Raw genomic sequence first — 115,343 nt, 5'->3', positions numbered from 1 at the left:
CATGGTGGCGGTGACCCCGGGGAAGGCCCCGACGAGCATACCGATCAGGATGCCGATGCCGATGACGAGCAGCGTGTCGGGGGCCATCACCGCGGCGATGCCCTCGGCGACGGGTGAAGCGAAAACGGGGATCATAGCGGGACTCGCAATGCAACGATGAACAGGAAATGGAGGACCGCGGTGGTCACCGCGGGGAAGGCCAGCACGGCTTTCCAAGAGCGCCCGCCCAGGACCAGGGTGAACAGGGCAAGCGCCACAAAGGTGATGATCCAGAACTGCAGGACGTTCCACAGCAGCAGGTAGCCGATGCATACCGCCATCGTCACCCCGAACATCGCCAGCCCTGAGGCGGTGATCCGTTCCGGGACGTCGGCCTTGCGGACCCCGCGCAAGACGTTGTTCAGCACGATCACCGCGCCGAAGAGGATCAGTCCGGCCCCGAGCATGTTCGGCCAGAAGACCGGGCCCAGCTCCGCGCTGCCGCGCACGATGATGTCCTTGCCGGCGATGAGGATCCAGGTTCCCAGCCCTAAGCAGGCGACCACGGCGACCAGCTCTCGCAGGCGCACCGGAAGGTCGCGGACCAACGGTTCCTCGTGGTGGTGCGCGGCCTCAATGGCCGCGTCTTGGTCGATTTCTTCAATCGGTGGTTGGTCAGTCATGCCGTCCTCACTGACGTCGGTGGACTTGTCCGGTTCCGGGAACTACTTGGTGTTGTTCTTGGCGTAGTCGATCCACGGGCCATAGCGCTTGGCTTCGTCCTGGATGAAGGTAGCCATCTCGGCGGAGTTCTTGAAGGTCGGCACGAGGTTCGAGGACTTGATGACATCCTGGTAGCCGGCGTCCGCGGTGGCCTTCTCCATGGCATCGGAGAGCTTCTTCACGGTGTCCTCGGGGGTACCCTTCGGCGCCATGATCCCGACCCACGAGGCGTTCTGAAGATCGATGCCCAGTTCCTTGGTGGTGGGTACGTCCGGGTTGTTCGGGTCGCGTTCCTCGGTCAGCGTCGCCAGGTAGCGCAGGTGCCCGCCGTCGACCTGGATCTTCTGCGAGCCGATGGCGTCGATGGAGAAGTCGACCTTGCCCGACGCGGCGGCTGCGATGGAGGGGGCCGAACCGTCGAACGGGACCGAGGTCAGCTTGATGCCTGCCAGCTGCTGCAGTCCGGCCGCCGGGGAATCCCAGACCGAGCCGATGCCCGGGGAGGAGAACGTCACTTCCCCCGGCTTGGCCTTTGCTGCCTCGATCAGGTCGTCAAGGGTCTTGAACGGCGAATCCACGGGGACGGCAATGGCCCCGGGTCCGGAGGATCCTTGGCCGATCGGCGCGTAGTTTTCCGGCTTGATGTCGTAGTCCATGAACTGCAAGGTGGCGACCTCGACACCCATCATGGCCAGGTTGTAGCCGTCCGGTGCCTGCTCGGCCAGCCAGTTGTAGGCCACCGATCCGTTGGCGCCGGGCTTGTTTTCCACGATCACGTTGACGCCGAGGTCTTTTTCCAGCAGCGGAGCGATGGTGCGTGCGGTCAGGTCGCCGGAGCCGCCGGCGGCCCACGGCACGATGAGGCGGACGTCCTTGGACGGGAAGTCCCCGTCGGCCGCGCCACCGGACTTGGCGTTGGCCGAACAACCGGTGACTGCCAGCAGGCCTGCGGCAATCAGTGCCACGGAACGGAGGATGGTCTTCTTCATGATGGTTCCCCTGGAATTTTGGTGGCCGGGCAGGTGCCCGACGCGGTGCGAATGGATATGTCCTAGCTGGGTGGGCTGGTGGGGCCGGACGGGTTTCGCCAAGGCTTCCTCGCAGTGCCTGTTCGATCAGCAACTGTGCGTAATGCGCACATATGTACTTAATGCGAACAATCTGTAACGTAGCGTACTGCATGCTGTGATGCAAGCCACTGTAAAAATCCGAACTTCACAGACAGACGTTCGACGGCACTCTCGCACCGCCAACACGTCCGGCGCCTGTTCAACGTGCCTCAAAAAACCTCGATGACAAGGTCTTTCAAATCCCTTCACCAGGCATCCGAACGGCTCGACAAGGGCTCCGTGCGGAGCCCTTCCAGGGTCCGGTCAGTGGACGGACGACCGTAGCACTTCCGCGCTTTGCGCACGTCGGGGTCAGCTGCTTCAGCCAATCAACATGCGCCCGATCGCCCGTGATGCCATTTGGCCGCGTGAATCTACTCGGCGGCAGGACCACTGGCACGCCGCCACAGGAATGCAACCCCACGCTCCCGTGGTCCACGGGTGGAGTTCAGGCACTGTTGCGGCCCCCGCTGAGATCCAGGGTCTGACCGGTCATGTAACTGGCTTCGGACGAGAGCAGCCAGGCGGCCAGCGCCGCAAACTCGGTGGGATCACCTACCCGCCCCATCGGCACGCGTGAGAGCAGTTCGGCATTGCGTTCCGGACTGAGTGCCGCAAGCAGCGGCGTCTGGAACATGGACGGAGCGACGCAGTTGATGGAGATGCCATGGCGGGCATTCTCCTTGGCCGCGGTCTTGCCCAGCGCAATCAGCCCCGCCTTGGAAACCGAGTAGGCAGCCATGTTCGGGTTGCCTTCCCGCCCCGCGATCGAGGCGAGCATGACGATCCGTCCGTAACGGGCCTCACGCATCACCGGCAAGACGGCCTGCAACCCGTGGAGGCACCCGGTGAGGTTGATTTCCAGGGTCCGGTTCCATCCGTCGTGGGGCATCTGGTCCACCGGCGTTTCCGGCCCCTGGAGCCCGTGGCAAAACAGGGCCCCGTCGAGCCGGCCGAAACGCCTCAGTATCCCCTCCAGCACCTGCGACCATTGCCCCGGATCCGTGACGTCCAGGCTCTGCGACAGCCCGTCATCCCCCGGAGCCTCGACGGGCGCGACCACGTCGGTGGCCACCACCACTGCGCCCTCCCGGCGCAGCCGTTCCACGGCGGTGGCGCCCAGTCCCCCGCTGGCCCCGGTCACCAGGACCACCCGCTGAGCGAAGCGGCCCGGCCACGGACTAAAATCTGGCGGGGGCGCCAGTATGGGATCATCCATGAGGTTCTCCTTGGTGTGCGATACGAGTGTGGAGTCCCGGAAGATATCCGGGCCTACAGCTTCGCTCAAAGCTTGTGGGCCTTGGGCCCAGACCATCCATGCAGCAGGTATGCGTTCGGCGGAGCACCTCGGCGCCCCCGGACATCTGCGGAATCATGCGGGAACGACGCCTGCGGCGGCCCGCTTTCGTGCACCTTCGGCGGCGATGTGCCGGCCCGCCGCAAAGGCACGGGTCACCGCCGAGCCGAGGGTTGCCCCGCCACCGGGGTAGTTATTGCGGAACACGCTCGCGGCAACATTCCCCGCCGCGTAGAGCCCCTCGATCGGCTTGCCGTGCCGGTCCAGGACCTGCCCGTCGTGGTTGGTGGCCAACCCGCCCGAGGTGCCGAGCACACCGGCATGCAACGGCACCGCGTAAAACGGTGCGCGCACCAGCGGCGCCAGGCAGGGGTTGGGCAGGTTTGAGGCATCGCCCAGATGCCGGTCCTGCTCGCTGGCCCCGCGCCCAAATTCGCTGTCCACGCCTTTTTCGGCGTCCAGGTTGAAGGTGCGCACCGTTTCGGCCAGGGCCGCGGCGTCGATACCCAGGGCGCTGCCCAGCTCCGCCAGGGACCCGGCACTGGCCATCCATTCCTCGGGCACCCCGGGAGTGGAACCCGCCACTGGGTACTTTTCCAGGTAATTGGCATCGAAGACCAGCCATGCCGGGTTGTTGGCCTGCCCGGAGGTGATCGGATCGATGTTGGCGAAGACCCGAGCGGCGTCGTGGTAGTTCAGAGCCTCGTTCACAAAGCGGCGCCCGGAGGCGTTGACGGTGATGGATCCCGGCAACGTCATTTCCACGTTGCCCATGCGGCCTGAGGGCTTGGAGTCATATTGCTGCGCCGGCGGGGTGATTACCGGCACGCCCCAGACCGCGGTCATGTCCCGCACGCTTGCCCCGACGGCCAATCCGAGTTCCAGCCCGTCGCCCTCGTTCGACGGGGCTCCGATGGGAGTGACCGGCAACGGCAGGAACGCCCGGCGCAGCCGCTCGTTCCATTCGAACCCGCCGGAGGCAATGACCACCGCATCAGCACGCACCTCCGAGCTTCCCGCGATCTCCAGAGCCCAACCCGTTTCACTGCGAACGAGGTCGGTCACCGGCGCCTCGACCGCCAAGACCACTCCGAGGTCAAGTGCACTCGCTGCCAGGGAGCCCACCAGGGCACCGCCCATGGTGCGCACCCCCGAGGCGGCGCGTTCGGCGAGCAGTCCAGCATCGGGAGCCCTCCCGTTGAGGTTGTCGCGCTCGATCATGCTCAGCAGCGGGAAATAGGTAGGCGGGCGTAGCATTGCGCTGAGCCCGGGGTGCCCTTCCCCGGAGAACGGCAGGTTGTCCAGGCTTCGCCCGCCGTGGGCGGCCCCTGCCCACTCCATGTGGTAATCCGGCCGTGCCAGCGGCACGAGGTTCACCCTGGTCTCAGTGTCGAGGAACTCGATGGCCTGGGCTGCCGTATCGATGAACCACTTGATGTCGACCTCCTCCATGGCGTGGCCTGCTGCGGCGTTCAGGTAGGCGGCCCCGGCCGACTTCGAGTCGGCAAAGCCCGCCTCCTTGGCGAGGTGGTTGTTCGGCGCCCAGATCACGCCGCCGCCGGCGGAACTCGTTCCGCCCAGCAGCGCTGCCTTTTCCAGCACCAGGACGCGGGCCCCTTGATGGGCCGCCCGCACCGCCGTGGTCAGGCCGGCGGCCCCCGACCCGATGACCACCACGTCGTATGCGGATTCCAGCTCGGTGATCGGCGTGGCCGGGGAAGGAATGGGGGTGTTCATGATTCAGTGCTTTCGTTCGGTGGGGCTCGGGTGCGGAGTTTTTAGGACGCCAGGATGCTGGCTGGCATGTCGATGACGATCTTCCCGACGTTCTGCCCCGGATCCAGCATGGTTTCGAAGGCCTCGCCGAGCTGTCTCAAATCGAAGCTGTGGGTGATCAACTTGTAGGCGAGGTCGTGGTGCCGGTTGAGCACCTCAAGTGCCTCGGGGATCAGGTTCAGGCTGTTGCGGCTCCCCCTGATGTCTAGTTCCTTGAAGGGCACGTCCCTCATGGACAGGGCAGCGGTGGCCGTGGAGATGCCGACCTGAACGATGCGCGCAGTCGGTGCGGCCAGCCGGACAGCGTTTTCGAACGACACCGGAACGCCGGTGGCCTCAAGGACCAGGGACGGGCCCGAAAGCGGGCACCAGCTCTCAAGTTCGGCTTGCTGCCCGGGATTCGGGAATTCCCCGGAACCGGCCTTCAGCGTGGCCACGGCCCCGAAGGAACGGGCGAGGTCAAGACGCGATTCCGAAAGATCCGAGGCGATGACCTTGACCCCGCGCTCGGTCAGGAACAAGGTGGCCAGCAGCCCGATCGGCCCACAGCCAAGCACCAGCGCGGTTTCGCCTTCCACCGGGGTTCCCCGGTTGACTGCCTGCATGGCAATCGAGCCGGGTTCCCCGAGCGCGGCAAGCCGGACAGGCATGCCCTCCGGCAGGGCATGTAGCTTGCCTACCGGAACGCTCACCACCTCGGCCAGCGCACCGTCCTCGTAGCAACCCAGGCAGGAAATTGATTGGCAGACGTTGTAGCGCCCCGCCTTGCAGGGCCCGCACACGTTGCAATAGACCATGGGGCTGACCGCCACCGGCGTTCCCGGCGGCAGTTGTGCCTGTCCCGGACTTGCCTCGGGGCCATGGTCGATGGCCTCGATGATGCCCACGAACTCGTGGCCCTGGACCAGCGGCAGGTCGGTGGGGTAGTCGTCGTCCCAGATGTGCAGGTCGGTGCCGCACAAGGCGACGTGCTGGACGCGCACCAGGGCGTGCCCGGGACGCAGGGCGGGCATGTCGTCGTCGCGGAACTCGATGGTTCGACGCTTGGTGGTGTGTGCTCTGAGCATGGTCTTGTCCTTTCTGGTCCCGGCCGCGGGGCCTAGAGCTTGTCCTTGCCGAAGAAGATGTCCCAGCGGCGGATGCCGCGCTCGGTGATCAGCCCGGCCTGGGCGAACGGGTCGGAATCCATCATGGCCAGCGCGTCCGCCTCGTCGGCGGCGCTGATGATCAGCAGGGCGCCGGCGCCGGCGTCGACGGGGCCACTGACCAGCAGCCGGCCTGCCTCGAAGCGGTCCTTCAGGAACTCGACGTGGCTCGGGCGGACCTCGTCGCGCCGGGAGGCGGTATCGGTCGAGTAGGTGTAGCTGATGGCGTAGGTGTTCATGGCGTGGTGCTCCTTGGGTGTTGTTTTTGAAAATCGGTGGGTGGCGCGGGTTAGTTGGTGCGGTCCTCGAATGCGGGGGCCGCGGTCCCGTCGTCCTCATAGGCGGTGGCCCCGGCCATGTCGCGCGCGGCGACGTAGCCGAAGGCCAGGGCCGGTCCGAGGTTGATGCCGCCGGCCGGGTAGTGCCCGCCCATGACGCTGGCCTGGTCGTTGCCCGCCGCGTATAGCCCCGGGATCACGTTCCCGGATTCATTGAGCACGCGGGCCGCAGCGTCCGCGTCGATGCCGGCGAAGGTTCCGAAGGAACCAGGCACGACCCTGACCGCGTAGAACGGGCCCTTTTCGATCGCGCCGAGTGAGGGGTTGGGGGTGTTCTTCGCGTCCCCGCCGTAGCGGTTGAAGGCACTTTCACCGCGCCCGAACTCGGGGTCGATGCCCTGGGCCGCATGGGCGTTGAAGTCGGCGACCGTCGCGGCCAGCTGCTCCGGGTCGATCCCGCATTTCGCCGCCAGCTCCTCCAAGGTGTTGCCCTTGACCAGGTAGCCGCTGCGCAGGTACGGGGCCAGCGGCACCGGCAACGGCTTGGCCATGCCCAGCGGGAAGCGGCGGACGTAGCGGGAGTCGGCGATCTGCCAGGATTGGACCGCCTGGCCCTCGCCGGTCGCCTTGATCATGGCCTCGACGTAGTCGTAGTAGCCATTGGCCTCGTTCACGAAGCGCTTGCCGTTGGCCAGCACCCCGATGCTGCCGGGCTTGGCGCGGTCCATGATGTGCGGGAAGGTGCCGGTTTTCCCGTTGGGGTACTTGATCAGCGAGACCGGGCACCAGGCGGCAGGGGAGGCCACATCGGTGTTGAACCGTGCGCCCACGGCCCGCGCCATGTCCAGGCCCGCGCCGTTGGCCTCGGCCGGAGCCAGGGACCAGTGTTCGTTGCCCGTGGTGGTCCCGGGGAAGAGCTGGGCGCGCAGTGCGGTGTTCTGCGGGAAGCCGCCGGTGGCCAGCACCACGCCACGGCGGGCGGTCAGGGTGTAGTCGCCGTTCGGGCCGCTGAGCTTAACGCCGGTGACCCGGCCCGCGTCGTCGGTGAGCAGTTGGCGTGCGGCGGTGGACACGCGGATGTCCACGCCCAGGTCGTCGGCGGACTTCATCAATCGTGCGGTCAGCGCCGTGCCGTTGACCAGCTGCATGTTCCGGCGGTGCACGGCCAGGTCGAACAGGTGGGTGGTGACGCGCCTGGCCGCATGCAGGATGCCGGGGAGGCTTCCCTGGGACGCAGAAAGGAACTTGGACAGGTCTTCCCCGGCCATGATGCCCATGCCCAGGAAGCTGGTGGCGTAGAGCTGGTGGCGCATCTTGGCGCGAAGTGCGGGCTTGATGTTCCGCGCGTTGTACGGGGCGGGGCCCACCGAGCGGTGGCCGGTTCCGGCTCCGGGGGTGTCCCCGTAGATGTCGTTGATCTTCGCGCCGGGGGTGAACTGCAGGGAGGTGCGTTGGTGGAAGAAGCCGACCATGTGCGGCACCGCTTCGAGGAAGGCGTCCACGCGTGCGGCGTTGTAGCGATCCCCCAGTCGGTGTCGCAGGTAGGTGCGGAATTCCTCCCGGTCCTCGTTGACCCCCGCGGCCTTGGCCAGCGGGTTGCCCGGGGTCCAGGCCCAGCCGCCGGACCAGGAGGTGGCTCCGCCGCAAACCTCGGCCTTTTCCACGACAACCACCTTCAGCCCGTGGTAGGCGGCGGTCACCGCGGCGGACAGGCCGCCGGCGCCGGATCCGACGACAACGACATCGACCTCGGATGCTTGGATGGGGGTGGTGCTCATCGTGGGTGTTTCCGTTCAGTTCAAATGGAGAGGGAGGAAAAGCGAAGGCTCGGGCCTAGTGGCCGTACGCGTCGGAGTCCAGCCGCGGGCCCGCCCCGGTGTCCAGGGCGTCGATGCCCGCGCGCTCGGCGGCCGTGAGGGTGAAATCGAAGACGTCGAGGTTCTCGCGCTGGCGTGCGTCGCTGGCCGACTTCGGCACCGCGAGGCGGCCGGCGTCAAGGTGCCAGCGCAGGACGATTTGGGCGGGGGTCTTGGCGTGGGCGGTTGCCGGGCCGGTGATGGCGGGGTCGGAGAGGAACTCCCCGGCGCGGCCCAGCGGGCTGTAGGCCCCGGTGGCGATGCCGCGGGCGGCATTGGCTTCCAGCAGGGAAGACTGCGGGTGCTGCGGGTCGACCTGGATCTGGTTGACCGCCGGTTTCAGCCCCGCGGCCAGAACCTCGTCCAGGTGTGTGGCCTTGAAGTTGGATACGCCCCAGGCGCGCAGGCGTCCGGCGTCCACCAAGTCCTGCAGGCCGCGGCAGGCCTCGACGTAGCCGCCGAGTTGCGGGTTGGGCCAGTGGATCAGGTATAGGTCCAGGCATTCCAGGCCCATGCGCCCAAGGGCCGCATCGTAGCTGTGGATGGCACCGGCGCGGGAGTGGCCGGGCAGGCTGAGTTTGCTGGTGACCCACAGGTCGTCACGGGCAATGCCGCTGCGGCGGATCCCCTCGCCGATGGCGTCCTCGTTGCCGTATTTCTCGGCGGTGTCGATATGACGGTAGCCGTTGGCGATGCCGCGGGCGACGCTGTCGGCAGCTTCCTCGCCCACCAGCGGCCAGGTCCCCAGGCCGAGCATTGGAGTGCACACGCCGGGAGCGATCTCCAGTTCCCGCGTTGTGGTGTTGGTGGTGTTCATGGTGTTGGCCTCTCGAGACTTCACTTGGACTGCGGGAGCAGGGCCGCGGCCCGCAGCGCGTTGGCGGCCGCCACGACGGAATCGGCTCCGGCCTTGAGTGTGTTGGCCCAGGCCTGTTCGCCGATGCGTGCGAGCGTGGAGTCCGAGGGGGCCTCGACGCTCAATGGGAGATCGGCGGGGAGGGCGGCGACCATTTCGGCCAGGCGGAAGTCCCCGTCGCCCGGGACCCCGCGCTCGGAGCGCGACTCATGGACCAGCCCGTTACGGTCCGCCGGGGCCATGGCCGGTCCGTCGCAGAGCTGCAGCATCGGGATCAGGTGCGCGTGTTCGCGCAGCTGCTCGTCGGTGGTGCCGACCCGGCTCAAGTGCAGGGTGTCCCCCACGAGCTTGCAGCCGGTGTCGCGGGCCAGGTCCGCGGCCAGGGACAGCGAGTTGACGCTTTGGTAGGAGATGACCTCCAGGGTCGGGACGATGCCGAATTCGGCTCCGTCGCGGACCATCTGTCGCAGGATTTCGGCCAGCTTGTCGTGGTCGGTGAGCGCGGCGGCGACCGTGAGGCTGCTGGCGCCCAGCGCCTGGCCGGCTTCCATCATCTGGCGCCAGGCCGCGCGTTGGTCGGTGCCGTCGAGCAGCAGGAATTCGATGTCCATGATCCCGACCCCGGTGTCCTTCACGGCGCGGAGCGTTTCGGCGAGCATCGCCGATCCCGGCTGCAGGTCGTAGGCCCGTTCGGTGGCGGTGACCGGGCGGACGCGGGCGCCGATGAAGTCAAAGCCGGCCTCGGCGGCGATGCGCACCAATTGCGGCGGGGCGGTGCCCACCAGGGAAAGCTGGGCCAGGCCGATCTGCTGGGTTGTGCTTGTCATGTTCTCGCTCACATCATGGGGTGGGAAACGGATGGGGGCCGGTGCCTAGGCGACCGGAAGGGCGGGTTCGAGCCCGGCGGTCACCGCGTCGGGGGCCGTGGGGACGCCGCTCGGGAACGCCGCGAAGCGCACGGGCTCCCCGGTGCGGGCCGACTTGTAGATCGCCAGCAGGATGCGCAGCGCGTTGGTGGCGTCCTGCCCGGTGACTGCCGGGTCGTGCCCCTGGGCCAGTGCGTGGACGAACTCGGCGATCTGTTCGCGGTGGTGCGGGATCAGCGCGGCGTTGATGCCGGCCAGTTCGACATTGGCGACGGCGTCGGACGGGTGCGCTGGGGTGCTGGCCACCGTGTCCCCCGTGGCCATGATGGTCAGGCGCCCGTCGCTGCCCTCGGGGAATTCACTCAGCTCCGCGGTGGCGCCGGTGGCACCGGTGATGCGGATCTGCACCCCGAGTGCCGGGTTTGCGGCGGTGGAGGCGGTCAGCGTGGCGATGGCTCCGCTGGTGAATTTCAACACCGCTGAGGCCGAGTCCTCGACCTCGATGTGGGCTGCGTGCTTGAAGGTGTTGATCGCGCCGTAGACCTCGGACACCGGACCCATGTACCACTGCAGCAGGTCGATGTAGTGGATGGCCTGGGTCATCAGCACCCCGCCGCCGTCATTGGCCCAGGTGCCGCGCCAGGCATCGGCGGAGTAGTACTCCGGTTCGCGGTGCAGCAGCACCGAGACCTGGCCCATGACCGGTGCGCCGAGCGTGCCGTCGTCGATGGCCGCGCGCAGGGCGCGGGCCGCGGGCCAGAAGCGGCGCTGGAAGAGCACCCCGAGCTTGACCCCGGCGGCGGCGCAGGCATTGGCCATGCGTTCTGCCGAGGCAGCATCCACGGCGATCGGCTTTTCGCACAAGACGTTCACGCCCGCAGCCGCAGCGGCCAGGACCACTTCCTCGTGGGTCGGGTGCGGGGTGCAGACCGAGACGATGTCCAGACCCAGCGCCAGCAGGGCGTCGACCGAGTCCACCGCGTGGGTGAGGTTCCAGGACTTGGCGGTGGCCTGCGCGCGGGTGATGTCGACGTCGCAGACCCCGATGACGTCCACATTCCCGAGGGAGGTGAAGGCTTCGAGGTGGTTGCGGCTGATGTTGCCGCATCCCACGATTCCCACACGCAAGCGCGGAGTGGATACGGTGGTGGATCCGGACATGGTCCAGGCCTTTCTGTTGGGGTCTGTCGGGTGCTGCGCGGTTGCCCGCCGTGTGTGGATTCAACTCTAGGAAGTGGCGCAGGACACGTGGGCGGGTTGCCCGTTGAACGGGAGTCGCGTTCGCAAACACTTGTTCCACTTGAGCATTTACTGATTATTCCGTCGTCCGTCGAGGGGTTGGCGGGCCAGGTGAGACGCTAGTTGGCGCGCGTCCAGCTTCCGTTGCCCAGCTTCTCGATCGGGGTGAACGCGGTTTCCCGGGCGGTCAACACGAAGATCGCGGAGATGAGCGCGCAACTGACGGCGAAGATCGCCACCGGCAGCCACCCGTAGACACCCGGGCCGGTCAGCAAGGTGGCCACGGCCGGGGCGAAGCCGGTGAGGACCAGGCCGAACTGGTTGCCAATCGCCATGCCCGAGTAGCGCACGGGCGCGGCGAACATCTCCGGGAAGAAGACCGTCCACACGCCGTTCCAGGCAGAGTAAAACACTGACATGTTCAGCAGTCCGAAGACGAAGACCAAGACGATGTTCTGCTCGCCGATGGCCCAGAAATATCCAAAGATGGTCACCGAACAGCCCAGCATGCCAATGAGGAGCACCGGCTTGCGCCCGAAACGGTCTGAAAGGTGGCCGGCCAACGGGATGGTGAAGATGGACAGGCCGACCGTCACCGCGTTGATGACCAGCATGGTGGTGCGGTCGATGCCGACCAGCGGCCCCGTGGCGTAAGCCAGGGCATAGACGGTGAAGATGGTTTGCATGACGGCGTACATGGTGATGAACACGATGCGCAGCACATCGCGCCACTGGGTGCGCAGCACGATGAAGGCCGGCGCCTTCCGCTTGGTGCCGGTGTCTTCCGCCTTGACCTCTTCCTCGAAGACCGGAGTCTCATCCAGGTGCGTCCGGACCCAGTAGGCTACCGCCAACACGACGACCGAAAGCAGGAACGGGATCCGCCAGCCCCAGCTCATCAACTGGTCCTCGGGAAGTGCGGCGATGGGTATGAAAACCAGCGTGGAGAGCACCATCCCGGAGGCGTAGCCGGTCATCACGAACGAGGTGTAGAAACCGCGCTTGCCTTCCGGGGAGTGTTCCACGGTCAGCGTGGAGGCACCTGCCGCCTCGGCTCCGGCCGAGAAGCCCTGGGCCAGACGGCCCAAGATCAGCAGGCCCGTGGCCCACCAGCCCAGCTGGTCGTAGGTGGGCAGCAGGCCGATGCCCAGGGAGGCGACGCCCATGATCAGCAGCGTAATCATCAGTGCTTGCTTGCGCCCCACGCGGTCCCCCACGTGGCTCATCACAATGCCGCCCAGCGGTCGGGCCAGGTAGCCGACGCCGAAGGTGGCCATCGACCCCAGCAGGGCGACGGCCGGATCGGCGTCGGGGAAGAACAGTTTGTTGAAGACCAGCGCCGCGGCGGTGCCGTAGATGAAGAAGTCGTAGTACTCAAGGGTCGAGCCCAAGAAGGATGCCAGCGCGGCCTTGCGCGGGCTGCGTACCGGTTCCGGCGTCAAGACCTCGCTGGGTGCGCGATCCGGCACTTCCGCGGCGGCGTCGATGGGTGTACGGGGCATCGTGGCCCTCCTGGGAAAACGTAGGAAACATGGGATTCTGCCCGGTGGGCAAGAGCGGCGATGGCCGGGGTGTGGATCGCGGGTGTTGCCTTGCCCGAGGAAGGTGCTTGTGACGTCCATCTCGTGCAATGGATTACCACTCTAGAAAGGTTCCGGATGCGGGTGTCGAACTTTCCCGTCCAATGGGAAGCGCGGAGCTAAGGACGCGGGAGAAGCGCCCCAGCGGTCAGGTCTTGTGGCGCTATTTGCCGCGGGAAAGCCAGGTCCGCGACCCGTACGGGCGTTGTTCGGCACCCATGGAACGCGAGAGCGAACGGCCGGCGGCCACGAGCACCGGGATGATCAACTGGGGGTCTTCCTCGACCAGCGGGGTGACAACAGTTATCGCCCCGATGACCTCGTTGCCCATCCCGAACACGGGCACCGAGTAGGCGACATTTTCCTTGACCAAGACCCCGGCCAGGCGGGAAAAACCGCGCTCACGGATCTGTGCCAGATGGGCCCGGATGCGTCCGGGGTTAGTCTCGGTGTTGCTGGTCGATTGCACCAGCGGGCGGGCCAGAAGCTCCGCCTGGATACGGTGCGGTGCATGCGCCGCCATGCACAACCCGGCGGAAGTCGAGTGCATATCCAGCCGCCCGGCGACCTCGGCGAGATTGACCGCGGCACCCAGCTTGTCTAGCCGCTCCAGGTAAAGGACGGTGAAGTCCTCGAAGCTGGGGATGGCCAACGAGACGTGTTGGCGCACCGCCTCGTGGATGCCCTCCAGGACCGGAAGGCCGCGGCGGCGGAATTCCTCCACGGGGTTGGAACGTGCGGCAAGTTCCCACATCTTCACTCCGATGCCGAAGCGGCCCTCGTCGTCGCGCTCCAGGAAACCGGCGGCCAACAACTCGCCCGCCAGCCGGTGTGTGGTGCTGGTGGGCAGGTCGGTGGCCCGGGAGAGCTCGCTCATCGTCAGCGCCGGAGTGGAGCGTTCGAAGGCACTGAGCAGCTTTACGATCCGGTCCACAACGGATTCTCCGGAGCGGGAATTTGCCATGCTCGCCTCCTACCTCGCCTTTGACCACCGGTTTCCAGTCTACAAACTTGCGACAAGCTCACCGGAGGCGCCCTTGCGCGCCTCCTTGCCCGGAGCCTGATCCCTACGGACGCACCGAGACCAACAGGCCCGCAAGCTGCTCGCGCATCCTCCCGCGTTCCGGCGACAGGCCGGTGACCAGAAGGAAGGTGTCCGCCGCCTGCTCGATGAGCATGGCGGTGCCCTTGACCACCGGGGACCCGAGTACCTCCGCCGCTGCAAGAAGCTCTGTCACCACGGGCCGGTAGATGACGTCGGCAACCCAATGCGATGCGGTCAGCCACGAGACATCGAACGGGGTCCCGGGAATGTGTTCCATCCCGATCGGCGTTGCGTTCACGACGCCCTGCGCCTCGCCCACCCAGGCCTCGGCCATGTCGGTGCCCGCAACGTCAATGGTCCTGTCGCTGCGATCCGGAAGACTTCGCACCAGCAGCCGGCGCAAGTCCTCCCGCCGACCCTGGTCGGTGTCGATGATCCGCAGGCGGACCACGCCATGGTCGAGCAACGCCGAGGCGACTGCCGAACCGGCGCCGCCAGCCCCGAAGAGCACCACCGTGTGGTGCCCGGTGCCTTCGGGCAGGCTGCGGCGCAATCCGGCCAGGAATCCTGTCCTGTCGGTGTTGTGGCCGACCGTCCTGCCGTTTTCGACCACCACGGTGTTGACCGCCCCCAGGGCTGCGGCGTCCGGTGCAACGGCGTCCAGGAACGGGATAATCGCCTGCTTGTGCGGGTGGGTGACGTTGAAGCCGGTAAACCCGTCGGTAATGGCGGTTGCCAACACCTGGCCGAGGTTGGGCTCCGGGATCCCGGCCAGGTCGATGGCCTCGTAGCTGAATCCGGTCAGGCCCAGCGCAGAGGCCTCCGCCTCATGTATCGCAGGGGAAAGCGAGGATCCCAGGTCGTTGCCAATTAACCCGATGCGGCGCATATGGGTGGTCATTTGTTTCCCAGGGCCTGACGTTCGGCACGAGTCATGCCCAGCTGCGCGGTGGGGGTCTTGTAGGTTTCCGGACCGGTGGCGAAGGCAACGGCCGAGATCACCGTGAATCCCGCGCACATGATGGCCACCGGCATCCAGTTGGACGTGTCGCCCGCGGTCATCATGGTTCCGATGGCCGGGGTGAAGCCGGAGACCAGCAGACCCAGCATCAGGCCGATCGCCATGCCGGAGTAGCGGACCGTGGCCGGGAACTGCTCCGGGAAGGATGCCATGTAGGAACCGTTCGGCGCGGCATACAGCCCGCCCATGAGGATGATCGAGGAGATGAAGATCAGTGCCACGTTGCCGGTGCCGATGGCGTTGAAGAAGACAAAGATCATGGCCCCGGCACCCAGGACGCCGCCGATGAAGACGGGCTTGCGCCCGATCTTGTCGGCCAGGTGTCCGTAGAGCGGCTGGGTCAGCACGGCGGCGAAGTTTGCTGCGGCGATTGCGGCGAGCATGGTGGTGCGTTCGATGCCGTTGTGTTCCACGGCGAAGGCCAGGGCGAAGACGTTGACGATGGTGTTGATCATCGCGAAGGTCGAGGAGAGCATGACCCTGACAACAGCGGTCCAGTGGTGCCTGAAAAGTTCGATCACGGGGATCTTGGCAACCTCGTTGGATTCCTTGGCTTCCTCGAAGACTTCCGGCTCTTCGAGGTGGCGACGGATCCAGAAGGCGAAGAATGTCAGGAAGATGCTGATCCAGAACGGAATGCGCCAGCCCCAGCTCCAGAGCTGCTCGTCAGGCATAGAGGCAACCGGGATGAAGACCAGTGTCGCCAACACGATGCCGAACATGATCCCGCTCATGGTGAAACTGGCAAAGAAGGAGCGGCGGTCATCCGGCGCGTGTTCCATGGAAAGAGACGCGGCACCCGGGGACTCGCCGCCGGCGGACAGGCCCTGGAAGAGGCGCAGGACCACCAGCAAAATCGGGGAGAAGATACCGATCTGGTTGTAGCTTGGCAGGCAGCCGATCAGGAAGGTGGACAGGCCCATCAGTACCAGCACCGCCATCAGCGTGTTCCTGCGGCCGAACCTGTCGCCCAAATGGCCCCAGATGACTGCACCCAGCGGGCGTGCCACGTAAGCGACGCCGAGGGTGGAAATGGAGAGCAGAACCGAGTTTGCGCCGCCCCCGGGGAAGAAAACATGGGAGAAGACCAGAGCCGCGGCGGAACCATAGATGAAGAAGTCGTAATACTCGAGCGTGCTGCCCAGGAAACCCGAGACGGCCGCTCGGCGAGCCTGCGGCGTGGCCCTGGCGCGAACCGCTGGGGTGGTTGATGTCGTGGTGTTCATGATGATCCTTTCTCTCCCCCGTTGGAGGAACATCATCAAGTGTGACCCCGCGCACTTATTATGTCCACGACCTAATTACACATAGACAATGTGCAGAATCTACATAGTAATTTTCGGTGTTGGCAGCACCGTTTCACTCAGTTCGAGAAAAGCCTCGCGGGCAAGTGACCCGGGTCGAACGGACCAAGCCAAGCCATGGTTCATAAAATGGGGCTTGCCACTGAGCGGCACATACACGGCCCCGGGCGGCACGAAGGCGGCGATGCCCTCGGGCAGCAACGTGACCCCGATACCGGCAGCCACCAGCATCATCGTCATATAGGGGTCGGTGATCTCCTGAGCCACGTGGGGATAAAAACCAGCGTCGGCACAAGCCCGCATCGTCGACTCGTACAGGGCGGAGCCCGCGGCCAGGGGAGGCGTAATAAAGGGGTCGTCCGCCAGATCCGCCAGGTCAACTGCCGACTTTGAAGCAAGCGGATGCTCCGTTGGAAGCACCACGCCGAAGGCCTCCTGGGCCAACAGCCTTGCATTGATGCGGGTCGAGTCCACCGGTAGCCCGACAAAGGCCAGGTCAAGGACGCCGGAATCCAGTTGGTGCATGGCATCCTGGGTCATCACCCGCCCCACCAAGGTGAGTTCGATGTCCGGGTACGTCTTGCGCAGGGCCCTGGTGAGGGGCGGAAGCGAAAGATGGTTGAGCACGCCGGTAAACCCGAGGGCCAGGGTCCCATAGACCCGTCCCTCGGGCACCTTCACGGCCTGGGCGGCGATCCTCAACTGCTCAAGGACCTCGCGGGCATGCGGAAGCAGCGCATGCCCCGCCGTGGTGAGTTCCACCGAGCGGGTGCTGCGCACAAAGAGCTCGGCACCCAGCGAGCGCTCCAGCTTGCGGATGGTCTGGCTCAGAGGCGACTGGGCCATGCGGAGCTTTACCGCCGCATTGCCAAAATGCAATTCCTCGGCAACCGCGATAAAGGCTTCCAACCACCTAATTTCCATGTCGACCTCCGCACGTCGCTACCTGGTCTTGAGCTTCTCCAGACTACCCGCAGCAGGGCTGCCGGCTGCTGCGTGGCGTGCGGCGGCCCAGCCGAAGGTCATGCCGGCCCCCACTTGGACCCCAGCCCCGGGGTATTCCGAACCCATGACCGAGGCGGCGTCGTTTCCGACGGCGTAGAGGCCGGCAACCGGCTCGCCCTCGGCATTCAGCGCCTGCCCGTTTGCATCGGTTTGGATCCCATAGGAAGTGGCCAATGGTGTCGGCACCACGGCCATGGCATAGAACGGGCCTGTGGACACCGGGCCGATGTTCGGGTTTGGCCCATGGGCAGCATCCCCCGCCACCTTTCCAAAGAGCAGCTCGCCCTTGTGGAAGTCCTCGTCCACACCGGTCATGGCAAAGCCGTTATAGCGTTCCACCGTTGCCTCAAGGCCCGCGGCGTGCACGCCGATCTGACGGGCCAGATCCCCCAGGTTGTCGGCTTCGTAGAGGTAGCCGTCCTCGATGTAGCGCCGTAGGGCAACCCGGGGCAGATGGGGCATGGTGATCATTCCCAGCCCATACTTGGCCAACGTGCGCGAGTCGACGATCAGCCAGGCCGGCACGGCTTCGGCCTCCGGGGAATTGAACATGGCCCGGACGAAGCGGTGGTACGAGACCGACTCGTCCACGAAGCGCGTGCCGCTGGCCCCAACGGCGATGACGCCTGGCTTGGCCCGGTCCCAGATGTGCGGGAAGACCACCTCGGAGCCGTCGGCACGCCGGCCGACGGAACTCGGGAACCAAAGGGCGTTTTCCCCGTCGTCCCGTCCAAGTGCGGCACCCGCCCCCTCGGCAAGGGCGAGGGTATCGCCGGTGGCACCTTCCCCCGCCCTCGAGTAGCGCGGAGTGGGCCTGGGCATGAGCTTTTCGCGCAGTGCCGGGTTATGGGAGAAGCCTCCCGCGGCCAGCACCACACCCCGGCGGGCGCGGATGCGCAGCGTCTTGCCGTTGTGCACGACCACGGCGCCGACCACGCATCCGGCCTCGGTGAGCAACTCAGTGGTGTGGGCCCCGAAGCGGAATTGCGCACCTCGGTTCCGGGATTCGTGGAAGAGTCGTGCCACCAGGCCGTTCCCCATGACCAGCCGGGTCCCCCGGGGCCGGGTCAGCCGATCGAGCGCCCATTGGAGCCCGAGCGTGGCGGCCAGCGCCACGGCCTTTCCCCGTTCGGCCAGCGAACCGGTGTAAAGCTTGAGCAGCACCGCGACGTCGGGGCGACGCAGCATCAGGGACCCGCCCATGAGCGCAAATTCCGGCACCGGCGGACGTACGCGGCGGAAATCCGAGGCGGTCAGCTGGCGTCCATCGAACGGCTCCGGTTCCAGAGCCCGGCCTGTCTGGCCGGTTTCGGGCAATTCCGAGTGGTAGTCAACCACGGCCGGCGAGCGCAGGAACCTGACCCCAAGGTCGTGCATTTCATCGAGCATCTTCGGGGCAGTGTCCAAATAGGCCATGCGACTCTCGCGTGGGGCCTTGTCCCCCACCACGGCATCGAGATAGCGCGCGGCACGGGCGTGGTCGTCCAGGTTTCCGTCTTCGCGCTGGTACCGGTTATTGGGCACCCAGCAGGTGCCGGCCGAATAGGCCGTGGTTCCGCCGAGGTACTCGGTCTTTTCCAATGCCAGAACGCTGAGGCCCTGTGCCGCTGCCGTCAACGTCGCCGACAGACCTGCCGCTCCGGTTCCGAGGACCAAAAGATCCACTTCCTGGTCCCATTGCTTTACCGGGTTCTGGTTCATGGCTCTCCTTCAAGGCACAGGTGCTGTGCGTCACTGGCTCGTAGTCTCCGTTCATTATGAGACCGGAATCTATGTACTGTCCATAACTAATTTGGTCATCGATTATGTTCGATTTCAGGATAAAGGCCCATCTGCACAAGGTGCCTCGACGAGGCCCGCGCAGGCCGCGGGAGCAGGGCGACGTGCGGAAATCGCGGGAGACGCCAAAAACGCCGCGGGCGCAGGCACTGAAACTATCGATTCGGCCCGGGATAATCTCTCGCGTCCGGCACAAGCGCGCGCACTAGCCAGCCATGCGGATCCTGCCGGCGACGGATTCCAGGCGCTGGTCGCGGACCGCCAGTTCCAGCCCCTGTTGCAGGCGCGATGAAACCTTCTGGGTCATGCGCCCGTATCCCAGGACACCCATGGCCTCCCGCTTGAGCTCGTCGACCCCGGACTCCCCGGCCAGCGACGCCCGCGCACAGATGACGTTGGCAATCTCCCGAAGGCTGATGTCCTCAATGTCCAGATTATGTGCCGCGAAATTCGTGCGGTAATCGACCCACCGGGCCGGTTCCTGCCTGGAAGGCCAAATGAATCCCTCCGCATCAACCGTGTAGGACTTCCGGGGCAGTGCCGCCAGCATCGATTTTTCACGTGCCGCGGACACCCTGCCGGATGCGTGGGCGCCGATGGCCAATCGTGCCAGCCGCGTTTCGTGGATCGGCCATTCCGCCCCCGCGATGTCGCCCAGCAGCGCGGCTGCCTTCTTCTTGCCGGCCGTGCTCCTGAGTTCGTCAAGGTCGCCAAGTGTCCCCACCGTGCGCACGTCCCACGGCTTGTACGCGGTGGCCTTGCCCGGATAGGCTTCCGGCCGCCCATCCGCCGCCCCGTCCTGGCCGCCACGCAATGCCGGGCCTTCGCCCGGGGACTTCACGGCGGCCGGAGCCGCTTCCCGCGCCGCACGCGCCTTGCCCGCCTTCTCCACCTCGGCATCGAGGGAGTCCAGCACGGCCCCGGCATCCTGCAGCCAGGCCGGAAGCCAGATCCGCGCGACCGATTCCCAGCCCAGCAGTCCGCGCAGGATTTCCTGCGGCAGGCCGTCGCGGTCGCCCACGGTCCGGCGCCGCGCCCACGGCTCGTTGTCCAACAGGATCGCCTGCAACGGCTCGGTCGGGCGGGCGGGATCCGCAACGGTCAGATCGATCCTGAAGTCCGAGAGTCCCACGTTCGTCGCCACCAGGTGGCCGCGTTCCTCCAGCGCCGCCGCCACCTGCTCGCGGTGCCGGTCCCGCGCCACGGCCGAATCCGACCCGTTGTCCAGCGTGCGGGTGCCCTCGGCGGCAAGGTCAAGGTAGGCGCGCAGGTGCTTGATGCCCAGGGCCGAGGAGTCCTCGGCCCGCAGGTCAGCGGGGTCGAAGCTGGAGAACACCACGACCTGGCGCCGGGCACGGGTGATGGCCACGTTCAGCCGGCGCTCGCCGCCGACATTGTTCAGCGGGCCGAAGTTCAGCGGCAGCCGCCCGCGTGCGTTGGCGCTGAAGGCGGTGGAAAACAGGATCACGTCGCGTTCGTCTCCCTGCACGTTCTCCAGGTTCTTCACGAACAATCCCTCGTCGTCCGTTTCCAGCGCGGCACCCAGGCGCTCGTCCGGGTCATCGCGCAGCAGGCCCTCGATCAAATCGCGTTGCGGGGCGTTGAAGGTGACCACCCCGATGGACGGCGTGGACACCGGGGAGGCATCGAACCGTTCCTTGATCTCCGCGACGATGCGCCCGGCCTCCACCGGGTTGGTGCGCAGCACCTCGCCGGGCCCCGTGCGGTGGAAGGTCCCCTCGACCCGCACCAGGGAAATGCCGTAGCCGTCGGGGCCCGCGTGCGCGGCGCCGTGGCGCGGGGACGGGAAGGATGAGAGCTTGCCGTCATAGTAGTGCCGGTTGCTGAAGGCGATCAGCGATTCGTCCTGGCTGCGGTAGTGCCAGGACAGCCAGCGGCGGGCCACCCGGGCCATGACCGCCTCGGACAGGATCGATTCCTCGTCGGCGACCAGCAGCCCCGATTCCGGATCCTCGTCCGGCTCGACCGAGACCTCGGCGAAGGAGCCCGGCGGCATCTGCTTCGAATCCCCGACGATGACAGCGGACCTGGCCCGGCCCAGGGTGCCAATGGCGTCGGCCACGCGGATCTGCGAGGCCTCGTCGAAGACCACGATGTCGAACTCGCCGGCCCGCGGCGGGAAGAACCGGGCGGCGGAATCGGGGCTGACCAGCACGCAGGGCAGGATGGTGGTGACCAGGTCCCCGTAGGAGTCCATGAGCTGGCGCACGCTGAGCCCTCCGCGCCGGCGTTCGAGCTGGCGGGCCAGCTCCCCCACGCGGCTCTCGGCCTGCTTCAGCTTCTGGGCACGCTGTCGAGTGATCGCCTCGGGCAGGGACTTGGCCACGTGCCGGCGCAGCTGACGCGACGAGTCGGTGAATCGCTGGATGGCGCGCGCCTGGGCATCGGTGCTGAATTCATCGAATCCGTGGGTGGCAAGCCGTTCGGCCAGGGCCGACTCGGCGGTGCCGCGCAAGAACCCGCGCAACGCATCTTCGGCCGGGATCCCGCCGGTGGCAAGTTGCGCCCAGGCCGCACCGAGGCCGTGGGCCTTCAGCGGTTCAAGCGCCTCGACAAAGGCGACCCAGCGTCCGAGCCCGCGCTCGGCGGTGCGCCCGGTGCCCCGGTCCAGGCCGGTGCGCCGGTACCTGCCCAGGAAACCGGCGGTGTCGGGCCAGGCGTGTCCGGCGCGCAATTCGGACGGAATTGAATTCCGCAGCGCGTCCCACGCTGCGCCGATCCGTTCCAGTTCCCCGGAACGCGCCGGATCGGCGGGGGCGCTTCCTTCCAGCACCTCGCGCAACAACGCCGCGTACTCCCGGTCCCCTCCGGCATGTGCGAACAGGTCAGAGAGCCGGACCAGGTTTTCCCGCTGTTGCGCGAGCAATTCGATGTCGCCGTCGACAAAGGGGTTCCAGTTCCCGGACAGGGTGATTCCGGTCAGGGAGCCCAGGCCCGCGACGAGTTTGGCGCACTGCGCCCGCGCCTCGATCATGCCCTCCACGCTGGCCACGAGATGTTGCGCCGTGTCCTCGCCGCCGATCCAGCGCTGGCCGAAGTGCTCGGCGATGACCTGCAGGCGGCGCCTCTTTCGGCCGATCCCCAGGAAACCGAACCTGTTGGCAAGGGTGGCTGCCTCGTGAACCGGGGCAAGATCCATCCGAAGCACCGACGGCTCCACGACCTCCGGCAGCCAGGCCATGTCCTGGACCAGGGAGGTGGCTTCGGTCAGCAGCGCCTCGCTGCGCGAGCGCCACTCCTCCGTCGCGGCGGCATCGAGGACCGGCAGCGGGACCCCGGCTTCCAGCAGACGGGCCAGGGAGAGCAGGTCCCCGGGTTCCGGGGCATGTTCCACCAGGGAGGCCACGCCCGGATCGCGCGTCAGGGTACCTGCACCGTGCAGGGCCAGGTCGAGGGCCTGCGCCGCAGCGAGTATGGCCTGTTGCCGTTCACCACCCAGCGGTCCGCCAATGAATCCCCAGGGATGTTCTTCCCGCGGCCTGGTCGGACCGGCGGTGTCCGGGAGCCGCACCAGCGCCTGGCGCACCTCGTCAACGGCGGCGGGGTCTGCCTGCGCGGCAAAGCGTTCGGGGATGGGCAGTGCGGCAATGGCCGGGTCCATGGACAGTGCGGTGTTGTACGCCGCATAGGCGGAGTAGCCGGCGGGGTTTTCCTCGTGGAGGTCGCGCGCATACCCGGCCAATCGGTGGACGGAAGAGGACAGGTCGGTGGAGGCCAGTTCCATTCCCGCCGTGTCGGCGAAGACCAGGTGGTCCAGTGAGGCCTTGATCTGGGCGCGCACAGCGTTTGGCGAAGAGCCCTTGTCATGCAGGTCCAGGGCGAACTCGCCCAGACCCACCTCGTTCAGGCGCTTGCTCACCACCTCGAGCGCCGCCCGCTTCTCCGCCACGAACAGCACCCGCTGCCCCCTGGCCATGGCATGGGCCAGCAGGTTGGTGATGGTTTGCGACTTGCCGGTGCCCGGCGGGCCCTCCAGGACGAAGGTGTGCCCGGCGTGCGCGGCGGCGACCGCCTCCAGCTGGGAGGCATCCGCCGGGACAGGGAGCCTGGCCGCGAGCTGGTCCAGGTCAACGTCCTGCCCGGCGCCGGTTCCGGCGGGATCGTTGAATTCGCTGGTCGGGGTGTCCACCAGGTGACGCACCAGCGGCGCGGACATGAAGGTTTCCCAGTTTTCGTCCAGGTCCCGCCACATCCGGAACTTGGCGAATTGCAGGATCGCCAAATCAACCGTGCCTTCCACGTGGAAGGGCAGGTCGGCGTCTGCCAGGGCGGCGCGCAGCGCGCCCAATGCGGATTCGAGGTCGATTCCCGAGCCGTCGCGCACCGGATCCTCGAATCCCGGGATGCGCAGGTTGAATTGCTCGTGCAGCTTCTCGCTCAGGCAATAGTTCGGGGCGGAGGCACCGGTCTCGTCGATTTCCAGGCGGAAGTGCTTGCCGCGCCCCGCAGGCCGGAGGGTGACGGGCACCAGGAACAGCGGCGAGCGCAGGGCGCGTCCGTCCATCGACCAGTTCAGTGAGCCCAGGGCCAAATAGAGGTTGTTGGCGCCGCTCTCGTCTATGATCCGCTTGGCCTGGCTGGCCTGGCTGGCCAGGCGGCGCAGCCGGGTGAGGTAGGGTCCTGAATCGAGCTTCGTGTAGGCCCGGCCGCGGGTCAGCAGCAGCTCGATCCGGCGTTCGACCGGAAGCAAAGGCCCCGAAGTGTATCTCTCCTTCTCGAGCGCGCCGATCTCGTCGGCGGGCAGCAACTCGATGCTCCGCCCGTTGTTGACCAGGTCCTCAAGTCCGGCGAGAACGGAGTCGGGGATTGCCAGCGGGAGTCGGGAACGCTCGGTGAAGTTCAGCAGGCGGTTGCGCAGGGAGAGATCCAGCAGCCCGTTCTTCCATGCGGCGATGCGCGGCGGCGCCGTCTGGCCGGTGGGGGCCGGGGCAGCCTGGCGGCGTTCGGTACGTTCCCGGAAAAAACGCTCGAGGGTGTCCGGTGCGGCCGCCCGGTACTCGACCACGACGGGCCTGCCGAACTCCGAGATGCCGCGGGCCGGCAGCGGGCTGATGCCGCTGCGCCGCGCTTGCCGGATGTCGATGGCGTAGAGCAGTGACGCGGCTGCCGACGGAAGCTGTGTGTGGGCCAGTTTGGTCTCGGCGGCGGCTTCAGCCAGGGGCGCGCGCCCGTCGGTGGTGATCGCGGTGGTCTCCACGATGCGCAGGTGGTCGGCGTCGACAAGGTTCGCCAGCGACCGGGCTCCCTCGGCATCGAGGCTGCTGCTGGGCAGCGCCCCGTCCGGGATGCGCCAATAGGCCAGGAACGAATGGCCGCGCACCAGCCAGATGACCGAGTTGATGGCCACGCGCTCGAGCAGCGCGGACATCAGCAGCGTGGTGTCCAAGGCGGTTGCGAGCCGCCCGGTGAGGACTTCCTGGGCCGCGCGAATGTGTTGTCCCCCGAGATCGGCAAGGTCCCAATCCGCGGGCGGATTGCCAAGCCGGATGCCACGGGCGCGCAACACCTCAAAGATGCATTCCACGGACTGGTCGACCCGCTGGGCGCCGCCCTGGCGGGCGTCCAGTGAATCGGCCCCGGTGCGCGCACGGAACAGGTCCCCGGCCTCGGAGAGAATTCCGGTGAGCAGCGGATCCTGCGGCTGCACGAACGCGGCCAAAAGCTCGGCATTGGACTGGGTGCCCGCACCCGGCCAGTAACCGGCCGGAAGCAGCTCGATCGCGCCAGATTCCTCGGCGACAAGTTTTCCGTTCGCTGCCGCCCTGACAATGAGCCTGCCCGGGCGGCGGGTATCGATCAAGGCGAAAGCCGCCGGGTCCAGCACTACGTCCAAGTCATGGAGCGTGCTCACACCAGGCGGGAGTTCCAAGCGGCTCTCGGCCACCGCGGAGACCGGCAGGTTTCCTGCCATCACCACGGCCGTCACCAGGATCGGCAGTGGTTCCCGGCCGGGGTTCTCGAGTACTACGCGTTCAAGGATGCGGGCATGGGTGTGGGCCGAGGCGTAGTTAATGGAAGGACCGTGCGCGATGTCGATCCGGACGCGTCCGTTGCTTAACCCACGTTCGGAGTCCGATGATTGGTCGTCCGCCGTTGAAACCCGGATTAGTTCTGCCACTTGACCCGTCGAATATTCCAGCTTCATTGATCCCAATAATTTGAGGCTGATGTCGAGTACGCGTTGTTCTTCTCCCCGACCGAAGCCTGAACCGTTCGCCCAAGCTTGGTGGACTTCGCGCAACGCAATTGCCCATTCTCGTTGCTGCGACGATAGGTCAAATCCACTCGAGGCTTCACCATCGCTGGCCAGAATCGCATGCAGTTGCGCGGGTAATTCCATGGCGCTTGCGGATGGTCCGGTCCTGCCCACTGCTCGGTCGAGTTGGTCCACCAAGCCCGTCCAGCCCGTTACCGCGGTCCTGGTTGCGCGGTGATCAAACAAGAAAGTTGCTAGGGCATTCGCGACGATTTCCAGTGCCGTTCCAACATAGTCACGGTGGATCGTCAAGATCGCCATCCTAATTCGTAATCGATTGCATTGCGTGTCGCGGGATTTCAGATTCGTTCCCTCAAACCTATCCCAAGCGGGTTTGGAAATTTCCTGGTCCGAGCGGGGGGGTGCTTCCCTATGCCGCCTCACAGCGAAGCCGCCTGTGGAAAGTGTTGAGTTTCCTCAGGCGGCATCGTCGTGTCTCATTAGATTGTTGTCAGTTAAAGAATCGCTGCATCGCCACCAGCGCATGTACAACCGCGATTTACACCGATGGGAGCGGAAATGACCAGCTAGTACCCCGGACTCATAGCAAATGCGATACTGCTCGGGAATGCGTTCTCGTCAGGAACACGCGGTCAGAAACTCTTAATGCGACAAGCATTTTTCAAACACACTCGCCATTGACTTGACGCGGAATTCCTAAGGGATTCGAATCCCTCACCGGCGCTGGCAAGAGATGGTCAGGGAATCCTTGGAAAGCCAGAGGGCGGAGGAAACGATCCATAGCTGCCGTGCCTACGGAGGTGCTTTGCACTGCGGTGCTTGCCGGGTAGGGGCCACCGTGCTGCTGGGCGTAAGTTACAGAAACACCCGTTGGCCACTGATTCCAGAGGACGCGTCCGGCCTTCTGTGAGAGTACATGCATAAGGGATCCCACGTCACATGAATTAGTGCCATGGATCGAAGCCGTCAATTGGCCTTCATAAAGCTTTGCCACTTCGCTGAGCTCCGCAACGTTCTCATAGGTGACGACCAACGCCGCCGGACCGAAACATTCTGCAAGCAACGACTCTGGGGCCCTGCGAATTTGCCCCAAGGTGCTGTGAAAGAGTATTGGGCTAGCATCGCCAGTCGTTCGTGAGGTGGAATCGTTCAGTACTCGTACCCCGTCGTGGCTCTCGAGCCTCCCTTTTCCATCGGAGAAAGCAGCCAAAATTCCTTCATTGAGCAGGGGTGCTTCCGATGGAAGTTCCATATTGCGGAGCTCGTCAAGAATTGCGCTCTCGCTCGGCACAAACAAAGTTCCTGGCTTTGTACAAAGCTGCCCCGCGCTCTGAGTAAAGGAAGTCACGAACTCACGGGCTATGGATTCGCCACGCTCCGCTTCGGCCGCTGGTGTAACGAATACGGGGTTGTTGCTGCCCAATTCGCCGTAGAAGGGGATCGGTTCCGCGCGTCCCGAGGCGATGTCGAACAAGGTTCGCCCACCTGGAATTCCTCCAGTAAACGCACCAGCTTTGATGCGACAATCCGCCAGCGCCTCAGCGCCATTTCGGGTCCCAAAAATGATGTCAAAGGTTCCCTCCGGCGCTCCGGCATCCGCGAGCGCGGTTAGAACCACATCCGCGGTCTTACGTGATAATGCAGGGTGTCCGGGGTGACCTTTGAGCACTACGGGGCAACCAGCGGCCAGTGCAGATGCGGTGTCACCGCCTGCGACAGAGAACGCAAATGGGAAATTGCTAGCGGCAAACACGAGTACCGGGCCGAGTGGCTGCATGGTTCGGCGTAGATCGGGACGAGGGGCACCCATGGGCCACTCGTCGTCCTTATGGTCAATTCGCACATTCAGGAATTCTCCCCCGAGGACCTGCTTGGCAAAGAACCTCAACTGGAACATCGTCCGTTTCAGTTCACCCATTAGTCGGGGTTCAGCCAAGTGTGTTTCCGCCATTGCCAACTGGATGAGTTCATCGGAGGCTTCGTCCAGCCGATCGGCAATGAGTTCCAGTGCTTCTGAACGCGCAATCAGGGTGGTGCCTGCCCAGGTTCCGAATGCCGATTCTGCCTTTGCCAGAATGATTTCCAGCGCGGCTACCGATGTTTCATTTATGGTCTCAAGTGTGAGCGCCATGATTACCTTTCTTAGGAGTGTCAACTAGGCCTCAACCAAGGTTGCAGCAGAAATTAGTCGATCTCTTGATTTCGCTTTTCCTTAGCGAATGAAACTGCTACGACCGAAATGGCGCCACACAGCATAACGAACAGGCCGACCGGGACGTAGCTCCCGGCAAACGCGGTCAGCAGTGCCGTTGCAATGAGTGGAGCGGGGCCACCAGCGATCGCTGCACCAAGCTGGTACCCCAAAGAAGCGCCCGTGTAGCGGATATCTGGAGTGAAGCTCTCGGCAATGAGCGTTCCGATGAGCGATCCATAACTCGGCCATATGATCGCGAATCCAATGAAGCAACCGATAGCCAAATGAATGAGCGATTTCTGGTTCAGAAGCCACAGGTAAGGCAGGATGAAGGCCATAACAGCGATGGACCCACCAATGAATACTGGTTTGCGACCAATCTTGTCGGACAGCGCGCCAAATTTAACCATGGAGAAGACGCCGAGAATCGAACAGATCAGAATTATCGCTAGTACGGGGGTCCGTTCGTAACCCAGCGAAATTGCGTATGAGACGGTGAACGTCGCGAAAATGAAGAACGTAGATGTCTCGACAATCTTGGCACCGGTTGCGATGAGGACCGATCGCCAGTGGTACTTGAGCGTCTCTACGATCGGAATACGCTTTTCGTTGCCGGCAAGTTTCATCTGACGGAAGGAAGGGGTTTCATCGACTCGATGTCGGATCCACAAACCCACCAAGAGCAGAACCGCAGAAAGCAGGAACGGAATTCGCCATCCGTACGTGAGGAACGCTTCCTTGGGGAAAAGTGCGTCGGCGCCAAGCGTGGCAATGTTTCCCAAAGCCAGTCCCAGGAGGGCACCAGTTTGCGGAACTGCGCCGAAGAATCCTCGGCGTTCCTTCGGAGAATATTCGACGGCCAGCAACAGCCCCCCGCCCCATTCACCGCCCAACGCCAGACCCTGAATGAGGCGCAAAATTGTCAGGAGGATGGGGGCACCTACACCAATGGCGGCATAAGTAGGCATCAGACCGATAGCAACAGTAGCAACGCCCATCATAGTCAGGGTGACTAGCAGCGTCTTCTTCCGGCCGATACGGTCACCGATGTGGCTAAACAATATGCCGCCAATGGGTCGTACGAAGAAGGCAAGAGCAAACGATGCAAGGGAGAGCATCTGGCTGGCGGTTGGATTATCCGAGGGGAAGAAGAGCGGACCGAAAACGAGGCCCGACATTGTCCCGTAGAGGAAATAGTCGTACCACTCGATTGTGCTTCCGACCGCGCTACCCCAGAGAGCGCGCTTGCGGTCTTGATTGGTGACGTGAATGGTCACCGCAGACGTTTGGGCTGACATTTAAAACTCCTGTGTGAGTGATCAGGGAATGCCCTAGCTACGCTGCTGTGGCTTTCCTATTTCGATTTAGGTCGAGTTGACTAGGTCATGAGGATGACGGTTCGGCCTGCGCCGCCGCCCGACAAGTCGTCGAAAGCCTCGTTAATCTCATCGAGAGCGAAGCTGTTGCCCAGCATTGCGTCCAGAGGCAGCTTTCCTGCCAAGTACATCCGCAGGATTTGTGGAATTTGAACCGAAAGATTTGAGGAACCGTACAAGCTTCCTCGGATGGTCTTTTCCTGTTGGACCGCTTGATTTAGGGGGAAACGGATGTCGGTATTCGGGTTGCCCAGTCCAATTACGAAGGCGGTGCCTCGTGGACGCAGTGCGGCAACTGTCGCTGTAATGGTTTCTTCACGCCCGATCGCTTCGATGGCCCAGTGAACTCCCGTTTCGGTGATCTCGAGAACTTGAGTAACTAAGTCCACTAGTTTGCTGTTGATCGTGTGGGTGGCACCCAGCTCCCGGGCTTTATCGAGTTTCTGGTCGTCGATATCGGCCACGATGATGGGGTAGGCGCCGACGGCCGCTGCCCCAATAACTGCGGAAAGTCCGACTCCGCCTGCACCGACAATGAGCACGGATTCACCGGCAGCATGCGGCATGCCGTTGAGAACCGTACCCATACCAGTTACGACGGCGCATCCTACGATTGCCGCAATGGCTGAAGGAACTTCCTTAGGAACTTTAATAAGGGATTCTTCGGAAACAATGCACTCTTGCGCGAAGCAGGAAACACCCATGAGGTGGTGGACAGTCGTGCCATCGTGATCCAAGCGAGAACCGCCGCGCAGCAAGCCATTAGTGACGGCGTGGATCTTGCCCAGAGTGCAAAGTGCCGGACGACCAGAAGAGCAGTATTCGCAGGAGCCGCATCGAGGTCGCCACGTCATGATTACCTTGTCACCAGCTGCCACGCTTCGGACCCCGTCACCAACTTCTTCGACAATCCCAGCCCCTTCATGTCCCATGACTATCGGCGTCTTGCAGGCCAGATCGTTCTTCATATAGTGAAGGTCGCTGTGGCACACGCCTGCTGCCTCTATCCGTACGCGGACTTCCCCAGGGCGCGGTGCGCTAATGACCAACTCGGTCACGCTCAGTGGCACATTGGGCGCTATCATAACTGCGGCTTTCACAAACGACTCCTCGTAAAGATGCTGTCGCTCGTGACGTTTGTCACGGCGACTAGGAGACAGCCTGCGAGCGCGTGTCTTTGAAGTCAAAAGATCGTCCCACTCAGTGGGACAGTCAACACTAGAGGCTTGCCCAGTATGGCGTAGCCCGCACCTGACGGTTCAAGCCGAGCGTCGCGGCATGAACAGCCGGCCCGACTATGCGCATATCTACGCTACCTACCGGTGCAGTGATTGAGATTACTGCGAGCGCCGTTCCATCGTTTCGAAGGATTGGGCTCGCGGCACATGATAAACCGACATAGGACTCTTCAACCTCGTAGGCAATGCCATCTCGGCGCGTACGCTCCAATTGCGCGGCCAATTCCTTCGGATCAACGATGGTCCGAGGCCCGATTTTTGTGAGGGGACTGCCGAGGACCAGTTCCTGGACTTCCACGGCCGAGTGGGCCAACAACGCCTTGCCCCCAGCCGTGGCATAACTGGGGACCCTCCCGCCGATTCGTGAGGGAATACGAAGCTCTCGGTGCTTTCCGCGGAGGATCTCGATATAGACGACATCCATGCCATCAAGCACGCCAAGTTGCACCGTCAAACCCGTTGCCTGCCGAAGATCGGACATGGTGGCCAGTGCCAGTCGGCGCAGGTTCTTTGGCTGCTGCGCCCGTTCCCCCAATTCAAAACACTTCATGCCAATCTGGTAACCGGACTCAGTGTGGGCAACAAAATCGTGCCGATCAAGGTCCACGAGTATCCGCGCAACTGTCGCCTTGGGCAGGCCCGTACGACGCGCAATTTCCGCGCCCGTCAACACCGGGTCTTCGACATTAAACGTCTCGAGGATGACACCAATGCGGTCGACCATCGAGACCGGTACCTGGGGAAAAGGGGCAATCATGCGAACTATTATGCGTCTTACTCAGTGAGACATGCAACACGAATGAACGTAGGCAACAGTTGCGTGGCTAAGCCTATTGAGAGGGGTAGATCCGGCTGAGAAATTGATTATCACCTGGACATCAGCCCGAATCGCCCACTGGTTGAAGCGAAAAGCTCGGCAGTCCCATGGCTTCAACACTATTGAAGGGCCACGTTACGGAAAGCGACGCTTGACTACCCATCCAGGCGAACTTATGCGGTGTGAGACTTAGGAAATATCGTGCCGTGGAAGCTGACAGCAGGCTCAGCGGGCGCCTATTTGTAGTCGTTCTCGGTCAGCTCGATGACGAAGGCACGGCGTTCGGTGATCAACGCATCGCGCATCACGAAGACCTCTGCCATGCTCATGCGCATGGTCTCGCCGTCGGCCCGGCGTGCCTCGCCGGACAGTTCGGCCATCACCACGTCGTCTTCCTCGACCAGGCGCACGATGTCCAGCACCGGCGGCCCAGTGAAGTCCGGGCTTTCGATCGCCTCGTTGTAGGCTTCCTTGCCGCTGAGCCGAAAGTGGCCGAAGACCGTCCATTCGATGTCCTCGGTGAGGCAGGAAAGGATCTGGGCGTGGTCCGACTTGTTGAATCCGTCGATGTACTTCCTGACGGTGTCCTTGTTTGCTGACATGGATGAAACCTCCGGGACTCTTGTGTGGCGTGATGATGGGCGGCAGCAGCGGGAGCGGACACCCGCTGCCCAGCAGCTCGGTCCAAGGGCGCAGTCCTGCCGTTTTCCCAAGGCTATCCACTGGCACGGACGGATGGGAATACTCGCTCAGATAATAACCAAGTGGCTGTAAAGCCTCACTTCGACCTGGAATCACCCTCGCTCCCTAGGCCATTCCTTGCCGGATCGGAAAAAGAAATTCATGACCGTTCGGTCGGCTGAAATAAAGAGTGCCGCTGTGACCCACGTCAAGTATTGTTGGCTTCCAGCGGACAAGCAGCCGCCGACAACTGAATAGTCTTCCGATCACGCGCGGCTGGAGAGTCCCGGACACCACTCGGGCACCGAAGGGGCAAGCACCCGCAATCTCTCAGGTACCAGGAACAGCCGCGTGAGGAAACTCTGGAGAGCAGCCGCCGGGACAGGTGGCTCACCGACGAAGCACGCCGGTGCCATGGGGCACCGGTTTCACTTTCAGGTTCAGGACAGAGCGGGCACGGTGGCACCTGGCAACAACAGAGGCCCGCTCCCACCGCACTGAACCCTTCGATGAACGGTAGAACTCCCCCATGCAAATACCTGCCATATTGCCCGCCGTTGCGGACAGCAACTCCACGGACATCCTCGCCCTCGCCAATTCGCCGGTCCTCTGGGCGTGCGCCATCGGTGTATTCCTGGTCATCATCGTCCAGTCCGTCATCTACATGAAGGCAGCCAGGGTCGCCGCACCTCACATCGGGATGTCCCAGGCCGAGCTGAAGACAAGCTTCCGCGCCGGAGCCATTTCCGCTTTGGGTCCCTCGCTTGCCGTGGTCCTTGTCGCCGTCGCACTGCTGACGATTTTCGGCACCCCCGCTGTCTTGGTGCGCATCGGACTGATCGGTTCGGTGTCCTATGAAACCGCCGCCGCCGCCATTGCCGCCAAAACCGCGGGCGCGGAACTCGGCGGCCCGACATACACGCAGGCGGTCTTCGGCCTGGCCTTGGCCGCCATGAGCCTCGGCGGTGCCATGTGGATGATCGCCACCCTCATCCTCACCCCGTTGCTCAAGCGCGGCGATTCCGCGTTGCGCAAGGTCAACCCGGCCATCATGCTGGTCGTCCCGGGTGCTGCCATGGTTGCCGCATTCATGGTGCTGGGCATCGGCGAACTGCCCAAGTCGTGGCTCCATGTGGTTGCCTTCGTCTCCTCGGCCGCGATCATGACCATCCTGATGGTGGTCGCCAAACGGGTCAACAAGCCGTGGATCAAGGAATGGGCGCTGGGCATTGCCATCATCCTGGCCTTGGCCATCACCTACGCCGCCACCCGCCTCTAGCCGCCGCCAAGATTTCCAGGAGCACATCATGAGCAATGCAACAGAAATCCACCAGGCGCTCGGCGCCTTTGACAAGACCACTTCCCGCTGGGGCCGGATCACCATGATCATTGGCCTGTTCTTTTCCCTGGCCGCCCCTGCCTACCTGGTCTTCTTCGCCGGCCTCGACATCGAACTCTCCGGCATCATCACGGCCTTCGCCGCCCTGGCCGCGGTCTTCGGCGTCATCTGGATTGTCGAGCCGTTGACCTACTTCCCGATCCTTGGCGCCTCCTCCATGTACCAGGCGTTCATGATCGGCAACATCTCCAACAAGCTGCTGCCGGCGGCCATGATTGCCCAGTCGACCATCGGGGTGAAGCCCGGCACCCGCAAGGGCGAGCTGGCCTCGGTCGCCGCCATTTGCGGCGCGGCCACGGTCCACCTGGCCTCGCTGTTCATCTTTGTGGGCCTGCTGGGCACGTGGCTGGTCAGTGTGATCCCGGTCGACATCATCCAAACAGTTCAGTTCTACATCCTGCCGACCGTCATGGGCGCGGTGGTTGTCCAGGCCATCGTGAGCCAGAAGGCCCCGCGCTCGGCAGTAATCGCGCTGGTGGTCTCGGTCATCGTGGTCTTCTTCGCCCAGCTTTACAAGCCCTTCGGACTGTTCTCCACCGCCGTTGCCGTGATTGCCACGGCTGTCCTCGCCTGGGTGTTCCGCGACCGCAAGACCCTGGGCACCCCGGAAGACGTCCCGGTGGACGCCACCCCCGAGGGTCCGGTGTACTGACCGGCACCCCCGGCGACCGTACCGACCCCACTGAAACACGCACTGTAAAAATACTGACCGGCGGCGGCACCCTGCGGTGCCGCCGCCACCCCAAAGCAAGGAACCCCCAGCCCCATGGCCAGCACCACGATTCCCCAGTCCCTGAAAATGTCCGCGGCTTCGGCGGCCGAAATGGGCGATACCTACAAGCACTTGCATGCCACCCCCGAGCTGTCCATGCAGGAACACAAGACCGCAGACTACCTGGCCAAGCGGCTCGAGGACTTGGGGCTTGAGGTGTTCCGCTGCGGCGGCACCGGCGTGGTCGGCGTGCTGCGCAACGGCGAGGGACCGGTCATCGGCCTGCGCGCCGACACCGACGGGCTGCCGGTGCTCGAGGACACCGGCCTCGACTACGCCAGCACCGCGACCGGTTTCCTGGATGACGGCACCGAGGTCCCGACCATGCACGCCTGCGGCCACGACACCCACATGGCCACCGCGCTGAAGACTGCCGAGCTCTACGCCGGTGCCACCGACGCCTGGGCCGGGACCATCGTCTTCGTGCTGCAGCCCGGCGAGGAAACCGCCGCCGGCGCCCGCGCCATGGTTGAGGACGGGCTCTGGGACAAGGCGCCGAAGCCGGAGATCATGTTCGGCCAGCACGTGATGAACGGGCTCACCGGCACCGTCTCGCTGATGGGCGGAGCGGCTATGACCACCGCCGACTCCTTCAAGGTCACCGTCTTCGGCCAGGGCTCGCACGGCTCGATGCCCGAGCACTCCATTGACCCGATCGTGCTGGGCGCGTCCATGGTGCTGCGACTGCAGACCATTGTCTCGCGCCAGGTCGCCCCGCAGTCCGCGGCCGTGCTGACCATCGGGTCGTTCCACGCCGGGCTCAAGGAAAACGTCATCCCCGACCGCGCCGTGTTCACCATCAACGTGCGCACCTTCGAACCCGAGGTCAGGGACATCGTCCTCACCTCGATCCGGCGCATCATTGCCGCCGAGGCCGAGGCCTCCGGCGCATCCGAGCCACTGATCGAGGACATCTCCAACTTCCCGCCGCTCTACAACGACCCGGCCGAAACCGAAAAGCTGGCCGAGGAATTCCGCGATGAGTTCGGCGAGGAGCGCGTCCTGCAGGGCTCGCCGGTTATGGGCAGCGAGGACTTCGGTGCGCTCGCCGCGGCGATCGGCGTGCCCTCGGTGTTCTGGTTCTTCGGCGGCAACGACGCCAAGACCCTGGCCGCCGGCCACCCGCCGGCAAACCACTCGCCCTTCTTCGCCCCGGTCATGGAACCGACGCTGAGCACCGGCGTCGAGGCAGCGGTCCGCGCCCTGTACTCGAAGGTCGGCAAGTAGCGTAGACCTTCAATCCTCCGGCCAGGTCTTCTTGCTGAAGGCCTGGCCGGAGGCATATATATGGACTTTGGACGGCATCGCGCGCGTGCAGGGTCCTTAGCGGCTACCGCGCAACAGCGCGCCGATTTCGCCAGCGGTCCGCACCACGGCGGTGCCGTACTCCTCATACTTTGCGGGCTCGATGCGGCTCGAGGGCCCGGAAATCGATACGCTGCCGACCGGCACTCCCGCGGAATTCACGATGGGCGCCCCCAGCGACGTGATACCGCTGCTCAACCCCTCCTCGTTGATGGCGTAGCCGCGCTCCCGAGTTTCCCGCACCAGTTTCCACACGCCCTCGGGGTCGGTGACGGTTTGCTCGCTGACGCCCTCCAGCGGACCTGCAAGGACGTCGCGGACAAACTCGTCGGTGGAGGCTCCCAGGAAGGCCAATCCCGTTGCCGACGCGTGCAGGGGAATGGGGGTTCCCAGCGCCAGGAACGCGCGCAGCACATGCGGGGTGTCCAGCCGCTCGATGACAACCAGCGACTTTCCGTCCGGGACACACAGGTGCACCGTTTCCCGGGTGTCCAGTTGCAGTCCGTTCATCGGGCCGATGGCGATGTCCCGCAGGTCAACGCCCAGACCGGCACGCGCGGTCACGGCATACGCGTGAAACGAGAGCGACCAGGCCGCGTCCCGCGTATCGCTTTGCTGCACCCAATTCATCTCCTTGAGTGTCGCGAGCATGCGCAGGACCGTGGCCTTTGACCCTCCGGTCCGCTTGGCAATGTCGGAAAGCCCGATGGGCTGGTGCAGCGAGATTGTCTCAATGACCTGGATTGCCGTCTTCACGCTTTGCGTACTCACCGTGGATGTACCCGTTTCTTCCCTTGACCAACGCCTTGTTGTGATATAGCTTACATCCGAATTCCGAAAATGAACCGTCGGTTCAACCAGTGAACCGCAAGATGTGCAAGTGAAAGGACGAGCGTGAGTTCTCAAATCATTGCCTTGTTGATCTTCGTGGGGATCTTTGCCGTGGCCACGCTTCGAAAGGTCCACCTCGGCGTCATCATGTTCGCCGCGGCCGCAGGTGTCGGCATTTGGCTGGCTGACCTGGAAATGAAGCAGGTGATCGGGGGCTTCCCCGTCTCCATCCTGGTGCTGCTCGTGGGGGTGACCTATTTCTTCGCCATCGCCCAGGAGAACGGGACCGTTGACAAGATCATCGAATCCGCGATTGCGAAGGTCGGCGACAACGCCTTTGTTCTCCCCATCGTCTTCTTTGCACTGTCCGTCGGCATCTCGGCCATGGGCTCCCCGCTGGCGGGCCTCGTCCTGACACCCATCGGCATGCCGCTCGCCAAGAAATACGGGATCGACCGGATGCTGATGGGACTTGCCATCGGGTGCGGCCTGAGCGCCGGCGGGTTCGCCCCGACCAGCCTCTTTGGCATCGTGACCTATGGGACCGCCCACTCGGTCGGAATCCCGCTGAACCCGCTGCTGCTCTTCGGCGTCGCACTCGGCGCCAACCTCGTGTTGATGATCGCCGCCTACGCCATGTTCGGCGGTTTCGCGCTGCTCAGGTCGCGGGCAACCGGGACCCTCAAGCCCTCCGACGCGCCGCGTTTCGCGGGCCGCGGCCCGCTTCCGGCCCACCCGTTCGAGCGCGAGGGGCTGATGCGCCGCAGCGCCGAGGCGGCCCGCAGCGGCCTGCAGACCCTCGAGCGGGCCGATGCCGCGCCGACCGCGCGCCCCAGGATGAACGGCACCCAGCTGGTCACCGTCCTGTGCATGCTCGGACTGCTCACCAGCGTCATCGTCCTGGCCGTGTGCGGCCTGGACCCGGACATCGGCATCCTGTGTTTCGCCTTCGCTTCGGTCATGACCTTGGTCGACCCCAAGACCGGCAAGACCGCCGTGGGCAAGATCGACTGGTCCACCGTCCTGATGGTCGGCGGCATCATCACCTTCGTCGGCGTGCTGCAGAAAATGGGAGCCGTCGAGCTGCTGGGCGAGGCGGCCAGCCAAATCGGCGCCCCGCTTGTCGCGGCCCTGGTCATTTGCCTGATCGGCGGCCTGGTGTCGGCCTTCGCCTCCACCACCGGAATGCTCGCGGCCCTGGTGCCGCTGGCCATCCCGCTGGTGGCCTCGGGCGACATTGCAGGTTGGGCCCTGATCGCCGCGCTCGGTGTCTGTTTCTCGATCGTGGATGTCTCCCCGTTTTCCACCGTGGGGGCCACGCTGGTGGCCACCGTCGAGGAAGACGAGCGCCCGCGCATCAACAGGCTCTTGACCAGGTGGGGCATGTCCATGGTCGTGATCGGCCCGCTGGGACTGGTGGGCACCCTCGTTCTTCCCACCATGTTCTAGGCAGCCATGTCAGATTCATTTCCCCAGAAAGAGGACACCTTGCTTCCCTTGAGCGGTATTCGCGTCATCGACCTCAGCCGCGCGCTGGCCGGCCCCTACTGCACCGCATTGCTCGCGGACCTGGGTGCGGACGTCATCAAGATCGAGACCGTCACCGGCGGGGACTCCTCGCGGGCCTGGCCGCCGTTCGACGGGGACCACAGCCTGTATTTCGATTCCACCAATCGAAACAAGAAGTCGATCTCGCTGGATCTCTACAGCGACGCCGGACGGGAACTGCTCACCGGATTGCTGGCCGATGCCGATGCACTGGTGGAGAATTTCAAGCCGGGAACCATGGAAAAGATGGGACTCGGGGCCGAACGGCTGCGGGCCGTCAATCCGCGGCTCATCGTGTCCTCCATTACCGGCTACGGCACGGCCGGACCCTGGAAGGACCGTGCCGGACTGGACCAGGTCATCCAGGCCGCCTCCGGACTGACCTCGGTCACCGGCAGAAGCGCGGAGGAGACCTACCGCGTGGGAATCCCGATCGTCGACATCACCACTGGCATGGTTTCCGCCTTTGCGCTGGTTAGCGCGCTCTATGCGCGGGCAACGGGCGGGACAGCACAGAGTGTCTCCACCTCGCTCTTCGAGACCGCGCTGGGGCTCTCCGCCTTCCAGGGCCAGACCGCCTTGACGCTGGATCGAGCACCGCAGCCCCAGGGAAACAACCATCCAACCATTGCCCCATACGGTGCCTATGCCACGGCCAGCGACGACATCGTGGTGGCTGTTGCCACCGAGTCACAGTGGGCCGCGTTCTGCTCGGTCATCGGGCGAACCGACCTGCCCAAAGAGCCGCGATTCACCACCGGCCGGGACCGTGCGTTGCACCGCGAGGAGCTCAACGAGCTGATCACCCGGGAGCTGTCGACCCGCCCGGCCGCCGCATGGATCGAGGAGCTCAATGGCGTGGGGATCCCCAGCGGTCCGGTGTTCGACTATTTGCAGGCGGTCAACAGCGACCAGGCCCGCGCGCTGGGACTGATCGCCGAAACCCGGCGCTCCGACGGATCGGAGTTGCGCGTGCTGCGCGGACCCGTGAGCATCGACCAGGCACCCACGCCGGTGCGCCAGGCACCGCCCGCCCTGGGCGAACACAGCCGCGAGATCCTCTCCGGCATGGGACTCGACAACGAACAAATCGACCGACTGATGGCAGAGGGCATCGTGCGGGAGCCGGCCGTCCTGGCCCCGAGCGGAGCGACGGCATGAGCGCAACCACGGGGGCAGCGGCCCAAACGCTGGCAGGTCGCATCTCCAGTGAAATCAAGGGCGACATCGGCGAGATCGTGATTGAGAACCCGAACCAGCGCAATGCCCTGACCCGGGACATGTGCATCGAACTTGCCGCACAGGTGCGCCGGCTCGATGCCGACCCCCAGGTCAAGGTCATCACGCTGCGTGGCAGCGGAGACGACTTTTCGGCCGGTGCCGCCATCAACGAACTTGACCACATCTTGTTCGATGCGGGCCCGGACGGGGAATCCATCGACCACCTCAGTGCCGCCGATGCAGCGATCGGTGCGGCGCGCAAGCCGACCGTCGCGCTGGTGCGCGGGACCTGCATGGGTGGCGGCTGGCAAATTGCCTCGGCCTGCGACATGAGCATTGCCGCCGATTCCGTCAGGCTTGCGGTCACCCCGTCCAAATTGGGCATCATCTATCCGCGTTCCGGCATTGAACGGCTGGTTCAGCGTCTGGGCGCGGACAAGGCGAAGTACGTGCTGTTCAGCGCGGACCTGATTCCGGCGGACAAGGCAGCGGCCTGGGGGCTGTTGACGGACGTGGTCCCGGAGGACGAGTTCGAGGTCCTGAGCCAGAGACTGGTCTCACGCATGGCAACGCGCTCGCAATATTCGATCCACACCATGAAGTCGCTGATCGATTCGATGGTCTCCGGAAGCGATACGGAGGACGAGCTATGGCGCGAGGAATGGGCGAAGCTGCCGGCCAGCGAGGACTTCGCCGTCGGCCAACGCGCGTTCCTGGAAGGCGAAAGGCCGCGCTTCACCTGGGGCGGCTGAGCCCGAAGCCGTTGCCTCGCGGGAACGGTGGGCGGACATACGCCACGCGAAATGTCCGCCCACCCATTACTCCGGATCCGATGGCGTTAGAACACGATGACCGGCTTCAGCGTCGAGCCGTCCGCGGAATCGGCGAAGGCCCGGTTGATGTCCTCGAACGGGTACTTCTTGATCAGTTTGTCGAACGGGAACAGGCCCCTGGTGTGCAGGCTGACCAGCCGGGGAATGAATTCCTTGGGCACCGCGTCGCCCTCGATGACCATGGAAACCTTGATCCCGGTCAGCAGCAGGTTGCCGATGGCGAACGGCGCCTCGGTCCCCAGCTTGGCGGCGCCGACCAGGGCACCGTGGCCCCGGGTGGCCAAGGCCTGGGTCATCTGGGAGAACACCGGGGGCACCCCGGTGGTGTCCAGCGCGAAGTTGGCGCCTCCACCGGTGATTTCCTTGATCGCCTCGACCGGGTCGGTCTCCTTGGAGTTCACGGTGTGGGTGGCTCCCAGCTCCTTGGCGAAGTCCAGGCGTTCGGGGACGATGTCCACCATGATGATCGTCGTCGCGCCGGCGGCCTTGGCCGCCAGCATTCCGGCCATGCCCACCGCTCCGGTGCCGAACACCGCGATGGAGGAACCGGGCTGTGGTTGCAGGACATTGAGCACGGCCCCGGAACCGGTCATGATGCCGCAGCCCAGGGGACCAAGGATCTCCAGCGGCACGCCATCGGGGACCTTGACCGCCCCGTGGGCCACCACGTTGGTGTGCTCGGCAAAGGACGACTGGCCGAAGAAGTGCGATCCGATCGGTCCCTGCGAGTCGGAAAAGGACTTCGAGCCATCCGGGCGCTGGACTCCGAAGTTCCGGTCGTAGAAGTTCACGCAATACATTGGATGCCCGGCGAGGCATTGCTCGCAGCGACCGCAGAAGGCCGGGCCGATGACGACCTTGTCACCCTCGGCGAATCCCTGCACGTCCGAGCCAACGGCCTCGACGATCCCGGCACCCTCGTGGCCCAGGACCACCGGCAGCGGAACCGGGTACCACTGGTCGCGGATGATGGCATCGGTATGGCAAACCCCGGAGGCAACCATCCTCACCCGCAGTTCGTCGGCGCGCGGGTCGTCAACCTCGATTTCGCGAATTTCCAGGTCGGTTTCGGGGGCAATGGCCACTGCTGCTCTCGTCTTCATGGTTTTTCCCTTCGGGTCTAGGAGAATGACGGAGGGTACGTGCCCGGTGGAAGCGTGGGCTCCATATCCCGCACAACTGTGGTGATCCGCACGTAAGGCGCAACGGCGCGAAGGTCACCGCTTTCAGCTAACCCCGCGGCACGGGGATGGTCAAGGATGAAGTGGGGACCATAACGGCGGAATCGTCGCCCATGCCCGGATGGCCTTGCGCGATGGGTCAGCTGGCGCAAGGCTGGTGGTGACACTGCACCGACCGCTGCAAGGAAGCATGATGTTGAAGCTCGAGGACCTCGCCCTGGAACGGATCGCCTGGGCCATGCAGGACGACGGTTCCATGGGCGCCGAGTTCTACCTGAACCTGGATACCGGGGACGTGGTGCTGCCCGGCTTCGAGGAGGACCTTGACCAGTCGGACATCGAGGAGGGAAATTTTGCCTCGATCGACCACGTCGAGTCCTACGAGTCGTTCCGCCACATGGAGGACTTCGCCTACGCGCTGCCCGAGGGCGAGGCCCGCACAAAACTCGAGCAGACACTGATCCGCAGCAAGCCGTTCCGACATTTCAGGGACGTGCTGGGCACCTTCCCGGAAGAACGCGAAGCCTGGTACAGGTTCAAGGACGAGGCCATGCGTGCAGTTGTCATCCGGTGGCTGGTCGGGATCAAGGCCATTGAAGACCCCGATCCCGACGACGCCTTCGGAACCGAGCAGGCGTAGGGGCTACCCCAGCAGCGGGAATCCGGGTCCGGGGACGAGGTTCTCCACGGCAGCGGCGATGCGGAAGGCCATGGCCTCGTCGAAGGGGTGGCCGACGACCTGCACGCCGGTGGGCACCGACTCGCGGGACAGCCCGCTGGGAACCGAAACGACCGGGCAGCGGTTGGCGACATTGAACGGGCTGGTCAGGTGCGCCTCCCAATAGTGGCCCAAGTGCCCCTCTGCGGTCTCGATCCCGTCCAGGTAGTCCCCGTCGGCGGCCAGCGAGGCCACCGCCGAGGTAGGGCACAGCAGAGCATCCAGCCCTGCCATCGCCGCGGCCAGCTCCGTCTGAAGCGCTTGGTCCATGGCCAGGGATTCCACCAGGGTGTGCCGGCTTGCGGCGGCCGCGGCGTCCTTGATGAACCGGGCCGTGTAGGCCGCCAGCTCCGACTCCGTCCCTGCGGTTTCCGTGGCCATGGCCGGGCCCAGGATGTGCCCGAAGTGGGCGAAGGTCGTTTCGGTGATCCGCGCGGTGGTCCAAGGCAAGTCAACCGGCACGACAACGGCTCCCGCGGCTTCCAGTGCCCGGGCGACCTTAAGAGTGTTTTCGACGATCTCCGGGGCCACGGGATAGTTGCCCAGCGTGAGCGAGAGCCCGATGCGCAACCCCGCAACGTCAGCTGCGGCGAGCGGGTTGATGCCGTTTTCGCCCCACGAGCCGTGGTCGGTGTGGTGGCGTCCGGACATGACGCCGGCCAGCAGCGCGGTGTCGGCAACGGTGCGGCCCATCGGCCCGTCGCCGCGGTACCAGTCGGCGGCCAGCGCGCCGGCCCCCGGGATCCGGCCATAGGGTGCCTTGTAGCCCACGGTTCCGGTGAACCCTGCCGGAATGCGGGTGGACCCGGCGATGTCCGAGGCGGTGGCAAGCGTGGTGAACCCGGCGGCCAGCGCGGCCCCGGAGCCGCCGGAGGATCCCCCGGGTGTGGCCTGTTTGTTCCACGGGTTCCTGGTGATCCCCCACATGGGCGAATGCGTGGTGGTGGCACAGCTGAATTCGGGACTCGTGGTGCGGGCGTGGATGATCCCGCCCGCAGCTCTCAGCCGTTCCACCACCGGGTGGTCGACAGGGGCAACGCGTCCACGGTGGGCGGCCAGGCCCTGTTCGAGCTTGAGCCCGGCGATCCCGTGCTTTTCCTTGGTGGCCACGCTCAGCCCGAGCAGCGCGGGGGCTCCCCCGCCATCGCGCGCCAGTCGCACGTATTCATCTGCCGCGACGCGTGCCTGCGCGCGGGCGGAGTCGAAGAGCGTCTCGGTGAAGGCATTGATGCCGGTCGCCCGGTCCCCGTTGTGCTCCTCAATCCGCTGGATCTGGGCCTCGAGGACCTCCACGGGCGAGAGGTCCAACGACCTGAATCCTGCCAGCGCGTCGGTGGCCGAAAGATGGGCCAGCGAGGTCTCCGGCTTGGGATTTGCCGCCGTGGAGGTCATCAGGAACCGGCCTTCGAGAGCTCGCGGTCGGTTGGGTTCCTTGCCGCCAGCGCACCGTTGACCATTTCCCAGGCCACGGATTCCAGCGCCTTCACACCGGCCACCATGTCGGCGTCGGTGGTGAACTCGCGTTCGCAGTGGCTGACCCCGTCCACCGAGGGAATGAACATCATCACGGTGGGGACAATCCGGTTCATGGCCACCGAATCGTGCCCGGCCATGGTGCGGATCCGGCGCACCGAAAGGCCCAGGTTCGCTGCGACCTTCTCGGTCAGCTCCAACCCGCCCTCGGGGTAGTACTGGATCCCGCGGACATCGAAGTCGTTGACGTTGATGCGGATGTCGTGGTCCTTGGCGATCTGCGCAATGTCGGCCAAGAGGCTTGCCCTGGCCTCGGCGACGATTTCCGAGCTTGCCGAACGCAGGTCGGCGACCAGGTGCACCCGGCGGGCCACCACGATCGGTGAGTTAGGTTCCAGGGTCAGCTGCCCGACCGAGGACACCAGCGCCTCCGGGGCGAATTTCTGCGTGACGTCGTGGACCAGCAGCACCACCTTGGAGGCGGCAACCAGTGCGTCGTGGCGGTCGGCCATGGCCGTGGCCCCGGTGTGCGACTGTTCGCCGAGCACCTCGATGTCCAGTTTCTGGGTGTGCCAGGAGTAGTCGACGGCTCCCAGGGTGATGCCCTCGCGCTCCAGGATCCTGCCCTGCTCGATGTGGATCTCCGCATAGCCGGCAAGGTCCGGGCGTTCGTCGGTGCCCAGGTATCCGATGGCTTCCAGCGCCTGCGCGACGGTGGTGCCGGCCAGGTCCTTGACCGCGAGCATCTTCTCCTGGTCCATGAGCCCGGCGAAGACCGAGGAACCCATGATGGAGGGGGCGAAGCGCCCGCCCTCCTCGTTGAACCAGTTGACCACGGCCAGGTTGAAAACCGGGGTGGTGCCCGTCGTTGCCAGGGATTCGGCCACGCGTTCGGCGGCGTGCAGGCCCGCCAGCACCCCGTAGGCCCCGTCGAAGCGCCCGCCCAGCGGCTGGGAATCCAGGTGGGATCCGAGCAGGATGTACGGGGCCCCGGGGAGCAGCTCGATCAGGGCGAACATGTTCCCGATCCCGTCGACGCGCACCTCCCAGTTCCGTTCCCGGGCGAAGCCGGCAAACCAGTCGCGGGTGGATTTGTCCGCCTCGGTGGCGGCCTGGCGCTCGACGCCGTTGTTCTCGGTGGCACCGATTCCGGCGACGTGGTGGAAGTCGGTGAGGAATGTTGCATCGCTCATGGGGGTGGGTGCTCCTTGCAGTGGTTCGGTGGTTCGCGTGGTGGGTCGGGAAGTGGTCAGCCGACGCGGTGGTGGGTCTCCGGGACCTTGGTGAGGGTCAGCAGCAGGAACACGATCACCGCTGCGCCGGCCATGTAGTAGCCCGGTGCGGCGCTCAGCCCGGTCTGGGAAACCAGGAAGGTTCCGACGAAGGGGGCGGATCCACCGAAGATCGCGTAGCCGACGTTGTAGCTGATGGCGGCCGAGGTGAAGCGCGTGCGGGTGGTGAAGATTTCCACGAAGAACGTGTAGCAGCCTCCGCCGTAGATGCACATCGGGACCACGAAGAGCAGCTGGCCGGCAATGGCCAGCGGCAGCGAGCCGGAGGTGACGAGCATGAAGCACGGGATGGACAGCAGTGCCAGTGCCGCGGAGCCCGCAATCAACATCGGCTTGCGGCCCACGCGGTCCCCGATGATTCCGCCGACGGGCAGCAGCAGCGCGTAGAAGAGCATGGCCGTGGCGTTGGCCAGCAGCGACTGGTCGCGGCTGAGGTTTCCGGTGACCTGGACGTAGGACACGAAGTAGCCGGAGAGGAAGTAGAAGCCCATGGCGGTCAGCCCCATCACGAAGATGACCTGCAGCATGCGGACCTTGTTCTCGGCGAAGGCCTCGCGGATGGGGCTGTATTCCTTGGATTTTTCCTTGGCCAGCACGGCCTTGAAGGCCTCGGATTCCTCGGTCTTGGCGCGGATCCACAGGCCGAAGAAGGCCATGGGCAGGGCCAGGAGGAAGGGGATGCGCCAGCCCCAGGACATGAATGACTCGGAGGACATGGAGCTGGAGAGCACCAGGATCAGCGTGCCGCCGAAGACCGAGGGCAGGGCGGTGGCTGCCAGGGTGATGTTCAGCCAGAAGCCGCGCTTGTTGATCGGTGCGTGTTCGAAGACGAAGGCCGGGGCCCCGACCGATTCACCGCCGGCGGAGAACCCCTGGATCATGCGGCAGAGCACGAGCAAGATGGGGGCAGCAGCGCCGATTGCCGCGTGGGTGGGCAGCAGGCCGATCATCGCGGTGGCTGCGCCGATGGACAGGAGCGTAATGAACAGGACCTTGCGTCGCCCGATCTTGTCTCCCAGGGCACCGAAGAACAGTCCGCCCAGCGGGCGGACCAGGAAGGCGACGCCGAAGGTTGCGAAGGTGGCCAAGAGCCCGGCCAGTGCACTGGTGCCGGGGAAGAAGAGCTGGGAGAGCACCACCGCGGAGAGACCGTACAGGGTGAAGTCGTAGAACTCGATGAACTGGCCGATGCTGCCGCCGGCGAGCACCCGCTTTTGCATGCCGCTGGCGGCCCTGCGCTCTCGTTGAAGCACTGCCTGGGGCTCTTGTGAATGGATCTCGGTCTTCATCGACGCTCCTGAGTGTGCGGTCCGCTCGACCCATTGGCTCAAGCGGCGGCTTTTGATGTTTACCCTTGGAACCATTGTGGTGATCGCCATCACATAGGTCTAACGGATTATTTCGGTTAGGTCCATCGAGTGAATCGATTGGAAATCGGTCAGGCGGAGGCCGCCTGATCGGAGCCAGACCCGTAGAGCCCGATGCAGACCTGCTCGAACGCGAGCGATTTTCGGGTCGGTTTGGCTCCGACGGGGCGGACCAGCGACATCTCGATCGGCGGCAGGTCCTCGATGATGTCCAGCGGAACCACGGAGCCGCCGGCATAGGTGAGTTCGTTGGTCAGCCGCTGGTTCAGCAACGAATATCCGTGGCCGCGGGCCACATAGGAGCGCACCGTCTCGTAGCCGGAGACCACATGGCGGATGGATGGACGGATTCCGAGCTGGCTGAACATGTCCAGGTAGTACTCGCGGGTGTGTTTGGCATCCAGCAGGATCAACGGCTCGTCGGCGAAGTCCCGCAGGCTGACAGGCGTGTTCGGGGTGGCGGCCCGCGGATGGTCGGCCGGGACCAGAACGTGCGGCGGGATCCGCTCCAGGACCCGCCGGTCGAACTCGGCGCCCACCCCCTGGTCGTACATCAGCGCCAACTCGCAGACCCCGTCGAGCAGCGCCTGGCGCAGCGACTCCTGGTCCCCCTCGTGGAAACTGACCTTCACGTTGGGGTGCGCCGACTCGAATTCCTGCAGGATTATGGGCGCCTTGAACGGGGCCAATGGCGAGTACATGCCCACCACCAGTTCCCCGGCGAGCGCTTCCCCCTCGTCGAGGACGGCTTGGTAGAGCAGGTCGGCCTCCTCCAGAAAGGCCTGGGATCCCAGCAACAGGCGCTTCCCCGACGGGGTCAGCCGCAGCCCCTTGCTGGAGAGCCGGGTGAACAGGGACGCGCCGAACTCCTCCTCGAGCCGGGCGATGGCCGAGGAAAGCGTGGACTGGGTGACATTCAGCTCGGCCGCCGCCGCTGTCATGTTCTCCAGCCGGGCCACCGCCCCGAAGTAGCGCAGCTGTACCAGGGTGAAGGATTTGCTCATGACTGCATTATGGTCCCACCGTGTCCCGGCTGGCCGTCCCCGCACGACCAGCGCGCAATGTTACCCACTGCCGACCCACGGCACCATGGTTATTCAAGAGACGTTAGAATCGTGGGGCCAAGCCCCCTCGACCTTCGAATGAGCCGATGAGCAAGCCACTGATCACAGCCCGACGCAAGCCGTCGTTCGGCGTCCCCTGGATTGCCCTCCTTCTGGGCCTCGGCACCCTCGTCTTCGCGGCAACCGGATTCAACGCCGTCACGGCCCGTCCGACGGCACCGGTCCAGATCGTCGTCCAGGGCGAACACCGGCTGAACATCTCGCAGGAGACCGTCGACGCCGTCGTCACCGAGCCGATCCTTGCGTGGAAACCGCTCAAGATCCTGGTCACGCACCGCCTGCTGAGCTACGACGAGCTGCAGGGACGCGTGGATCCGGGGGCCGACGTCATCATCAGCACCGCCATCGTCGACGACGCCCTGAACTCCGAGCGCAGGGAACGCTTCAACGGGGCCGGCATCCACCCCGCCGATGCGGACCGCGACCTGAACACCTCGAACCGGTTCGACATCCACAACGCCTACATGAACAACGTGGGCCTGGGGCATGGGCCGGCGGCGGTTGCGGCCGCGGCGCAGCGGGCGGCCGAGGTCCTGGATGGCGGCAGCATCCGCACACCCGAATTTTGGGTCGCCGGTACCGCGCTCGGCCTGCTGCTGACGGTGCTCGCCTTCAGTTTTTCGCTGCCCCGGCGCAGGCGCCGCGAAGCCCTCCATCGCCGGCTGGCGGCCGCACAGTTGCAACTGGCCGGGGTCGTGCTGGACCTCGAAGCCCTCGAGGTGACGTACCGGAGCACCGATCCGGACCAAAGGCCGCCCGCGTTCGGCGCCACGTGGAGACAGATCCGCGAATCGTCGCTGGCCATGGCGCGAAGCGAGGAAGCGGTGATCGATGCCGTGTACAACCCCAGGACGTCGCTGAAACCGCGCACCGCAGCGATGGTGGCCGCCTTCGAAATCAAGGCGCGGCGCCTGGTGGCCTCCGCGGATGCCTTGATGGGTGCCGGCTCGGTGCTCGGCGGCCTGGAGGGAAGCGAAAGGACCTTCGACAAGCTGGCGGCGCCCCTGGCGTTTGCCACGCGCGAGTTGCTGGCCCGGCTGGATGCGGCACCGGCGGGCGCGGTTGCGTCCAAACGCATCCGGCGCCTGGAAAAGGCCCTCACTGCCCTGCTGGGCACGGGGGCCAAGAACCATCGCTCGACGGCGGCCGTGGAGGCATGGAAGAAGGCCGAACAAGAACTCGAACGCAGCGCCACCTCGGTCAATCGGACGTTGCGCAGGCAACGCCGGGGCCGGGTCAAGGCGCGCCCACGCACCGGGGAAGACTACTCCTCGCTGCGGGTGGGACTGGGGCTTCCGGCCCATGGCTCGCAAAGGATCCTCCACATACTGGACAGCGCCAATGCCGCGGCCCGCGCGCTCCACGACCCGCTGCCCGGAACGGCAGACGGCCAGGAACCGCCCGCACCCCGCCACCGCTGGAAATTGCGCCTCCGGCGACCCGGCCGCCCGGCCGTATGTGTCACCGCGGGCATCGTCAGTGCGCTGGTGTCCCTCATTGCCGCGGCGCTGGTGACCGAGTCCGTCATGGACCGCCCCCGCTGGAACCTCACGGGCACCCAGACCTTGCGGTCCCTCACCCTTGACGGAGACACCCGGGGACTGACCGAGGCAGACATCCGCCGCTATCTGGATGACAAGTTCACCGAGGCACTCAATGTGACGGTGGCGGTGCGCGACGCCGGGGCGTATCTGAAAATGGCCGACACCCGGGTTCCCGAGGGCCGGCCCTCCGACCCGGACCTCGACCCCGTCGCCTTCGTTGACGCCCTGTGGCGCGTCAAGTCCGAGCTGCCCGAGCTCGTCGACGCGGCCACCGGCGAACTGCTGCCCGGGAAGGCCATCATCCCCGTGTGGGTCTTCGCCGATGACACCGCGACCAGCCCCATGCCGATCACCAGCGCCATCGGGAGCGGTGACATCAGCAGGCTCGGGGACAGCACGTGGGAATACGGCAGCTTCTACGCCTCCTCGTTCCGGGCCAGCACCGTGGCCACCGAAATCGAGCGGCTGTCCCGGGGACTGCAGGGCAACGGCTACATGAAACCGGACGTCAACGAGACCCTGCTCTTTTGGTTGCTGGCCTCCGCCTTTGCCCTGGCGCTGGTGACCCTCGCACAGCTGCTCATGTATGCCGGCAGCGTGTCAATGCGCCTGGGCAAGTTTGGCCGGAACGCCTCCAGGGTGCGGCGGATCCGGCGCCGGCTCGAAGCCCAGGCCCTGGGCCTGGATGACTCGCGACTCAACACCGTGGCACTGCTCGGTGCAGGTTCGGCCACCAACGGCGCCGAGGCCGGCCAACGCATCTTTGAGCGGGCCCTGGCCATGGCCTGGCGCATGGCCGACGAGCTCGGCACCCGCCCGCTGTCCCAACGACTCGGCGCCGACTACCTGCGGCAAATCGACGTCCTCGACGACCTGGTGGCCACGCTGGGCATCCGCGACGCGGATGCCGCGCGGCGCACCCACGCATTGTTGGAGGCCTCGCGCAAAGGCACCGGTGCAGCCATGGACCCGGCCGCACCCTGATCGCAGGTTTCCCCCGTCCCGACAGCGCCGTCCCTCGCCGAGGCACCCCGACCCGCGCCAAGAACGGAGCCACGGAAATGCTGGCCCTTCTCGCACGGGAGCGGCTACCGTGGGCTTCATCCGGGACAACGAGGTGCGTGACACCGATGGAGGATCGCCCATTTACGGCCCGGCCGCAACCGCCGCTGTACACCCACGTGCCGAAGGAAGTGCTGAGATGAATCTTGATCCGGAAACAACCGCACTGATCGCCATCCATTGCCAGGGCGACATCATCGGCGCCGAGGGCGCCTTCGCCGATTTCTTCCACCGGGAGGTCGTGAACCGCGACATCGTCGAAAAGCTCTGGGGCCTGCTCGATGGCGCCCGGTCGGCAGGGGCAACGGTGATCTACACCCAGATCGCCTATCGACCCGACTACAGCGACCTGAATGCCAATTCGCCGCTGCTGCAGCTCGCCCGGCAACGCGAATCCCTCAAACGGGGCGCCAAACACACCGATTTCATCGAACCGCTCACCCCGCAGGCCACCGACCTGGTGGTAACCAACCAGCGGGTCGGCGGATTCACCCCGGAGCTGGCGGGGATCCTTGCGGATCGCGGGATCCAGACGGCGCTCTTCGCCGGGGTCGCCACGAACATCTCGGTGGAAAGCTCCGCCCGGGCCGCTTCGGACCACGGCTACTCCGTGGCCATCGTGGAGGATGCCTGCTCCGCGGCCACCCGCGAGACCCACGCCGCAAGCATCGAGTCGTTGGGGCTGCTGGCGTCGATCACCACCTCCAGCGAGCTGACCTGGCAACGCTAGGCACCCCCTGCCCTGATACCCGCGCAGTTAGCCCGCGGGAACCAGCCCGGCCTCGGCCGGGCTGGAGATCGGGAAGTGGCATTCGGCCATGTGGGCACGCTCGGCCGGTCCAATGGCGGGCATCCCCAGCGAGATCGACCCGTCCGCGGCCGGACCCGCGGCGTCGGGTCGGCGCGAGGCGCAGATGTCTTCGGCCTTCCAGCAGCGGGTACGGAACCTGCAGCCGCTGGGCGGATCCAGCGGCGAGGGCAGTTCGCCGGCCAACACGATCCGCTTGGCCGGGCGCATTGCCGGGTCCAGCTTCGGCGATGCAGACATCAATGCGGCGGTGTACGGGTGCAGCGGCCGGTCAAAGACGTCCTCGGTCACTCCGGTTTCGATGATCCGTCCCAGGTACATCACCGCGACCCGGTCGGTCACGTGGCGGACCACCGAGAGGTCGTGGGAGATGAAGATGTAGCTGACCCCCAGCTGCTGCTGCAGCTCGTTGAGCAGGTTCAGCACCTGCGCCTGCACCGAGAGGTCCAGTGCGGAGACCGGCTCGTCGAGGATGAGCAGATCCGGGTCAAGGGCCAGGGCGCGGGCGATGCCGATGCGCTGGCGCTGGCCGCCGGAGAACTCCTGCGGCGTCTTGTACGCGTCGGTGCTGCGCAGCCCCACCAAATCCAGCAGCACGTTGAGCCGCTTGGAGCGGGCCGCGGAACCCCGGTACAGGTCCTTGTGCGTGGCGAAGGGCTCGGAGATGATCTGCCCGGCGCTCATGCGCGCGTTCAGCGAGGCAAAGGGGTCCTGGAAGACCATCTGCACCCGCCGGCGCCAGGCCAGCAGCTCCTTGCCCTTGAGCGCGAACGGGTCCTGCCCGTCAAAGCGCACGGTGCCGTCATCTGGCGTCTCGAGCATCATCAGCGTGCGGGCCAGCGTGGACTTTCCGCAGCCGGACTCCCCCACCAGGCCCAGGGTCTCCCCCTTGCCCACCGACAGGCTGATCCCGTCCAGCGCCTTGAGCTGGCGCGATCCGCCGCCGGCGGAGACGGTGAAGGATTTGCTCAGCTCCTGGACCTCGAGGACGTTTTGCCTGGGTGCCTGGGTCTCGTTGGTGCTCATCGGGTTTCCTCCTGCAGGGTCGACGGGGTTTCCGGCGAGGCGACGGAATCGGCGGCCGGAGTCGCGGTGGCACCGGCGCGCAGGGATTCGGAGAAGTGGCAGGCGGAGAACTGGTTCGCGCCGGTGGGGCGCAATTCGGGGCGCTCCTGGCGGCAGATCGCCGCCGCCATCGGGCAGCGGTCCTGGTAGACGCAGCCGGACGGGATCGACTTGAGCTCCGGCGGGCTGCCCGGGATCGAGGACAGGTCATCCCCGCGCCGGGCGTGCGTTGGCACCGACTCCAGCAGGCCCTTGGTGTACGGGTGGGTGGGGCTGGAAAACACCGTGGCCACCGGACCGCTTTCGACCACGTTGCCGGCGTACATGATGCACACGTCATCTGCCTCCTCGGCCACCACGGCCAGGTCGTGGGTGATCAGCACGACAGCCATGTCCTCCTCCTCGCGCAACCGGCGCAGCAGCGCCATGATCTGCGCCTGCACCGTGACATCCAGTGCGGTGGTGGGCTCGTCGGCGATCAGCAGCCGCGGGCCCAGCGCCACGGCCATGGCGATGAGGATGCGCTGGCGCATGCCGCCGGAGAACTGGTGGGGGTAGGCCGAAACCCGCACCTCGGGCTCCGGGATGCCGACCCGGCGCATCAGCTCGATGGCCTGGGCCCGGGCCTGCTTCTTGTTCATGCCGCGGTGGATCCTAAAGGCCTCGCCGAGCTGCGAACCCACGGTGTAGACGGGGTTCAGCGCCGTCAGCGCGTCCTGGAAGACGATGCCCAGGCCGGGACCGGCGACCTCGCGGCGCTGGCGCGGAGTCATCGCGTTCAGGTCCCTGCCCTCGAGCCGAACGGTTCCCCCTGCCACGGAGGCCACCGGGTCAAGCAGGCCGGCGATGGCCTTGGCCGTCATTGACTTGCCGCAGCCGGATTCGCCCAGCAGCGCCAGAGTCTGGCCCTGGTAGGCGGTGAAGGAAACGTTGCCCACCACGCGCACGGTGCCCGTGGGGGTGCGGATGTCCACGTCGAGGCCGGTCACGGCCAGGACGGCCTCGGCGGTGGCCGCCTCGCGGGTTTGGGGATCAAGTACTTCCATCATCACTTTGCCTCCTTGGCTGCGGTCTTCAGGGCCTTCTTGGCGGGACGTTCCAGGGTCAGGCGCCAGCGCTGGGCCGGGTCGGTGGCGATGCGCAGCCAGGCAGCCAACAGGTTCGCGGCGATCGCGGTGATGACGATGGCCAGGCCCGGAAGGATCGAGAGCCACCAGGCGGTCTGCAGGTATTGGCGGCCCTGGGCCACCATCAGCCCCCAGCTCACGTCCGGCGGCTGGATGCCGATGCCCAGGAAGGACAGCGAGGACTCGGCGAGCATGACGTAGCAGAATTCCAGCGTGGCCAGGGTCAGCAGCGTCGGGGTGACCACCGGGATCACGTGCATGGCGATGATGGAGTTGGGCCTGGTGCCGAAGGTGCGTGCGGCGTCCACGAAGGTGCGCGACTGCAGCTCGGCCGATTCGGCGCGAGCGGTGCGCATGTAGATCGGGATGCGGGTCACGGCCAGGATCAGCACGATGTTGGCCACCGACGGGCTGAAGACGTAAAGGACCACGACGGCCAGCAGCAGGGATGGGAAGGACATGATGATGTCGGCGATGCGCATCGAGATGTTCTCGCGCCGCCCGCGGTGGTATCCGGCCCAAACGCCCCAGAGGGAGCCGATGAGCAGGGCGACGAGGACCGCGGGGACCGCGACCATGAGGGTCGTGCGGGTGGCAACGACCAGACGGGCGAGCACCGAGCGGCCCAGGGAGTCGGAGCCCAGCACGTAGGCCCACCCGTTGGCGGGGTCGAAGGGCGCCTTGTTCATGAACATCAGGTTTTGCTTGGTGGCCAGTTCCCCCATGAGCGCGGGGCCGAAGATGGCCACCAGGACCACGAGGCCCAGGACCAGGGCCCCCACGGAGGCGAACTTGTCGCGCAGCAGCATCCGGAACATGCTCGGACCCCCGAGCCGTGCCTTCTGGGGCCGGGGCCCGCGGTCGCGCAGCTTGGGCGCGTTCAATGTCTGTGTCATGGTCTTTCCTAGGCGTTCGCGCCGGCGGCGGCAGGGACGGCGGGCCCACCGGGCGTGGTGGAGTCGGGTCCGGGGGCAATGGCCCGCGCCTTGCTCCGCGCCCTGGCCCCGGCGGTGGGACGGACCCGCGGGTCAAGCAGCGCGTAGCCCACATCGATCACGATGTTCAGCACGAAGATCGCCAGGGCCGTGAGCAGCACGCAGGCCTGGAGGACGGCGAAGTCGCGCTGCAGGATCGAGTCGATCATCAACTTGCCGATCCCCGGCCAGCCGAAGATCGTCTCGACGACCACCGCTCCGTTGATCAGCCCGACGGTGAGGTCGCCCGCAACCGTCAGGGCCGGGGCCGCGGCGTTGCGCAGGGCGTGGCCGGTGACCACGCGGTATTCGGTGGCGCCCTTGGAGCGGGCGAGCTTGATGTAGGGCTCGGAGAGGGAGGTGACCATGGCGCCGCGGATGACCTGGACCAGCGCCCCGAAGGGCCGCATCACCAGTGTTGCCACGGGCAGCACCCAGGCGGCGGCGCCCATGACGCCGGAGGTGGGCAGCCATCCCAGGTAGATCGCGAAGACCCAGATGCCCACGATGGCCAGCCAGAAGTCGGGAATCGAGGCCGCCGCCATGGAGACGAAGGAGGCGAAGCGGTCAAGCACCCCGTTGGGCTTCAGGGCCGCCGCGGAGCCCACGATGATCGCCAACACGATGGCGATCACCATGGTCATCGCGGCAAGTTGCAGCGTTGCCGGGAAGGCGCGCAGCGCCATGGCCGCTGCATCCTCCCCTGTACGCAGCGAGGTGCCGAAATCCAGTCGCAAGAGACCACCGAAGTAGTCGGCCATTTGGACCAGTACGGGCTGGTCCAGGCCGTTCTTGGCAATGAAGTCCGCGCGCATGGCGTCGGTGGCGTTCAGTGGCAGGTAGAGGCTTGCCGGGTTTCCGGTCATCCGGGCCAGGGCGAAGACACCCACCACCACGACCACCAGCGGCAGTGCGGAGGAGATAATCCGTTTACGCAAATAGGTGAGCATGATCTAAGTTGCTTTCCGTCGAATTCTTTATTGCCAATGCCTTGCGAAGGCCGGGAGACGGGCTACTGGCCCTTGGTGACCTCGGCCAGGCGCAGTTCGTCGCCCGAGGAGGAGTTCGGCTCGTAGTCCACGGTCGCGGCCACACCGAGCATGCCGGTCTGGTGGGCGATGTGGGCGAACTGCACCACGTTGTCGTTCTGGTAGGAGAAGACCTTCTCGAAGGCGCCCTGGCGGTCATCGCCCGTGGCTGCATCGGCGGTGGCAATGAGCTTGTCGAGCTCCGGGGTGCCGAAGGCCGACTGGGCGCCCTTGGTTGTCATGTACTGGTCGACGGTGAAGGCTGCGTCGCCGGCCTGGTTGCCGTGCTGGGTCATCAGCATGATGGCGCCCTCGTCGTCAGTGGGGAACGGGCGGACCTGGTAGGTCAGGTGCTGGCTGGTCTCGAGCATCTTCAGCTTCACGTTCAGCCCGGCCTGGGTCAGCTGCTCCTGGATGACCTGGCCCAGCTCCTCGATCTTGGGGAACTGTGCCGAGCGCACCACCAGGCTGATCTGGGCGGAGGTGTCAACGCCGGCTGCCTTGGCCTCTTCGACCAGGCTCTTGGCCTTTTCCGGGTCGTAGGGCCAGACCGGCAGGGACTCGCTGTGCCCCACGACGCCCTCGGGCACCAGCTGGGCGGCCGCCTTGTCGCGTCCGCCGTAGAGGGAAGCGACGATGGCTTCCTTGTCGATGGCGTAGTTTACGGCCTGGCGGACCTTGATGTCGGTGAAGGGTGCCTTGTCGGCGTGCATGCGCAGGGCCACGGTTTCGTTGTTGGGGTAGGCAACGCCCAGGTCCCCGATGTTGTCTTCCGGGCTCAGGCCGGTGGCGATGTCTGCCTCGCCGGAGGTGACCATGGCGGCGCGGACGCTGCCCTCGCTCCTCCACTGGTAGTTGGCCTTCGGGAAGGCGGGGGCCTCGCCCCAGTAGTCGGCGAAGGCCGAGGCGCTGATGCTCTGGCCGGCCTCCCACTTCTCGAGCCTGTAGGGTCCGGTGCCGATCGGTTCGCGCACCTTTTCGGTGGTGGAGGTCTCGGCGGGCACGACCTCCAGGAAGGAGAGACGCAGCGGCAGGATGGGGTCGGCCTTCGGCGAGGTGACCGTCAGGGTCGTGTCGTCAACGACCTTGACCTTCAGGTCGTCGTCGCCAAAGACGTAGCCCTCGACGTTGCAGCCGAGCTTGCCGTTGACGGCGCGGTCAATGGTTGCCGCGGCGTCCTCGGCGGTGAATTCCGATCCGTCGTGGAACTTCACTCCCTCGCGCAGCTTCAGCGTCCAGGTGGTGTCGTCCTTGCTGGTCCATTCGGTGGCGAGCTTGGGCTCGAGCTCCCCGGAGGTCGGATTGCGCTCAATCAGCGGCTCGGTGATGGTCGAGCGCACTACGACGCCGGTGCTGGTGAGGTTCGATTCGCAGGCCTCGAGCGTGGGCGGTTCCTGCTGCAGCACCACGCGCAGGGTGTCGCCGGCGGCAGGGGCACCGGCTGAGGAGGAACCGCCGGCCCCCGAGGAGTTTGCCACGGAGCAGCCGGAGAGGATCGTGGTGCCCAAAAGGGCTCCGGCGGCCACGGCCATGGAAAGTCGGCGGGTGCGGGTCACGGGGGTCGTTGCCTTGCTGGAAAAAAACATCGGTGTTTCCTCTGCGGTGAGCGAAGTGGACGAGTGCGAACGACCAATGCATCGGGATTTGCCGGTCGTGTTCCCATAGCCTTGAGGTCGGAACCGAGACGCGTCAAGGCCTTGCTTCCGCATGAACTCGCGGTTCCGGGACGGTTGGTCCCGATCGGCATTCGATGCGCATTGTGACATCCGCTACATCACGCGGCTGACGGGGAACCAATGCCCCAACGGTATTGATCCATGCATTCTGTGTGTTGGACGCGCATGCTTGCGCCTCCCTAGGATTCAGGTATGTCAGCAGATACCAGCGCCATCACGCGGCGCGACCCCAGCCCCATTACCGGGAACGCCATCTTGCGCGTTGGCCCGGTCAACCCCACGGTCGCCAAGGCACTCGTTGACGACTACGACGCACTGATGCTTCCCGAGCCCGGAGCCGGCCGAGTGGAATTCCTCGCCGAACACGGCGAGTCGATCCGCGTCGCAGTGTGCTCTGGAAAAATCGGCGTCGACACCGATCTCATGGAGCGCCTGCCAAGCCTCGAGGCCATAGTGAACTTCGGGGTCGGCTACGACGCCACCGATGTCGCCCAGGCCAATGAACGCAACATCCCGATCAGCAACACCCCCGACGTCCTGACCGACTGCGTCGCCGACACCGCCCTGGGCCTGTACCTTGACACCCTGCGCTCGCTGAGCGCCGCCGAGCGCTTCGTGCGCGCCGGCACCTGGGCCAGCGGCGCGAATTTCCCGCTTGCCACCCGCGCCAGCGGCAAGCGCGTGGGCATCCTGGGGCTGGGGCGCATCGGCGCGGCAATCGCCAAGCGGCTCGAAGCCTTCGGCTGCGAAATCCACTATCACAACCGCTCGGAAGTCAACGGCAGCGCATACACGTACCACCCCTCGGCCGCGGCCCTGGCCGAGGCCACCGACGTCTTGATCGTCGCGGCGGCCGGCGGCCCCGCCTCGGCCGGACTCGTCGACGCGACGGTGCTGGAGGCGATTGGCACGAATGGCTTCCTGATCAACATTGCCCGCGGCAGCGTCGTGGACGAGCGGGCCCTGGTTTCGGCCCTGCAGAACGGCGGCATCGCCGGCGCCGGTCTGGACGTGTTCGCCAACGAGCCGCACGTTCCCGGGGAGCTCTTTGCCCTGGACAACGTGGTCCTGCTGCCGCACCTGGGCAGCGGCACGCACGAGACGCGCGCCGACATGGCGGCGCTAACACTGGACAACCTGCGCAGCTACATCCACTCGGGAGAGTTAGTCACTCCCGTTTCATAGGCATCCCATTCCCACGTGTGGCCCACCCGGTGTTCCGGGTGGGCCACTGGCATTTTCTCCCTACGTGCGTGGAGGGGATCCGGAGTGAATGCGGTCCGAAATACTTCCCCGAAACCACTTGTGCCATAAGTTTTCAACTTATACGATAAGTTGTGTTCACCAGCACAGTCCCGCCATTCCCTCCCCAGGAGCACAGAGCCGCCATGAGCTACACCCCCGATGCCATTCGCCACGTCAAGCTGTCCACCGCACGGCTGCCCCTGGCCACCCCGATCTCCGACGCCAAGGTCTTCACCGGGCGCCAGAAGCCCATGACCGAGGTCGTCTTCCTCTTCGCCGAGATCAAGACCGAACAGGGCCACGAAGGCCTTGGCTTCTCCTACTCGAAGCGCGCCGGCGGACCGGCACAGTTCGCCCACGCCAAGGAAGTCGCCGAGACCATGATCGGCGAGGACCCCAACGACATTGCCAAGCTCTACACCAAGCTCCTGTGGGCCGGCGCCTCGGTGGGACGCTCGGGCGTCGCCACCCAGGCGCTCGCCGCCCTCGACATCGCCCTCTATGACCTGAAGTCCAAGCGCGCGGGCCTGCCGCTGGCCAAGTTCCTCGGGTCCCACCGCGACTCGGTGCGCACCTACAACACCTCCGGGGGCTTCCTCAACGCCTCCATCGCCGAGGTCAAGGACCGCGCCAGCCAGTCCATCGAGGAGGGCATCGGCGGCATCAAGATCAAGGTCGGCCTGCCGGATTCCTCCGAGGACCTGCGCCGCGTCGCCGCGGTGCGCGAGCATATCGGCCCGAACGTGCCGATGATGGTGGACGCCAACCAGCAGTGGGATCGCGCCACCGCGCTGCGCATGGGCCGCAAGCTCGAGGAGTTCGACCTGGTCTGGATCGAGGAGCCCCTCGATGCCTACGACGCCGAGGGCCATGCGGCGCTCGCCGCAGCCCTGGACACCCCGATTGCCACCGGCGAGATGCTGGCCTCCGTGGCCGAGCACGAACGCCTCATTGCCACCCGCGCCTGCGACATCATCCAGCCCGACGCCCCGCGCATCGGCGGCATCACCCAGTTCCTGCGCTTGTCCACGCTTGCGGACCAGGCGGGCCTGGACCTGGCACCGCACTTCGCCATGGAGATCCACCTGCACCTCGCCGCCGCTTACCCGCGCGAGCCCTGGGTGGAGCACTTCGACTGGCTGGACCCGCTGTTCAACGAACGCCTCGAGACCAAGGACGGGCGCATGCTGGTCCCCAACCGCCCGGGACTCGGCTTCACCTTCAGCGACCAGGCCCGCGCCTGGACGACCGATACCGTCGAGTTCGGCCGAGCCTAGTCGCCCCGCCGCGGCGCTCGTGAAAGCATTCGAAGTATGAAACCCAATCTGACGACCGGCCTGGTTGAGCACCTGCGCGGGCAGATCAGCTCCGGGGAAATCGCCCCGGGAGACAAGCTCCCCAGCGAGAATGCCCTGATCGCCGAGCATGCCGTCTCGCGCACCGTGGTGCGCGAGGCGCTGACCCGGCTGCAGGCCGAAGGACTGGTCCACACGCGCCGCGGTGCCGGCAGTTTTGCCCTGACTCCGCCACCACCGGAAACCGGTGCGCAGGCCCGGGTACCGCGGACCCTTGCCGAACGCCGGCATTTGCTCGAGTTCCGGATGGGCCTGGAATCAGAGGCGGCAGCCGCCGCCGCGGTCACGGCGAACGCCGGGACCCTGCCCGCCCTCGACGCGGCATTGGAAGCCTTCCGGAACGCCGGTACCAACGCCTCGCGCTCCATGAGCTGCGACTTCGAATTCCACTCCGCCGTGGCGGCCGGGAGCGGCAACCCATACTTCCTGGATGCGGTGCGCCACCTCGGCCCTGCCATGATCGCCATGCCGCGCCAGCGACTGGACTCCACGGATTCGGTGCTGGTCCCACGGCTGGAACAAGTCGCGGAGGAACACCTCACCATCCGCAACGCCATCGCCTCGGGCAACGCCATGGCCGCCGCCGCGGCCATGCGCGTGCACTTGGCAAACTCACTGCATCGACTCGAGATTGAGGCCGGGGTTGCCCCACCCACCCTCTGAGAGGATCAGCACCCGCCAAGACGCGCAGGCGGCAGCACCGTCAGACTTCCCCCCAGCATCAGGCACCATAACGTTCTCATCCGCGGAGACGGGACCACGGAGTCGACCGCGGCACGTTTGCCCGCCGTTCTGGAACCCGGGAGGCGAGGGAATGGTGATTCACCGATTCTGTTGGTATCAGCTGTCTAACTCCACAACCACTCTTGAAAGAATCAACTTAGATCCGTCGATGTCAGCCAGCTGACCATAGGCCGGGGTGCGGTGGGGACCGGCGAAACGAGGAGGACCTGTCCGCGTTCCAATGCGAGAATGAGTGGATGATCGCCGTGGTTGCAACATGAACGAGACCTACTCGTTGGTCAAGCCCGATGCCAAGGAATGGTCCGACCTTCCGTTGTGCCCTCCCGCACGGCGGCAAACGGTGGTTGCTTGGTTGATCGTGTTAGTGACTACGGTTGCCTCCTTCATCGCCGATCGGGGGTGGGAAGATCTTCCACCGGAATATTGGCAGGGCACTTACCAGGCCCTAGATATGTACGGTCTTTCTGCGACGTTTGTTGCCCTAATCGTTTCATTCACCGGCTGGCTTTTTGGTCGTTTGGCCGTCGCGATGGCACCCATCGTTTTGCTCTATGCGGCCATACCGTATTCCCTCGACACAAGCGAAAGCGCCACTTTTTGGTGGGCAGGCACGATAGCCGCGGCAACTTGGTGGCTTATCCAGGCGAGGTTCACTCTGCGGCAAATTCATGCAGTCCGCACTCTTGCGTCGGTATCAAACACGGGGACGACGATTGAGCTCGGGTCAGGTGCCATTGAGGCTTTGAGACGCTTCAAGCGGCGCAGCCTGTCTTGGGCAACAGGTTTGAGCGCGCTCGCCATCGTCGGCTGGCTGGCCGCAATGATGGCTATGCCTGCTGCGGTGGGACGCACCTATCAAGAACTGGAAGACCTGGCGTTGCCCGATTGCCTGGGAACGGCAGCTGCAACCGTGAGTATTCTGGCACTCGTCCAATGGCATCGCTGCGGCTGGAGATTTCTAGCCAGACGGCGCATAGGCACCGTGGTGTGGCATGTTCCGATAGTTGCCGGTCCGGTCCAAGGGCTGTGGGCCTCGCTTTCCGAAGACGCCGGGACGGTTCCCTTCAACCGTGCCAGTTCGGTGCCTTCGTGTTCTTGTATCGAAGAATCATTACGGGCAAACCCCGATGAAGCGGACCTTTACGGTGACATCGGTGTTCTGGCATCCGCCTACTGCCCGGTTCACGGGATCGACCGGATCAATTCACTTTCTGTCGAACAATTTCGTTCCGAGGCCACCAATACCTGGCTCTGGGATGAAGAGTCCCTGTTGCCCATGTCCACGCAGGCGGAATCAGACAGAACATTGCTCATTGGCTATGCAGGTAATGCCTTTACTGGGTTGCCTGCACGTTTCACCAATGGCATGGCGGAAATCTACCCCGGCGCGGACGACCTGGTCGAAGAACGCGAGTCACATACAAATGAATCAGAGTGGGAGCGACCGCTGCGCCCTCTGGGCGGAGTACTGGACCGGATCGATCTAGCACCCGCAGGACTAGGAGGGCATGCGGTCCGTTACCTGCACGGCCGTGCCTGGTTCGATACCACTGATGAAGCATAGGTGGAACCATGGGACCGGTGTGACGATCACAGCCTGGCAACCGCCACGAAGGACAAGCTCGGCCTCTCCATCCGGCATCAAGCCGAGAGAGCGGGCCGGTCAACGGCTCCAAACGGATGACGAGACCGACCCGCGGATCCAAGCAGGGATCTCTAGACCTGGTCGGCCTTCACGGCGAGCACCGGGTGCTCGGCCTGGAGCAGGATGCGCTGGGCGTGCGAGCCCATGATGAACTTGCCGACCTGGGAGCGCTGGCGCAGGCCGATCACGATCAACGAGACGTCGTGCTTCTCGGCCAGGTCAAGGATCTCCTCGGCCAGGTCGTCGCGGTGCACCGATTCCAGGATCCGGGCCTTGATGCCCGCATCCACCGTTGACTGCCTGATGCGCTCGATATCCTCCGGGCTGGCCACTGACTTGTCCACCAGCGCGCCTTCGCGCACGGAGTTCACGATCAGCAGTTCCTCGTTGCGAAGACCTGCCTCGCGGATGGCGGCGCGCACCGCCGCCTCGCCGACCTTGGTCGGAACGTATCCCACTAGGATGCTCATACCTTTTCCTTCACCTTGGTTTCGGACAAGAGGGCGTTTGCCTTCTTGCGCTTCTCGATCACTGTCTTGACCATGGGCCACACCGCGACGAAGACGAAGATCACCAGCAGGGTGCCGGAGATCGGGCGGCTGAAGAACCCGGTCGGATCGCCCTCGAGCACCAGCAACGAGCGGCGCAGCGAGGACTCGAGCAGGCTGCCGAGCACGAATGCCAGCACCAGCGGGCCGGGTTCGAAGCCGAACTTCTTCATCAGGTAGCCGACCGCCCCGAAGAGCACCACGAGCATGACGTCGAACATCGAGTTGCGGATCGTGTAGGCGCCCAGCATGGTGATCAGCGCGGTGATGGGCGCCAGGATCGCGGCGCGGATCCGCAGGATCCGCACGAACAGGCCCACCAGCGGGATCGACATGATCAGCAGCAGGATGTTGCCGATGTACATGGAGTTCACCACGCCCCAGAACAGCTCGGGCTGCTCGGTGATCAGCTGCGGGCCGGGGGTCAAGCCCTGGATCAGCAGCGCCCCGAAGATGATTGCCATGGTGGCGTTGGCCGGGATGCCCAGGGTGAGCAGCGGGATGAAGGAGCTGGTGGCCGCCGCGTTGTTCGCAGACTCCGGCCCGGCAACGCCCTCGATGGCGCCCTTGCCGAAGCGCGAGGGATCCTTTGCGCGCTTCTTCTCCACCGCATAGGCGGCCAGCGAGGCGATGGTCGCCCCGCCGCCGGGCAGGATGCCCAGGAAGAAGCCCAGCACCGAGCCGCGCCCGATGGCGCCCGAGGACTGCTTCAGGTCCTTGCGCGAGGGCCAGACGTTGGCCACGGCGACCGGGGCGGCCGCCGCGCGGTGGCGCTCCTCCAGGTTGTAGAGGATCTCGCCCACGCCGAACAGTCCCATGGCGATCGGCACGAAGTCGATGCCGTCGGCCAGCGACAGGTTCCCGAAGGTGAAGCGCTCGGCGCCGGTGAAGATGTCCCTGCCGACCGTGGCCAGGAACAGGCCCAGGGCCGCGGCGATCAGGGCCTTGATCTTGGAGCCGCCGGAGATGGTGGCCACCAGCAGGATGCCCAGCAGTGCCAGCGCGGTGTATTCGGGCGGACCGAAGTCCAGGGCGAACCCTGCAACCAGCGGAGCCAGGAAGGTCAGCCCGATGATGCCGATGGTGCCGCCGACGAAGGAGCCGATGGCGGCGATGCCCAGGGCGGTGCCCGCCCGTCCCTGCTTGGCCAGCACGTAGCCGTCAAAGACTGTGACCACGGAGCTTGCCTCGCCGGGAATGCGCAGCAGCACCGAGGTGATGGTGCCGCCGTACTGGGCGCCGTAGAAGATGCCCGCCAGCATGATGATCGCCGTGACCGGCTCCACCCCGTAGGTCAGGGGAAGCAGGATGGCGATGGTCGCCGCCGGGCCGAGGCCGGGCAGCACGCCGATCAGCATGCCGATGGCGACGCCGAGCAGGCAGTACAGAAGATTGGTTGGGTCCAGGACAACACCAAAGCCGTCCAACACCGGGCCGAAGAAATCCATGCCGTTTACCTTTAGGTCTGTGACTTAGAAAAGTCGGGGGATGGTGGTTCCGAGTGCGGCAATGAAGATCGCGTAGAACGCGGCAACAATCAGGATCGAGTACATGGTTGCCGAGCGCCAGCGCTCGCCCCCGAGCCACCTCATCCAGATGAAGCAGAGCAGCAGCGAGGGGATCTCGAAGCCCACCACCGGCATGAGCAGCACCATGCCGATCAACGTGGCAAAGCCGATGGCCGCATACCAGGAGTAGGAGGAGAACTTCTCCCCGTCCTTGCCGCCGGTGCGGCCGATGACGACCTGGACCACCGACAGCACGGCAACGACGAGGCTCACGATGAAGGGCCACATGCCCGGCCGCGGTTCGGCCGGCGTTCCCAATCCCAGCTTCAGCGACAGCAGCATTCCCGCCAGGCCGAGGCCCAGCGCCACCAGGGAGGAGAGCAGGTTGGCCACGGGCCCCGCGGGCTCGGGCGCCTCGGCTGCCCAGACCTCCGCGAGTTGCTCGGGCGTCAGGATCTCTTCCTCGTCCGGCGCCGGGGCTTCTTCGAGGTGCGGCGGCTTGTCTGCTCGCATGGCGTGCTTCCTTTGGATCTGGCGGGCGCCACCTCAGGTGGCTGCCGGGATGCGGAACGGGCGAGGGGCTACTTCGAGGCCAGGGAGATGTCGTACTCCTCGGTCAGCTTCTTGTACTTGGCGGCCAGCTCGTTCCACTCGGTCACCACTTCCTCGCCCGTGATTTCCTTCGGGGTCAGCAGGGTGGATTCGTTGAAGGACTTGTAGGTGTCCTTGGCGACCGCTGCCTTGACCGCGTCGGTGAGTGCGGTCTTGGTCTCGGCGCTCAGGCCCTTGGGAGCGGCGATCGCGCGGTACTGCGAGACCGGGACGTCGTAGCCGGCCTCGATGGCGGTCGGCACGTCCGGGAGGAATTCATTGCGTTCGGAGGAGAAGACCACCAGCGGAACCACGGTTCCGGCATCGATCTGCGGCTTGGCCTCGCCGAGCTGGATGGTGGAGACCTGGACCTGGTTGCCCATGACCGCGGTCAATGCCGGGGAGCCGGAGTCGAAGGGAACGGTCGTGCCCTCGATCTCGGCCTGCGCCAGCAGCAGCGCCTGGGCCAGCTGCGAACCGGTGCCCACGCCGGTGGTGCCGAAGGAGAGCTTCGAAGCCCCCTTCTTCAGGTCCTCGATCGACTTGACGCCCGATTCCTTGCTGGCAACCATCACGTAGTCGTCCTGGGACAGCCCGGCGATGACGTCCAGGTCCTCCAGCGAAACGGCCTCTGCCTCGGAGACGGCCAAGGGGGTGATGGTGATCAACGAGGCGTTGAGCAGGATCAGGTTTTGGCCGTCGGCCTTCATGGCCGCCACTTCCTCGGTGGCCAGGGCGCCGTTGGCGCCGGGCTTGTTGACGACCGGCATGGCAACGCCCAGCTTCTCCGCCATGCCTTCGGCGGCGGCTCGGGCGATCAGGTCGGTGGAACCGCCCGGGGCCTGGCCGACGGTCAGGGTCACCGGGCCGCTGGGGAAGGTCGCTCCCTCGGCGGCACCGCCGCCGACGTTTCCGCCGCAGGCGGCCAGCGAAAGAGCCGCGGTGGCCGCGGCCAGGGACAGCATTGCACGTCGTGTGAATTGCTTCTTCATTGCGAGATCTCCTGGGTTGTCGATGCGTGTTGCCTGGCGGGCCCCACCTGCGAGTGAGTCACAACACGTTGCCTACTTCTGGTTGAGCCTAGAAAATAGTTATGATGCTTGTCCAACCCCATCTATGCATGGAGTGATTCCCGAAAGGTATCAATTGTTCACCTTGGACCAAGCACGAAGTTTTGTCGCCGTCGCGGAGGAGCTGCATTTCGGGCGCGCCGCCGAACGGCTGAATATGACCCAACCCCCGCTGAGCCGGCAAATCCAGAAACTCGAACGAAGCGTCGGGGTTGAGCTGCTCGAACGCGACAACCGCAAGGTCAGCCTCACCGCGGCCGGGGAGGCGTTCCTCGTCGACGCGCGGCGCCTGGTGATTTCGGCCGAGCGCGCCCCGCTGAACGCGCGGCGGATTGCCTCGGGGCAGTTTGGCGAGTTGCGCATCGGGTTCACCGCCGCCTCGGGTTTCAGCCTGCTCGGTCCCCTGCTTTCGGAGATCTCCACGCAGCTGCCCAATGTGCACCTCGAGCTCTTCGAAATGGTGACGGGCGAACAGGTCAACGGGTTGGCCGACGGGGACATCGACCTGGGCCTGGCCCGGCCGCCGTTCGACGAAAAGGTGCTTGAATCTCAGCTGCTCTTCTCCGAGTCGCTCTGCATTGCGGTGCCCACCGGGCACCGGCTGGATCTGCTCCCGCGCGAGGTCGTTGTCGAAGACCTCGCGGGCGAGGCCTTAATCATGCACTCCCCCACGAAGGCCAGGTACTTCTATGACCTGGTGGTGCGGCAGATCGACATCGAGCACCAGAACGTGGTGCACACCGTCAGCCAGGTCCTGACCATGATCACGCTGGTCGCGGCAGGGCGCGGCATCGCCTTTGTGCCCGAAAGCGCCAAGCTGCTGGGCGTCGAGGGCGTGAGCTACCTGCGGCTGGAGGACATTGCGGAGGATGCGGTGGAACTGCATGCCATCTGGAACCGCGATGCCCGGAATCCCGCGATGACCAAACTGGCACAGATCGTGCGCGGCTCGATGCAGGCCTAGGGCCATGGCTTTCGCGGGGCGGGCGGGGGCCACGAATCCTGCGATACCCGACGGGTATCAAACAATACAAATATGGGCTTGGACATGCATCGATGGTGCTCCCTAGGCTGGGGTCAACGAACAACACCATCGCCCGCCACTGATCCACGCCATCGTGGAGGCGCCCCGACTTGAGGAGTATCCCCATGGCCACGTACACCCCCGCCGAACTTGCCGCCAAGCTCAAGGACGGACTGCTCTCCTTCCCGGTGACAGCCTTCGATGCGAACCTGGAAATCGACGAGGCCGGCTACCGCAGCCACCTCGACTGGCAGTCCAGCTTCGGCGTGGCGGGTCTCTTCGCCGCCGGCGGCACCGGCGAGGGCTTCACCCTCACCCCCGAGGAATCGGCCCGCGTGGTGCGCATGGCCGTCGAGGAAGCCGGCGACCGCGTTCCGGTGCTCGGCTCGGCCGGAGGCTCCACCAAGCAGGCCATCCTCAACGCCCGGGACTCCGAGGCCGCCGGCGCGCAGGGCGTGCTGCTGCTGCCGCCGTACCTGACCGAATGCGACCAGGAGGGCCTGTTCAACCACGCCTCGGCCGTCTGCTCCGCCACCTCCACCGGCGTCATCGTCTACAACCGCGCCAACGCCATCTACTCGGCCGACACCGTGGCACGCCTGGCCGACACCCACGAAAACTTCATCGGGTTCAAGGACGCCACCGGCGACATCGAGCACCTGACCCGGGTCTACACCAGGAACGGCGACCGCCTCTTCTACCTCGGCGGCCTGCCCACCGCCGAGACCTTCGCCCTGCCGCTGCTGCAGCTGGGCATGAGCACCTATTCCTCGGCCATGTACAACTTCGTTCCGGAGTTCGCCCTGGACTTCTACCAGGACGTCCGCAACCAGGACCACGCCGCCGTGACCGAAAAGCTCAAGCGCTTCGTGCTGCCATACCTGGACATCCGCGACCGCGTGGCAGGCTACGGCGTCTCCATCGTCAAGGGCGGCCTGAAGGCCATCGGCCGCGACGCCGGCCCGGTGCGCCCGCCGCTGCAGAACCTCACCGAGGCGGACCTGGCCGATTTGGGCGCACTGCTGAAGCAGGCGGGCCTGATGCCCGCCGCCGCGGCCGTCTAGCCGGGCCCCGCAGGACGCACCGACATCTTCACCGACACCCCAACTTCCGACGCAGGAGCAGCAATGTCCACGGATACCCAGCAACTGACCGGCCAGTCCATCCTGGCCGGAGCCCACACCGACGGAAACGGCGGCGAGGTGCGCGGCTTCAACCCCGCCACCAACCAGGGCCTCGACCCGGCCTACTCGCTGATCGACACCGACCAGCTGGCGCTGGCCACAATCGCGGCCGAGGACGCCTTCGAGTCCTTCCGTTCCCTTGACCCGGAAACCCACGCCTCCTTCCTCGAGGCGATCGCCGCGAACATCGAGGCCGTGGGCGAGGAGCTGGTGGCCCGCGCCATGGCGGAGACCGGGCTTCCGGAGGCGCGGCTGGTCGGCGAGCGCGGTCGCACCTGCAACCAGCTGCGGCTCTTCGCCCAGGTGGTGCGGGCGGGCGACCACCACGGGGTGCGGATCGACCCGGCACTGCCGGAGCGCACGCCGATGCCGCGGGTGGACATCCGCCAGCGCAAGATCCCGGTGGGTCCGGTGGCGGTGTTCGGTGCGTCCAACTTCCCCCTGGCCTTCTCCACCGCCGGCGGGGACACCGCCTCGGCACTGGCCGCCGGCTGCCCTGTGGTCTTCAAGGCACACAACGCCCACCCGGGCACCAGCGAGATCGTGGGCAGGGCCATCACCCAGGCCATCGCCGAAGCCAACCTGCACCCGGGAATCTTCTCGCTGGTCTACGGACCGGGCGCAAGCATCGGCCAGGCGCTGGTCTCCGACCCGCGCATCAAGGCCGTGGGCTTCACCGGTTCCCGCGGCGGCGGCACCGCGCTCATGGCCACCGCCGCAGCACGCCCGGAGCCGATCCCGGTCTACGCCGAGATGAGCTCCATCAACCCGGTCATCTTCTTCGCCGGGGCACTGGCCGAGGATGCCGCAGGACATGCCAGGGCCTACCTGGGTTCGGTCACCGGTTCCAGCGGCCAGCTCTGCACCGCACCGGGACTGGTCTTTGTCCCGGCAGGCGAAGAAGGCGACAAGTTCGCCGAGGCGCTGCGCACCGAGACGGCCAACGCCGCCGGACAGACCATGCTCACCGAAGGCATCTTCAACTCCTGGGTCCAGGGAGTCCACAACCTGGGAGCCCAGCCCGGCGTCGAGGTCCTGGGCCGCGGCAAGCCGGGGACAGGCGAAAACGCCCCGGCCCCGTCCATCTTCTCCACCGGGGTGGCGCAGCTGCTGGAGAACCCGGTGCTGCACGAGGAGATCTTCGGCGCGGCCTCCCTGGTCATCCGCTACGAGAACGCAGTCGACCTGGCCAGCGCCCTGTCCAAGCTGGAGGGCCAGCTCACCGCGACCCTGCAACTGAACGACGCCGACCACGAACTGGTCGCCGCGGTGCTGCCCATCCTGGAGCGCAAGGCAGGACGCATCCTGGTCAACGGCTGGCCCACCGGGGTCGAGGTCGGGCATGCCATGGTCCACGGCGGACCGTTCCCGGCAACCTCCGACACCCGCACCACCTCTGTCGGCACCCTGGCCATTGAGCGCTTCCTGCGCCCGGTCGCCTACCAGAACATCCCCGACTCGCTGCTGCCGGCCCCGCTGCGGCAGGGCAACCCGTGGAAGCTGACCCGCCGCATCGACGGCACCCTGAAGACCGCCGGAGAAAACGCATGAGCACCACGCAACCCACCATTGCAGCCATCGAGGTCGTCCCGGTCGCCGGGCACGACTCGATGCTGCTGAACCTCTCCGGCGCCCACGGCCCGTTCTTCACCCGCAACATCACCATCATCACCGACTCCGATGGCCGGACCGGCCTGGGCGAGGTGCCCGGCGGCGAGGCGATCCGCAGCACCATCGAGGAGGCCGGCGAACTGCTGATCGGCGCCCCGGTGGCCCGCTACCGCTCGCTGCTGCGCGAGGTCGCCACCAAGTTTGCCGACCGCGATGCGGGCGGCCGCGGTGCACAGACCTTCGATTTGCGCACCACGGTGCACGCGGTCACCGCCATCGAGTCGGCGCTGCTGGACCTTCACGGCCAGTTCCTCGGCGTTCCGGTCGCGGAGCTGCTGGGCGACGGGCAGCAGCGCGATGCGGTGCCGATGCTCGGCTACCTCTTCTATGTGGGCAACCCGGATGACACCGACCTGCCCTACCTGCGCGAGCCCAACGGCACCGATGACTGGGAGCGGGTCCGCCGCGAAGAGGCCATGACGCCTGCGGCCATCGTCAGGCTCGCCGAGGCCGCGCAAAAGCGCTACGGGTTCAAGGACTTCAAGCTCAAGGGCGGCGTGCAGGAAGGCGATGCGGAGGTCGACGCGGTCATCGCGCTGAAGCAGCGCTTCCCCGAGGCCCGCATCACCCTGGATCCCAACGGCGGCTGGCTGCTGCAGGATGCCATCCGCCTGGGCAAGCGCATGGCCGGAGTCGTTGCCTACGCCGAGGACCCGTGCGGCGCCGAGGGCAAGTTCTCCGGGCGCGAGGTGATGGCCGAGTTCCGGCGGGCCACCGGCCTGCAGACGGCCACCAACATGATCGCCACCGACTGGCGCGAAATGTCCCACGCGGTGCGCTCCAACGCCGTGGACATCCCGCTGGCCGATCCGCACTTCTGGACCATGGCGGGGTCCGTGCGCGTGGCCCAGCTCTGCAACGAGTTCGGGCTGACGTGGGGTTCGCACTCGAACAACCACTTCGACATCTCGCTTGCCATGTTCACCCAGGTCGGTGCCGCCGCCCCGGGTACGATCACCGCACTGGACACCCACTGGATCTGGCAGGACGGGCAGGGACTGACCGAGGAGCCGTTGCTGATCCGCGACGGCGAGATCAAGGTCCCCGCGCGTGCGGGCCTGGGCGTCACCCTGGACCGCACCCGGCTGGCCGAGGCGCACGAGCTCTACCTGGAACACGGGCTGGGCTCGCGCGACGACGCGGCATCCATGCAGTACCTGATTCCCGGATGGGAATTCAACGCGAAGTCCCCGGCGCTGGTCCGCTAGCGCCGATCTTGCAAAACGCCCCATAAAAAGCAGGGACGCGGGAAACGTTCGTCGGAACGTTCCCCGCGTCCCTGCCATGCTTAAGCGCGGGCGTGGATCGCGCCCGCTTTTTAGACGCCGTTTCAGGAGGCCATGTGCAGGGAGTGCTCCAGGGCTTCACGATCGTGCTGATCCTGATCTTCATCGGGCTGGCCACCGCGCGGTTCCTGCCGCGCAAGCGCGAATCCATCGCCACCGGGCTGACCCCGCTGATTTACTACATCACCAATCCCGCGCTGATGTTCACCCTGCTGGCCGACACCGACCTGCGCTCCGTGATCGGGGTGTTCACCCCGATAGCGCTCATCACCGCAGCGCTGACCGGCGGACTCTACGCGCTGTGCGCCAGGCTTTTCCTCAAGGTGCCGGCGACCCGGCTTCCCGGTGCCGCCATGTCCACCAGCTACGTCAACGCCGGAAACATCGGCGTCCCGCTGGCGCTCTACGCGGTGGGAAGCACCAACCCGGTGGTCTCGGTCCTCATCGCCCAGCTGCTGCTGATCGCCCCGGTCTACCTGTGCTTCTTCGCCCTGGCCGCCCGCGCCGCCGGAAACCGGCAGCACCAGACACCCTTGGGCAAGACCATCCTGCGCTCCATCGCCAACCCGGTCACCATCGCCACGTTCATCGGAGCGCTCTTCGCCGCCTTCAACCTGCACCTGCCCCGGGTCATCCACATCCCGCTGGACATGCTGGGCCAGGCCTCCATCCCGCTGCTGCTGATGGCCTTTGGCATGTCGCTCTACGGGCAGCGCCCGCTGGCGGAGAAGTCGCTGCGCGGCGAGGTCTTCCTGGCCACCTTCTTCAAGATGGCCTTCATGCCGCTGGTGGCGTGGGTCTTCGGCGCCTTCGTGTTCGGGCTGCAGGGCACCGCGCTGCTCGGGGTGGTGATCATGGCGGCTCTTCCCACGGCGCAGAACGTGCTGCTCTTTTCACAGCAGTTCAGGCTGGACACCACCGTGGTCCGCGAGGTGGTGCTCTGCAGCACCCTGCTGGCCCTGCCGGTGACGCTGGTGATCACGCTCCTGCTGGGCTGATCACGGGCGCTGCCCGCACGACGCGACGGCATCTACGCTCCCTGCTCCCCCACCTCCTCCGGCCACGCCCTGATCTGGCCGAGGATTAGCCGAGCCACCGGAAGTTGCGCATCCCCGGAACACCTGCGTTAAACAGGAGTGGTGGGGTCCGGCCCACGGCCGCACCCCACCACGTGTTTCCCGGATCGGCCGGGCTAGCCGATTTCGACCTTCATTTCCTCAAACATCTTCTGTGCCGCATCGTCGGTGCCCAGGCGCCCGAAGAACACCTCGAGGCCGTAGCGGTACAGGATGTCCTGCAGCCCGCTGAATCCGCGCGGCGGAATCGGCTCGGCCGCGGTGACCTCGTCCTCGATGTCGGCGATGAACTCGGCCGAGAGGGCGTCCGGGCCCTCCAGCTTGTCGACCACTGCCTTGCGGACCTCGAGGTTGGAGGGAAGTCCGCGGTCGGCCAGGTTGAGCAGGCCGGCCTCCGGCGAGTTCACCATGAAGTCGATGAACTTCTTGACCTCTTCGGGGTGCTTGGTGCCCTTGGTGGCGGACATGAACATCGATGACTTGAAGAAGGTCTGCGATCCGCCGGCTTCCCCGCTGCGGCCCGGCATGCGCAGGGGCACGAGGTCCTCGCCGGAGGCACCGGAAAGGGCTGCCAGCTGGTTGGTCCACCACATGCCCATGGCCGCCCCGTTGGTGCCGGTCAGCGACCTGTCGGGGCCCGGGCTCTGGTCCTCGGCGATGCCCGAGGCGCTCGGAATGGCCTCGGCCTCCATGAGCCCCTTGAGCATCTCGAAGTACGAGGCGGCATCCGCCGGCTCGAATCCGAGGGTGCCCTCGGCGGTGGTCAGCGACTTTCCGTCCTGGCGCAGCCAGAACTGGAACCCCGCGGGCTCGTTGGGTCCGGTGGCGCCGAACGCCTCGGTGCCCTTGGTGATCTTGGCCGAGATGTCGCTGTAGTCGTCCCAGGTCCAGGTCTTGTCATCCGGCAGCTCGACGCCGGCTTCCTTGAAGAGCGTCGGGTTGGCCATCATGGCCATCGCGTTGATGCCGGTGGTGATGCCGACGACGCCGTCCTCGGTGGTGCCGTTGGCGATCGCCGCCTCGTCGAACTTGGAAACGTCGATGTCGGAAAGGTCCAGCAGCGCTCCGCGGTCCGCGTATTCACGCAGGTACTTGTCGTCCATCTGGATGATGTCAGGCGCATCGTTGGAGGCGACCTGGGTGGCCAGCTTGTCCCAGTAGCCGCCCCAGTCGCCGTACTCGCCCTGGATCTTGATGCCCGGGTTCTTGGCTTCGAATGCCTCGATGATCTTCTGGGTGGCCGCGGACCGCGACTCCGAACCCCACCAGGAAAAGCGCAAGGTCACATCTCCGTTGGCGTCGGCGGCGCTTCCGCTGCCGCCGCATCCGGTCAATGCAAGCGCGGCAATGGAAGCCACCGCCGTAAATTTGGCCAGTCGAGCGAATCTCATCATCGAATCCTCAGTCTTGGGTGTGGAGCACGGTCATCCGCCGTTGGGAAAGCGGTTTCCAACACCGTATGTGTGATTGGAATCACCCGTCAAGTGGTCCGGCGAGCTTCATCTTGTCAATTGCGCATCCATTGATACCCAAAGGGCAATCAACGAACTCACAGGCAAAACGCGGTGCTTTCGCGCAGGACCGGCTCCCCCTCAACCACCTGGATGGCCTCCTCGCCCTCCTCGCCCAGGAGCATCCTGGCCGCCTGCTCCCCCATCGCATCCAGCGGCAGGCGCACGGTGGTGACCGAGGGAACCATGTCCTCCAGCGTGGCAATGTCATCAAACCCGGCCACCGCCACATCCTGCGGCACGCGCAGGCCGGCGCGCCGCACGGCGGTCAGGGCACCCAGGGCCATCACGTCGTTGGCGGCCAGGACGCAGACCTGCCCCCGGGCCACCTCGCCCTTCGCGGACTCGAGGTATTCGGTCATGGCCTCCAGCCCGCCGTCGCGCGTGAAGATGCCCGGCAGCACGGCGAGCGGCTCAAGGCCGGCCTCCGCCAGGCCCTCCAAGATGCCGGCATGCCGGTCCCCCACCGTCACCAGGTTCATGTCCCCGGACAGGATGACGAAACGCCGGTGCCCCAGTGCCACCAGCTGGCGCACCAGCTCGGCGGCGGACCCGCGGTTGTCCACGCGCAGGCCCAGCGTTCCGGGCAGCGGCTGGCCGATCATGACCACCCTGCCGCCGTTCTTCCGGTACGTCTCCACCGCCGCGGCAAGGTGCTCGTCGCCGTCAACGGTGCGCGACCCGGCCAGCACGATGCCCTCCGTGCGGTAGGACATGAAGGCGCGCACGGCCTCCATTTCGGTCTCGCCGTCCCTGTCGGTGCTCGAGAGCATGACGCGCAGCCCCGAGCCCTTCAGCCCGTGCTGGACCCCGTGGGCGATGGAGGAGAAATACGGGTCGGCGATGTCATGCACGATCAGCCCGACCAGCCCCGCCGAGGAACGGGCCAGCGCCTGCGCCTGGGCATTGGGGAAGTAGCCCAGTCGCTCGGCGGCGCCGCGGACCTTCTCCGCGATTGCCTCAGCCGGACTCCGCGAGGAGCCGTTGAGCACCCGGGACGCGGTCGCCGGAGAGACCCCTGCCTCCCGGGCCACATCTGCCAGCCGTACGACCATCTGGAAAACCACCTTTCATCGATTCCGGCGCCACGCCGAAACCCTCAAGCCATTGTGACAGTTGACACGTCGATCCAAACGAATATATCTTGGAAAGCGCATTCCCACTTACTTTCCCGAGATTTACCGACCCGATTCCAGGAGTCAGAAGACCATGCCGGAAACACAAGTACTTCGCATCGCCATGAACGGTATCACCGGTCGCATGGGATACCGCCAGCACCTCCTGCGCTCGATCCTTCCCATCCGCGACCAGGGCGGCATCACCCTGGCCGACGGGCGCAAGGTCACCGTCCAGCCCATCCTGGTCGGCCGCAACGAGGACAAGATCCGGGAACTCGCCCGCATCCACAAGATCGAGCACTGGACCACCGACCTCGACGAGGTCATCAACGACCCCACCGTCGACATCGTGTTCGACGCATCCATGACCTCCCTGCGCGCCGAAACGCTGACCAAGGCCATCAACGCAGGCAAGCACATCTTCACCGAGAAGCCCACCGCCGAAACCCTCGACGAGGCCATCGAGCTGGCCAGGATCGCCAAGGCCAAGGGCATCACCGCCGGCGTGGTGCACGACAAGCTCTACCTCCCGGGACTGGTCAAGCTGCGCCGCCTGGTCGAGGAGGGATTCTTCGGAAGGATCCTCTCGCTGCGCGGGGAATTCGGCTACTGGGTCTTCGAGGGCGACATCCAGTCCGCCCAGCGCCCCAGCTGGAACTACCGCCTGGCCGACGGCGGCTCGATGACCACCGACATGTACTGCCACTGGAACTACGTGCTCGAGGGCATCATCGGCAAGGTCAAGTCGGTCACCTCGAAGACAGCCACCCACATCCCCTCCCGCTGGGACGAGCGCAACGAGGAATACACCGCCACCGCGGACGACGCCGCCTACGGCATCTTCGAACTCGAAACCCCTGCCGGCGATCCGGTCGTTGCCCAGATCAACTCCTCCTGGGCGGTGCGCGTGTACCGCGACGAGCTCGTCGAATTCCAGATCGACGGCACCCACGGCTCCGCCGTCGCGGGCCTGAACAAGTGCGTCGCCCAGCAGCGCGCCCACACCCCCAAGCCCGTGTGGAACCCGGACCTTCCGGTCACCGAGTCCTTCCGCGACCAGTGGCTCGAGGTCCCGGCCAACGACGAACTCGACAACGGCTTCAAGCGCCAGTGGGAGGAATTCCTGGGCGACGTGGTCAACGGCCGCGAACACCGCTTCGGCCTGCTTTCGGCCGCGCGCGGCGTCCAGCTGGCAGAGCTCGGCCTGCAGTCTGCCGCCGAACGCCGCACCATCGACATCCCGGAGGTCGTGCTGTGAGCCTGGCAACCAGCACCACCCTGCTGCTGCCGGGAACCGACGGCACGCTGCGCGAACACACCATGAACGCACCCGGGGCCTGGACCCGGCCGACGGCGCCGATCACCTCGCGCAACGTCTACGCGGCGGCCCACGTGGTCCCGCAGATGGCGGCCGAGAACACCCCGGGATCGCCGGCGACGCTGGACTGGGAGGCAACCCTGGGCTACCGCCACGAGCTCTGGTCCTGGGGACTGGGTGTCGCCGACGCCATGGACACCGCCCAGCGCGGCATGGGCCTGGACTGGGCGGCCACCCAGGAACTGATCGCGCGCTCCTGCGCGGAGGCGACCTCCGTGGTACACGCCGCACCCGCCGCCTTGCGCGGCAAGAGCGTGCGGGACCTGATCTCCTGCGGCGTGGGCACCGACCAGCTGCAGCCCGATTCCCTGCAGCCAGGCATTGCGGGACTGGACGCCGTCAAGGCCGCCTACCTCGAACAGCTCGAGGTCGTCGAGGCCGCCGGCGCCAAGACCATCATCATGTGCTCCCGCGACCTGGCCCGGGTGGCCCGCAACGCCGAGGACTACCTGGGCATCTACACCGAGCTGCTCGAGCAGTCCTCCCGGCCGGTCATCCTGCACTGGCTGGGCACTATGTTCGATCCGGCGCTGGAAGGCTACTGGGGTTCCACCGACGTCGCGGTGGCCACCGCGACCTTCCTGGAACTCATTGCCTCCAACCCGTCCAAGGTCGACGGGGTCAAGGTGTCCCTGCTCGATGCCGGGCACGAAACCCAATTGCGCGCGGCCCTCCCGGCCGGAGTGCGCCTCTACACGGGCGACGACTTCAACTACCCGGAGCTGATCCGCGGCGACGGCCAGCGGCATTCAGATGCCCTGCTGGGGATCTTTGCCGCCATCTACCCCGCGGCCTCCACCGCGCTGCAGGCCTTTGATGCCGGGGACGCGGAGCGCGGATACCAGATCCTTGCCTCCACCCAGAAGCTGGGCCGGCACATCTTCAGTACCCCGACCTTCTACTACAAGACGGGCATCGCGTTCCTGGCCTGGCTCAACGGCCACCAGTCCGGCTTCCAGCTGGTCGGCGGCCTGCACTCCGGGCGCTCGCTCCCGCACCTGGCCAAGACCTTTGCCCTGGCGGACGAGGCCGGGCTGCTGCGCGACCCGGACCTGGCCGCACGCCGCATGGGCGCGCTGCTCACCACCGGAGGATTCAATTGAGCTTCGAACTATCCCTGAACACCGGCACCACCCCAAATCTGACCCTCGAGGAGGCAATCCGCCACACCGCCGAGGCGGGCCTGAGCCATATCGGGCTCTGGCGGCACCTGCTGGTGGACGGCGCGGAGGCAGCAGCCAAGGCGGTTTCCGCCGCGGGACTCAGCGTCTCCTCGCTGTGCCGCGGCGGATTCCTCACTGCCTCCGACGCCGCCGGCCAGGCCGCGGCCCTGACGGAAAACCGCCGGGCCATCGAAGAGGCCGCGGCCCTGGGCACCGGCGAATTGATCATGGTCGTCGGCGGGCTCCCGGCAGCGGCCCACGTCCTGGGCGGTGCCGGCGATCGGGGCGACAAGGACGTCACCGCGGCCCGCGGCAGGGTCGCTGACCGGCTGGCCGAGCTGGTCCCCTACGCCGCCGAGCACCGGGTCCGCCTGGTGCTCGAGGCCCTGCACCCGATGTACGCGGCAGACCGGGCCGTGCTCTCCACGCTGGACCAGGCGCTTGACCTGGCCGCCCCGCACCCTGCCTCCGCTGTGGGCGTCGTCGTTGACACGTTCCACGTCTGGTGGGATCCGTCCCTGTCCCGGGCCATTGCCCGCGCCGGGACCGAGGGCAGGTTGGCCGGCTACCAGGTGTGTGACTTCAACCTGCCCATTGCCAACGATGCCCTGAAATCCCGTGGCATGATGGGCGATGGCTACGTCGATTTTGCCTCCATTTCCCGCGCGGTTGCCGAGGCCGGATACACCGGGCCGGTCGAGGTGGAGATCTTCAATGAGGACATCAACAACCAGGACGCCGCGATCACCCTTCAAACGATGAAGGAACGCTACGCGCAGCTGGTCCTGCCGTCCCTGCAAGGGGCCGGCTCGCTGGTGTAGCACCCCCTGGCGGGCACCGGCCACCACCGGCCGGTGCCCGCCGCATTGCCGAGCGTCGCGGCCCTGTTCCGCGACAGAACTGAAGGAGCGAGCATGAGCACCCCACCCGCACGAATCTGCCTGGTCGGCATTCGCGGCTTCGGCCTGCGCCACCTGGAGAACATCCGCGCGCTGGAGGCCGGTGGTCACGCGGTGCTGACCAGCGCGGTGGACCGAAGCCACCGGGCAGGTGAGCAGCCGCTGGGCACGGACGTGGCCATGTACAGCTCGCTGGCCCAGGCCGCGGAGGCCGGTGAGCCCATCGACATCGTGGTGCTTTCAACCCCCATCGACACCCACTTCGAGCAGGGAATGATCGCCGTGTCCATGGGTGCGGACCTGTTGCTGGAAAAGCCGCCGACGGCCACCCTGGCCCAATTCGAAGAGCTCCTGCAGGCCTCGAAGGATGCCGGGACCCGCATCCAGGTCGGCTTCCAGTCGCTGGGTTCCCATGCACTCCCGGCCATCGCCGAGCTGCTGGACTCCGGCACCATTGGCGAGTTGCGCGCCGTGGGCGCGACGGGCATGTGGCAGCGCGATGCAGCCTACTATTCCCGTTCCCCCTGGGCCGGCAAGCGGGTTCTTGACGGGGTCCAGGTGGTCGACGGGGTCATCACCAATCCCCTGGCCCACGCCGTCATGACCGCCCTGCACATCGCCGGGGCGCAGGAAACCGGCGACATTGCCGAACTGCACACCGAGCTGTTCCATGCCAACGGCATCGAGGCCGACGACACCTCCACGCTCAGCGTGACGACGGCGGTCGGGACACCGATCACCGCCGTGCTGGCGACCACGGCCGCCGAACAAAAAGACCCGTTCATCACGATCTCCGGGACCAACGGGCAGGCGATCTTCCACTACACCCGCGACGAACTGGCCATCACCCCGCAGGACGGCGAGAGAACCGTGCAGATGTTCGGGCGCACCGATCTGCTGCGGAACCTGATCGAGTCCCGCGGCCCCGAAGCCGCCGCGTTGCTGAGCCCCTTGGAGCGCACCGGTTCCTTCATGCGGGTGCTCGAGGCCGTGCGCACCGCGGAAGATCCCGCACCCATCGCCGCCGAGCACCTGCGCATCGTGGGCGAGGGCCCCGCGCAGCACGTGGTGGTTCCGGGAATCGAGGAGCTGGCCAAGCGGGCCATGAAGTCCCCCGCCACGTTCTCCTCCCTCGGTGCACCCTGGGCCGCCCCGGCACCGACCGGGGAACCGCTGCGCGTGGCAGGCCGCGAAGTGGCGGGCGTGCGCCTGGGCACCGAGCTGTCCCCCACCAACTCCCCTCGCCCCTTCCTTCACCCGGTGCGCACCCTGGCCAACACGGTGCTCACCGACCAGCAGCCGCTCGACCACACCTGGCACCTCGGGGTTGGCGTGGCCATCCAGGACGTCGACGGCGTGAATTTCTGGGGCGGCCGCACCTACACCCGCGAAGCGGGCCGCTACGTCTGGCGCAAGGACCACGGTCGCATCGAGCTGCTCTCCTCCACCGGGGACGAGACGCGGCGCGAGGACACCCTGGCCTGGATCGGGCCGGACGGAAGCACCATCCTGGATGAGGAACGCACCATCACCGCAACCGCGGGTACGAACGGAAGCTGGGAGCTGGGCTACGACTTCACCCTCACGCCCCACGGTGCCGCGGCGGTGAACCTGGGCAGCCCAGGCTCCAACGGCCGCCTGGCAGGGGGTTACGGCGGATTCTTCTGGCGCCTGCCCGTCGTCGCGAACGCGGAGATCTTCACCGCAGAGGCAAGCGGCGAGGACGCGGTCCACGGAAGCGTTTCCCCCTGGCTCGCGTTAACCGCCGACTTCGGCGGATCCGAGGCAACGATTATCTTCCACGCCACCGACGAGGACCCGTGGTTCGTGCGCTGCGCAGGATACCCGGGCATCGGGCGCTCGCTGGCCTGGGAACAGCCGCTGGCCACCACCCGCGAGCACCCCGTGTCCCGCTCGGTGCGGGTTATCCTCGCCGACGGCCGCCTCGGGGCCGAGCAAGTCGTTGGCCTGCTGGCCGAGGCAGGGATCCCCGCATGAGCACTGCGGCGGCATTCGCCGATCCCGAGCTCGCGGAAAAGCACCGCCGGGTGCACTCGATCCTCGAAGCGCGCGGCGCCGACGCCCTGGTGCTGGACTCCCCCGCCGCGCTGGGCTGGTTCCTGGCCGGGACGCGCAGCCATGTCTCGCTCGCCGGAGCCCCCGTGGCCCAGGTCCTGGTTCACCGGCACGGGGCGGCCCTGGTCGTGTTCGAGAACGAGGCCGATCGCCTGGTGGCCGAGGAGGTCCCGCCGGGGCTGGAGATCCTGTCCGTGCCCTGGCACGCGTCGCTGTCCGAGTACGGCGCACGCGCAGCGAAGGAACACGGCTTCGTCCAGGTCTTGGCCGAGGATGCTGTCGCACTGGAGCTGCGCGCTGCACGCGCGGCACTGCTGGACGTGGAACAGGAACGCTATCGGCGATTGTCCGCGGACACCGCTCGGGCATTGACCGACGTGCTCCTGACGGCAACCCCACACGACTCCGAGCGCGAGATCGCGGCACGCCTCGCCGCGCGGATCGTGGGCGATGGCAGCGACCCGCTTGTGGTCTTGGTCGCCGGCGAGCAGCGCCTGGGCTTCAGGCATCCCTTGCCGACCGGTTCCCCGGTGGGCAATCGGATGATGGCGGTGCTGTGCGCCCGACGCGCGGGATTGATAGCAAACGTGACCCGCTGGGTCTCCTTCACCCCGAGCACCGCCAGACAGCGTGGCGACGAGGAGGCGATCCTTGCCGTCGAGGCGGACATTCTCGCCGCCACCCGACCCGGCATCAGTCTGGAGTCATTGCTGGCTGTCATCCAACAGGCATATCCGCGCCACGGCTTCGCCGCTGACGAATGGACACGCCACCACCAGGGAGGACCCACCGGATACGCGGGACGCGACCCGCGCCTGGTGCCGGGAGTTGAGGACGTGATCGTCGCCGGGCAGGCCTTTGCCTGGAATCCCTCGGCACCTGGCGTGAAGGTCGAGGACACCATGCTGCTGGTCGAAAACGGTCTCGAGGTGCTCAGCATCGACGAGCGCTGGCCGACCGTGAACGTTGCCGGACGCCCGCGGCCTGCTGTCCTGGTGCATTAACAAGGAACCACGGCTGAATGCTGTTGCGCCCTTGCCCGGGGGTGCAACAGCTCGGGTCCGCTAACCGGCAGCAGCGGTGAAGAAAGTCCATGGGAATGCGGACGGTTCTGCCTCGGCAGTCAACATGATCCCCTTCGAGAGCCTGTCATTTTTCGACCCGCAGACGGCCTGCCTTGCGAAATACCAGTACCCCTGGACGAGCGCTGCCTTGCACGAAAGATACTTTGTGTTGAATGTGTACACAAGTGCTATTGTGGTTACATGAACTCGATCACCTCATCCGTCACGATTCGAGAACTTCGCGATGGACTCGCCGATGCCGTAGGCCGTGCCAGCTATGGACGTGAACGTGTGCAGATCACCAAGAATGGCAAGCCGGCGGCTGTGCTCATTGGACCCGAGGATTTTGAGCTGCTGGAGCAACTGGAAATGCTTCGTGACGTCGCCGAATACCGAGCAGCCAAGTCGGCTGACGACGGCGGGCGCATCAGCTTGAACGAACTGCGTGCTGAGCTGGACGCGTGAGTTCTTACCGCGTTGTATTTACCACCGCGGCAGCCAAGGAACTCAGAAAGCTTGACCCTGGTATCCGAAGGCGCATCCTGTCTGGCATTGCCGATCTTGAGCGGGAACCCCGCCCCGCAGGATGCAAGAAACTGGCCGGCGAAACCAATGCTTGGCGGATTCGCGTTGGAGACTACCGGGTACTCTACGACGTTGTTGACGATATTCTGATCGTCACTGTGGTCCGAGTGGCACACCGCCGCGAGGTTTACAAATAGCCACCCGCCACGTGTGATGAACACTTGGATGCCCTCGGTTTCAGCAGTTCTCAACGCACTTAATCGGATAAACCGCCCCCATCAGGGCCGGTAGCTTGCCGAATCCTGAGGACCTCAGTCTTGGTGCCTTCCAAGTCGGAGTCGACACTCCCGCAGAGCTCCGCCATACGGGACCGGTTCAGTTCATTGGACAAACGTTCCGGTCAGCGCTGAACCGCTTGGCATGAATTTTCGCTACCGGTAGACCCCGCTCCCTTGCAGACCGGCACCTCCGCCCCGGACACGGAAAGGCACGTGGCCACCGCCCGCTGGGGGCGGCAGCCACGTGCCTACCTGTCGTTCCCGGTTCTCAGGCTCCGTGCACCGGTTCGGGCTGGTTGACCAGTTCGGTGCGCCAGCTGCGCTTGGGCTCCCAGCCTAGGACTGTGCGGGCACGCTCGATGCTGAACGCCGGGGAGGTTCCCGACAACACCGCGGCCTTCTCCTCGCTGCCCCGAACATAGCGCGGCACCAGCTCGCTCAACGGGCGCGTGGCCAGCGCGTCCGCGGCGCCGACGAAGAAGGTCGAGCCGTTCTCGATCTTGTCCATCTTCCCCAGCAGCAGCAACAGGAAGTCTGTGACATCCCGCGCATCGACGTAGTTGAACAGCGACGGTGCAGCGAGGTCCGGATCCTGAAGCCGTTCGGTGACGGTGTGGCCCTGCTGGGTGGGAGCGCCCTCCCATTCCTCGGGGGCAATCACGTAGCAGGGGCGGAAGGAGGCGAACCGTGCCTCGTTGCCGCGGGCCGCGGCAAACATCGCGGCGACCTGTTCGGCCACCAGCTTGGAGAGCCCGTAGGCGTTCCACGGCAGGGTCGGGGTGTCCTCGTCCAGCGGGAAGCGTTCGGGCAGCCAGCCGGCGGGCGCCCCGTAGCCAATGACGGTGGGGCTGGAGGCCAGCACGATCCTGGTGCACCCCGCCTCCAGCGCGGCGGATGCTACGTTGTGGGCGATGGTCGCGTTGGTCTTCAGGATCACCGCCTCCGGGGCACTGAACGGCACGGCGATCGCGGCCAGCGAGATGACGGCATCCGGGCGGACCGAGGCGAAGGCCTCGAGGGTCTGCTCGGTGTCCATCAGGTCGACCGAGAGGTAGTTTGCCCCGGGCTCCGGGGCCTCGGGCAGGCGTTGGTCTACGGAGGTGACGGCGTGGCCGGCTGCAAGCAGCCCTTGGACAACGCTGCGTCCGAGTCGTCCCGAGCCGCCGGTGACCAGAATGTGTTCGGTATTTCCCATGTCCGTCAGCCTACCGCCCGGCCGGAACCGCGTGCGCGACGTCCGCCGTGCCCAGCTCCAGCCCGAGGTCCGCTACCTGGATGGGTAATCCGAGGCGCAGGGACTCGTTGCCGGCGATGCCCACGGCGATGGCAGCGACCCCGTCACCCAGGCCCGCGGGACGGGCGTACTCGTCCTGGACGGCACCGCGGAAGATGTCGGCGAGCAGGAGCTTGTCCCCGCCGCCGTGGCTTCCCTCGCCGTTGACGATTTCCAGCTCCTGGGCTGCCTCCCAGTGCCGCTGCAGCACCAGCTGCTCCCCGCGGCGGCGCACCAGCGAGTCCTGGCCGTCCACCGAGACCGAGGGGTCAACCGGGGATCCTCCTACAGCCGGGAGCACCGCGGCGCGCTCGACAACGTCCAGCTCGAGCCGCCCCTCGGTGCCGTTGATGCAGACCCGGTAGCCCTCCCAGGGGCTGTGGGCGTTGAGCGAATAGGACAGCAGCGCCCCGCGGGCATAGGTCACCGTGAGTGCCAGGTTGTCCTCGATGTCGATCTCGCCGCTGAAAACGTCCTGGTCGCGCCGGTATCCGTCGAGGTGCTCGTTGTCCAGGTAGAGGCCCTTCAGTCGTGGGTCGCTGCGCAGGTCAAGGGCGAATGGGTCGGCCTCCGAGCCGTCGAAGGTCCCCCGCCAGTGCTCGCGGTGCTGCCCGCGCGCCTCGGCGTTCCCCGGTCCGTAGAAGGCCAGGGAGCCTGCAGCGTAGACGCGCTCGGGCGCATCGTCCAGCCACCAGTTGACCAGGTCGAAGTGGTGGCTGGACTTGTGGATGAGCAGGCCGCCGGAGTTCGCCTTCTGCCGGTGCCAGCGCCGGAAGTAGTCGGCCCCGTGGACGGTATCCAGCATCCAGGTGAAGTCCACCGAGGTGACCGTCCCGATCCGTCCCTCCAACAGCGCCTTCTTCAGCGCGGTGTTCCGCGGCGAGTAGCGGTAGTTGAACGTCACGATCACGCTGCGCCCGGTTTCCCGGACGGTATCGGTGATGCGGCGGGCATCCTCGGCATTGATCGTCAGCGGTTTTTCCACCACGACGTCGGCGCCCGCCTCGAGCGCGGTGCAGATGACCTGGGCGTGGGTGAAGTCGGGGCTGGTCACGATCAGCCGGTCGATGCTTTTCTCCCGGATGAACTCCGCCAGTTCCTCCGGGGCAAAGCCCTCGACCTTTTCGCCGTAGCTTTGCTCGATGAGGTCCTCGAAGTATTCCAGGCGCCCGGGATTGGTGTCGCACAGGCCGACGAGTTCGGCCACGTCGGCGTGCTCGCCCAGGATCGCGTGGATGTACATCTCGCACCGGTTGCCGGTGCCGACGATTCCGTAGCGGCTTCGTGCCTGGCTGGTGTCCTCGAATTGCACGTGCTGGCCTTTCCTCAGTGATTCGCTCGGTGGTTCAGGGATGCTGGTGGTTATTTCATGCCCGTGGTGGCGATGCCCTTGACCAGGAACTTCTGGCCCAGGACGAAGGCGATGAACACCGGCAGCAGGGTCACGATCGACATCGCGAAGAGCGCTCCCCAGTTCGATTCGCTGGTGGCGTCGACGAAGGCGCGCAGCGCCACCGGGACGGTGAACATGTCGGGGTCGGTCAGGTAGATCAGCGAGGAGAAGAAGTCGCTCCAGGTCCAGATGAAGGTGAAGATGGTGGTGGTGGCCAGCGCCGGGACCATCAGCGGCAGGATGACCTGCAGGAAGATCCGCGGGTGGCCGGCGCCGTCGATGCGTGCCGCCTCGTCGATGTCCCGCGGGATGCCGCGGATGAACTGCACCATCAGGAAGATGAAGAAGGCGTCGGTGGCCAAGAGCTTGGGCACGATCAGCGGCAGGAAGGTGTTCACCCAGCCGAGCTGGGAGAACATGATGTACTGCGGCACGATGATCACGTGGATCGGCAGCATGATGGTCATCAGCATGATCGCGAAGAACAGGCCCTTGAACCTGAACTCGAGCCGGGCAAAGGCGTAGGCGGCCATGGAGCAGGAGACCAGGTTGCCGATGATGGAGCCGAGCACCACGATCGCGGAGTTGAGCATGAAGTGCCCGAAGGGGTGCGAGAGCGCGGTCCAGCCCTCGGCGTAGTTCTCCCACTGGAAGGTTTGCAGGAACAGGCCCGGTTCGCGGAAGATCACGTCGGTGGGTCGCAGCGAGCTGACCACCATCCACAGCAGCGGGTAGATCATCACCGCCGCAACGGCGATGATCATCAGGTGCTTGAGCAGCGACCTGGCCACCGACCACTTGGCTTTCCGCTCCCGGCGCCGCAGGGCGCGCAGCCGGTTGCGCTGTTCGCGCGGCAGCCGTTCCTCATCCAGCGCGGCTTGGGCTGCGATCAGTTCGAATTCCTCGTCCGTGCCGGTGGCCGCCTTCCGGTCATCGGTGACCGGGGATTTGATTTGCTCAGTCATCGTAGAACACCCAATACTTTGAAGCTAGGAAGTTGATGGCCGTGAACGCGCCGACAATGACCACGAGCAGCCAGGCAATGGCCGAGGCGTAGCCCATGTCGAATCGTCCGAAGCCCTGCTGGTAGAGGTAGAGCGTGAAGAACATGGTGGAGTCGGAGGGCCCGCCCTTGCCGCCGGAGACGATGAAGGCCTGGGTGAAGGACTGGAAGGCCCCGATGACCTGGAGGACCAGGTTGAAGAAGATGATCGGACTGATCATCGGCAGCGTGATGGTGATGAACTGGCGGAACTTGGACGCGCCGTCGATCGACGAGGCCTCGTAGTACATCACCGGCACCTGGCGCAGGGCGGCCAGGAAGATGATCATGGGCGAGCCGAAGGTCCACACGTTGAGCAGGATCAGGGTGCCCAACGCGGTGTTGGGGTCAGAGATCCAGCCCGGTCCCTGGATCCCGACCATGGCCAGGAACTGGTTGACCAGGCCGCTGGTGCCGAAGATCTGCTTCCACAGCACGGCGATGGCCACGGAGGATCCGAGCAGCGAGGGCAGGTAGAAGATCGAGCGGTAGATGGCCAGGCCGCGCATCCCCCGGTCCAGCAGCATTGCCACGCCCAGGGCCAGCGCCAGCTGGAGCGGAACGCCCACCAGCACGTAGATGAAGGTGACCTTCAGCGAGTTGTGGAGCCGGGCGTCCTCCATCATCCGCACGATGTTCTCGAAGCCGCTCCACACCGGGGCCTGCAGCAGGTTGTAGTCGGTGAAGGAGAGGTACAGCGACATGAACATGGGTCCGATGGTGATGGCCACCAGCCCGACCAACCAGGGCAACAGGAACCAGTAGGCGGCCTTGTTGTCCTTGTGCTTGATCTTGATCTTGGTCTTGCCCCGGCCGGGACTCGTCTTCAGCCGGGAGAGTTCTCCGAGCGCACTCATGAACCTGCCTTTGTTTTGGTGCCGCGGGCAGGAACAGCGGCCCTGCAGAGCGGAAGATGGACGTTCGACATGCACGGCCTCCTGATTTGGGAAAGCGGTTTCCGGGGTTGCATCAACACTAAACGCAGCACGATGTGACGTCAAACACCCTAGGGTGAATTCCCGGGGCGAACATTCACCTTTCCGGCCCGCGGGGCCGCCCCGAACCCGCTTTTGCCCCTACTGGACAAAGCAATCCGGGGCCCGGATTGTCGCCCATGCCTTTATGGCATCAACCCATCCACATTTGGTCCTAGACAGCAGTGGGGCCCGACCCTATATTCGGGTGGTGTGGGATGCACCCATCTCCGCCCGGCAATCTGCCCCGCAAAACCCATCCTTCACTTGGAGCCTTCCCCATGCCAGAGACAGATCCACGACCGGAACAATTCATTGAGTCGGTGGAGCTGCTCCGGGTGCGCATGCCCTTCAACGCGGCCCGCAGCGCAGAGCCCGGAAACGAGAGCATCGACGAATTCAACGCCTCCTCGCGCACCTTCTCGTCCATGGAATCGCTCATGGTGAAGGTCGGCACCACTGAAGGGTTGGTTGGCTGGGGAGAGGCCTTCGGGCACAAGGTCAACGACGTCACCTGGGCCGCCCTCGAATCGCTCGTCGCCCCGTTCTATCTGAACAAGCCCGTGGATCCGGAAGCGCTCAACGACCAGGCGCAACGGGCCTTCCATGCCTTCGGCCGCACCGGCCCGGTCCTCTATGCCATTTCCGCCCTCGACATCGCGTTGTGGGACATCAAGGCGCAGATCGCCGGCAAGCCGCTGCGGCAAGTGCTCAACCCCGAGGCCCGGAACAGCATCCGGGCCTACGCGAGCCTGGTGCATTACGGGGAAGACCCGGCCGAGGTGGCCCGGCAGATTTCCCGCGCGCAGCAGCTGGGCTTCGAGGCCTTCAAGCTGCACGAGTCCAGCTACCCGGCCATTGCCGCGGCCCGCACACAGGCGGGAGCCGACGCCCCGCTGATGGTGGACGTCAACTGCCGGTGGAATGAAACCGACGCGGCGGACGCCATCGACTCGTTCCTGCCGCTGAACCTGCGCTGGCTGGAGGAACCCCTGTGGCCGCCGGACGACGTCGAGGGCCATCGCCGGTTGAACGCCAGGGGGATCGCGCTGGCCGGCGGCGAGAACGCCTCCGGCACCCTGGCATTGGATGCCGCGCTTGCCGCGGGAGCGCTGGGGGTTGGCCAACCGAGCATCGGAAAGATCGGCGGGTTCAGCTCCATGCTGCACTACCTGCGACCCCGCACCGACGCGGCCGTGGTGGTGCCGCATTGCTTCTACTACGGTCCCGCCCAAGTGGCCACTGCGCAGTTCATTGCCGCGATGCCCGGCGAGGTCGAACTGGAATTCCCGCTGCTAGTTTGGGACGAGCAACTTCATCCCCTGCATGCGGCCCGGGCAACCGTGGAGCTTCCCGACACCCCGGGCCTTGGATTCACCCCCGACGCGGAAGTTCTCGAAAAGTATCTGGTGGACCGGCTGGTGCTGGGCGCACCACAGCGCGCGGGACTGGGCGGGCAGTAACCTCCACGCCCCCTGCCGGACCATGGACATGGCGACATGCCCGATGCCCTCCCCTCCCCACGACCAAAGGCGCGCCCGATGCCCCCTGCAGAAACCAAGCACCTTCGAACGCTGTCCATCGCAATAGTCCCCGATTCCTTCAAGGGAAGCGCCGGGGCCGGAACCGTCGCCCAGGCCATGGCACGCGGCGCCCGCACCGCGGCAAGGGCCGCCGGACGGGAGGTGGCGATCAGCACGTTGCCCTTTGCCGACGGCGGCGAAGGGACCCTTGATGCCATTCTCGACGCCTGGGACATTCCCGCCCGGTCCGTGGCCACCACCGATGCGCTGGGTCGCGACGTCGCCGCCCGCTACGGTCTCTCCCCCGACGGTTCCACCGCCGTCATCGAGGCCGCGGAGGCCAACGGGCTGCCCGCCGTCAGCGATGTCCCGCTACGGCCGCTGCACGCCACCACCTTCGGCATCGGTGCGCTGGTCAACGCGGCACTCGATGCGGGGGCCACGGAAATCGTGTTGTGCATCGGCGGATCGGCCACCACCGACGGCGGCACCGGATTGCTCAGCGCGCTGGGCGCCCGCTTCCTGGACCGGGACGGACACGAGCTGCCACCGGGCGGCGGTTCGCTGCGGGACCTTGCCTCCATTGACGTCTCCGCACTGGACCGGCGCGCCTTGGGCGTATCCTGGAAAATCGCCTGCGACGTCACCAATCCCCTGGTCGGCGAGCGCGGAGCGGCGGCGGTCTTCGGGCCGCAGAAGGGCGCGAGAACGGCGGAGATCGACGTCCTGGATGCCGGGCTTCGGCGCCTGGCAGTCGTCATTGGCGAAGCCACTGGACGCCAACTCGGTGAAGTCCCGGGCATGGGTGCGGCAGGAGGATTGGCCGCCTGCCTCGCGGGGTTCTGCGAGGTCGAGCTGGTTCCGGGATGGGAACTGGTGGCCCAGATCCTGGACGCCCGCGAGATTCTGGGAACCGCCGATCTGGTGCTCACCGGCGAAGGCCGCCTGGACTCGCAGTCCCTCCACGGCAAGGTGGTCAACGGGGTGCGCCTGGCCAGCCGGCCCGAGGCCGACGTGATCGTGATTGCCGGCAGCATCCAGCTCGGCCCCGACGAACTGGCACAGGCTGGCATCCTTGCCGCCTATTCGATCTCCCCGGGGCCCGCCACCCTGGAGGAATTGAGCGGGCAGGCGGAAGGGCTCATCGAGAGCACCAGCTACAGCGTGGTGCGCACCTATCTGGCAAACGGCCAACCGGGCTAATACCGGGCGGCGGCTCGCCCACTATCGGTGGACCTTCCACCGACGGGAAGGCCGATGATGGTTCCATGAGTGTTTCGATGTCCATTGGCGATTTCTCGCGGGCCACCAAATTGAGTGCAAAGACCCTGCGCTTCTATCATCAGGTCGGCTTGCTCCTTCCGGCGCGGGTGGAACCGTCCAATGGCTACCGCTTCTACGAGGCCGGACAAATCTCCGATGCCCAGGTGATCCGGGACTTTCGCGCGCTGGACATGCCGGTTGACCTGATTCGCGGCATCCTCTCGACACCGGGCGGCCCGCAGCGGGAGCAGATGATCGAGGGCCATCTGGCACACATGGAGGCCCGGCTCGAGGCGACCCGCTCCGCGGTGGCCTCCCTGCGGAGCCTGCTCGATCCGTCGAAGGCCCCCTTCGACATCCGGCTGCACCGCCAGCCACCCCTCAATGCGGTGGTCATCCGCGAAACCATCAGCCTCCCGGATCTCGGCAGCTGGTTCACCGGCGCCATGGAAGAGCTGGATGTCCTGGTGGCCACCACGAAGGTTCGTCCCAGCGGTCCGCGCGGCGGACTGTGGGACACCGAACTCTTCCTGGACGAGCGCGGCGGTGCCGCGCTTTTCCTTCCAACCCATGTGCTTGAATCGGCACTGCCGGGGCGGGCCCGGGCCGAGATCCTGCCGGCAATCGACCTCGCCGTGGCGACGCACCGGGGCAGCGACGACACGGTCCTGGAGGTCTACGGTGCGCTGGGACGCTACGTCGCCCGCCATGGCATCAGCGTCGAGGGACCTCTGCGGGAAACGTACCTCGAGGGGATACCTGGCGGGCAACACCGGGCGGTCACCGAGATCGGATGGCCAATCCAACCCATTGCGCATCCGTGTTGACTCTCCCCTGAGGGGAAGGGCCACGATAGGAACATGACCGACAAAAACCTCTTCCCGTCAGCGGCAACCTACTTCGACCTCATGGAAGGAACCGACAAGACCCGGGTCGTCGCGGTGTTCACCGCCGACGCCGAGGTGGTCGACGATGGCCACACCTACACCGGGCACGGTGAGATCCTTGGCTGGCTTACCGGACCCGCCGGCGCATTCACCGCCACCTCGACGTGGCTCTCGGGCAGCCTGGAGGACGACACCGCCGTTGCCGTGATTCGCCTGGCCGGCAATTTCCCCGGCAGCCCCGTTGACCTGCGCCATGAATTCACGCGGAGCAGCACCGGGCTGATCAGCTCGCTGAAGATCACCGCCTGAGTTCAGGACGCGTCGTTCGGGGCGTTTGGTTCCTCGGCTTCCGGGGTGAGGGAATCCAGGAAGATCTTGCGCAGCATCTCGGCCGCGGGGTTGGTGGAGGATTCGTCCCACGCCAGGTACATGTCCGAGTGGTTCAGCTTCGACAGGCCGTTGGCCCCGGCTATTTCCTCGAAGACCACCCCGCGCGGGGTGAACTCCATGGCCGTTGCCGGAACCAGCGTGACGCCCAGTCCCGCTGCAACCAAGGCCAGCAGGGCCGGGATCTGGCTGGCGATCTGGGCAATGTTCGGCCGGGCACCGACCGAGTCGAAGAGCCGAAGGACCAGGTCGTAGAAGTACCGGGCCTCCCCGGTGGAGTACATCATCAATGGCAGGCCCACCAGCTCCTTGATGAACACGCCCTTGCCCGTGGCCAGGTCGTGTCCCTCCGGAAGCGCCACCACCAGGCGGTCCTTCTTGATGAGCTGGGTGACCACGCCGGGGCGGGTGACGATCGGTCGCAGGATCCCGATGTCGATCGCGCCCTTGCTCAGCGCCTCGAGCTGTTCGACGGAGACCGCCTCGCGCAGCACCAGGGTGACGTGCGGCAGGTGCTTGGAGGCCTGGCCCAAGAGGTCCGGCAGCACGGCCTGGCCGGCAACGGCCGTGTAGCCGATGACCACGGTTCCCGCATCACCGGTGGCCACCCGCGAGACCTCCAGGCTGGTCTTGGCGCTCAGGTCCAGGATGCGCCTGGCATTGGGCAGCAGCACCCGTCCGGCCGCGGTGAGTTCCACGCGCCGGGAGTTGCGGATAAAGAGCTGGGCCTGGAGCTCGCGTTCAAGGAGCTGGATCTGCCGGCTCAGCGGCGGCTGGGTCATGTTCAGCCGTTCCGCCGCCGCACCGAAGTGCAGTTCCTCGGCCACCGCCACGAATGATTCGAGCTGGATCAGTGAAAACATCGATTCACTCCTTGGATGATTGGTTGTCATATTTAGCTTGGACACGCATCTATGCAAGCTCCTAGGGTGAGTCTAGCCACACCATTGATACGGAGCCCCACATGTCGGAAGCCCAGCCAGAATTTCTGTTCTCCACCCTCGAGTCCGCCGCCACCGCCACGAACCGGTGCACCATCACCGAGGTTTCCGTGACCCCCGTGGCCTTCGCCGATCCCCCGCTGCTGAACTCCGTCGGCGTGCACGAGCCCTTCGCCCTGCGCGCCATCGTGGTCATCCGCACCGCCGACGGACTGTACGGACTCGGCGAGACCTACGGCGACGAGGCCCACGTGGCACGGCTGAACCGGGCGGCCACCCTGCTGGTCGGCGCCGACGCCTTCAACATCAACCAGGTCTCCGCCCTGGTTTCCGAGTCCCTGCTCGAGGACTCGGGCCTCGGCGGGCACGGCACCGGCGGCATGGTCACCACCACATCGTTGCAGGACCGGGTCCTCTCGGCCTTCGATGTTGCCTGCCTGGACATCCAGGGCAAAGCGCTGGGTGTTCCGGTCAGCACGCTGCTGGGTGGAGCGGTGCGGGACGAGGTCGCGTTCAGCGGCTATCTCTTTTACAAGTGGGCGGGACACCCGGGCCAAGCACCCGATGCCTGGGGCGAGGCCATGGACCCGTCGGGAATCGTGGCACAGGCACGCAAGATGGTGGACGAGTATGGCTTCACCGCGCTCAAGCTCAAGGGCGGTGTCTTCGAACCGGAGATCGAGGCCGCCACGATCGAGGCGCTGCGCGTCGCGTTCCCCGGGATGCCGCTGCGCATCGACCCCAACGGGGTATGGACGGTCGAGACCGCCATCAAGATCGGGAAGCGGCTGGAGCCGGTGTTGGAGTACCTCGAGGATCCGTGTCTGTCGATCGCGGACAACGCGAAGGTTCGCGCCGCAGTGAACCTGCCCATCGCGACCAACATGTGCGTGGTGTCCTTCAACGACGTCCCGCCGGCCATCGCCGCTGGCTCCGTGGACGTCGTCCTCTCGGACCACCATTTCTGGGGAGGGCTGCGGCGCTCGCAGGCCCTGGCCGGGATCGCCGAGACCTTCGGTCTTGGCCTGTCCATGCACTCAAATTCGCACCTTGGTATCAGCTTCGCCGCGATGATCCAGCTGGCCGCTGCCACCAGGAACATCGACTATGCCTGCGACACCCATTGGCCTTGGAAGCTTGCCGCCGATGACGTCATCGTGCCGGGCGCCTTGGAGATCGAAGGCGGCTCGGTGCGGGTCCCCACCAAACCCGGACTCGGGGTGGAACTCGACGAGGAGGCACTGGCCCGGATGCACCGGCAGTACCTGGAATGCGGGCTGACCAAACGCGACGACACTACATACATGCGCAGCATCGATCCGGAATTCCAGCTGACCACCCCGCGCTGGTGAGTGTCATGCGCATCGTTGTCACCGACCCCATCATCTCCAGGTTTGCGGACCTGCTGCAGGAAACGGCACCCGGCAACAACTGGGAGTTCGTGGCCGGCCTCTCCCCCGAAGAACAATCCGCTGCCATCACCCGCGCCGAGGTACTGGTGTGCGCAACGCTCAGCCCCCAGGATGCGGCGCGGTGCACCGCCGGATTCGTGCACATCACCGGTTCCGGAGCCGACCGCGTCGCGGTCGCCGACCTTCCGGCCAGCACCGTGGTTTCGCGGACCGCGCACCATGAGCGCTCAATCGCCGAACACATCCTGATGGCGGTACTGGCACACCAACGCCGGCTGCTCTCAGTGACCGACCAGATGCGTTCCGGGGTCTGGCGCTCGGTGGCGACGGAAACAAGCACTGCGCTGCACCGGAGCCTCGATGAACTCACGATTGGGTTCGTGGGACTTGGCGGAATCGGCACCGAGGCGGTGCGCCTGTGCACCGGACTGGGAATGACGGCCGTTGCCGTGCGCCGAAACCCTGCATCGACGGAGGAAGCCCCCGCCAACCTGAAGTGGGTCAAGTCCATGGACGCCCTTCCCGAGTTGCTGGCCGCCTGCGATGTCGCGGCCCTTTGCCTGCCGCTGACGGATGAAACCCGCGGCCTCATGGGAACCGCGCAGTTCGAGCAGATGCGCAGCGACGCCCTGCTGATCAACGTGTCCCGCGGCGCGATCGTTGACGAGGAGGCACTGTATGCGGCGCTTGGGCGAGGCGAAATAGGAGGAGCTGCCCTGGACGTTTGGTGGGAGGCTCCAAACGGTACCGACGCACCCGAATCGGTGTCGCGTTTCGCCGCACTTCCCACTGTCATGGCGACGCCACACCATTCGGGCCATGCGCGGCAGACTTTCGTCCGTCGCGCGACGGAAATCGCGCGGAACATCAACCAGTTCAAGGAAGGACTGTCGCCGAGCAATAGCTTTGATCGGGCCTAGTTTTGCCAAACGCTCCATCTGCCTGGCCACATCGTTGATCAGCAGGTATTGCACAAACAAACTTGGCGAACGCCGGCCGTGCGGGTTGAGCGTTCACAAATAATTCAGTTCAGGCCTATGGACGGCTCCGCCGTCTACATGTTGGACTGTCCCCATGACTAACTACAACATTGGTTATTTCGTCGGTTCCTTGTCCACCAACTCCATCAACCGCACCCTTTCCAAGGCATTGATCAAGCTGGCACCGGACAACCTTCAATTCACCGAGATCTCCATCAAGGATCTCCCGTTGTACAACTACGATTTCGACGCCAACTACCCGCCCGAGGGCACCGCATTCAAGCAGGCAGTCGAGTCTTCGGACGGCCTGCTGTTCGTCTCCCCCGAATACAACCGATCGATTCCCGGCGCACTGAAGAACGCCATCGACTGGGGTTCACGCCCCTGGGGTGCCAACTCCTTTGCCCGCAAGCCCAGCGGCATCATCGGCGCCTCCGTCGGCGCCATCGGCACCGCAGTCATGCAGTCATCCATGCGCAGCGTCCTCAGTTTCCTCGATGCCCCTCAGCTGAACTCCCCGGAGGGCTACATCGCCTTCAAGCCGGAGATCTTTGATGCCGAGGGCAACGTCTCCGACAGCGGGACTGCCGATTTCCTCGGTCACTACATGAGCGAGTTTGCAGCGTTTGTCGAGCGCGTCCTGGATGCCAATGCCGCAGGCCACATTGGCGATGCGGACCCGGTCGAGGCTCCGTAGCCTTTGCCATTAACCACGAGGGCTGGGATCGGCTTTCCGATCCCAGCCCTCGTGGCGTTGACCGGTTGCCTCATCGGGCTTCGCTCACTGTTTGAGAAACCGCCCTGGGTCAGAGATTGCGCGGTCGTCAAGGCCTGTCCAATGGATCGCCCAGATCTGGTCAAGCACGGCTGCTGCGTTGGGCAAGCGACACACAACCATCACTTTCAGTGGACTTCACCCGCAAGGGGGCACTCCTACTAAGCGCACAACGACAACCGTCTGCGAAGTGCAGCAATCGTACCCCTAGACAGTTGTCGTTCCCGAGTCAGCCATTCCGCCCGCAGACTAGTCCAGACTAGTCGTCACCGATTTCACTCTGGTGTAGCTTTCAAGCGCGTAGGTCGACAGGTCCTTCGCATTGCCCGAATTCTTGAACCCGCCGTGAGGCGCCTCCGCGGGACAAATTTGGTGACAATTGACCCACGTCTCACCGTACTCCAGCGCGTTAATCACCCGCGTGGCTCGAGATACGTCTTTGGTCCAAACACTGGCCGCCAATCCATACTCAGAATCATTGGCCAGTTCCAACGCCTCTTCTTCAGACACAAACTTTTGGATAGTCACCACGGGACCGAAGAGCTCGTCTCTGACAATTTCATCGTCCTGACGTACTCCTGCCACAACCGTTGGTGCAAAGAAGTTTCCGGGCCCTCGACTCGTACCACCTGCAAGGAGCTTGGCGTGTTCGGGGAGGCGCTCAATGTACCCACGAACACGTTTGAGCTGGGCATCGCTATTTAACGGCCCCATAAAATAGGAACCATCAGCAGGACCACCGTAGGTGATGGCATCGGCGGCCCTTGCCAAACGCTCGGACAGATCGTCGTGGATCTTCTCGTCGACAAGGACACGCGTAATGGCAGTGCAGTCCTGTCCCGCGTTGAAGAAAGCCGCCGAAACAATCCCTTGAATCGTTCGTTCGATATCTGCATCGTCGAAAACCAAGGCCGGCGCCTTGCCACCCAACTCCAAGTGCACCTCCTTGAGCGTCTCAGCGGCGCTAGCCATGACCTGACGCCCCGCGCGGGTACTACCGGTTATGGCAACTAGTTCGGGAACCGGGTGCGCAACTAGCGCCTTTCCAGTTTCGCGGCCGCCACACACGACGTTCAGCACGCCAGGAGGAAGAATCTCCTGCGCCAGCTGGGCCAACAACACCGTGCTATATGGTGTGGTTTCGGCCGGCTTGATGACCAGCGTATTTCCCGTGGACAACGCCGCACCGATCTTCCAGACGGCCATCATCAATGGGTAGTTCCACGGAGTAATCTGGCCGACCACTCCGATGGGCTCACGCCGGGTGTGTGTCGAGTACCCCGGCAAGTACTCGGTTTGCCCCAGACCCACCAGGGTGCGAGCCGCGCCCGCGAAGAAACGGAGCTGATCCGCCGAACGCAAGACCTCAATGTCCTTCGTTGCTTCTCGGGGCTTGCCGGTGCAGGCGACCTCGGCATCGGTGAACAAGTCTGCTTTCGACTCGATAATGTCCGCCAACCGTAACAGGATGCGCTGACGTACTGCCGGAGTCGTCGACTTCCACGAGGCGAACGCCCGCTTGGCTGCCTGCACCGCTTCGTCCACCTCGGCCGGTGTGCTGTCGGGAGCCGTTCCCACCGTTTGCCCTGTTGCGGGGTCGTGGAAGGCAAGTGACGTTTCGCTAAAAACGACTTGCCCGTCAATAACATTGCCAAGAGTAATCATTCGGTCACGTTCTCCCTTGAAATAGCTGGACCGCGCGTCGACGAATCGACAATCAAGTGGATGACTGCAGGTCCTTCGAATGCTGTGGCCTGCATATAGGCATCGGCGAAGCCTTCGGCCGACTCCAGTCGGACGCCGAATGCCCCATATGCCCGTGCCAGCGCTGCAAAGTCGGGGTTGTTGAGTTCCGTGGCGCTTGGCCGGCCCGGGTATTCGCGTTCCTGGTGCTGGCGAATGGTCCCATAGCAAGAGTTATCCACGATGAGGATGACGATGTTGGTTCCCTGAGAGACCGCGGTTGACAGCTCTTGGCCATTCATCAGGAAGCAACCGTCACCAGCCACCGATAGGACCTGTCGCGCGGGGAAGACCAACGCCGCAGCGACGGCCGCGGGTATGCCTACACCCATGGCGCCGTTCTTGGGGCCTATCACCGACGGATAGATGCGTGCCGGCAGGAAGCGCTGCGGCCAGATGGCGTGGTTTCCAGCACCGTAGGTCACGATGGCATCCGCCGGCAGCAATGCCTGCAGTTGCTCCATGACCTGCGAGAGGTCGACCCCGGTTCCGCCATCCCGCAGCGGTGTCGAGTACTCGACCCATGCAGCACGACCCTCAGCCAACCAGTCGCCCTTGTCTTTGCGGGGTTCGGAGATCTCGGAAGCTCGCTTGACGAAGCGCGCCGGGGGCGCGACAAGTTGCACATCGCAGCGTCCGTAGTGACCGACCAGGTGGGGATCGGCGCTGACCACCACGGTGGTGGCGTTGACTCCCAGTGAATAGGCGTCACTAAGAACATCCGAGCGGACGGCACCAAGGTAGATAATCAGGTCAGCACGTCCGGCGTAGTCGCTCAACTGCTGGCTGCGGCCGTAGCCCAACATGCCGACGTAGGCGCTACTCGAGTTGTCTAGGACATCGTAGGACCTGAAATCCGTCGCCACGGGCAGTGCCCGGGTCTCGGCCCAAGATGCGAGGGCCAGCGCCGAGTCGACGCTCCACCCTTCGCCGCCGGCAATCACCAGCGGGCGGGAAGAAGCATCAATCAGCGCGTCGATCGACGCGATATCGGACTCCTCAACGGCCATGGAGGCCAACGCGCGCACCGGCGCAACTACGTTTGGAACTCGTTCGCGCAGGACTTCCTCCGGCAGCCCGATGATCACCGGTCCGGGCCTGCCGGAGACGGCGAGGTGCATGGCCTCGGCGACCACGGCACCGGCCTGCGCCGGGTCGTCAAGGACGTATACCCGCTTGGACGTCGTGCCGAACCACCCCTCGAGGCTGAACTCCTGAAACGCCTCATGGCCGCGCTGCACCGTGGGAATCAACCCGACGAATAGAATCATCGGTGTCCCATCCTGCCATGCGGTGTGAACGGCAATCATCGAGTTTGCCGCGCCGGGACCACGTGTCACCATTGCGATGCCCGGAAGTCCGGTCAGACGTCCCTCGGCCAGCGCCATGATTCCTGCACCTCCCTCTTGGCGGCACACCACGGTGTTGATTGAGGAATCGTATAGTCCATCGATGGTGTCAAGGTAGCTCTCGCCCGGCACACAATAGACGCGCTGGATGCCGTGGCTTTCGAGCTGCCGGACAATGAGGTGCCCAGCGCTCGTCTCGAGCATTTGTGAAACTTCGGGGGAATTGATGACTGCAGTCACGGTCGTTCAGTCCTTCTGAGAGTTGCTGTGGAAAGCTGGGTTAGTTGCCGGTACTGGCCAAGTTTCCTTCGGTGGCCGCTTCCAGTTCCAAGTCTTCCTGGGCTCGCTTGGCAGCCACCCGCTTGGAACCTGCACCAATTGCGCCGATCATGCTGACCAGCGACACACCCATCAAGAGCAGTGCGACGCCCCAAGAGGCTTTTCCATTCGCAACGAGCAATGCCTGGGAGATCATCGGCAAGAAGCCGCCGATGATGCCGAAGACGTTGTATGAAACGGCCATTGCCGAGTATCGGTACTGGGCGGGGAAAATGCTGGTGAGCAGCGAGCCGATCGGTCCGTACGGAATCGTCAAGGTGGCCATGCCGATGACGACGCCGAAGGTTGCCAGCACCGGATTGCCCGTGTCCACCAGGGCGAAGACCGGGAATGCCATGACAGCAGAGATCGCGGCACCCGTGGCGCAGACCTTCCAGGCTCCAAATCGATCAGCCAGGCGACCTGAAACGATGATCACGACGATCTGGCCGAGTGCGCCAAAGAGTGTCGCGTTGAGCATGGTCTGTCGTTCCAGTCCGAGCACGGAGGTTCCGTAACTGATCATGAACGTGGTGATGATGAAAAAGCCCGAACCACCCAAGAGTGCGGCCATGCCACCGAGCAGCATGCGGCCGCCGGTGTGGCGAACCGCAGAAACCAGCGGCACCTTTGAAATCGTCTGCGTTGCCTGAAGCTGCTTGAACACCGGCGATTCTTCGACGCGGTACCGCAGGTACAACCCGACGGCGAGGAACGGGAAGGCCATCAGGAATGGAATGCGCCAGCCCCAGGACAGGAAGTCGGCTTCCGGCAACGTGACTACGATGGCCAGGGCGCCGGTGGACAGCAACGTCGCCACCGGCGAACCCAGCTGAGGGATTGCCGCGTAGATGCCGTGCTTGTGCTTCGGGGCGTGCTCCATGACAAGGGTCATGGCACCTCCCCATTCGCCGCCCGCGGAAATGCCCTGGAACAGGCGCATCAGCAAGAGTGACAAGGGCGCCAGAATTCCGGCTGCCGCGTACGGCGGAAGCAAACCGATGATTCCCGTGGAAACACCCATCAAGATGATCGACCCCACGACGGCTGCGCGTCGCCCCATTCGATCACCCAAGTGGCCGAAAATGACGGCGCCCAAGGGACGAGCGACGAATCCGGCGGCGAAGGTCGCAAAGGACAGCATCGTTGCAACGGCGAGATCATGTGCGGGGAAGAATAAATGCGTGAAAACTACTGCCGATGCTGTGCCGTACAGAATGTAGTCGTACCATTCCATGGCTGTGCCGGCGAACGCCGAAGCAGCTACGCGCCGCAGTTCCCTTGGTGAAGTGGTGGTGGATGACATTGTTGGTCTCCTTGCGAATGAACAACCACTTGGCGTGGCTATGTCTCATATCACAAGACAATTTCAGTTCTTCGCTCGCGGGAACATCGCCCTTGCGTACAATTGACGCCGAACGCTGTCCAGCGCGGACAGTGCCTTGGATCACGGTTACGGGCAGGCTGAATGAATCCTCCGGAATTAACGCACCATCCTTGGCAAGACTGAAAAGGACCAATCCTGTGCTTCGACTTTCAACGGCCCTTTTGGCTCCGGGGCTAGGCCTAACTCGAATCGGCAAGGCGACGAGCGACCCCGAGGTCCACTGGGCCCATGTCAGTGAACTGCCGGATCCAACCCCTTGGCTCGCCGGCAACGAACTTCTTCTAACTACCGGACTCAAGCTATTCAGGAACTCCGCCAGTACACACGAATACTGCGCAAGACTCGTCGCGGCCGGAGTCGCGGCACTGGGCCTGAGTACCGGGGCCTCCCTGCCGCACTCCAATGTCCCGCCGGAACTTCTCCAGGCTGCGGAGGAAACTGGGCTGCAACTTGTACACGTACCCGAGGGTACCCCAATGCAAATGGTCGTGCGTCGAGTCAGCGATGCCCTCAATGAGGAACAGACAGAACCCCTAAGGCGCGCCCTGCTCGCGCAGCGCCAACTCAGCGAAGCCGCAACCGAGCCAAACGGGGTGATGGCCGTCCTCCAAGCACTCAACGCAAACACCACCATCGTCGCTGCGGTTTACGATCCAACGCACCAGCTGCTCGCAAGTTCCGGCGATGAAGCGGCGGGGCAATTCGCCGCCCGCAAGCAAGAAATCACTACCCGCATGCTGGAGGGGGTTCGCTGGATCATCACCGATGATGAGTCGCATCGATCCACCGTGGTCTCGCCTCTTGGCACGCAGGGGCGTAGTCGCGGCGTCATGATTGCCGTCAAATCCGGCCAATTGAGCACCTACGATAGGGCGCTGTTGACCATGGTTTTTTCTTTGCTGGGCGTCCTCTTGGAATTGCGCCATTCCAGCTCCTACCAGCAACGCCAGGTCCGAAGCCGCACCATGGAAGCTCTACTCGGGGGAGATCTCACAGACCTCGAGGCAACCGTTCGGCTCGCACGGGCGGGAATTGATTGCACGACGTTGCAGGCAGTGGTCCTACCCGCAGGGCTCCCTGAACCCCACATCTCCACGTTAGTCTCCCAAATGCAGGAACATTGCAGTGACATCCTGGCCAAGGAACGGGAGGACGAGTGGGTCCTCCTGCTATGCGATCCGTCCAAGCAGGCGGCGGACGTGATTGCGGATTTAGTCCGCCGCGCCAAGCCGGGGCCCGCGGGAATCGGCACCGAGGTCGGTTTGGACCACGCAGCACTCAGTCTCAAGCAAGCACGGCGCGCCCGCTCGCTGGCCGAGCGCCGCGGGCTTGATTGCGTGGTGCTTCCGGATAGTGCCGGATACCGGGCTATGCTCATGCTCGGGGATCCGGCCGAGCGTGCCACATTTTCCGACTCGGTGCTCGCTGCCCTCGATGAGTATGACGAGCGAACGAATTCCGAGCTCGGCCGGGTGCTCCATGCCTACTTGGAGAACACATCGAATATCGAGTCCGCGGCTGTCTCGTTGGGAATCCACAGACACACGATGCGGTCACGACTGGCAAAGATCACCGAGCTAACACAGCGAAACCTGGCCAATCCCGCGGATCTTCTTGAGTTGTGGCTGGCCTGCGAATTTCGCGAACTTGCCCGGAACGGCAATTGACCGAGGGCACGGCTTGCCGCACCCCCGGGTCGCTAACTCAGCAGGCGAACAATCCGTGAGGATCGTATTCCGCTGTACCGCCTACCAGCGTGGCTAAGACCGAGATCTTCCCGATGTCCTTCGCGTCAACGGTCGTCGGGTCCGCATCAAGCAGCACCAGATCCGCGAGGAAGCGTTCCTTGATCCGCCCCTTTGATCCTTCCTCGCGGGACGCATAGGCTGAGTGCATGGTGTAGCTCTTGAGCGCCTCCAGAGCGCCGACTCCCTCGTGCAGATTGAACTCCGCGCCGCTGGAAGTCGTGCGCTCCACCATGGACTGAAGCGCCTTCAGCGGCGCGCCTTGGACCACCGGACGGTCAGACCCGCCGGGTACCACCAACCCGGCTTCGAGGAACGACCGGTGCCGGTAGGTCCACGGCAGCCTGCCCGCGCCGATGACTTCGGCGACGCCGTCCCCGATTTCATAGACAAAGCGCCCCTGCGGAGACGGGATGATCCCCAGTTCCACGAAGCGGCTCATCTGGTCGGGTCGAACCACGGAAGCGTGTTCAATGCGATGCCGCGGGTCGGTTCGCGGCTTAGATTCAGTCGCGGCCTGGATCATGTCCAAAGCCACGTCCACTGCGTTGTCTCCGATGGCGTGCACCGCCAGCTGCCAGCCGCCCCGGTGCGCGGAAATTGCAATGTCCCGCAATTCGGCTTCCCCGAATTGCATCACCCCGGCATGGTCATGGCCACAGAAGTTCTCCGTCATGGATGCGGTTCGACTCATGAGCGCCCCGTCGGTAAAGACCTTCAGCGGCCCTAGCGATAAGCGTTCGTTTCCGAAACCCGAACGCATTCCAAGGTCCAATCCCAAATGATAATCATCCACGCTGGCCGTTGTGATCTCGTGGAAGTTGTCCATGGCCACCATCAGTTGCGTTCTGACGCGGATCTTGTTCGTTTCGTGACCGCGCTGGTAGGCAGCCAGTTCCACGGGGGAAGAACCAACTAACGGCGAGTCACCAATTCCCGCCTCCGCCACAGAGGTCAGTCCCTCGGAGAGAAAGCGATCGCTGGCCAGGCCCAGCGCCGTCACCAGATCCGCTTCGCTGAATGGCTTGCGCAGGTTCCTGAACGGCGTCATTGCCTGTTCCGCCACCAGACCGGTGGGGACCCCCTGCCCATCCCGTTCAATGAATCCGCCCGGAGCAACGGGGAAGTCGGGGCTCATCGCACCGATTCTTTCAAAAACCGCGGTGCTAGCTGCCAGCATGTGGCAGGTGCGGTGGATGAACATGACCTTGCGGCCACCGGAGGCCATGTCCAGCTTTTCGCGCTCGGGGTGTCCTCCCAATCGGGTCTGGTCATACCCGGAACCGGTGATCCACTCGCGTCCCGGTTCAGCCGCAGCTACCGCAGCCACCGCGTCGTACAGCTGGTCGGCTTCGGTGAATCCGCTGGCGTCGATCTCTTGGAGCTGCTGGCCATAGGTTGCCATGTGGTTGTGCACGTCGTGGAAACCGGGAATGAGCGTTGCCCCCGCGGCATCAACAACTCGGCGTGCACTCAGGCCCTCGATCTCGCCATCTACGCCCACGATGCGCCCGTGCCAGATGCCAACGGCGGAGGCGGCGGGGCGGTTCTCATCGAGTGTGAGGACATTGGCGTTCTTGATGATGAGGTCTAGTTTCATGACTCAACCCTATTGGTGACCGTCACTACAATCTGATGTCCGTAGCGGACAACTAGGGCCAAAACTTATCCAGCGCGGATATCCGCTGGCGCCCAAAAATCTCCTAGGTTCATATAAGAGGAAGTTGCCCAGACCACATTCGCGTATCCCAGGAGGTACTCATGGCCCAAGGAACGACGCCGGTTCACCCATATGTCCCGAATTCGGCCCCGGCGACAAAACAGGCGATGCTTGAAGCCATCGGGGTTGAATCGATTGATGAGTTCTTCAATGTCATCCCCGAAGAGTTGCGCATGAAGCGGCCGCTGGATATTCCGGCAGCGCTTGATGCCGAAGCGGAGCTGCAACGCCACATGAACGGCCTGCTCTCCAGGAACCGCCCCACGACTGCTGCGCTCTCGTTCCTTGGGTCCGGATGCTACCCGCACCATGTCCCGGCGGTATGCGACGAAATCAACCAACGGGCAGAATTTCTCACCGCCTACGCAGGCGAGCCTTACGAGGACCACGGAAAGTGGCAGGCCTTGTTCGAGTACACCTCGCTGATGGCTGAACTGCTCGAGATGGATGTCGTTAACGTCCCTACATATGACGGTTACCAAGCTGCCGCAACGGCACTCCGCATGGCCGGACGCATTACCAACCGCCGGCGCGTGATCGTAGCGGACACTCTCGCGGCCGGCAAGCGAGCCAAGCTCGAAACCTTCCTTTCCGGCGTCCTGACCATCGATTTCGTTGCACCTCGCCCCGAAACAGGACGAATCCACCATGATGATGTCGTGGAATTGTTGGGCCCCGACACCGCTGCTGTATTCCTCGAAACTCCCAACATGATCGGAGTCATCGAGGCCGATGCCGCAGAGATTGCCGAATTCGCCCACCGCCAGGGCGCACTGCTCGTCTGCTCCACCGATCCCCTTAGCCTTGGCTTCACCGAGCCGCCGGCGAGGTGGGGTGCCGATATCGTCTGTGGTGACATCCAGTCTCTCGGCCTTGGCCTGCACTTCGGCGGGGCAAACGGCGGGTTTATTGCCACGCACGATGACGAGCGATTCGTCTTTGAATTCCCGTCGCGGCTCTTCGGCCTGGCGCCCACCCGTGTTGAGGGGGAACTTGGTTTCTGCGATGTTGCCTATGAGCGCACCTCACTGGCAATGCGCGAGGACGGAGTCGAATGGGTGGGCACCGCCGCCGCGCTTTGGGGCATCACCGCCGGCGCCTACCTTGCCTTGATGGGGCCGCATGGGATGCGCACATTGGGTGACACCATCGCCGTGCGCACCCGAGAGGCCATGGGAGCTCTCGCCGAGATCCCCGGACTCGAAGTCTTGCACCAACGCAGTGCCCACTGGCGGGAATTCGCTGTCCGTTTCCCCGGCCGCAAGGCGAGCCAAGTGAATGAGGCCCTGCTGGCCCGCGGCATCTACGGCGGGGCAGATGCTACAACGGTCTTCGCCGCCGGCAGCCCAGACACGGCCGTGTATTGCACAACCGAACTCCATACCTCGAACGACATCAACGCGCTGGCCAACGCACTCAAGGAAATCCTTTCATGACGACCATCCAGACCGAACCAACGTCCGCCACCAAGACTGCTCGGGAAGCCCCCCTGCAGGTTGAGAAGCCACTGTTGCGTCGCTATCACGCGGCGCGATGGGATGAGCCGCTGATCTTCCAGCTGGATGCCGAGGGACACCGCGGTATCGCCGTGCCAAGCTCCGATGAGTCACAGCTGGCGGACACTCCAGAGAACTCCTTCCGCCGCAAGGATGTTCCCTCCCTGCCGCAGATCGGCCAGTCTCAAGTGCTGCGCCATTACCTGCGTCTGTCCCAGGAAACACTGGGCGCGGACCTCAACGTCGACATCGGCCAGGGCACCTGCACCATGAAGTACAGCCCCAAGGTCAACGAGCGGTTCGCCGGTTCGGGCCAGTCGGTCGATACCCACCCGCTGCAGGATGCCTCGACGATGCAGGGGACCCTACAGATCCTCCACGAGCTCGAATCCTATCTGGGCGAGGTCTCGGGCATGGACGCGGTAAGCCTGCAGGCAGGTTCCGGGTCGGCGGCAATCTATGGAAACGTCAAGGTCGTCCAGGCGTACCACGAGGCCCGCGGCGAGGGCGATGTTCGCGATGAAATCATCACCACAATTTTCTCCCACCCCTCCAACGCCGCGACCGCGAAGACCGCGGGGTACAAGGTCATTACCCTGTACCCGGATGAGAACGGATTCCCGGATCTGGAGGCGCTCAAGTCCGTCACCAGCGAACGCACCGCGGCGCTATTCATCACCAACCCCGAGGACACCGGGATCTTCAACCCGCGTATCACCGAATATGTCGATGCAGTCCATGAAGTCGGCGGCCTGTGCGTCTACGACCAGGCGAACGCCAACGGTCTGCTGGGCATCGCCCGTGCCAGGGAAGCAGGCTTTGACCTCTGCCACTTCAACCTACACAAGACCTTCTCCACCCCGCATGCCTGCGGTGGTCCGGCAGCCGGAGCCATCGGCTCAAGCGCTCAGCTCGCCCCGTTCCTACCCGGACGGCGCGTGGTCAAAGGTGCGAACGGCTACGTCTGGCAAGTGCCCGATGAACTGGCAACGGCCGATATCCGTCCGTTCCACGGCGTTATTCCCAACTTGATCCGTGCCTACAGTTGGATCCGGTCTCTGGGTGCCGAGGGCTTACGGCAAGTCTCAGAAATCGCGGTGCTGAACAACAACTACCTGCTGGCCGAAATCCTCAAGATCGATGGCATCAGCGCCCCCTACGCCGCCGGACAACACCGTGTGGAACAGGTCCGATATTCCTGGTCGGAGCTGACCGATGAGACCGGGATCGGCTCAGCGCAGATCGGCGCTCGAATGGCCGATTATGGGATGCACTACTGGACAAGCCACCATCCGTATATTGTCCCGGAGCCGGTCACGCTCGAACCCACGGAATCCTATTCAAAACGCGAACTCGATGAGTACATTGCCGCCCTGCGCAACACCGCTATGGAAGCCCGTGTGGAGCCCGAGGTGCTCCAAGATGCGCCACACCGCTCCAGCATCCACACGGTTGACGTTGACGCCATGACTGATCCGGACACATGGGCCACCTCGTGGAGGGCTTACCGCCGCAAATACCAAGGCGCTGAATTCGCCTTGGCTCCCCGCTGGGAACCGGACGGGGAGCTTCCGGTGCGCCCCCGTCCTCCCAAGGCCCACCACAGATGATGAGCACCCTCGGTTCGTGGACCGTTGGGCTGGTGGTCAACCCCGTGGCAGGTCTGGGCGGTCCCGCCGGGCTGAGCGGCAGCGATGGGGAAGGGATCCAGGCAGAAGCAATTCGGCGTGGATCCCTTCCCCGGTCCGCAGATCGGGTGGGGCGGATGCTTCGCGAATTGTCCCGGCGTGAGGTTCCCATCCGGCTCGTTGTGCCTGCGGGACCGATGGGCGAAGACGCTGCCCGGCGCGCCGGTTGGATTCCGGATATTGTCATCGCCGCGCCAGCAACGGCTACCACGGCCGCGGACACCACCGCGGTTGCCGCCGCGCTCCTCGAGAGCAACGTCAATGTCATCGTCTTCGCCGGTGGAGACGGAACGGCCCGGGATGTGATGGATGGAATCGGCCCGGACACCGTGGTCCTCGGGATCCCGGCCGGGGTCAAGATGCACTCCGGTGTTTTCGCCAGGTCTCCCGAGGCCGCGGCGGGAATCCTGGCCGATGCGGTTCGAGGTTCAGGACGAACGAGTGTGGCGGAAGTAGTAGATATCGATGAGGACGCACGGCGTCGAGGCATCCTGGGCTCGCGGCTCTTCGGCCGAGTCAACGTCTTGGGCTCCTCGAAGCAAATGCAAGGCGGAAAGATCGGGTCGCAGGCGGCACCACGTGAGGTCTTGGGCGGCATCGCTTTCGAAGTCGGCCAGCGCCTGGATCCAAAGGCAATGGTGCTGCTGGGCCCCGGCACCACAGTTGCTGCTGTGGCGCTCTCCTGGGGTCTGAAATCAACGCTTCTGGGAATCGATGTCGTTCACGATGGGAAGGTCATTTCGACAAATTGTTCGGCGTCCGAGTTGCGTTCCGTCACAAGCGGGTACCCGCTTCAGGCCATCGTCTCCCCCATTGGCGGTCAGGGATTCCTGTTGGGTCGCGGTAACCAACAACTCGACGAAACCCTGCTGACCCGGCTTACCGGCGAGCGGCTGATAGTCGTGTGTACGCCGGAGAAGCTGGGTTCGTTGGGTGGCGGACCGTTTTGGATTGACACTCCGGATCCGGAGCTGTCGCTTGCGTTGGCCGGACCACGTCGCGTCATCATCGGCCGACGTCAAGAAGCAGTTATACACCTGAAGAATGCGTAGTCTGAATGATCCTGTCCCACGAAAGGAAGTACGAACCGATGCCCTCCCCCACTAAGGTAGCTGTTGTCACCGGCGGCGGCGGTGCCTTCGGCAGCGCTATCGCCGCCCGCTTGTCGTCCGATGGATTCAAGGTCGCCGTCACTGACGCGAACCCGACACGGGCCGCCGAAGCAGCGGCACTGATCCCTGGCGCCTTCGCTTGCACGCTGGATGTCACGGACGACAAATCGGTGGGTGAGGCCATGGCCTGGATTGCCGAACGAACCGGACGCATCGACACTGTCGTCAACAATGCAGGTGTGGCACCGCCCGGTGGCATGAGGACCACCGAGCTCGAAGACTTCGATCGCACTTTGTCCATCAACCTCCGAGGCGCCTATCTGGTGACATCCGCGGCCATGGAATGGTTGGCTCACAGTGGATCCGAAGGACGGGTCATCATGATCGGTTCCAGGACCTGGTTATCCGGTGGCAACCCCGCATACACGGCTTCCAAGGCTGGCATCGTGGGTCTGTGCAGAACCGTTGCCCAAGAAATCGCGGCAACGGGCGGAACATGCAACGTGGTGGCTCCCGGCCCCGTCAACACCGGCTTCGTCGACGGGATGGGCATGGGCGAAACACGCGAAAGCAACTTTGAGCGCTATGCGGCGCAGACGCCGCTTCAACGGGTCGCGACACCGGCCGACGTGGCCGCTGCCACGTCATTCTTCGCGGGTCAAGACTCGTCATTTATCACCGGCGAGGTACTCCACGTTGCCGGCGGACTGCAACTGGCACCAAGGCTATAGGTAGGAAAACATGGGAATTTTTGCCGATCGCTTCGGAAAAGAAGTTGTCGTCGTCGGAGCGGGAACGATGGGTTCTGGCATCGCTGAAACCTTCGTGGGCCACGGCTGGGCTGTAAAGCTCGTCGACCCTTCCACAGAAACGTTGGAACGAGCGACTGAAAGGATAGCTGCAGCAGGTGGCAGCGGGTCCCTCATCACGGCATGTGACGTTGCCGAACTGGGCGGCGCTCGATTTGTCATTGAAACTGTTCCGGAGAATCCAGGCTTAAAGACGGCCGTGCTGAGCGCCGTCGAGCGTTTGCTGAAGCCCGAACTCCTCTGTACCAACACCAGTTCCCTAAGTGTCGGGGAGTTGCAGTCTGTGCTCGAACACCCCGATCGATTCATTGGACTGCACTTCTTTCAGCCAGTTCCCCGGACCAAGCTCATTGAAATCGTCACGACCTCCAGGACTTCACCGGAAACCCTTCAGTTCGCGCGCGCATGCGCTGAAGAATTGGGACGCAAACCGATTGTTGTTGCCGATTCACCGGGTTTCGCCACCAGTCGGCTTGGCATCGCGATTGGCCTCGAAGCCATTCGCATGGTTGAGGAAGACATCGCATCTGCTTCCGACATTGACGATGGGATGATCCTCGGCTATCAACATGGCGTGGGGCCGCTTCGCATGACGGACATGGTCGGCCTAGACACGCGGCTGGCGATCGGTGAGCATCTCGCCGCCACCCTGGGTCCACGTTTCGAGCCACCAGCATTGCTTCGAAAAATGGTTGATCAAGGAAAACTCGGCCGCAAGAGTGGCCAGGGATTCTTTAGCTGGCCTGAGGAAAAGTAGCCCCTAGCCATCGTGGACATACACCGGCTTGGATTGTCCGTCATGGCCAGTCCACGCTCCGGTCCGTTCACCTAGGGTCGAGAAGAACATCATTAGCGCACAGGACTTCTAGCCTTTGCAGGAAGGTATTCCATGACAGCCTCGAGTTCCATCACAAAGCAGCCGTCCCCCACGAAACACTCATCACCAACCAAAGTTGCGATTGCCAGTTTTATTGGCACAAGCATCGAATGGTTCGATTTCTTCCTCTACGGCACAGCCTCGGCGTTGGTCTTCGGCAAGCTGTTCTTCCCCACCGACGATCCACTGATGGGTACCTTGTTGGCCTTTGGTTCGTTTGGAGTTGGATTCGCTGCCCGACCCATAGGTGGCGCAGTCTTCGGAAATCTGGCAGACCGAGTGGGGCGCAAAAACACCTTGGTGATCACGCTGTTGATCATGGGAATTGCCACGGCCTGTATTGGCTTGCTCCCCACCCATGGCCAGATCGGTGTTGCAGCACCCCTGTTGCTGGTTTTCCTGCGTTTGGTCCAGGGCTTTGGCGTGGGTGGCGAATGGGGGGCCGCTGTTCTGATGGCCGTAGAACACGCACCCGCTAGCAAGAAGGGATTCTTCGGTTCGATTCCGCAGATGGGTGCTCCGGTTGGAATTCTCATGGCAACAGGTTCGTTTGCACTGTTGACGAGGCTGCCCGAGGAGGACTTCCTTGCGTGGGGATGGCGCATTCCGTTCCTTGCGAGTCTCGCGCTCGTTGTCATCGGCCTGATCATTCGGATATCCCTGACCGAATCACCCGAATTCCAGAAAATCGCTGCGGCTGGGCGCATCGAAAAGACCCCCATGATCAGCGCCGTTCGCGACCACTGGCGAGTCATCCTGATTGCAGCTGGTATCCGTTTCTCCGAAAACTCGGTGTTTTACGTTGTCACCGTATTCGCCATCACTTACGGTGTCGATGCCTTGGGCTTGGAACGCGGCCCCATGCTCAGCGCAGTGATGGTGTGTTCTGCGATTGAACTTGCCCTGATCCCTCTCTTCGGTCGAATGTCCGAAAGATTTGGACATCGACGGTTGTTCCTTGTTGCGGCCATGGGCTCCGTTGCTGTTGCGTTCCCATTCTTCATGCTTCTCAATACGGGCAATTTCTTCGTCATTGCCGGCGCGATGACAATCTGCATCGCACTTGCTGCGGTGATGTACGCCCTCGAACCTGCCATCATGAGTTCGCTCTTCCCAGCAGAAGTTCGCACCAGTGCCGTTTCACTCGGCTACCAGGTGGCGTCCGTGTTCGCCGGTGGGCTCTCTCCGTTCATCGCAGCCGGACTCTACGCGTGGTCGGGACGCCAGTGGTGGCCGATCGCGGCATACCTCATGGTGATGGGGCTGATCACCTTCGTTTCCGCACACTATGCCACGAAACTCGCGGCATCGCTCAAGGACCAGGAAACTCACGAAATGTGATTTGCCTAACCCCCATTGCAATGGTGGACTGTCCCTATTAGTAGTATTCAGATCGGCGGAAGGACCTCTATGACAATCCCAGCTGAAGCAGAAAGCAACCCCAACATCGGATCGCTACTTTCGGCTTCCTACCACCTCATGATGGGACGTATTCTCGGTGATCTGTCTGCTGCCGGGCACAAAGATCTGACCAAGACTGCATTACATGTTCTAGTGCGCATGGGGTCACAGCCAACCACTGCCGATGTACTCTGGCAGCGCTTGCAAATCCCACGCCAGATCCTTGCGAACTTGCTAGGACTACTTGCCGAGAACGAGTACGTCAGCGCGCTTGACAACTCAAGACAGACCAACTCGGGCAGCTTCCAGATTGCCGAACGCGGCATTGCTGCATTGAAGATCGTAGAATCGGCTCAGTCAAAGGTCGAAGCTGAATGGGCAGCCGACATCGGTGAAGAATCCTATGCGAAGCTTCGACGAGGCCTACTCGCGCTATTCCCTGCAGCGCTTCGTCAATCGACGCACAAATAATTTGATTCACTGTGGGTGTGTCATCCGAAGCCGGATGCCGCACCCACAATGCTTCGTAGTTCGCACTGTTAATCACAGTGAAAGTGCGCTCTCAAATTCATGGTTCCTGGCGCGAATCTACGTATCGCTTTCCTTGTCCACCAGCTCCATCAACCGCACCCTGTCCAAGGCGTTGATCAAGCTGGCCCCGGACAACCTTCAATTCACCGAGATCCCCATCAAGGACCTCCCGTTGTACAACTACGACTTCGACGCCAACTACCCGCCCGACGGCACCGCATTCAAACAGGCAGTCGAGTCTTCGGACGGCATATTGTTCGTCTCCCCCGAATACAACCGATCGATTCCCGGCGCACTGAAGAACGCCATCGACTGGGGTTCACGCCCCTGGGGTGCCAACTCCTTCGCCTGCAAGCCCAGTGGCATCATCGGTGCCTCCGTTGGCGCCATCGGCACCGCGGTCATGCAGTCATCCATGCGCAGCGTCCTCAGCTTCCTGGACGCCCCGCAGCTGAACTCCCCCGAGGGCTACATCGCCTTCAAGCCGGAGATCTTTGATGCCGAGGGCAACGTCTCCGACAGCGGGACTGCCGATTTCCTCGGCCACTACATGAGCGAGTTCGCAGCGTTTGTCGAGCGCGTCCTGGATGCCAATGCCGCAGGCCACATTGGCGATGCGGACCCGGTCGAGGCCCCGTAACGACAATCAGGGAGCGCGTTGCCGGGGCGGTCTACATGCCCCGGCAACGCGCTCCCGTTGTGTGCGGCCCGGGTTCCGGAAGTCCGGGAGCCTTCTGTTCACCGCTCCGATTGGAAACCTTCTCGCCCGGACTTTCAATCCCTTCGGCGATTCCCTGCGCGTTGGATCGCGCCCGCGGCAGCTCTCTGCCTCTCGTCCCCACCACCACGACGGACACGTCTAGTCTCCGTTTGATGCCGAGCAGGAAGCCCTTGCCACCTGCGAAGTTCATGGCTAGCGTACGACGATGAAAGGTGGTTCCAACATGCCAGGAGTTCAGCGCTGGGCCGTGATCGCGGCGTGGGGAGCATTCCTCGCGACAGTCCCCTCCGCGCTGTGGCGGATTCTCATGATCCTTGGACTGCTGCCCGGGACCGAGGCGCTCCGACAATTTGAGCTGGCCGGCGACCCTGTCGCGAATTACGTATACGTCTTCGCCTTGAGCGTGGTCCAACTCACCGCGGGCTTTCTCACGATCGGGCTTGTTCGGCCCTGGGGCGAGAGATTCCTGGGCCGGCGGGTACTTCTCGCACCGGTTCTCGTGGTCGCCATGCTTGGCGGTCTTGCCGTGACATGGCTATTCACCATTTGGATGACGACACAGGTCCTTGCCGGCCGCCGGCCCGACAACGGCCTGGTCTCCGGGATCCCGCTGGCAATCATGGTTGCCTGCTACGCACCGATGCTTCTCTGGGGACCGCTCGAGCTGGTGGCAACCTCCGGTTACTGGAAGCGACGCGCGGCTTTCCGCGGCGCCGCTCAGGGCATTGGCAGCGCAGACCGCGCCTAATGCGGCTTCCCGCCACGGAATGAGCCCGTAGCGGGAAGCCAGCCTCGTTCTTGGGGTGCGCCGGATCAGTTGCGGAAGCGGGAGAACACCTTATACATGTAGTCGCTGCCCTGGCGCAGCGCCTCGACGTAGATCCGCTCGTCGTTGCCGTGCATTCCGATGAGCTGGTCGTTGTCCAGCACGTACGGGTAGACGCCGTAGCCGGGGATGCCGCGGGCGCGCCACGGGGCCAGGGAGGTGCCGGCCTCGAAGAGCGCCGGGGCGAAGGCCGCGTCCGGGTAGGTCTCCTCCGCGGCTGCGCCCAGCGCCTTGAACAGCGGGGTGTCGATGTCCGCCGGCGGGGTGGCCCAGGTCTTGTCGAGTTCGGCCAGCGTTTCCTCCTCGCTCACTCCCTCGGCCACGGCCAGCGCCACCTCGACGTCACGCGCGGCCATCATCTCGCGCACCTGCGCCAGGAACTCGCGCGGCTTCTGTCCGCCGGGGATCGCCCGGCAGTTGATGCGCACGTGGGCCGAGGAGGGAATCACGTTCTCCTTGTATCCCGCGTCCTCGATGACGAAGGCGTGGGTGGTGCGCAGCAGGGCGCTGTGCAGCCACGGGTAGCTTGATTTGGAGACCATGACGCGGGCGGCGCGCTCGCGGGCGTTCTGGCTGCGGGCAGAGAGCAGCAACTCGACGGCCCGCTTGAACCCGGCGTCCTCCGAGGCCTTGGCAAGGGCGGAGAAGTATTCGCGGGTCACCTCGGTGAGGTGCACCGGCGCCTGCCAGTCGCCGAGTTCGGCAACCGCGCGGGAGAGCGCCACGATGGCGGAGTCGGGGTTGGGCTTGGAGGAGTGGGTCGCGGTCCCGCCGGCGGTCAGGTCCAGGTTGAAGTAGACCTTGTCCTGCCGGGTGGCGGTGATGAGCATCGGGGTGGTCTTGTCCTTCTGCGCCAGGAACCAGCCGCCCTCGGTCAGCACCATGCCGGCGTCCAGCTTGTCCCAGTGGTTGGCGGCCAGCCACCTCGAGCCGAAGGACCCGGCTTCCTCGTCGCAGTCGGTGAGAACGATGATGTCCCGGTCGAAGGTGGCGCCCTCGGAGATGTGCCGCAGCAGGGCACTGATCGTGGCCGAGTTGGCGCCCTTCATGTCCAGGGCCCCACGCCCGTAGACCTCGCCGTCGCGCACCTCTCCGGAGAACGGGTCCACCGTCCAGTTCTCGCGTTCCACCGGCACAACGTCGGAGTGGCCGAGGATGAGCAATGGTTTCTCGGTGCCCGTTCCGGGGATGCGCGCAATCAGGTGGACGTTGTTCGGCTGCGGGGTGTCGATGATTTCCACGGGAATGCCCGCGTTCTCCCACACGGCCTTGAGCATCTCGGCATGCGGCCGGGTGTCGGCGCCCTGCCCGAAGTTCTGCGTGTCGAAGCGGAGCATTCGCTGGAGCAGGTCGAGTGCGTCCTTGTCCGATTCCGGCACCGCCGAGGCGGCAGCTGCGGGGTTGGCCCCGGTTGTCGAGGCGAAGACTCCCCCGCCGACAACGCCGGCGGCACCCAGTGCGGCAACGCCTCCCAGGAATGTGCGGCGGCGCAGCGGCGTCTTTGCGGCCTCGCCCAAATCACGTGTGATGTCCATGTTTATACCCTCTTTGGTTTTGTGCAGTGCGAGTGCACGACCCACGCTTGCCGACTGCCCCGCACCGGTCAATGGGTGACCGCCGTCACAAGCGCCAAGCGGTCGCGGCGGCGAGACAAGCGGCGCGCGAGGCCCGTTCGTGACGACAATGCGACGCCAACACAGCACTGACATGGGTTTCGCCAGAATCGGCGTCGGCTTTGGAAGGACATTAGGTGCAGGCACAGGACGATCGGCTATATTCTCGCCCTGAAACGAATGGAAACATATATTTTCTTTCCTGCGGACCGGGAACCGGGCGAGAATCGGCAAGTACATTTCGCCGGTTTCCTTCTAGGCTTGCCATTAGTAACCTGCGGCACGGTGGTTCGCTCGCGAAATTTCCCCGCCGCTTTCGGTCTGGGATTCTCCTTCAGGGCCTGCCGACCGGAGTCCGCCCGAAGACCCGATTCCACGGGAATCACGTGACATACTTCGACCAACAGTGCCGGATGTGCAACCGTTAGGTGACGCCCACCCCTGTCAGAAAGCCAAGCCCTTGACACTGCCTTCATCGTCCGCCGATCCCGCCCACAACACGGTGCCGCGCAAAACGCCTCGCATCCACCGCGCCTGGCTTGTGGCCGCGGTGACGGTACTCGCCCTCGTGGCAGCCGCCGCCTTCCGCTCCACCACCGGCGCGTTCTTTGAGCCGCTGGAATCCGAGTTCGGGTGGACCCGTTCCCAGCTCTCCACCGCGGTGACGATCAATCTCGTGGTCTACGGATTGGTGGCGCCGTTCGCGGCGACGCTGCTGGAACGGTTCTCGATGCGCTTCGTAGCCGCCCTGGCCTTGGGTCTGGTCTCGGGCGGCGCCGGGCTCGCGGTCTTCGTATCCGAGGTGTGGCAGCTCTGGCTCCTGTGGGGCGGACTGGTGGGAATCGGCACCGGTGCCATTGCGCTGGTCTTTGGGGCGGTGGTGGCCAACCGCTGGTTCTCCGCGCGGCGCGGGCTGGTGATGGGAATCTTTTCCGCGGCCAACGCCTGCGGCCAGCTGATCTTCCTGCCCACCATCGTGCATCTCACCGGACTCCACGGCTGGCGCACCGCCTCGCTGCTGGTAGCGGGCTTTGCGCTGGCCATTGTTCCCCTGTTGTTCTGGCCGTTTGCCAACAGCCCGGCCGAGGCGAAGACCACGGCCTACGGTGCCGACGATGATGCGGACGCCGAGGCGGCACCGGCGAAAGCCCGCCCCGCCGGCAACGCCGTGGCCGAGACCCTGGGGGTGCTCCGCCATGCGATGAGGTTCCGGGCCTTCTGGATCCTGGCGTTCACGTTCTGGATCTGCGGCTGGTCAACCAACGGGCTGATCCAGACCCACTTCATTCCCGCATCCCACGACCACGGCATGCCGGCGACCACCGCCTCCGGGCTGCTGGCATTGATCGGCGTCTTCGACATCATCGGCACCATTGCCTCGGGCTGGCTGACCGACCGGGTGCGCCCGTGGCTGTTGCTGGTCTTCTACTACGGCCTGCGCGGGGCATCGCTGCTGACCGTCCACTCGCTGCTCGGCCCCACGGTGGAGCCGGTGCTGTGGATCTTCATTCTCTTCTACGGCTTGGACTGGGTGGCAACCGTCCCGCCCACCGTCGTGCTGTGCCGGCAATACTTCGGCCCGGTGCGGGCCGCGGTGGTCTTCGGCTGGGTCTTCGCCTTCCACATGGTCGGCGCCGGGGTTGGCGCGCTGACCGCGGGCATCGGCCGCGACGTGTCGGGCAGCTACCTGATCGCCTGTATCACCGCGGCGATCCTCTGCTTCCTCGCCGCCGCCAGCCTGTTCCTACTACCCGGATCCCGCAAGGCCGTTGAACCGACCCCTGAGCACATCACCGACGAGGTTGAATCGTCGCCCGTGGAGTAACTGCCACAAAGGCTGGCCCGCGATCGTGATCGCTGGCCAGCCTTTGCTGTGGAGCCGTTAGTTCTTCAACGCCGCCCGGACGGCGGGGAGCACCTCGGTGGCCAGCAGTTCGATGGAGCGCAGCGTCTGCGCCTGGGACAGGCCGCCGAGCCCGACCTGGGCCAGGAATCGGGTGTGGCCCAGGACCTCGTGCTCCCAGAGGATCTTCTCCACGATCTCCGCCGGGCTGCCGGCGAAGAGCGCCCGGCTCGGCGATGCCCAGGATTCGAAGGCCTCCCGGTCCAGGCGGCCGGCCCGCGGCATGTTCTGTCCGATGTAGGAGCTGTAGTGCGGGAAAAACGTGTCTCTGGCTCCCTGCGAGGTCTCCTCGACATAGAAGTGCGAGGTCACCCCGATCTGCCCGGGCTCGCGTCCCGCGGCAGCGGCGGAGCGGCGGTACAGTTCGGCCAGCGGCGCGAAGCGCGGCGGGTCCCCCAGGATGGCCAGGTACAGCGGCATGCCCAGCTTTCCGGCACGCACCGCCGAGGCGGGCGTCCCGCCCACGGCAGCCCAGATCGGCAGGGAGTCCTGGACCGGGCGCGGGAAGACACCTGCATCGTGCAGCGGCGGGCGGGTGCTGCCGC

The 115,343-nt window shown here is 65.0% G+C and carries 94 protein-coding genes and 1 riboswitch (2 of these 95 only partly in view); of the genes, 43 read left to right on the top strand and 51 right to left on the bottom strand.

Annotated elements, in window-relative coordinates:
• The 23 genes from KRR55_RS01495 to KRR55_RS01385 form a co-directional block, all read right to left on the bottom strand.
• Positions 1–135: the beginning of a tripartite tricarboxylate transporter permease gene (locus tag KRR55_RS01495; RefSeq protein ID WP_217387267.1), read on the bottom strand. 1,395 nt of this gene lie to the left of the window's left edge; the window shows 135 of its 1,530 coding nt (coding positions 1–135); it begins with the start codon at positions 133–135; its stop codon lies beyond the left edge, outside the window.
• On the bottom strand, positions 132–662 hold the full coding sequence (locus KRR55_RS01490) for a tripartite tricarboxylate transporter TctB family protein (RefSeq protein WP_217387266.1): 531 nt from the start codon (positions 660–662) through the stop codon (positions 132–134). Before KRR55_RS01490 ends, KRR55_RS01495 begins: the two co-directional genes overlap by 4 nt.
• Before the next feature lie 42 nt (positions 663–704).
• Positions 705–1,691 carry a Bug family tripartite tricarboxylate transporter substrate binding protein gene (locus KRR55_RS01485; RefSeq protein ID WP_217387265.1) on the bottom strand — a complete coding sequence of 329 codons (987 nt, stop codon included), beginning with the start codon at positions 1,689–1,691 and terminating at the stop codon, positions 705–707.
• A gap of 568 nt (positions 1,692–2,259) precedes the next feature.
• A complete protein-coding gene (locus KRR55_RS01480) occupies positions 2,260–3,030 on the bottom strand; it encodes an SDR family NAD(P)-dependent oxidoreductase (RefSeq protein ID WP_217387264.1) in 771 nt (256 codons plus the stop codon).
• Between the two features lie 153 nt (positions 3,031–3,183).
• Positions 3,184–4,845 (bottom strand): FAD-dependent oxidoreductase, encoded by a 1,662-nt coding sequence (locus KRR55_RS01475; protein ID WP_217387263.1) that lies wholly within the window; start codon positions 4,843–4,845, stop codon positions 3,184–3,186.
• Positions 4,846–4,886: 41 nt separating this feature from the next.
• Positions 4,887–5,951, bottom strand: coding sequence for an alcohol dehydrogenase catalytic domain-containing protein (locus KRR55_RS01470; RefSeq protein ID WP_217387262.1), 1,065 nt, complete (start codon positions 5,949–5,951; stop codon positions 4,887–4,889).
• 32 nt (positions 5,952–5,983) lie between these two features.
• Entirely contained in the window at positions 5,984–6,268 is a 285-nt protein-coding gene (locus KRR55_RS01465; RefSeq protein WP_217387261.1) for a YciI family protein, read from the bottom strand.
• A 50-nt stretch (positions 6,269–6,318) separates the two neighbouring features.
• Positions 6,319–8,085: an FAD-dependent oxidoreductase gene (locus KRR55_RS01460; RefSeq protein ID WP_217387260.1), complete on the bottom strand. Its 1,767-nt coding sequence runs from the start codon at positions 8,083–8,085 to the stop codon at positions 6,319–6,321.
• A 55-nt stretch (positions 8,086–8,140) separates the two neighbouring features.
• Positions 8,141–8,980 (bottom strand): aldo/keto reductase, encoded by an 840-nt coding sequence (locus tag KRR55_RS01455; protein WP_217387259.1) that lies wholly within the window; start codon positions 8,978–8,980, stop codon positions 8,141–8,143.
• Positions 8,981–9,000: 20 nt separating this feature from the next.
• Complete coding sequence (locus KRR55_RS01450; RefSeq protein ID WP_217387258.1) at positions 9,001–9,846, bottom strand: sugar phosphate isomerase/epimerase family protein; 846 nt, start codon at positions 9,844–9,846, stop codon at positions 9,001–9,003.
• 45 nt (positions 9,847–9,891) lie between these two features.
• Positions 9,892–11,046 (bottom strand): Gfo/Idh/MocA family protein, encoded by a 1,155-nt coding sequence (locus KRR55_RS01445; RefSeq protein ID WP_217387257.1) that lies wholly within the window; start codon positions 11,044–11,046, stop codon positions 9,892–9,894.
• 197 nt (positions 11,047–11,243) lie between these two features.
• A complete protein-coding gene (locus tag KRR55_RS01440) occupies positions 11,244–12,626 on the bottom strand; it encodes an MFS transporter (RefSeq protein WP_217387256.1) in 1,383 nt (460 codons plus the stop codon).
• A gap of 241 nt (positions 12,627–12,867) precedes the next feature.
• The gene (locus KRR55_RS01435; protein WP_217387255.1) at positions 12,868–13,668 is read right to left on the bottom strand and encodes an IclR family transcriptional regulator; all 801 of its coding nucleotides are present in this window, start codon (positions 13,666–13,668) and stop codon (positions 12,868–12,870) included.
• A 103-nt stretch (positions 13,669–13,771) separates the two neighbouring features.
• Positions 13,772–14,650, bottom strand: a complete 879-nt coding sequence (locus KRR55_RS01430) for a shikimate dehydrogenase (protein WP_217387254.1) — start codon at positions 14,648–14,650, stop codon at positions 13,772–13,774.
• Positions 14,647–15,996 carry an MFS transporter gene (locus tag KRR55_RS01425; protein ID WP_217387253.1) on the bottom strand — a complete coding sequence of 450 codons (1,350 nt, stop codon included), beginning with the start codon at positions 15,994–15,996 and terminating at the stop codon, positions 14,647–14,649. The genes KRR55_RS01430 and KRR55_RS01425 overlap by 4 nt, the downstream gene beginning before the upstream one ends.
• Before the next feature lie 99 nt (positions 15,997–16,095).
• Positions 16,096–16,983, bottom strand: a complete 888-nt coding sequence (locus KRR55_RS01420) for a LysR family transcriptional regulator (RefSeq protein ID WP_254455733.1) — start codon at positions 16,981–16,983, stop codon at positions 16,096–16,098.
• 33 nt (positions 16,984–17,016) lie between these two features.
• Complete coding sequence (locus tag KRR55_RS01415; RefSeq protein WP_217387251.1) at positions 17,017–18,780, bottom strand: FAD-binding protein; 1,764 nt, start codon at positions 18,778–18,780, stop codon at positions 17,017–17,019.
• A 283-nt stretch (positions 18,781–19,063) separates the two neighbouring features.
• Positions 19,064–24,997: a DUF4011 domain-containing protein gene (locus KRR55_RS01410; protein ID WP_217387250.1), complete on the bottom strand. Its 5,934-nt coding sequence runs from the start codon at positions 24,995–24,997 to the stop codon at positions 19,064–19,066.
• Positions 24,998–25,757: 760 nt separating this feature from the next.
• Positions 25,758–27,227 (bottom strand): aldehyde dehydrogenase (NADP(+)), encoded by a 1,470-nt coding sequence (locus KRR55_RS01405; protein ID WP_217387249.1) that lies wholly within the window; start codon positions 27,225–27,227, stop codon positions 25,758–25,760.
• Between the two features lie 53 nt (positions 27,228–27,280).
• Positions 27,281–28,588: an MFS transporter gene (locus KRR55_RS01400; protein WP_217387248.1), complete on the bottom strand. Its 1,308-nt coding sequence runs from the start codon at positions 28,586–28,588 to the stop codon at positions 27,281–27,283.
• A gap of 80 nt (positions 28,589–28,668) precedes the next feature.
• A complete protein-coding gene (locus tag KRR55_RS01395; protein WP_217387665.1) occupies positions 28,669–29,751 on the bottom strand; it encodes a zinc-binding dehydrogenase in 1,083 nt (360 codons plus the stop codon).
• A 133-nt stretch (positions 29,752–29,884) separates the two neighbouring features.
• The gene (locus tag KRR55_RS01390) at positions 29,885–30,661 is read right to left on the bottom strand and encodes an IclR family transcriptional regulator (RefSeq protein ID WP_217387247.1); all 777 of its coding nucleotides are present in this window, start codon (positions 30,659–30,661) and stop codon (positions 29,885–29,887) included.
• A gap of 296 nt (positions 30,662–30,957) precedes the next feature.
• Positions 30,958–31,323, bottom strand: a complete 366-nt coding sequence (locus KRR55_RS01385; RefSeq protein WP_217387246.1) for a nuclear transport factor 2 family protein — start codon at positions 31,321–31,323, stop codon at positions 30,958–30,960.
• 345 nt (positions 31,324–31,668) lie between these two features.
• Positions 31,669–31,759, top strand: a riboswitch (glycine riboswitch).
• 172 nt (positions 31,760–31,931) lie between these two features.
• Here KRR55_RS01385 and KRR55_RS01380 point away from each other — a divergent pair.
• The 3 genes from KRR55_RS01380 to KRR55_RS01370 all read left to right on the top strand — a co-directional run bounded on the left by KRR55_RS01380 (position 31,932) and on the right by KRR55_RS01370 (position 34,800).
• Positions 31,932–32,681 (top strand): DUF5058 family protein, encoded by a 750-nt coding sequence (locus tag KRR55_RS01380; protein WP_217387245.1) that lies wholly within the window; start codon positions 31,932–31,934, stop codon positions 32,679–32,681.
• Positions 32,682–32,709: 28 nt separating this feature from the next.
• The gene (locus tag KRR55_RS01375) at positions 32,710–33,453 is read left to right on the top strand and encodes a hypothetical protein (RefSeq protein ID WP_217387244.1); all 744 of its coding nucleotides are present in this window, start codon (positions 32,710–32,712) and stop codon (positions 33,451–33,453) included.
• A 114-nt stretch (positions 33,454–33,567) separates the two neighbouring features.
• Complete coding sequence (locus tag KRR55_RS01370; RefSeq protein WP_217387243.1) at positions 33,568–34,800, top strand: amidohydrolase; 1,233 nt, start codon at positions 33,568–33,570, stop codon at positions 34,798–34,800.
• 96 nt (positions 34,801–34,896) lie between these two features.
• Here the strand turns inward: KRR55_RS01370 and KRR55_RS01365 are convergent, their stop codons facing one another.
• Positions 34,897–35,649: an IclR family transcriptional regulator gene (locus KRR55_RS01365; RefSeq protein ID WP_217387242.1), complete on the bottom strand. Its 753-nt coding sequence runs from the start codon at positions 35,647–35,649 to the stop codon at positions 34,897–34,899.
• A gap of 123 nt (positions 35,650–35,772) precedes the next feature.
• Here KRR55_RS01365 and KRR55_RS01360 point away from each other — a divergent pair, with 123 nt between their 5' ends.
• Genes KRR55_RS01360 through KRR55_RS01350 form a run of 3 tightly spaced genes read left to right on the top strand, consistent with a single transcriptional unit; the run spans position 35,773 to position 39,230 of the window.
• Entirely contained in the window at positions 35,773–37,158 is a 1,386-nt protein-coding gene (locus KRR55_RS01360; protein WP_217387241.1) for an SLC13 family permease, read from the top strand.
• Between the two features lie 48 nt (positions 37,159–37,206).
• A complete protein-coding gene (locus KRR55_RS01355) occupies positions 37,207–38,418 on the top strand; it encodes a CaiB/BaiF CoA transferase family protein (RefSeq protein WP_254455731.1) in 1,212 nt (403 codons plus the stop codon).
• The gene (locus KRR55_RS01350) at positions 38,415–39,230 is read left to right on the top strand and encodes an enoyl-CoA hydratase/isomerase family protein (RefSeq protein WP_217387239.1); all 816 of its coding nucleotides are present in this window, start codon (positions 38,415–38,417) and stop codon (positions 39,228–39,230) included. Before KRR55_RS01355 ends, KRR55_RS01350 begins: the two co-directional genes overlap by 4 nt.
• A gap of 86 nt (positions 39,231–39,316) precedes the next feature.
• On the opposite strand, the gene KRR55_RS01345 is transcribed toward KRR55_RS01350, so the two are convergent.
• A complete protein-coding gene (locus KRR55_RS01345; RefSeq protein WP_217387238.1) occupies positions 39,317–40,414 on the bottom strand; it encodes an NAD(P)-dependent alcohol dehydrogenase in 1,098 nt (365 codons plus the stop codon).
• Between the two features lie 268 nt (positions 40,415–40,682).
• Between KRR55_RS01345 and KRR55_RS01340 the strand changes: the two genes are divergently transcribed.
• Positions 40,683–41,132, top strand: a complete 450-nt coding sequence (locus KRR55_RS01340) for a UPF0158 family protein (RefSeq protein ID WP_217387237.1) — start codon at positions 40,683–40,685, stop codon at positions 41,130–41,132.
• 3 nt (positions 41,133–41,135) lie between these two features.
• On the opposite strand, the gene KRR55_RS01335 is transcribed toward KRR55_RS01340, so the two are convergent.
• The 4 genes from KRR55_RS01335 to KRR55_RS01320 form a co-directional block, all read right to left on the bottom strand.
• Complete coding sequence (locus KRR55_RS01335; protein ID WP_217387236.1) at positions 41,136–42,602, bottom strand: amidase; 1,467 nt, start codon at positions 42,600–42,602, stop codon at positions 41,136–41,138.
• A complete protein-coding gene (locus KRR55_RS01330; RefSeq protein ID WP_217387235.1) occupies positions 42,602–43,876 on the bottom strand; it encodes a M20 family metallo-hydrolase in 1,275 nt (424 codons plus the stop codon). The genes KRR55_RS01335 and KRR55_RS01330 overlap by 1 nt, the downstream gene beginning before the upstream one ends.
• Positions 43,877–43,932: 56 nt before the next feature.
• Complete coding sequence (locus KRR55_RS01325; protein WP_254455730.1) at positions 43,933–45,264, bottom strand: MFS transporter; 1,332 nt, start codon at positions 45,262–45,264, stop codon at positions 43,933–43,935.
• A 149-nt stretch (positions 45,265–45,413) separates the two neighbouring features.
• Positions 45,414–46,346, bottom strand: coding sequence for a LysR family transcriptional regulator (locus KRR55_RS01320; protein WP_217387234.1), 933 nt, complete (start codon positions 46,344–46,346; stop codon positions 45,414–45,416).
• Between the two features lie 146 nt (positions 46,347–46,492).
• Here KRR55_RS01320 and KRR55_RS01315 point away from each other — a divergent pair, with 146 nt between their 5' ends.
• Positions 46,493–48,994 carry a DUF5129 domain-containing protein gene (locus KRR55_RS01315; protein WP_217387233.1) on the top strand — a complete coding sequence of 834 codons (2,502 nt, stop codon included), beginning with the start codon at positions 46,493–46,495 and terminating at the stop codon, positions 48,992–48,994.
• A 217-nt stretch (positions 48,995–49,211) separates the two neighbouring features.
• Positions 49,212–49,802, top strand: coding sequence for a cysteine hydrolase family protein (locus KRR55_RS01310; RefSeq protein WP_254455729.1), 591 nt, complete (start codon positions 49,212–49,214; stop codon positions 49,800–49,802).
• A 27-nt stretch (positions 49,803–49,829) separates the two neighbouring features.
• Here KRR55_RS01310 and KRR55_RS01305 read toward each other — a convergent pair whose 3' ends face one another.
• From KRR55_RS01305 to KRR55_RS01285, 5 genes are all read right to left on the bottom strand, one after another.
• Positions 49,830–50,906 (bottom strand): ABC transporter ATP-binding protein, encoded by a 1,077-nt coding sequence (locus KRR55_RS01305; RefSeq protein ID WP_217387232.1) that lies wholly within the window; start codon positions 50,904–50,906, stop codon positions 49,830–49,832.
• Positions 50,903–51,994 (bottom strand): ABC transporter ATP-binding protein, encoded by a 1,092-nt coding sequence (locus KRR55_RS01300; RefSeq protein WP_217387231.1) that lies wholly within the window; start codon positions 51,992–51,994, stop codon positions 50,903–50,905. Before KRR55_RS01300 ends, KRR55_RS01305 begins: the two co-directional genes overlap by 4 nt.
• Entirely contained in the window at positions 51,994–52,968 is a 975-nt protein-coding gene (locus KRR55_RS01295) for an ABC transporter permease (protein ID WP_217387230.1), read from the bottom strand. Before KRR55_RS01295 ends, KRR55_RS01300 begins: the two co-directional genes overlap by 1 nt.
• Positions 52,969–52,976: 8 nt before the next feature.
• Positions 52,977–53,996 (bottom strand): ABC transporter permease, encoded by a 1,020-nt coding sequence (locus KRR55_RS01290; protein WP_217387229.1) that lies wholly within the window; start codon positions 53,994–53,996, stop codon positions 52,977–52,979.
• A 62-nt stretch (positions 53,997–54,058) separates the two neighbouring features.
• Positions 54,059–55,660 carry an ABC transporter substrate-binding protein gene (locus KRR55_RS01285; protein ID WP_217387228.1) on the bottom strand — a complete coding sequence of 534 codons (1,602 nt, stop codon included), beginning with the start codon at positions 55,658–55,660 and terminating at the stop codon, positions 54,059–54,061.
• 282 nt (positions 55,661–55,942) lie between these two features.
• On the opposite strand from KRR55_RS01285, the gene KRR55_RS01280 reads away from it, so the two are divergent.
• The 4 genes from KRR55_RS01280 to KRR55_RS01265 all read left to right on the top strand — a co-directional run bounded on the left by KRR55_RS01280 (position 55,943) and on the right by KRR55_RS01265 (position 60,658).
• Positions 55,943–56,935 (top strand): 2-hydroxyacid dehydrogenase, encoded by a 993-nt coding sequence (locus KRR55_RS01280; RefSeq protein ID WP_254455728.1) that lies wholly within the window; start codon positions 55,943–55,945, stop codon positions 56,933–56,935.
• Positions 56,936–57,138: 203 nt separating this feature from the next.
• Positions 57,139–58,272, top strand: coding sequence for an L-talarate/galactarate dehydratase (locus KRR55_RS01275; protein WP_217387227.1), 1,134 nt, complete (start codon positions 57,139–57,141; stop codon positions 58,270–58,272).
• A gap of 36 nt (positions 58,273–58,308) precedes the next feature.
• Positions 58,309–59,013: a FadR/GntR family transcriptional regulator gene (locus KRR55_RS01270; RefSeq protein WP_217387226.1), complete on the top strand. Its 705-nt coding sequence runs from the start codon at positions 58,309–58,311 to the stop codon at positions 59,011–59,013.
• Between the two features lie 337 nt (positions 59,014–59,350).
• Complete coding sequence (locus tag KRR55_RS01265; RefSeq protein WP_217387225.1) at positions 59,351–60,658, top strand: hypothetical protein; 1,308 nt, start codon at positions 59,351–59,353, stop codon at positions 60,656–60,658.
• A 152-nt stretch (positions 60,659–60,810) separates the two neighbouring features.
• Here the strand turns inward: KRR55_RS01265 and KRR55_RS01260 are convergent, their stop codons facing one another.
• The 4 genes from KRR55_RS01260 to KRR55_RS01245 form a co-directional block, all read right to left on the bottom strand.
• Positions 60,811–61,209 (bottom strand): universal stress protein, encoded by a 399-nt coding sequence (locus tag KRR55_RS01260; RefSeq protein WP_217387224.1) that lies wholly within the window; start codon positions 61,207–61,209, stop codon positions 60,811–60,813.
• A complete protein-coding gene (locus KRR55_RS01255; RefSeq protein ID WP_217387223.1) occupies positions 61,206–62,735 on the bottom strand; it encodes a tripartite tricarboxylate transporter permease in 1,530 nt (509 codons plus the stop codon). Before KRR55_RS01255 ends, KRR55_RS01260 begins: the two co-directional genes overlap by 4 nt.
• Before the next feature lie 24 nt (positions 62,736–62,759).
• Positions 62,760–63,308 carry a tripartite tricarboxylate transporter TctB family protein gene (locus KRR55_RS01250; RefSeq protein WP_217387222.1) on the bottom strand — a complete coding sequence of 183 codons (549 nt, stop codon included), beginning with the start codon at positions 63,306–63,308 and terminating at the stop codon, positions 62,760–62,762.
• Positions 63,309–63,376: 68 nt separating this feature from the next.
• Positions 63,377–64,378, bottom strand: a complete 1,002-nt coding sequence (locus KRR55_RS01245; protein WP_217387221.1) for a Bug family tripartite tricarboxylate transporter substrate binding protein — start codon at positions 64,376–64,378, stop codon at positions 63,377–63,379.
• 154 nt (positions 64,379–64,532) lie between these two features.
• Here KRR55_RS01245 and KRR55_RS01240 point away from each other — a divergent pair, with 154 nt between their 5' ends.
• From KRR55_RS01240 to KRR55_RS01220, 5 genes are all read left to right on the top strand, one after another.
• Complete coding sequence (locus KRR55_RS01240) at positions 64,533–65,420, top strand: LysR family transcriptional regulator (RefSeq protein ID WP_217387220.1); 888 nt, start codon at positions 64,533–64,535, stop codon at positions 65,418–65,420.
• Between the two features lie 185 nt (positions 65,421–65,605).
• Complete coding sequence (gene kdgD / locus KRR55_RS01235; RefSeq protein ID WP_217387219.1) at positions 65,606–66,544, top strand: 5-dehydro-4-deoxyglucarate dehydratase; 939 nt, start codon at positions 65,606–65,608, stop codon at positions 66,542–66,544.
• A 63-nt stretch (positions 66,545–66,607) separates the two neighbouring features.
• The gene (locus KRR55_RS01230; protein ID WP_217387218.1) at positions 66,608–68,215 is read left to right on the top strand and encodes an aldehyde dehydrogenase (NADP(+)); all 1,608 of its coding nucleotides are present in this window, start codon (positions 66,608–66,610) and stop codon (positions 68,213–68,215) included.
• Entirely contained in the window at positions 68,212–69,543 is a 1,332-nt protein-coding gene (locus tag KRR55_RS01225; protein ID WP_217387217.1) for an enolase C-terminal domain-like protein, read from the top strand. The genes KRR55_RS01230 and KRR55_RS01225 overlap by 4 nt, the downstream gene beginning before the upstream one ends.
• 134 nt (positions 69,544–69,677) lie before the next feature.
• Positions 69,678–70,619: an AEC family transporter gene (locus KRR55_RS01220; protein WP_217387216.1), complete on the top strand. Its 942-nt coding sequence runs from the start codon at positions 69,678–69,680 to the stop codon at positions 70,617–70,619.
• Positions 70,620–70,813: 194 nt separating this feature from the next.
• Here the strand turns inward: KRR55_RS01220 and KRR55_RS01215 are convergent, their stop codons facing one another.
• Both KRR55_RS01215 and KRR55_RS01210 read right to left on the bottom strand, forming a co-directional pair.
• Complete coding sequence (locus KRR55_RS01215; RefSeq protein WP_254455727.1) at positions 70,814–72,088, bottom strand: ABC transporter substrate-binding protein; 1,275 nt, start codon at positions 72,086–72,088, stop codon at positions 70,814–70,816.
• Between the two features lie 158 nt (positions 72,089–72,246).
• Positions 72,247–73,263, bottom strand: a complete 1,017-nt coding sequence (locus tag KRR55_RS01210) for a LacI family DNA-binding transcriptional regulator (RefSeq protein ID WP_217387214.1) — start codon at positions 73,261–73,263, stop codon at positions 72,247–72,249.
• Positions 73,264–73,417: 154 nt separating this feature from the next.
• Here KRR55_RS01210 and KRR55_RS01205 point away from each other — a divergent pair, with 154 nt between their 5' ends.
• The 7 genes from KRR55_RS01205 to KRR55_RS01175 all read left to right on the top strand — a co-directional run bounded on the left by KRR55_RS01205 (position 73,418) and on the right by KRR55_RS01175 (position 80,628).
• Positions 73,418–74,584 carry a Gfo/Idh/MocA family protein gene (locus KRR55_RS01205; RefSeq protein WP_217387213.1) on the top strand — a complete coding sequence of 389 codons (1,167 nt, stop codon included), beginning with the start codon at positions 73,418–73,420 and terminating at the stop codon, positions 74,582–74,584.
• Between the two features lie 62 nt (positions 74,585–74,646).
• On the top strand, positions 74,647–75,807 hold the full coding sequence (locus KRR55_RS01200) for a dihydrodipicolinate synthase family protein (protein ID WP_217387661.1): 1,161 nt from the start codon (positions 74,647–74,649) through the stop codon (positions 75,805–75,807).
• Positions 75,798–76,688 (top strand): sugar phosphate isomerase/epimerase family protein, encoded by an 891-nt coding sequence (locus tag KRR55_RS01195; protein WP_217387660.1) that lies wholly within the window; start codon positions 75,798–75,800, stop codon positions 76,686–76,688. The genes KRR55_RS01200 and KRR55_RS01195 overlap by 10 nt, the downstream gene beginning before the upstream one ends.
• A gap of 93 nt (positions 76,689–76,781) precedes the next feature.
• Positions 76,782–78,764 (top strand): DUF6807 family protein, encoded by a 1,983-nt coding sequence (locus KRR55_RS01190; protein ID WP_217387212.1) that lies wholly within the window; start codon positions 76,782–76,784, stop codon positions 78,762–78,764.
• On the top strand, positions 78,761–79,846 hold the full coding sequence (locus KRR55_RS01185; protein WP_217387211.1) for a M24 family metallopeptidase: 1,086 nt from the start codon (positions 78,761–78,763) through the stop codon (positions 79,844–79,846). Before KRR55_RS01190 ends, KRR55_RS01185 begins: the two co-directional genes overlap by 4 nt.
• Before the next feature lie 261 nt (positions 79,847–80,107).
• The gene (locus KRR55_RS01180) at positions 80,108–80,371 is read left to right on the top strand and encodes a type II toxin-antitoxin system Phd/YefM family antitoxin (protein WP_217387210.1); all 264 of its coding nucleotides are present in this window, start codon (positions 80,108–80,110) and stop codon (positions 80,369–80,371) included.
• Entirely contained in the window at positions 80,368–80,628 is a 261-nt protein-coding gene (locus KRR55_RS01175; RefSeq protein WP_217387209.1) for a type II toxin-antitoxin system RelE family toxin, read from the top strand. Before KRR55_RS01180 ends, KRR55_RS01175 begins: the two co-directional genes overlap by 4 nt.
• A gap of 349 nt (positions 80,629–80,977) precedes the next feature.
• On the opposite strand, the gene KRR55_RS01170 is transcribed toward KRR55_RS01175, so the two are convergent.
• The 4 genes from KRR55_RS01170 to KRR55_RS01155 all read right to left on the bottom strand — a co-directional run bounded on the left by KRR55_RS01170 (position 80,978) and on the right by KRR55_RS01155 (position 85,274).
• Positions 80,978–81,904, bottom strand: coding sequence for an NAD-dependent epimerase/dehydratase family protein (locus KRR55_RS01170; protein ID WP_217387208.1), 927 nt, complete (start codon positions 81,902–81,904; stop codon positions 80,978–80,980).
• Positions 81,905–81,914: 10 nt separating this feature from the next.
• Positions 81,915–83,294, bottom strand: coding sequence for a Gfo/Idh/MocA family protein (locus KRR55_RS01165; RefSeq protein ID WP_336245008.1), 1,380 nt, complete (start codon positions 83,292–83,294; stop codon positions 81,915–81,917).
• Positions 83,295–83,344: 50 nt separating this feature from the next.
• Positions 83,345–84,139 carry a carbohydrate ABC transporter permease gene (locus tag KRR55_RS01160; protein WP_217387658.1) on the bottom strand — a complete coding sequence of 265 codons (795 nt, stop codon included), beginning with the start codon at positions 84,137–84,139 and terminating at the stop codon, positions 83,345–83,347.
• A gap of 193 nt (positions 84,140–84,332) precedes the next feature.
• The gene (locus KRR55_RS01155; protein ID WP_217387207.1) at positions 84,333–85,274 is read right to left on the bottom strand and encodes a carbohydrate ABC transporter permease; all 942 of its coding nucleotides are present in this window, start codon (positions 85,272–85,274) and stop codon (positions 84,333–84,335) included.
• 398 nt (positions 85,275–85,672) lie between these two features.
• Between KRR55_RS01155 and KRR55_RS01150 the strand changes: the two genes are divergently transcribed.
• From KRR55_RS01150 to KRR55_RS01135, 4 genes are all read left to right on the top strand, one after another.
• The gene (locus KRR55_RS01150; protein ID WP_217387206.1) at positions 85,673–86,854 is read left to right on the top strand and encodes a mandelate racemase/muconate lactonizing enzyme family protein; all 1,182 of its coding nucleotides are present in this window, start codon (positions 85,673–85,675) and stop codon (positions 86,852–86,854) included.
• Between the two features lie 78 nt (positions 86,855–86,932).
• Positions 86,933–88,117: a glycerate kinase family protein gene (locus KRR55_RS01145; protein WP_217387205.1), complete on the top strand. Its 1,185-nt coding sequence runs from the start codon at positions 86,933–86,935 to the stop codon at positions 88,115–88,117.
• A 65-nt stretch (positions 88,118–88,182) separates the two neighbouring features.
• Positions 88,183–89,004, top strand: coding sequence for a MerR family transcriptional regulator (locus KRR55_RS01140; RefSeq protein WP_217387204.1), 822 nt, complete (start codon positions 88,183–88,185; stop codon positions 89,002–89,004).
• Between the two features lie 33 nt (positions 89,005–89,037).
• Entirely contained in the window at positions 89,038–89,373 is a 336-nt protein-coding gene (locus KRR55_RS01135) for a nuclear transport factor 2 family protein (protein ID WP_217387203.1), read from the top strand.
• 2 nt (positions 89,374–89,375) lie between these two features.
• Here KRR55_RS01135 and KRR55_RS01130 read toward each other — a convergent pair whose 3' ends face one another.
• Positions 89,376–90,314 (bottom strand): LysR family transcriptional regulator, encoded by a 939-nt coding sequence (locus tag KRR55_RS01130; RefSeq protein WP_217387202.1) that lies wholly within the window; start codon positions 90,312–90,314, stop codon positions 89,376–89,378.
• A 101-nt stretch (positions 90,315–90,415) separates the two neighbouring features.
• Here KRR55_RS01130 and KRR55_RS01125 point away from each other — a divergent pair, with 101 nt between their 5' ends.
• The 3 genes from KRR55_RS01125 to KRR55_RS01115 all read left to right on the top strand — a co-directional run bounded on the left by KRR55_RS01125 (position 90,416) and on the right by KRR55_RS01115 (position 93,481).
• Entirely contained in the window at positions 90,416–91,744 is a 1,329-nt protein-coding gene (locus KRR55_RS01125; RefSeq protein WP_217387201.1) for a glucarate dehydratase family protein, read from the top strand.
• 5 nt (positions 91,745–91,749) lie between these two features.
• Entirely contained in the window at positions 91,750–92,724 is a 975-nt protein-coding gene (locus KRR55_RS01120) for a 2-hydroxyacid dehydrogenase (protein WP_254455791.1), read from the top strand.
• A gap of 154 nt (positions 92,725–92,878) precedes the next feature.
• Positions 92,879–93,481 (top strand): NADPH-dependent FMN reductase, encoded by a 603-nt coding sequence (locus KRR55_RS01115; protein ID WP_217387199.1) that lies wholly within the window; start codon positions 92,879–92,881, stop codon positions 93,479–93,481.
• A gap of 327 nt (positions 93,482–93,808) precedes the next feature.
• On the opposite strand, the gene KRR55_RS01110 is transcribed toward KRR55_RS01115, so the two are convergent.
• Genes KRR55_RS01110 through KRR55_RS01100 form a run of 3 tightly spaced genes read right to left on the bottom strand, consistent with a single transcriptional unit; the run spans position 93,809 to position 98,275 of the window.
• Positions 93,809–95,224: a gamma-aminobutyraldehyde dehydrogenase gene (locus tag KRR55_RS01110; protein ID WP_217387198.1), complete on the bottom strand. Its 1,416-nt coding sequence runs from the start codon at positions 95,222–95,224 to the stop codon at positions 93,809–93,811.
• Positions 95,221–96,891: a thiamine pyrophosphate-dependent enzyme gene (locus KRR55_RS01105; protein ID WP_336245007.1), complete on the bottom strand. Its 1,671-nt coding sequence runs from the start codon at positions 96,889–96,891 to the stop codon at positions 95,221–95,223. The genes KRR55_RS01110 and KRR55_RS01105 overlap by 4 nt, the downstream gene beginning before the upstream one ends.
• Before the next feature lie 40 nt (positions 96,892–96,931).
• Positions 96,932–98,275, bottom strand: coding sequence for an MFS transporter (locus KRR55_RS01100; protein WP_217387197.1), 1,344 nt, complete (start codon positions 98,273–98,275; stop codon positions 96,932–96,934).
• Between KRR55_RS01100 and KRR55_RS01095 the strand changes: the two genes are divergently transcribed.
• Positions 98,170–100,023 carry a PucR family transcriptional regulator gene (locus KRR55_RS01095; protein WP_336245006.1) on the top strand — a complete coding sequence of 618 codons (1,854 nt, stop codon included), beginning with the start codon at positions 98,170–98,172 and terminating at the stop codon, positions 100,021–100,023. The genes KRR55_RS01100 and KRR55_RS01095 overlap by 106 nt on opposite strands.
• Positions 100,024–100,060: 37 nt before the next feature.
• Here KRR55_RS01095 and KRR55_RS01090 read toward each other — a convergent pair whose 3' ends face one another.
• On the bottom strand, positions 100,061–101,605 hold the full coding sequence (locus KRR55_RS01090; RefSeq protein ID WP_217387195.1) for an amidohydrolase: 1,545 nt from the start codon (positions 101,603–101,605) through the stop codon (positions 100,061–100,063).
• Positions 101,606–101,862: 257 nt separating this feature from the next.
• Between KRR55_RS01090 and gcvPA the strand changes: the two genes are divergently transcribed.
• The 9 genes from gcvPA (at position 101,863) to KRR55_RS01045 (ending at position 111,204) form a co-directional block, all read left to right on the top strand.
• Positions 101,863–103,257 carry an aminomethyl-transferring glycine dehydrogenase subunit GcvPA gene (gene gcvPA, locus KRR55_RS01085; protein ID WP_217387194.1) on the top strand — a complete coding sequence of 465 codons (1,395 nt, stop codon included), beginning with the start codon at positions 101,863–101,865 and terminating at the stop codon, positions 103,255–103,257.
• Complete coding sequence (gcvPB, locus tag KRR55_RS01080; RefSeq protein WP_217387193.1) at positions 103,254–104,927, top strand: aminomethyl-transferring glycine dehydrogenase subunit GcvPB; 1,674 nt, start codon at positions 103,254–103,256, stop codon at positions 104,925–104,927. The genes gcvPA and gcvPB overlap by 4 nt, the downstream gene beginning before the upstream one ends.
• Positions 104,924–106,057, top strand: a complete 1,134-nt coding sequence (locus KRR55_RS01075; protein ID WP_336245005.1) for an ATP-NAD kinase family protein — start codon at positions 104,924–104,926, stop codon at positions 106,055–106,057. Before gcvPB ends, KRR55_RS01075 begins: the two co-directional genes overlap by 4 nt.
• 5 nt (positions 106,058–106,062) lie before the next feature.
• Positions 106,063–106,848, top strand: a complete 786-nt coding sequence (locus tag KRR55_RS01070) for an SDR family NAD(P)-dependent oxidoreductase (protein ID WP_217387191.1) — start codon at positions 106,063–106,065, stop codon at positions 106,846–106,848.
• Positions 106,849–106,858: 10 nt separating this feature from the next.
• Positions 106,859–107,683, top strand: coding sequence for a 3-hydroxyacyl-CoA dehydrogenase family protein (locus KRR55_RS01065; RefSeq protein ID WP_217387190.1), 825 nt, complete (start codon positions 106,859–106,861; stop codon positions 107,681–107,683).
• Positions 107,684–107,815: 132 nt separating this feature from the next.
• A complete protein-coding gene (locus KRR55_RS01060; protein ID WP_217387189.1) occupies positions 107,816–109,144 on the top strand; it encodes an MFS transporter in 1,329 nt (442 codons plus the stop codon).
• A gap of 69 nt (positions 109,145–109,213) precedes the next feature.
• On the top strand, positions 109,214–109,675 hold the full coding sequence (locus KRR55_RS01055) for a hypothetical protein (protein ID WP_217387188.1): 462 nt from the start codon (positions 109,214–109,216) through the stop codon (positions 109,673–109,675).
• Positions 109,676–109,808: 133 nt separating this feature from the next.
• On the top strand, positions 109,809–110,375 hold the full coding sequence (locus tag KRR55_RS01050; protein ID WP_336245004.1) for an NADPH-dependent FMN reductase: 567 nt from the start codon (positions 109,809–109,811) through the stop codon (positions 110,373–110,375).
• A 304-nt stretch (positions 110,376–110,679) separates the two neighbouring features.
• Entirely contained in the window at positions 110,680–111,204 is a 525-nt protein-coding gene (locus tag KRR55_RS01045) for a hypothetical protein (RefSeq protein ID WP_217387186.1), read from the top strand.
• A gap of 65 nt (positions 111,205–111,269) precedes the next feature.
• Here the strand turns inward: KRR55_RS01045 and KRR55_RS01040 are convergent, their stop codons facing one another.
• On the bottom strand, positions 111,270–112,817 hold the full coding sequence (locus tag KRR55_RS01040) for a M20/M25/M40 family metallo-hydrolase (protein WP_217387185.1): 1,548 nt from the start codon (positions 112,815–112,817) through the stop codon (positions 111,270–111,272).
• Between the two features lie 538 nt (positions 112,818–113,355).
• Here KRR55_RS01040 and KRR55_RS01035 point away from each other — a divergent pair.
• Complete coding sequence (locus KRR55_RS01035) at positions 113,356–114,720, top strand: MFS transporter (protein ID WP_254455723.1); 1,365 nt, start codon at positions 113,356–113,358, stop codon at positions 114,718–114,720.
• Between the two features lie 57 nt (positions 114,721–114,777).
• Here KRR55_RS01035 and KRR55_RS01030 read toward each other — a convergent pair whose 3' ends face one another.
• A protein-coding gene (locus KRR55_RS01030) for an LLM class flavin-dependent oxidoreductase (RefSeq protein WP_217387184.1) crosses the window boundary here: on the bottom strand, positions 114,778–115,343 show its 3' portion. Its footprint extends 469 nt past the window's final position; 566 of the gene's 1,035 nt are visible here — the last part of the coding sequence; its start codon lies off the right edge, out of view — the gene reads right to left on this strand; its stop codon occupies positions 114,778–114,780.

Origin of the sequence: Paeniglutamicibacter quisquiliarum (assembly GCF_019084045.1) — a bacterium.
GTDB classification, from domain to species: Bacteria; Actinomycetota; Actinomycetes; order Actinomycetales; family Micrococcaceae; genus Paeniglutamicibacter; species Paeniglutamicibacter quisquiliarum.
Note: the sequence above shows the minus strand (reverse complement) of the source record. Positions and strands in the feature narration are given on the sequence as shown.

What these genes read in the sequence shown, in the direction of transcription:
- KRR55_RS01415 (WP_217387251.1), bottom strand. Translation starts at nt 18,780, where the DNA reads ATGAACCAGAACCCGGTAAAGCAATGGGACCAGGAAGTGGATCTTTTG.
- gcvPA (WP_217387194.1), top strand. Translation starts at nt 101,863, where the DNA reads ATGGCCCAAGGAACGACGCCGGTTCACCCATATGTCCCGAATTCGGCC.
- KRR55_RS01275 (WP_217387227.1), top strand. Translation starts at nt 57,139, where the DNA reads ATGAGCTACACCCCCGATGCCATTCGCCACGTCAAGCTGTCCACCGCA.
- KRR55_RS01380 (WP_217387245.1), top strand. Translation starts at nt 31,932, where the DNA reads ATGCAAATACCTGCCATATTGCCCGCCGTTGCGGACAGCAACTCCACG.
- KRR55_RS01265 (WP_217387225.1), top strand. Translation starts at nt 59,351, where the DNA reads ATGAACGAGACCTACTCGTTGGTCAAGCCCGATGCCAAGGAATGGTCC.
- KRR55_RS01300 (WP_217387231.1), bottom strand. Translation starts at nt 51,994, where the DNA reads ATGATGGAAGTACTTGATCCCCAAACCCGCGAGGCGGCCACCGCCGAG.
- KRR55_RS01070 (WP_217387191.1), top strand. Translation starts at nt 106,063, where the DNA reads ATGATCCTGTCCCACGAAAGGAAGTACGAACCGATGCCCTCCCCCACT.
- KRR55_RS01115 (WP_217387199.1), top strand. Translation starts at nt 92,879, where the DNA reads ATGACTAACTACAACATTGGTTATTTCGTCGGTTCCTTGTCCACCAAC.
- KRR55_RS01170 (WP_217387208.1), bottom strand. Translation starts at nt 81,904, where the DNA reads ATGGGAAATACCGAACACATTCTGGTCACCGGCGGCTCGGGACGACTC.
- KRR55_RS01455 (WP_217387259.1), bottom strand. Translation starts at nt 8,980, where the DNA reads ATGAACACCACCAACACCACAACGCGGGAACTGGAGATCGCTCCCGGC.
- KRR55_RS01150 (WP_217387206.1), top strand. Translation starts at nt 85,673, where the DNA reads ATGCCAGAGACAGATCCACGACCGGAACAATTCATTGAGTCGGTGGAG.
- KRR55_RS01350 (WP_217387239.1), top strand. Translation starts at nt 38,415, where the DNA reads ATGAGCGCAACCACGGGGGCAGCGGCCCAAACGCTGGCAGGTCGCATC.
- KRR55_RS01385 (WP_217387246.1), bottom strand. Translation starts at nt 31,323, where the DNA reads ATGTCAGCAAACAAGGACACCGTCAGGAAGTACATCGACGGATTCAAC.
- KRR55_RS01465 (WP_217387261.1), bottom strand. Translation starts at nt 6,268, where the DNA reads ATGAACACCTACGCCATCAGCTACACCTACTCGACCGATACCGCCTCC.
- KRR55_RS01460 (WP_217387260.1), bottom strand. Translation starts at nt 8,085, where the DNA reads ATGAGCACCACCCCCATCCAAGCATCCGAGGTCGATGTCGTTGTCGTC.
- KRR55_RS01075 (WP_336245005.1), top strand. Translation starts at nt 104,924, where the DNA reads ATGATGAGCACCCTCGGTTCGTGGACCGTTGGGCTGGTGGTCAACCCC.
- KRR55_RS01290 (WP_217387229.1), bottom strand. Translation starts at nt 53,996, where the DNA reads ATGCTCACCTATTTGCGTAAACGGATTATCTCCTCCGCACTGCCGCTG.
- KRR55_RS01185 (WP_217387211.1), top strand. Translation starts at nt 78,761, where the DNA reads ATGAGCACTGCGGCGGCATTCGCCGATCCCGAGCTCGCGGAAAAGCAC.
- KRR55_RS01135 (WP_217387203.1), top strand. Translation starts at nt 89,038, where the DNA reads ATGACCGACAAAAACCTCTTCCCGTCAGCGGCAACCTACTTCGACCTC.
- KRR55_RS01490 (WP_217387266.1), bottom strand. Translation starts at nt 662, where the DNA reads ATGACTGACCAACCACCGATTGAAGAAATCGACCAAGACGCGGCCATT.
- KRR55_RS01320 (WP_217387234.1), bottom strand. Translation starts at nt 46,346, where the DNA reads ATGAGCAAATCCTTCACCCTGGTACAGCTGCGCTACTTCGGGGCGGTG.
- KRR55_RS01045 (WP_217387186.1), top strand. Translation starts at nt 110,680, where the DNA reads ATGCCAGGAGTTCAGCGCTGGGCCGTGATCGCGGCGTGGGGAGCATTC.
- KRR55_RS01040 (WP_217387185.1), bottom strand. Translation starts at nt 112,817, where the DNA reads ATGGACATCACACGTGATTTGGGCGAGGCCGCAAAGACGCCGCTGCGC.
- KRR55_RS01065 (WP_217387190.1), top strand. Translation starts at nt 106,859, where the DNA reads ATGGGAATTTTTGCCGATCGCTTCGGAAAAGAAGTTGTCGTCGTCGGA.
- KRR55_RS01205 (WP_217387213.1), top strand. Translation starts at nt 73,418, where the DNA reads ATGCCGGAAACACAAGTACTTCGCATCGCCATGAACGGTATCACCGGT.
- KRR55_RS01405 (WP_217387249.1), bottom strand. Translation starts at nt 27,227, where the DNA reads ATGGCGCTCACACTTGAGACCATAAATGAAACATCGGTAGCCGCGCTG.
- KRR55_RS01345 (WP_217387238.1), bottom strand. Translation starts at nt 40,414, where the DNA reads ATGAAGACGAGAGCAGCAGTGGCCATTGCCCCCGAAACCGACCTGGAA.
- KRR55_RS01100 (WP_217387197.1), bottom strand. Translation starts at nt 98,275, where the DNA reads ATGTCATCCACCACCACTTCACCAAGGGAACTGCGGCGCGTAGCTGCT.
- KRR55_RS01230 (WP_217387218.1), top strand. Translation starts at nt 66,608, where the DNA reads ATGTCCACGGATACCCAGCAACTGACCGGCCAGTCCATCCTGGCCGGA.
- KRR55_RS01305 (WP_217387232.1), bottom strand. Translation starts at nt 50,906, where the DNA reads ATGAGCACCAACGAGACCCAGGCACCCAGGCAAAACGTCCTCGAGGTC.
- KRR55_RS01475 (WP_217387263.1), bottom strand. Translation starts at nt 4,845, where the DNA reads ATGAACACCCCCATTCCTTCCCCGGCCACGCCGATCACCGAGCTGGAA.
- KRR55_RS01310 (WP_254455729.1), top strand. Translation starts at nt 49,212, where the DNA reads ATGAATCTTGATCCGGAAACAACCGCACTGATCGCCATCCATTGCCAG.
- KRR55_RS01370 (WP_217387243.1), top strand. Translation starts at nt 33,568, where the DNA reads ATGGCCAGCACCACGATTCCCCAGTCCCTGAAAATGTCCGCGGCTTCG.
- gcvPB (WP_217387193.1), top strand. Translation starts at nt 103,254, where the DNA reads ATGACGACCATCCAGACCGAACCAACGTCCGCCACCAAGACTGCTCGG.
- KRR55_RS01125 (WP_217387201.1), top strand. Translation starts at nt 90,416, where the DNA reads ATGTCGGAAGCCCAGCCAGAATTTCTGTTCTCCACCCTCGAGTCCGCC.
- KRR55_RS01260 (WP_217387224.1), bottom strand. Translation starts at nt 61,209, where the DNA reads ATGAGCATCCTAGTGGGATACGTTCCGACCAAGGTCGGCGAGGCGGCG.
- KRR55_RS01155 (WP_217387207.1), bottom strand. Translation starts at nt 85,274, where the DNA reads ATGAGTGCGCTCGGAGAACTCTCCCGGCTGAAGACGAGTCCCGGCCGG.
- KRR55_RS01190 (WP_217387212.1), top strand. Translation starts at nt 76,782, where the DNA reads ATGAGCACCCCACCCGCACGAATCTGCCTGGTCGGCATTCGCGGCTTC.
- KRR55_RS01280 (WP_254455728.1), top strand. Translation starts at nt 55,943, where the DNA reads ATGTCAGCAGATACCAGCGCCATCACGCGGCGCGACCCCAGCCCCATT.
- KRR55_RS01325 (WP_254455730.1), bottom strand. Translation starts at nt 45,264, where the DNA reads ATGAAGACCGAGATCCATTCACAAGAGCCCCAGGCAGTGCTTCAACGA.
- KRR55_RS01435 (WP_217387255.1), bottom strand. Translation starts at nt 13,668, where the DNA reads ATGGCAAATTCCCGCTCCGGAGAATCCGTTGTGGACCGGATCGTAAAG.
- KRR55_RS01430 (WP_217387254.1), bottom strand. Translation starts at nt 14,650, where the DNA reads ATGACCACCCATATGCGCCGCATCGGGTTAATTGGCAACGACCTGGGA.
- KRR55_RS01485 (WP_217387265.1), bottom strand. Translation starts at nt 1,691, where the DNA reads ATGAAGAAGACCATCCTCCGTTCCGTGGCACTGATTGCCGCAGGCCTG.
- KRR55_RS01140 (WP_217387204.1), top strand. Translation starts at nt 88,183, where the DNA reads ATGAGTGTTTCGATGTCCATTGGCGATTTCTCGCGGGCCACCAAATTG.
- KRR55_RS01315 (WP_217387233.1), top strand. Translation starts at nt 46,493, where the DNA reads ATGAGCAAGCCACTGATCACAGCCCGACGCAAGCCGTCGTTCGGCGTC.
- KRR55_RS01215 (WP_254455727.1), bottom strand. Translation starts at nt 72,088, where the DNA reads ATGAGATTCGCTCGACTGGCCAAATTTACGGCGGTGGCTTCCATTGCC.
- KRR55_RS01375 (WP_217387244.1), top strand. Translation starts at nt 32,710, where the DNA reads ATGAGCAATGCAACAGAAATCCACCAGGCGCTCGGCGCCTTTGACAAG.
- KRR55_RS01330 (WP_217387235.1), bottom strand. Translation starts at nt 43,876, where the DNA reads ATGAGCGATGCAACATTCCTCACCGACTTCCACCACGTCGCCGGAATC.
- KRR55_RS01450 (WP_217387258.1), bottom strand. Translation starts at nt 9,846, where the DNA reads ATGACAAGCACAACCCAGCAGATCGGCCTGGCCCAGCTTTCCCTGGTG.
- KRR55_RS01445 (WP_217387257.1), bottom strand. Translation starts at nt 11,046, where the DNA reads ATGTCCGGATCCACCACCGTATCCACTCCGCGCTTGCGTGTGGGAATC.
- KRR55_RS01480 (WP_217387264.1), bottom strand. Translation starts at nt 3,030, where the DNA reads ATGGATGATCCCATACTGGCGCCCCCGCCAGATTTTAGTCCGTGGCCG.
- KRR55_RS01160 (WP_217387658.1), bottom strand. Translation starts at nt 84,139, where the DNA reads ATGATCATCGCCGTTGCGGCGGTGATGATCTACCCGCTGCTGTGGATG.
- KRR55_RS01060 (WP_217387189.1), top strand. Translation starts at nt 107,816, where the DNA reads ATGACAGCCTCGAGTTCCATCACAAAGCAGCCGTCCCCCACGAAACAC.
- KRR55_RS01390 (WP_217387247.1), bottom strand. Translation starts at nt 30,661, where the DNA reads ATGATTGCCCCTTTTCCCCAGGTACCGGTCTCGATGGTCGACCGCATT.
- KRR55_RS01110 (WP_217387198.1), bottom strand. Translation starts at nt 95,224, where the DNA reads ATGATTACTCTTGGCAATGTTATTGACGGGCAAGTCGTTTTTAGCGAA.
- KRR55_RS01425 (WP_217387253.1), bottom strand. Translation starts at nt 15,996, where the DNA reads ATGAACACCACGACATCAACCACCCCAGCGGTTCGCGCCAGGGCCACG.
- KRR55_RS01180 (WP_217387210.1), top strand. Translation starts at nt 80,108, where the DNA reads ATGAACTCGATCACCTCATCCGTCACGATTCGAGAACTTCGCGATGGA.
- KRR55_RS01210 (WP_217387214.1), bottom strand. Translation starts at nt 73,263, where the DNA reads ATGGTCGTACGGCTGGCAGATGTGGCCCGGGAGGCAGGGGTCTCTCCG.
- KRR55_RS01285 (WP_217387228.1), bottom strand. Translation starts at nt 55,660, where the DNA reads ATGTTTTTTTCCAGCAAGGCAACGACCCCCGTGACCCGCACCCGCCGA.
- KRR55_RS01400 (WP_217387248.1), bottom strand. Translation starts at nt 28,588, where the DNA reads ATGTCAGCCCAAACGTCTGCGGTGACCATTCACGTCACCAATCAAGAC.
- KRR55_RS01295 (WP_217387230.1), bottom strand. Translation starts at nt 52,968, where the DNA reads ATGACACAGACATTGAACGCGCCCAAGCTGCGCGACCGCGGGCCCCGG.
- KRR55_RS01225 (WP_217387217.1), top strand. Translation starts at nt 68,212, where the DNA reads ATGAGCACCACGCAACCCACCATTGCAGCCATCGAGGTCGTCCCGGTC.
- KRR55_RS01095 (WP_336245006.1), top strand. Translation starts at nt 98,170, where the DNA reads ATGCTGTGCCGTACAGAATGTAGTCGTACCATTCCATGGCTGTGCCGG.
- KRR55_RS01200 (WP_217387661.1), top strand. Translation starts at nt 74,647, where the DNA reads ATGAACGCACCCGGGGCCTGGACCCGGCCGACGGCGCCGATCACCTCG.
- KRR55_RS01120 (WP_254455791.1), top strand. Translation starts at nt 91,750, where the DNA reads ATGCGCATCGTTGTCACCGACCCCATCATCTCCAGGTTTGCGGACCTG.
- KRR55_RS01130 (WP_217387202.1), bottom strand. Translation starts at nt 90,314, where the DNA reads ATGTTTTCACTGATCCAGCTCGAATCATTCGTGGCGGTGGCCGAGGAA.
- KRR55_RS01470 (WP_217387262.1), bottom strand. Translation starts at nt 5,951, where the DNA reads ATGCTCAGAGCACACACCACCAAGCGTCGAACCATCGAGTTCCGCGAC.
- KRR55_RS01440 (WP_217387256.1), bottom strand. Translation starts at nt 12,626, where the DNA reads ATGCCCCGTACACCCATCGACGCCGCCGCGGAAGTGCCGGATCGCGCA.
- KRR55_RS01270 (WP_217387226.1), top strand. Translation starts at nt 58,309, where the DNA reads ATGAAACCCAATCTGACGACCGGCCTGGTTGAGCACCTGCGCGGGCAG.
- KRR55_RS01245 (WP_217387221.1), bottom strand. Translation starts at nt 64,378, where the DNA reads ATGAAGAAGCAATTCACACGACGTGCAATGCTGTCCCTGGCCGCGGCC.
- KRR55_RS01395 (WP_217387665.1), bottom strand. Translation starts at nt 29,751, where the DNA reads ATGATAGCGCCCAATGTGCCACTGAGCGTGACCGAGTTGGTCATTAGC.
- KRR55_RS01335 (WP_217387236.1), bottom strand. Translation starts at nt 42,602, where the DNA reads ATGACCTCCACGGCGGCAAATCCCAAGCCGGAGACCTCGCTGGCCCAT.
- KRR55_RS01145 (WP_217387205.1), top strand. Translation starts at nt 86,933, where the DNA reads ATGCCCCCTGCAGAAACCAAGCACCTTCGAACGCTGTCCATCGCAATA.
- KRR55_RS01255 (WP_217387223.1), bottom strand. Translation starts at nt 62,735, where the DNA reads ATGGATTTCTTCGGCCCGGTGTTGGACGGCTTTGGTGTTGTCCTGGAC.
- kdgD (WP_217387219.1), top strand. Translation starts at nt 65,606, where the DNA reads ATGGCCACGTACACCCCCGCCGAACTTGCCGCCAAGCTCAAGGACGGA.
- KRR55_RS01055 (WP_217387188.1), top strand. Translation starts at nt 109,214, where the DNA reads ATGACAATCCCAGCTGAAGCAGAAAGCAACCCCAACATCGGATCGCTA.
- KRR55_RS01250 (WP_217387222.1), bottom strand. Translation starts at nt 63,308, where the DNA reads ATGCGAGCAGACAAGCCGCCGCACCTCGAAGAAGCCCCGGCGCCGGAC.
- KRR55_RS01340 (WP_217387237.1), top strand. Translation starts at nt 40,683, where the DNA reads ATGATGTTGAAGCTCGAGGACCTCGCCCTGGAACGGATCGCCTGGGCC.